The organism is Streptomyces sp. NPDC051315 (assembly GCF_044455165.1).
Lineage (GTDB): Bacteria > Actinomycetota > Actinomycetes > Streptomycetales > Streptomycetaceae > Streptomyces.
Genome location: NZ_JBITEN010000001.1, coordinates 189,462 through 302,550 on the forward strand (window position 1 = coordinate 189,462; position 113,089 = coordinate 302,550).

A 113,089-nucleotide genomic window follows, 5' to 3' on the forward strand; every position below is an offset into this window, starting at 1 on the left:
GTTGCAGTTGCTGGCGACCGTGGGCGGCGCCGACCTCGCCGCGATGACGGGCTTTCTGCTGCAGTGCGCCGTACGGAAGTTGCCGGTGGTGCTGGACGGGGTCGTGGTGGCGGCGTGCGCGCTCGTCGGGCAGCGGATCGCCTTCCGGGCGCCGGACTGGTGGCTCGCCGGGCAGCGCAGCGGCGAGCCGGGCCAGGCCAAGGCGCTCGACCGGATGGCGCTGGACCCGCTGCTGGACCAGGGGGTGACCGTGGGCGAGGGCGCGGGAGCCCTGCTGGCACTGCCGTTGGTGCGGGCCGCGGCGGCGCTGGCCGCCGAACTGCCGGAGAAGCCGCAGAAGCCCGAGGAATCCCCGGCGGCCGAGGAGAAGTTCGGCGCGCCGGAGGAGCCGACGGGGCCCGAGGAGCCCACGCAGGCGTAGCGGCGGACCGGGCGGCTCGGTCCGGGCGAGCGATCCGGGCGGCACACGGCCCGTCGTGGGGCGGCCCTGCCGCGCACCCGGCCGTGGACCCGGTGAAGGAGACCGTCACCCCCGCCCGGCGGAGCGCAGCTCCGTGTCCGTCTTGCCCCCCAGCCAGTCCCCCACGACCCTGCGCGGGCGGGCCCACCGCCGGTCGTGACGGTAGGCCCGCAGCGCCGCTCTGGCGCGAGCCCGCGGCCGTCGGCGGTAGAAGCGGCGGGCCCACCAGGAGCCGGGGCGGGCCAGGCGGACGAAGCCGATCAGGCCGACGAACGGGACGATCACGCTGAAGACCGCCATCCGGGCCTTGCCCTTGCTCAGCACCGCCAGGGCGAACAGGAAGTTGACCGCCACGGTCGAGATGACGCTCCCGCGGTCCTGGCCCTCGTCCGGGCCCACGTCGTCGACACCGAACGGCAGGAAGCCGACCAGGACCAGCCCGACCAGGGCCGCCGTCAGCACGACGACCTCCACGCTCTTGCGGCCCGCCTCCGTCCAGTACACGTCGTCGAGGTGCAGGATCAGCGCGAACTCGTCCAGGACGAGCCCGACGCCGACGCCGAAGACGACCGCGAAGGCGGCCGAGCCGAAGCCGTGCCGGGCGCTCGCCACCGCGCCGAAGCCGCCGAAGACGGTCAGGAGGACACCGGGAACCACGTGGTGGACGTGCACCCCGCCCGCGCTGACATTGCCGAACGGGCCCCTGCCGGCCCGGATCAGACGGGTGATGACGCGGGTGACCACGAAGGTCAGGACGAAGGCGGTGAGGGCGAGGAGCAGCGGCAGCTTGCCCGGCTCCGAGATGTTCCGCTGCCACCAATCTCCCATAGGCGCATTTTCGCCCCCGCCTCCCGGGGGCGCCCGTCCGACCGCCCGGTAACCTGCGCCGGTGTCCACGACCCCGCCCCCTCCCGCGCCCGCGCCCCCGCCCGCCGCCCTCGACGGCCTGCGGTTCGCCTTCGGCACCCTCACCGTCCTCCCGGTCCGGGTGACCCGCTGGGACAGGGAGGCCGCGCGCGGGGGCATGCTCGGCGCCCCGGCGGTCGGACTGGTCGTCGGCGGCTGCGCGGCCGTGCTCGGGGTGCTCGCCCTGTTCCTGGGCGCGGGACCGCTGCTCGCCGCGGTCGCCTCCGCCGCCGTACCCGCCGTCCTCACCCGAGGGCTGCATCTGGACGGGCTGGCCGACACCGCCGACGGGCTGGGCAGCGGCAGGCCCGCCGAGGACGCGCTGCGCATCATGAAGCAGTCGGACATCGGACCGTTCGGTGTGCTCGCCCTGGTCCTCGTGGTGCTCGCGCAGGTGGCCGCGCTGGCCCAGCTGTACGGCGCCTCCTGGGCGCGGGGCGCCCTCGCGGCCGTCGTGGCGGCGGTCGCGGCCCGGCTGGCGCTCACCCAGGCCGCCCGTGCCGGGGTGCCGGCCGCCCGCCCGGAGGGCCTGGGGGCGGCGGTCGCCGGCGTGGTGCCGGTGCCCGGGGCGCTGGCGGTGGCGGGCGTCTGCACGGTCGCCGCGGCGGCTGCGGGCGCGTTCCTCGGCTCCTACGACGCCGTCCGCGCGGCCCTCGCCGTCCTCCTCGCGCTGGCCGCCGCCGAACTCCTCCTGCGTCACTGCACCCGCCGCTTCGGCGGGGTGACCGGCGACGTCTTCGGCGGGCTCGCGGAGACGGCGGCGACGACGGCCCTCGTGGTGCTCTGCCTGGGCCGCTAGGCCCTGTCGTCACATTCCCGTCGTCGCCCGAAGGGCGGCCCTGCGGCGTCAGGTGCGTGCTCTCGGTGTGCCGGGCCCTGACCCTCGTACTGGATGTACTCGGGTCTGGGCCCGGTGCGGCGAGAGTGCGTGCATGGCGTCGCGGGGCAGACGGGAATGTGACGACAGGGCCTAGGCGGGCCCGCCCGGAGCGGAGTTGACGCGGGGGGACACGGCGGGGCAGGGCGGCCCGCGCGAGCTCGCCCGGGGCCGCCAACGGGCTTGCCCTCGTCTCACCGTGACCCGACGGGTGTGAGCCGGGCCGTGGAGTGCGAGGATCGGCCGTGGCGACGACGCCGACCGACGGGTGCGTACGCGTGCATGAGCGAACGCACCCGCACGCGTAGGCTCGTTGCCGGGGTCGACGTACCGGTTCGCCGCGCCGGTGGGGCCGACCCCGTACGACCGCGGCCCCAGCCCGGATCTAGGGTCGGCTGTCGGGCCCGGTCGACCCACACAGATCGGCCATCGCAACTTCACATCGGAAGCGAGATTTCACCACCGTGACTGCTCTCACTCTCAGCACCGCCGCGGCGCCCGGCCTGCGGGCCGACGCGATCGTGATCGGTGTCGCCAAGGGCTCTGCCTCCCGGTCCGGGGACCTGGTCGTCGCCCCCGGCGCAGAGGCCGTGGACAAGGCCTACGACGGCCGGCTCGCCGGCGTCCTGGAGACCCTCGGCGCCACCGGCGCCGAGGGCGAGGTGACGAAGCTGCCCGCCCCGGCCGGCTTCAAGTCACCGCTCGTGCTGGCGGTGGGGCTGGGCGGGGAGCCCGAGAAGGACGCCTCGTACGACCCCGAAGCGCTGCGCAAGGCGGCCGGCGTGGCCGCCCGCGCCCTCGCCGGGTCCAAGAAGGCCGCCTTCGCCCTGCCGCTGACGGACCCCGCCGACCTCGGCGCGGTCGCCGAGGGCGTGGTGCTCGGCGCGTACTCCTTCGACACCTACAAGGAGAACGGCCGCAACGCCAAGGCCGGTAACGGGAAGAAGGGCAAGGCGCCGCTCGCCGAGGCCGTGCTGCTCGGCGCCAAGCCGCGCGACGCCGCCCACAAGGCCGCGCTCGCCCGCGCCTGCGCCGTCTCCGAGGAACTCAACCGCGCCCGCGACCTGATCAACATGCCGCCGAACGACCTCGACCCCGAGGCGTTCGCCGCCATCGCCCAGGCCGCGGCCAAGGAGCACGGCATCAAGGTGCAGGTCCTGGACGAGAAGGCCCTCGCCAAGGGCGGCTACGGCGGCATCCTGGGCGTCGGCTCCGGTTCCGCGTCGGCCCCGCGCCTGGTGAAGCTGTCGTACACCTCCTCCAAGGCGAAGAAGCACCTCGCCTTCGTCGGCAAGGGCATCACCTACGACTCGGGCGGCATCTCGCTGAAGCCGGCCGGGCACAACGAGACGATGAAGTGCGACATGAGCGGTGCGGCGGCGGTCTTCGCGGCCGTGGTCGCGGCCGCGCGGCTGGGTCTGCAGGTCAACGTCACCGGCTGGCTGGCGCTCGCCGAGAACATGCCGTCCGGCTCCGCCACCCGGCCGGGTGACGTGCTGCGCATGTACAGCGGCAAGACGGTCGAGGTGCTCAACACCGACGCCGAGGGCCGGCTGGTGCTCGCCGACGCGCTGTGGGCCGCCTCCCAGGAGAAGCCGGACGCCATCGTGGACGTCGCCACGCTGACCGGCGCGATGATGCTGGCACTGGGGAACCGGACGTTCGGCATCATGGCGAACGACGACGCGTTCCGCTCCACGGTCTTCGAGGCCGCGGAGGAGGTCGGCGAGCCGGCCTGGCCCATGCCGCTGCCGGAGCACCTGCGCAAGGGGATGGACTCCCCCGTCGCCGACATCGCGAACATGGGCGAGCGGATGGGCGGCGGGCTGGTCGCCGGGCTCTTCCTGCGCGAGTTCGTGGGCGAGGGGATCACCTGGGCGCACCTGGACATCGCCGGGCCGGCGTTCAACGAGGGCGGGCCGTTCGGCTACACGCCGAAGGGCGGTACGGGTACCGCCGTGCGCACGCTCGTACGGCTCGCGGAGCTGACCGCCGCGGGTGACCTGGGCTGACGTCCGTCCGACGGCTCCGCCGCGTGGGGGCTGGTCGCGCCCACGCGGCGGAGCCGCACATCGACACGGCCCGCGCTCCCTCGAGGGCGCTCAACCGAACGTGGGGCGTCTCACACCCCGGCCCCGCGTCTCGTCCCCCTCCCACAAGTGCAAAGATGGGGCTCGGCAGGACAGGGCCCCCACCACAGGGCCGACATGAAGAGCGGCCGGACACCAGCCGCCGACCGGTCACCGACGACCGGCGTGGCGCACATGCATGGAGGACGTGACGTGGCGAACGACGCCAGCACCGTTTTCGACCTAGTGATCCTCGGCGGTGGTAGCGGTGGTTACGCCGCGGCCCTGCGCGGAGCGCAGCTGGGCCTGGACGTCGCCCTGATCGAGAAGGACAAGGTCGGCGGTACCTGCCTGCACCGGGGGTGCATTCCCACCAAGGCCCTGCTGCACGCGGGCGAGATCGCCGACCAGGCCCGCGAGAGCGAGCAGTTCGGTGTGAAGGCCACCTTCGAGGGCATCGACGTACCGGCCGTCCACAAGTACAAGGACGAGGTCATCTCGGGCCTGTACAAGGGTCTGCAGGGGCTCGTCGCCTCCCGCAAGGTCACCTACATCGAGGGTGAGGGCCGTCTGTCCTCCCCGACCTCCGTCGACGTGAACGGCCGGCGCGTCCAGGGCCGCCACGTGCTCCTCGCGACCGGCTCGGTGCCGAAGTCGCTGCCGGGCCTGGAGATCGACGGCGACCGCATCATCTCCTCCGACCACGCCCTCGTCCTGGACCGCGTGCCCAAGTCCGCGATCATCCTGGGCGGCGGTGTCATCGGCGTCGAGTTCGCCTCCGCGTGGAAGTCCTTCGGCTCGGACGTCACGATCATCGAGGGCATGAAGCACCTCGTCCCGGTCGAGGACGAGAACAGCTCGAAGCTGCTGGAGCGCGCCTTCCGCAAGCGCGGCATCAAGTTCAACCTCGGCACCTTCTTCTCGAAGGCCGAGTACACCCAGGACGGCGTCAAGGTCACCCTCGCCGACGGCAAGGAGTTCGAGGCCGAGGTCCTGCTGGTGGCCGTCGGCCGCGGCCCGGTGTCGCAGGGTCTGGGCTACGAGGAGCAGGGCGTCGCGATGGACCGCGGCTACGTCCTGGTCGACGAGTACATGCGCACCAACGTGCCGACCATCTCGGCCGTCGGTGACCTGGTCCCCACCCTCCAGCTCGCGCACGTCGGCTTCGCCGAGGGCATCCTGGTGGCGGAGCGTCTGGCCGGTCTCAAGACCGTCCCGATCGACTACGACGGTGTCCCGCGGGTGACGTACTGCCACCCGGAGGTCGCCTCCGTCGGCATCACCGAGGCCAAGGCCAAGGAGATCTACGGCGCGGACAAGGTCGTCGCTCTCAAGTACAACCTGGCGGGCAACGGCAAGAGCAAGATCCTCAAGACCGCGGGCGAGATCAAGCTCGTCCAGGTCAAGGACGGTGCCGTGGTCGGCGTCCACATGGTCGGCGACCGCATGGGCGAGCAGGTCGGCGAGGCCCAGCTGATCTACAACTGGGAGGCGCTGCCGGCCGAGGTCGCGCAGCTCGTCCACGCCCACCCGACGCAGAACGAGGCGCTCGGCGAGGCTCACCTGGCCCTGGCGGGCAAGCCGCTGCACTCGCACGACTGATCCCTCGGTCGACGAAGCGACGACACAGACTTCCGCAATTCGTAAGGAGCAACCGAAACCATGGCGGTTTCCGTAACCCTTCCGGCGCTCGGTGAGAGCGTCACCGAGGGCACTGTCACCCGCTGGCTGAAGGCCGAGGGCGAGCGCGTCGAGGCCGACGAGCCCCTGCTCGAGGTGTCCACCGACAAGGTCGACACCGAGATCCCCTCCCCCGCCGCCGGCATTCTGGCCTCCATCAAGGTCGCCGAGGACGAGACGGTCGAGGTCGGCGCCGAGCTGGCCGTCATCGACGACGGGACCGGCGCCCCCGCTGCCGCCCCGGCCCCGGCCGCCGAGCAGGTCGCCCCGCCGGCTCCCGAGCCGGCCCCGGCCGCCCAGCCGTCCACCGAGCAGGCGGCCCCCGCCCCGGCTCCCACCGCCGAGGCCGCCGCCGGCGGCGGCTCCGCCGAGGGCACGGACGTGGTCCTGCCCGCGCTCGGCGAGTCCGTCACCGAGGGCACCGTCACCCGCTGGCTGAAGTCGGTCGGCGACACCGTCGAGGCCGACGAGCCGCTGCTCGAGGTCTCCACCGACAAGGTCGACACCGAGATCCCGGCGCCCACCTCCGGTGTGCTGCTCGAGATCACGGTCGGCGAGGACGAGACCGCCGAGGTCGGTGCCAAGCTCGCCGTCATCGGCGCCCCGGGTGCCGCCCCGGCTCCGGCCGCCCCGGCTCCGGCTCCCGCCGCCGCTGCCCCGGCGCCCGCTCCGGCCGCGCCCGCCGCCCCGGCTCCGGCTCCCGCCCCGGCTGCTCCGGCCGCGCCCGCCGCCCCGGCCCCGGCTGCTCCGGCCCCGGCCGCTCCGGCCGCCCCGGCCGCCGCCGCTCCGGCCCCGGCCCAGCCCGCGGCCCCTGCTCCCGCCCCGGCCCCGGCCCCGGTCACCCCCGCTCCGGCCGCCCCGGCGCCCGCCGCCGCGCAGGCCACCGACGAGGGCGCCTACGTCACCCCGCTGGTGCGCAAGCTCGCCGCCGAGAACGGCGTCGACCTGGGCTCCGTCAAGGGCACCGGCGTCGGCGGCCGGATCCGCAAGCAGGACGTCGTCGCCGCCGCCGAGGCCGCGAAGGCCGCCGCCGCTGCCCCGGCCCCCGCCGCGGCCGCCCCGGCCGCCGCCCGGAAGGCCCCGGCGCTGGAGGTCTCCCCGCTGCGCGGCCAGACCGTCAAGATGCCCCGCATCCGCAAGGTCATCGGCGACAACATGGTCAAGGCGCTGCACGAGCAGGCCCAGCTGTCGTCGGTCGTCGAGGTCGACGTCACGCGTCTGATGAAGCTGCGCGCCAAGGCGAAGGACTCCTTCGCGGCCCGCGAGGGCGTCAAGCTCTCCCCGATGCCGTTCTTCGTGAAGGCGGCGGCCCAGGCGCTGAAGGCCCACCCGGTCATCAACGCCAAGATCAACGAGGCCGAGGGCACGATCACCTACTTCGACACCGAGAACGTCGGTATCGCGGTGGACTCGGAGAAGGGCCTGATGACCCCGGTCATCAAGGGCGCGGGCGACCTCAACATCGCCGGTATCGCCAAGGCCACGGCCGACCTGGCGGGCAAGGTCCGCGCCAGCAAGATCACCCCGGACGAGCTGTCCGGTGCGACCTTCACCATCTCCAACACCGGTTCGCGCGGTGCGCTCTTCGACACGATCATCGTGCCGCCGGGCCAGGTCGCGATCCTCGGCATCGGTGCCACGGTGAAGCGTCCGGCCGTCATCGAGACGGAGGAGGGCACGGTCATCGGCGTCCGCGACATGACGTACCTGACCCTGTCCTACGACCACCGTCTGGTGGACGGCGCCGACGCCGCGCGTTACCTGACCGCGGTCAAGGCGATCCTGGAGGCGGGCGAGTTCGAGGTCGAGCTCGGGCTGTAGGCCTTCTGGTACGTACCGTTCGGTGCCCCCGTTCGGAGCCCTCGGGTCTCCGGGCGGGGGTTCCGCGCGTTTCGACGCGTTTCGGGGGCGTGTAAGTCTCGTCTCACCTGCGGGAAAGCGCCCCCGCACGCCCCTCCCGGACAGGCCGTCGGCCTTATTGTCTTAGCGTCGAACGCCCCAGGGGCCGATGGGCGGCCCCTCCCTAAGGAGCCCTCATGACCGCGCCCGTCGTCCACTCGCTGCGCGAGCAGATCCGCGAGCACATCGTGGAGGGGATCGTCAGCGGGCGCTGGAAGCCGGGCGAGCGGATCGTGGAGCGCCGGATCGCCACCGAGCTGGAGGTCAGCCAGACGCCCGTGCGGGAGGCGCTGCGCGAGCTGGAGGCGCTGCGGCTGATCGAGTCCGCGCCGAACAAGGGCGTACGGGTCAGGAACCTCACGGCCGCCGACCTGGAGGAGATCTACCCGGTCCGGGCCGGTCTGGAGCAGATCGCCGCCGAGCTGGCGGCGCAGCGGCTGGCCGAGGAGACCTCGGTGCTGGAGACCGAGGTCGCTGCGCTGTACGAGGCGGACCGCGCGGCCGACGGCGAGGCGCAGGTGCGGCACACCGTGGCCTTCCACCGGGAGATGGTGCGGGCGGCCGGGAACAGCGTGCTGCTGCACACCTGGGAGGGGCTGGGCATCGAGGTGTTCACGGCGCTGTCGATCCGGTGGCTGGGGACGCGGCAGCAGTCGTACGCGGAGGAGCACCAGGCACTGGTGGAGGCCTTCAGGCACCGGGATCCGGACATCGGCCGCCTGGTGAAGGAGCACGTGCTGGGCTGCGCCCCCCGCGCCGCCCACCCGCACTCCTGACCCGCGCGTCCGCCGCACTCCTGACGGTCCGCCGGCTCTCCCCTTCGGCCCGTCCGCGCCGCTGTGCGGGACGGGGCCGGCCCATGAGGCGCCGTGCGCTCATCCTGCGGGGAACGCTGTGTCCTCCGGTGCGTCGACCAGGCTCCCACGGGCCGATGAAGGCCGCGTGACCCGGCCCGTGCCGTCCACACCCGCCCTCCGCCGATCCGTTTCGTCCGCATTCACTGCGTCGAGGTCGGAACTGTCCGAAGCCGTCCGTTCCGCATGCGGTGGCCGACCGCTGTACCGGCACCCCCTCCGGGGCCGCCGACACCACGCCCGGACTCCCTGCCCCCTGCACACATCAGCCCTCGACAGCTCAGGTGAGCAGGGAAAACGCGGCACCGGGTGCCCGAATCGCTGGCACCGCATGCCGACTTTTCCCCAGAGCGAGAGTTTTTCTCCGTCCCCCTTTGATCGATCATCGATCAGGGGGTTACAGTCGCCGACGGGCCGCGCGACGGAGCCGCATAACGGCACCGCACCAGAGCCCCACCGCCCTGTCCTGCCAAAGACCAAGGGCACCCCCGAACCCTTACCGATGAGGGAACCCCCTTCGACTGAGGAAGGCGGCGACATGACCGACCCCAACGCCATCCAGACGAGCGCGCTCGACCAGCTCCCCGACCGGGATCCGGAGGAGACCGCCGAATGGCAGGCCTCCCTGGACGCGGTCGCCAAGGCGGCCGGGCCGCACCGTGCCGCGTACCTGATGCGCCGCACGCTGGAGCGCGCCGAGGGCGCCGGCATCGCGTTGCCGAAGCTGCTCGAGACGGACTACGTCAACACGATCCCCACCACCGCCGAGCCCGCCGTACCGGGTGACGAGGCGATGGAGGCCCGGATCACCGCCTGGAACCGCTGGAACGCGGCCGCGATGGTGACCCGGGGCAGCAAATACGGCGTCGGCGGCCACATCGCCACCTTCGCCTCCGCCGCCTGGCTGTACGAGACCGGCTTCAACCACTTCTTCAAGGGCAAGGAGGCCGACGGCTCGGGCGACCAGCTCTACATCCAGGGCCACGCCTCCCCCGGGATCTACGCCCGCGCCTTCCTCGACGGCCGGCTGAACGAGAGCCACCTGGACAACTTCCGCCAGGAGGCGGGCGGCAACGGCCTCCCGTCGTATCCGCACCCGCGGCGTCTGCCCTGGCTGTGGGAGTTCCCGACCGTCTCCATGGGCCTCGGCCCGCTCTCCGCGATCTACCAGGCGCGCTTCAACCGCTACCTGACCCACCGCGGCATCAAGGACGTCTCCGCGTCGCACGTGTGGGCGTTCCTCGGCGACGGCGAGATGGACGAGCCCGAGTCGACGGCGGCCCTCGCGCTCGCCGCCCGCGAGGAGCTGGACAACCTCACCTTCGTCATCAACTGCAACCTGCAGCGCCTCGACGGCCCGGTCCGCGCCAACTTCAAGATCGTTCAGGAGCTGGAGGCCCAGTTCCGCGGCGCCGGCTGGAACGTGATCAAGACGTTGTGGGGGACGGCCTGGGACGAGCTGTTCCGGCTCGACACCACCGGCGCGCTGGTACGCCGCCTGCGCGAGGTACCGGACGCCCAGGTGCAGACGTACCAGACCCGCGACGCCGCCTACATCCGCCAGGACTTCTTCGGCGCCGACCCGGCGCTCGTCGAGATGGCGAAGCTGCTGAGCGACGACAAGATCCTCGAGTGTTTCCACCTCTCCCGCGGTGGTCACGAGGCGCGCAAGGTGTACGCCGCCTACCGGGCCGCCCTCGCGCACAAGGGCGCGCCGACCGTGATCCTGGCCCAGACCGTCAAGGGCCACACCCTCGGTGAGGGCTTCGCGTCGAAGAACGCCAACCACCAGATGAAGAAGCTGACGGTGGACGAGTTCAAGACGATGCGCGACCTGCTGGAGCTGCCGATCTCCGACAGCCAGTTCGTCGACGGTGTCGTGCCCTACGGCCACCCGGGCGCCGACTCCCCCGAGGTCCGCTACCTCCAGGAGCGCCGCGCGGCCCTCGGCGGCCCCGCCCCGGCCCGCCGCGTCCACCCCGTCGTGCCGCTGCCCGCGCCCGCCGAGAAGGCCTTCGCCTCCTTCGACAAGGGCTCCGGCTCGCAGAACGTCGCGACCACGATGGCCTTCGTCCGCCTGGTCAAGGACCTGGTCCGCGACAAGGAGACCGGCAAGCGCTGGGTGCCGATCGTCCCCGACGAGGCGCGCACCTTCGGCATGGAGTCGCTCTTCCCGTCCCTCGGCATCTACTCGCCCAAGGGCCAGACGTACGAGCCGGTCGACCGCGACCAGCTGATGTACTACAAGGAGGCCAAGAACGGCCAGATCCTCAACGAGGGGATCACCGAGGCCGGTTCGATGGCCGACTTCATCGCCGCTTCCACGTCGTACGCGACGCACGGCGAGGCGATGATCCCGTTCTACATCTTCTACTCGATGTTCGGCTGGCAGCGCACGGCCGACCAGATGTGGCAGCTCGGCGACCAGCTCGGCCGCGGCTTCCTCGTCGGCGCCACGGCCGGCCGGACGACCCTGACGGGCGAGGGCCTCCAGCACGCCGACGGCCACTCCCCGGTCATCGCCGCGACCAACCCGGCCGCGCTGACGTACGACCCGGCCTTCGCGTACGAGATCGCCGTCATCGTCAAGGACGGTCTGCGCCGCATGTACGGCGAGGCCGCGCCGGGCGAGGACCCGAACGTCTTCTACTACCTGACCGTCTACAACGAGCCGCTGCCGCAGCCCGCCAAGCCGTCCGGCCTCGGTATCGACGAGGGCATCGTCAAGGGCCTGTACCGCTTCAACACGGCGGAGTCGGCCGGTATCACGCCGGTGGCCAACGCGCCGCGGATCCAGCTGCTCGGCTCCGGCACGGCGATCCACTGGGTGCTCGAGGCGCAGAAACTGCTCGCCGAGGAGTGGGGCGTGGCCGCCGACGTCTGGTCCGCCACCTCCTGGACCGAGCTGCGCCGGGACGCGCTGGAGGCCGACGCGGCCCTGCTGCGCGGCGAGGAGCGCGTGCCGTACGTCCGCCAGGCGCTCCAGGGCGCCGAGGGCCCGGTGCTGGCGGTCTCCGACTACATGCGTCAGGTCCCGGACCAGATCGCGCAGTGGGTCGAGCAGGACTGGTCCTCGCTGGGCGCCGACGGCTTCGGCCTGTCGGACACCCGTGAGGCGGCCCGCCGCCACTTCGGCGTCGACGCCCAGTCGGTGGTCGTCGCGGCCCTGGCCCAGCTCGCCAAGCGCGGCGAGGTCAAGGCGACCGCGGTGAAGGAAGCGCGCGAGAAGTACGGCCTGTAGGTCTCCGGGTCGTCGCTTCGGCGGAGAGGGGTACGGCGGTTGCGCCGTGCCCCTCTCGTTGTCGGTGGGCCCCGGCATCATGGCCGTATGCGTGCTGCCCGGCTGATCAAGATGGTGCTGTTGCTCCAGTCCCGACCCGCCATGACCGCCGCCGAGCTGGCGCGGGAGCTGGAGGTGTCGGAGCGGACGGTCACCCGGGACGCGCAGGCGCTGTCGGAGGCGGGGGTGCCGGTGTACGCCGAGCGGGGGCGGGCCGGGGGCTACCGGCTGGTCGGCGGGTACCGGACGCGGCTGACGGGGCTGGCCCGCGGGGAGGCCGAGGCGCTGTTCCTGAGCGGGGTGCCGGGAGCGCTGCGGGAGATGGGGCTCGAGGACGCGGCCTCGGCGGCCCGGCTGAAGGTGTCGGCGGCGCTGCTGCCCTCGCTGCGGGACGCCCCGCGGACGGCGGCGCAGCGCTTCCACCTGGACGCGCCCGGCTGGTTCCAGGAGCCGAGGACGCCCGAGCTGCTGCCGGTGGTCGCGGAGGCGGTGTGGGACGACCGGCGGATACGGGCCCGTTACCGGCGCGGTGCGCAAGAGGGCGAGCGGGAGGTCGTGCGGGAGCTGGAGCCGTACGGGCTCGTCCTCAAGGCGGGCGTCTGGTACCTGTGCGCGCGGGTGGTCGGCGCCGGGTCGCTGCGGACGTACCGGATCGACCGGTTCGCGGGTGCGGAGGCGCTGGAGGACCGCTTCGTCCGGGACGAGGACTTCGATCTGCCGGGCTACTGGGCCGAACAGGCCGAGCGGTTCGCGCGGTCGATCCTGCGGGCCGAGGTGGTCCTGCGGCTCTCGGCGGCGGGCGTGCGCAGGCTGCCGCACGCCGTGGACCCCGTGGCGGCCCGGGACGCGCTGGCGGAGGCCGGCGAGGCCGACGGACAGGGGTGGGTGACGGTCGTGCTGCGGGTCGAGTCCGAGGACGTGGCGCACACCCAGCTCACCGCCCTGGGGCCGGAGGCCGAGGTGCTCTCCCCGCCGTCCCTGCGCCGCCGTCTCGCCGAGGACGCGACGCGCCTGGCCGGCCTGTACCGGGGCTGACGATCCACCGCGCTGCGGACAGGGTCCGCCGGCCGGGGCGGCAACAATCACCCGCACTCCAGGTGCGGCCCACCCGTGCAGGCACGATGCTGGGACGCGTGATGGACGAGACGGAGTTCTGGGAGATGGTCGACGCCACGCGCGAGGCCGCCGAGGGCGATCCCGAGGAACAGGCCGACCTGCTCGTCGACCGGCTGCTGCAGATGGAGCCGGAGATGGTCCTGGACTTCGCCCGTCACTTCGAGGCCCGCTACAACCGCGCGTACACCTGGGACCTGTGGGGCGCCGCCTGGGTGCTGCTCGACGGGGCCAGCGACGACGCCTTCGACTTCTTCCGGTGCTGGCTGATCGGGCAGGGCCGGGAGGTCTACGAGGGGGGCGTGCACGACCCGGACTCGCTCGCGGAGCTGCTGGACGACTTCGACGAGGAGATCGACGGCGACGGCGAGGAGCTGGGGTACGCGGCCGACGAGGCCTACGAGCAGCTCACCGGGACCGTCGCTCCGGACCTGGGCATCGCGCCCGCCCCGGCGGAGCCCGAGGGCACGCCGGTCGACTTCGAGAACGAGCGGGCGCTCGCGGAGCGGTATCCGCGGCTGTGGGAGCGCTTCAGGGGGTGAGCCCCCGGGCGGCTCAGACCGCGGGGCGGCGGCGGGTGGTGTCCGACGGGATGTAGGCCTGCGCCGGCTCGGCCCTCACCGCCTGGTGCAGCGGCGCCTTGTTGGCCTGCTCCAGGGCGGACGCCGTGGTGGCGGCCGGCCCCAGGACGACCGCGGCGACGGCGCAGACGACCGTCCAGGGGCTGCGGGCGGCCCTGGTCCAGCCGGCCTCGCGGTCGACGGTCCCCGTGGTCTCGGTACGGCTGTTGTTCATCTTCCCCACCTCCGGTCGGCTTGTGTCGTGCATGACCGTAGAACGCGGGGATGGGAGAACTCTGAACTCCGGCTGAGAGCTCCCAACAAAAGGGCAGTCCGATCAGCTCGCGGCGTCCGGTGCGTGCGATCGCAAGGCGCCGAAGGTCTTTGTAGTGGAGCCACCAGGGCCTTCCGGCAACGCGGCGAGCGTGCGTGCCGGGCGTCGCGAGCCGGACGCCCCTTTTGTTCGGAGCTCTAAGGCGCTCCTGTGAACAGCGGCTCCTCCCTGCCCTGCAGGCGGGCCGCCGTCCACCGGATCTCCGGCAGACGGGCGCTGAGGGCCGCGCCCGGGCAGCTGGTCATGTAGCCGTCGCTGTGGCCGGCGACGGCGGGCAGGGCGGCGGTGGCGCCGGCGGCGTAGCGGCTGTGGCTGTTGCTGGAGGTCAGACGGACCTCGGCGCGCGGGTCGACGCCGGACAGGCCCAGTTTCCAGGCGGTCAGGGCGGCGATCGCGTCGACCATCGCCTGCGGGACCGGAACACCGGCGGTGAAGGTGCCGAGGGCGGCGACGCCGGCCGTGCGGTGGTTGAAGCCCTGGGTGTGCGCGCCGGTGACGGGGCGGTCGACGCCGCCGGCCCGGCCCTCGTAGACGACGCCGCAGCGGTCGACGAGGAAGTGGTAGCCGATGTCGTCCCAGTCCCGGCCGCCGGTCTGGCCCGCGTACAGGGAGCGGATGATGCCGGGTGCGTCGGCGCAGTCGTAGGTGTTGGGCGAGTCGGTGTGGTGGACGAAGACGGCGAGCACCTTGTCGTCGTAGCGCGGCGGCGGCTGCGGGCGCCGGGCGAGGCCGGTCAGCCAGGCCGAGCGGGGCACGATCGGCGGGCGGGCGGCGGTGTGCGCGGTCACCGGGCGGGTGCCGGCGGGGTGGGCGCCGCGGGCGGCCAGGGCGGCGGTGGCGGTGTGCTCGACGCCGCGCGCGCACAGCGCCAGGGTGACGACCGCGGCGAGTCCCGGCAGACAGCCCAGGGCCACGAGGAGCGGGCCCGGCATCCGCGCCGGGAGCCGTCCCCACCTCCCCCGCGCGGGGCGGGGGACCTGTCGCGTGGCACGCATGGTCCCACTGTCGGCCGGGTGCGCCGGGTCCGCGATGTGTGCTGTGCCACCTGGTGGAACCATCGTCCAGGTCCGCGACGTTTTCGGGGTACACGCACCCGTGGCCGGATCCGCCGACGAGCCGTGCGTGACCGAGTCCGGCTGATCATCGGGCTCGTCCCGTACGTACTGGAGGATCCGAGAGAAAGGCGGCCGGCTCAGTGGACCTGCTCGACATCGTGCTGGTGCTGGTGGTCCTGGCGTACGCCGGCTCCGGGTACCGGCGCGGACTGGTGGCCGGCTGTGTCTCGCTGGCCGGGTTCGTGGGCGGCGCGGCGGTGGGCGTGTGGATCCTGCCGTGGGTGATGGACCTGGTGACCCCGGGGACGACGGCGGCGACGGTGACCGCGGTGCTGACGGTGCTGGTCCCGGCGGCGGTGGGGCACGAGCTGGCGGGGCGGCTGGCGCTGCGGCTGCGCCGGGAGCTGGACCGCGGGCCGCTCCGGGTGGCCGACGGGATCGGCGGCGCGGCGGCGAACGCGGTGGCGGTGCTGATCGTGGCGTGGGTGGCGGCGAGCGTGCTGGGCGCGTCCTCGTCGGCGGTCGTGACGTCCGCGATCCGTGACTCCCGGCTGCTGGGGACGGTGCAGAACACGATGCCGGACACCACGCCGGCGTGGTTCTCGCGGGCCACGTCGGCGCTGACCGAGGCGGGCTTCCCGCAGGTCTTCAACCCGTTCGAGAACGAGTCGACGGCCGAGGTCGCCGAGCCCTCCGGCGACAGCGTCACGGCGAGCGCGACGAACGCGGCCAGGCTGAGCACGGTCAAGATCGAGGGCGTCTCGGGCGAGCAGGGCCGAGAGGGCAGCGGGTTCGTGTACGCGCCGGAGCATGTGATGACCAACGCCCACGTGGTGGCGGGCATCGACGACCCGACCGTGCGGGTCGGGGGCGTGGGGCGGTCGTACGAGGCACGGGTGGTGCTGTTCGATCCGGACAAGGACGTGGCCGTGCTGTACGTGCCCGAGCTGCGGGCGCCGGTCCTGCGGTTCGACGACGGCGCCTCCCGCGGGGACTCCGCGGTCGTCGCCGGCTATCCGCAGGACGGTGACCTCGACCTCCGGGCGGCGACGGTCGCGAACCGGGTCGACGCGACCGGGCGCAACATCTACAACGACGCGACGGTCACCCGTGAGATCTACTCGATCCGCTCCACCGTCCGCCCCGGCAACTCCGGCGGGCCGCTGCTGACCACCGACGGCCAGGTCTTCGGGGTCGTCTTCGCCCGCTCCACCTCGGACGCCGAGACGGGCTACGTCCTGACGGCCGCCGAGGTCGCCGGCGACGCGGAGCGCGCGGCGACGGCGACGGCTCCGGTGGACACGGGCGAGCTGATCCCGTCGTGAGCCCCGGCTGGCCTACAGGGGCCGGCCCATGAAGACGTCGTCCACGTACTCCCCGCCGAGCAGGAACTCCTCCGGCAGGACGCCCTCCACCACGAACCCCTCGGACTCGTAGAGCGTGCGGGCGGGCGTGTTGTGGCCGAGGACGCGCAGGGTGATGCGGCGGGCGCCGCGCCGGCGGGCCTCCTCGACGGCCGCGCGGATCAGCGCGCGCCCCACGCCCCGGCCGCGCGCCTCGTCGGCGACGGCGAGGCCCTGGATCTGCCGTACGTGCGTGTTGCAGGCGAGCGGGGTGGGAAAGCCGAGTTGGACGTAGCCGACGACTCGGCCGTCGAGTTCGGCGACGAGGGTGTCCTCGGGGGTGCGGCGTTCGCTGAAGAAGGGGCCGTACGGCGGTTGCGGCTCGGGCATGACCGCGTGCAGGGTGGACCAGGTGAGGCGGTCGATCAGGCCGAGGGCCTCGTCGTCGGCGGGCCGGGCGACGCGTATGCGCGGTTCCTTGGGCTGGGACATGCGCGTCACCCTACGTCCCGGTCAGCGGGTCCCCACCTGAGTTTTCCGGGGCACCGGGCAGGATGCTCGCATGGAACGTGCACGCATCGCGGTGGCCGGTGCCTCCGGTCTCATCGGAAGCGCCCTGGTGCGGTCCCTGACCGCCGACGGACACGAGGTGGTGCGCCTGGTGCGCCGGGCGCCCCGGGGCACCGAGGAGGTGCGCTGGGATCCCGAGCGGGGGCAGGTGGACCCGGCGGGGCTCGCCGGCTGCGACGCCGTGGTCAATCTGGCGGGGGCCGGTGTCGGCGACCAGCGGTGGACCGAGGCGTACAAACGGCGGATCCACGACAGCCGGGTGCACGGGACGGCCGCGCTCGCGCGGGCGGTCGCCGCGCTGGACGAGCCGCCGCGGGTGTTCGTCAACGGCAGTGCGATCGGCATCTACGGCGAGACGGGCGAGCGGGTCGTCGACGAGAGCGCGCCCGCCGGGCACGGCTTCCTGCCGGAGCTGTGCGTGGAGTGGGAGGCGGCGGCGGATCCGGCCCGCGAGGCGGGTGTGCGCACGGTGTTCACGCGGACCGGGCTGGTCGTGGCGCGCGGCGGCGGGGCCTGGGGGCGGCTGTTCCCGCTGTTCGCGGCGGGTCTCGGAGGCCGGATGGGCGACGGACGGCAGTACTGGTCGTTCATCGCGCTGCACGACGAGATCGCGGCGATCCGGCATCTCCTGGACCGCGAGGACCTGTCCGGGCCGTTCAACCTGACCGCTCCCGAGCCGCGGACGAACCGTGAGATCACCGCGGTGATGGCGCGGGTGATGCGCCGGCCGGCGCTGTTCAGGGTGCCGGCTCCGGTGCTGCGGGCGGTGCTGGGCGAGATGGCCGGGGACGTGCTGGGCAGCGCGCGGGTGGTGCCCAGGAGACTGCTGGAGTCGGGGTTCACTTTCGCGTTTCCCGGGATCGAGGACGCCGTCCGAGCGGCCTGACACCGCGTTGGACCGCATGCGACCGCCGTGCGACCGTGCCCTGTGCATGCGCGACTGTTCCCGACCGATCACGGCCCTACCCTCGATCCGAACTCGGGTATCCCGGACGCCCGTTGGGGGCATGACGTCTCCACCGGCCGCGCAACCTCGAGGCGAGGAGGGGCACGTGCTTGAGCCCGCGTACCAGGCAGACGTCGTCGTGGTGGGAGCCGGGGTCGCCGGCCTCGCCGCGGCCCATCGACTGACCAGCGCAGGAGTGGCCACGGCGGTACTGGAGGCCGCCCCCTGTGTGGGCGGCCGCATGGCGACGGAGAAGGTCGACGGCTTCCGGCTCGACCGCATCGGACAGCTGTTGTCCACGGCGTATCCCGAACTGGCGCTGACCCCGGGGCTGGATACGCTCGTCCTGCGTCCGTTCGCCCCCGGGGTGCTGCTGCACAGCGACGGGCGCCACCTTCGCGCGGGCGCGCACACCGGCGCGGGGAGCGCGAGGGGCGCACTCCATGCCGTACGCGCCCTCGCAAGCGCCCCGCGGCCCGGGGCGATGCCCAGGCCCCGTACGGGCGTCTCCCGTGCGGTGCCGCTGTCCGGCAGGCGGGCGGGCGCGCCCTGGCAGGCCGTGCCCCCGCCCCGGCTGCGGGCGGGCGCCCCGCTGGGCACCGCCGTGGACCAGGCCCGGCTCGGTGCCGCGCTCACCCGGCTCGCCGCCACCCCCGCCGAGCGGCTGCTGCGCCGCCCGGAGGCACCGGCCGCCGAGGCCCTCGCGGCCCGCGGTCTGCCCGCCCGCACCATCGACGGCTTCCTGCGACCCCTGCTCGCCGCCCTGCTCTGCGATCCCGGCCTGACCACCTCCAGCCGGTGCGCGGACCTCGCGCTGCGCGCCTTCGCGGCCGGGCGGCTGTGCCTGCCCGAGGGCGGGGCCGAGACGCTCCCGGAGCTGCTCGCGCGGACGCTGCCGCCGGGCACCGTGCACACCGGGGTGCGGGTCACCTCCGTCTCCACCACCTCGGTGACCACCGCGGAACACGGCGAGTTCCGCTGCCGCGCGGTGCTGGTCGCCACCGACGCGCGCACCGCCGCGGAGCTGCTGCCCGGGCTCCGGGTGCCCGACTTCCACCCGGTGACGGTCCTGCACCACACCACCGACGAGCCGCCGCCCACCGGCGCCTCGCTGCTCCTGGACGCCGACCGGGGCGGCCCGGTCGCCCACACGGCGGTGACCAGCGCCGTCGACCCCGGCCGCGCCCCCGCCGGCCGCACGCTGATCTCGTCCACGGTCCTGGGCACACCCCCGCCCGGCGTCGACACGGCGGTCCGCATGCACCTCTCCCGCCTCTACGGCACCTCGACCGCCCGCTGGGAGACGCTGGCCGTGCACCACACCCCCGAGGCCGTCCCCGCGATGCGCGCCCCGCACGACCTGCGCCGCCCGGTACGGCTGCTGGCGGGCCTGTACGTGTGCGGCGACCACCGGGACACCAGCACCGTGCAGGGGGCGCTGCACTCGGCGCACCGGGCGGCCGCGACGATCCTGTCCGACCTGGGTGCGGCCGGCTCGATGCACCTCGCCGACCCGGTGCCGACGGTGCCGAGGGCGGCGTAGGCGCCGGGGCGACCGGCAGCTTCCGCCCCGGACCCCCGCTTCGGCCGGGGGTCCGGGGGCGGCGATCCCCGAGGGGCGGCAGCCCCAGGGGCGGGACGCGTCGGGGCGTAGGGGGCGAGAACGCTCCGCCGCCGGCTACCCCAGCGCCGCCACCTTGTCCCGGTACGTCCGCACGGGAGCCGCGTCCTTGTACGGCTCCAGCCTGCGCTCGAAGTCCTTGACGTACTCCACCGCGCGCACCGAGCGCATCTCCGCCGCCTGGACCGCCGCCTCGGCGGCGAGCTGGCAGGCCTGGTCGAGTTCGCCGAGGCCGAGACGGGCCGAGGCGAGGACGACACGGCAGAAGAGGCGGCTGCGGGCGTAGGCGGCGGGGCGGAGCTGGAGGGAGCGTTCGGCGTGCTGGGCGGCGGCGCGGAACTGCTGGAGGTCGCGGTGGCAGTGCCCGAACTCGTCGGCGAGCTGACCCTCGTCGAAGAACCGCGCCCAGTACGGCACCTCGTCCCCGGCCCTGACCGCCTCCAGCGCGCGCTCGGCCCGTACCAGTGACGCGGTGCAGGCACGCACCTCGCCCAGCACCCCGTGGCCGCGCGCCTCGGCCGCGTGCAGCAGCGCCTGGACCACCGGCGGGGCGTTCGTGCCGATGCCCTGCTGGGCGACGCGCGCGAGCTGCACGGCCTCCCGGCCGTGGCCGAGGTAGACGGCCTGACGGCTCATGGTGACCAGGACGAACGAGCCGTACGCCCGGTCCCCGGCGGCCTGGGACAGGCGCAGGGCCTGGACGAAGTAGCGCTGGGCCAGTCCGTGCGCGGCGATGTCGAAGGAGGTCCAGCCCGCGAGGCGGGTCAGGTCGGCGGCGGCGCCGAAGAGACGGCGGCCGGTCTGCTCGCCGTAGGTACCGCGCAGCATGGGCTCGCACTCGTGTTCCAGGTAGCGCACGAGGGCCTGGCGGGCGTGACCGCCGCCGTACATGTTGTCGAGGGTGCGGAAGAGCTCGCCCACCGAGCGGAGGGCGGCGATGTCGCCGCCGGTGACGCGCTGGCCCGGGCCGCGCTCGGCCGTACCGCGCTGCCGCGGCACACCGAGGGCGCCGTGCGCGGGCGCGGAAAGGACCGCGGGCGGCGCGGACCTGGCGGAGGACTTGGCCGACGCGGGCCGGCCGGACGGGCGGCTCTGGGCCGGCACCCGGCCGGACTGCTCGGGGCCGCGGGCGACCTTCTCGTCGGCCCGGCCGATCAGCCAGTCCCTGCTGGGGACGACCAGGCCGGCCGGGGTGAAGGCGATCTTGCGCAGCTCGGCGTGGCTGCCGGAGTCCTTGCGCCAGAGCCCGCCGACGATGTCGATGGCCTCCTCGGGGGTGCCGGCGAACTCGAGCCCGGCGTACACGGGGGCGCACGCGTCCAGGCCGAGGTCCTGCGCGGTCAGACGGCGGCCGAGGCGGCGGGTGAACACCTCCGCGATCAGGGCGGGGGTGGTGCCGCGGGGCTGCTGGCCGCGCAGCCATCGGGTGACGGACGTCTTGTCGTATCTGAGATCCAGCCCGTGTTCGAGGCCCAGCTGATCGACGCGCCGGGCCAGACCCGCGTTGGAGAAGCCCGCTTCTGCGATGAGCGCGGCGAGCTGGCGGTTGGGAGTGCGCTGCGCGGGTCGTTCCGTCATCTGCGGTGCGGTCTCCTGCCTTCCGGGCTCTGAAGTGCCCGGATGCCTGTGAGCAGCCCTAATGGCCTCGTGAACGGCGCGAATGTAGCGGAGCGTAAGCATCCGATCGCACATCTCGACGCTCATTCATCCGATCGTGTGAGGATTGACCGCGAGGCTGACGCGCGACGAGCGGACGTACAGTGGCTCGGGCGCGTTACGTGCCTGACACAGCCATCGGCGGCGGCGCCGTATGGCCGCACCGCCGTATCGCCTAGGGAGGCGCTTGCCGTGAGTGAGTTGCGGTTCGTTCGCATGGGCTTCGGAGGGGACGCCGTCGAGTACCAGGAGGCGTGGGACGAGCAGCGCCGGGTGCACGCGGCCCGGTTCGCCGACGAGGTCCCCGACACCGTGCTGCTCCTGGAGCACCCGCCGGTCTACACGGCGGGCCGGCGCACGGCCGACAGCGAGCGCCCCCTGGACGGCACGCCGGTCGTCGACGTGGACCGCGGCGGCAAGATCACCTGGCACGGTCCCGGCCAGCTGGTGGGCTACCCGATCCAGAAACTGCCGCGTCCGGTGGACGTGGTGGCGCACCTGCGCCGCCTCGAGGACGCGATGATCCGCGTCTGCGCGGAGTTCGGCGTCGCCACCAGCCGGGTCGAGGGCCGGGCGGGCGTCTGGGTCCTGGGCGACCCGGTGGAGCAGCGCCCCGCCCTGGGCGGACTCGCCCTGGACTTCGACCCGCGACTGACCGACGAGGAGTTCGACCCCCGTCTCAACGGCCCCGAGTACGCCCCCTCCAACGCCGGCCAGCGCCGCGAGGACCGCAAGATCTGCGCGATGGGCATCCGGGTCGCCAAGGGCGTCACCATGCACGGCTTCGCCCTGAACGTGAATCCCGACACGTCCAACTTCGACAAGATCATCCCCTGTGGCATCCGGGACGCGGGGGTGACCTCCCTCGCCCACGAGCTGGGCCGGGACGTCACCATCGCCGAGGTGCTGCCGGTGGTCGAGCGGCACCTGAAGGACGTCCTGGAGAACGCGGAGCTGAAGCCCCGGGAGATCGAGCGGGCGTCGGCGTAGGCGCCGGCGCGGACGGGCGCCGCGACCCTTGGGGGAATGCTGCCCCGTTCCGCCGGGTTGCCCACCCCGGGGACCGAAAACGTACGGGCGTACCCTGGTGTACGCCGAAGAATCGAAGCTACAGGGAGCCGATGTGTCCGCAGTCGCACCCGACGGACGCAAGATGCTGCGCCTGGAGGTCCGGAACAGCCAGACCCCCATCGAGCGCAAGCCCGAGTGGATCAAGACCCGGGCGAAAATGGGTCCCGAGTACACGAAGATGCAGAACCTCGTGAAGAGCGAGGGACTGCACACCGTCTGCCAGGAAGCCGGCTGCCCCAACATCTACGAGTGCTGGGAGGACCGCGAGGCCACCTTCCTCATCGGCGGCGACCAGTGCACCCGGCGCTGTGACTTCTGCCAGATCGACACCGGCAAGCCCGAGGCCCTCGACCGGGACGAGCCGCGGCGCGTCGGCGAGTCCGTCGTCACCATGGACCTGAACTACGCCACCATCACCGGCGTCGCCCGTGACGACCTGGAGGACGGCGGGGCGTGGCTGTACGCCGAGACCGTCCGGCAGATCCACGAGCAGACCGCCGGGCGTGAGGGCGGACGGACCAAGGTCGAGCTTCTCGCCCCCGACTTCAACGCGGTCCCCGAGCAGCTGGCGGAGGTCTTCTCCTCCCGGCCCGAGGTCTTCGCGCACAACGTCGAGACCGTCCCGCGCATCTTCAAGCGGATCCGGCCCGGCTTCCGCTACGAGCGCTCCCTGAAGGTCATCACCGAGGCCCGCGACGTCGGCCTGGTCACCAAGTCCAACCTCATCCTGGGCATGGGCGAGACCCGCGAGGAGGTCAGCGAGGCGCTGCGGCAGCTGCACGACGCGGGCTGCGAGCTGGTCACCATCACCCAGTACCTGCGCCCGTCCGTGCGCCACCACCCGGTGGAGCGCTGGGTGAAGCCGCAGGAGTTCGTCGAGCTGAAGGAGGAAGCCGAGCAGATCGGCTTCTCGGGCGTGATGTCCGGCCCGCTGGTACGGTCCTCCTACCGCGCCGGGCGCCTGTACCGGATGGCCGTCGAGAAGCGCGGCTCCTACATCGCCGCCCAGGCCGTCTGACACACCGTCACCCGCCTTGCCCCCACGGGGACGAGGCAAGCGTGTGAATTCGGGCACAAGCAGCTACTCGCCAGTAGCGGCCGATACGACGCGGTCCTGACCGTCCTCGCAGATGAGGGCGTACGTCAGGGCCGCGTCAGCGTTTCGGCCCATCACATCAAGGCTTCATGGGTGTTTGACCGGTCGGTCATGCCCTGGTAACACCAATCAGTGACGCTGGTATCACACCACGTACACCCGTGACCCATTCCGCCCGAGGGGGACCTCCACCATGCAGGCCGCGCCCGTTCGCGCCACCGCGATCCCTTCCTTCACCGACGCCCTGAGGGCCGTCGAGTCCCTTCTCATGAGCGGCGGCCAGCGCACCGCCCGGCGCAACGCCTGGACCTCCGTCCTGGAGGACCGCCGCCGCGCCAAGGACCGGAGCGAGGCGCAGCGCGTCCTCGAAGCGGTCACCGCCGCCGGTTCCTGACCGTCCCGGCCCCGCCTCCCGGACACTGCCGTCGTCGCCGCTCCCCGGGGCACGTAGACTGCGTGGCATGGCGAGGAAGGACACGGCGGCGGACGCCGCTACCCCCGGGCGACTGAAGCAGATCGCCCTGACCTACAAGATGACCCGCAAGGCCGACAAGAAGATCGGTCTTGTACTCGCGGCTGTCGGAATCGTCACCTTCGGTGTCTTCCTCGCGATCGGTTTCCTGATCGGCCACCCGATCTATCTCGGCATCCTGGGCTTCCTGCTCGCCTTCCTCGCGACGGCGATCGTGTTCGGCCGCCGGGCCGAGCGGGCCGCCTTCGGCCAGATGGAGGGACAGCCCGGCGCCGCGGCGGCCGTGCTGGACAACGTCGGCCGGGGTTGGACGACGACCCCCGCGGTGGCGATGAACCGCAGCCAGGACGTGGTGCACCGGGCCGTCGGCAAGGCCGGCATCGTCCTGGTCGCCGAGGGCAACCCGAACCGGGTGAAGAGCCTGCTGGCAGCCGAGAAGAAGAAGATGAACCGCATCGTGGCGGACGTGCCGGTGCACGACCTGATCGTCGGCACCGGCGAGGGCCAGGTCGAGCTGAAGAAGCTGCGGACCACCATGCTGAAGCTGCCGCGCGTACTGACCGGCCCCCAGGTGACGGCCACCAACGACCGGCTGCGCGCCATGGGCGACCTGATGAGCAACATGCCGCTGCCCAAGGGCCCGATGCCCAAGGGCATGCGCCTGCCGAGGGGCGGGCCCAAGGCCCGCTGATCGCCGTGGCACACACGACGTGACACACACGACGTGAACGCGTGACACACGAAGGGGGCGCCCGGATCACTCCGGGCGCCCCCTTCGCCGTCCCGGCGGGACGGACGTCAGATGCGGACCTCGACCGTCTTGGCCAGGCGGTCGTGGAGGCCGCGGCCGTCGCGGTCCCAGATCAGGGCCGGCAGGGCGACGCAGAGCAGGACCGTGCGCAGCAGGGCGCGCAGCGGGTTGACCGTGCCGGTCTCCAGGGCGAGCACGCGCAGGCCGAAGAGGCGCTTACCGGGGGTGAAGCCCAGAGTGCCGACGGTCAGGACGCTCATCAGGAAGAAGATCGACAGCGCCCAGTTGCTGGTCGCCTGGCCGTAGCCGTCGGTGATCAGACCGTATGCGATCAAGAGGCACAGGCCCCAGTCCACGGCGAGCGCTCCGAGCCGTCGGCCGGGGCGGGCGATGGAGCCCGGTCCGTCCTCCGGCAGGCCGAGCTGCTCGCCCCGGTATCCGAAGTCGGCACCGGCTTCTTCCATGGCCGCGCGCGGGCCGGAGAGCCACGATCCGATTGCTTGCCTGTTGTCCACCCGTCCACGGTACTGCGACCCCTTGTGACCGGGGCACCGAGGGGTGTGTCCGAGCTACCGTGGACGGAGAGCCGGTTAACTTGTGCGAAACAAATGGGTCACGCCCGAGAAATCCCGCGTCTCTAGGGTCGAGGGCAGCGTGTGCCACCGCACTGGCCGCACGAACGAACTACCACCCCGGCGCGACGGCCGGGAGTAGGAGGAGCTGGATGTTCCAGAACGCCGACGAGGCCAAGAAGTTCATCGCGGACGAGGACGTCAAGTTCATCGACGTCCGGTTCTGCGACCTGCCGGGCGTCATGCAGCACTTCTCGCTGCCCGTCGAGGCGTTCGACCCGGACGAGGAGCTCGCGTTCGACGGTTCGTCGATCCGCGGCTTCCAGGCCATCCACGAGTCCGACATGGCGCTCCGCGCGGATCTGTCGACCGCCCGTGTCGACCCCTTCCGCCGGGACAAGACGCTCAACATCAACTTCTTCATCCACGACCCGATCACGGGCGAGCAGTACTCCCGTGACCCGCGCAACGTGGCGAAGAAGGCCGAGGCGTACCTGGCGTCGACCGGTATCGCCGACACCGCGTACTTCGGTCCCGAGGCCGAGTTCTACGTCTTCGACAGCGTGCGCTTCAAGACCTCGGAGAACGAGTCCTTCTACCACATCGACTCCGAGGCCGGCGCCTGGAACACCGGTGCGCTGGAGGACAACCGCGGTTACAAGGTCCGCTACAAGGGCGGCTACTTCCCGACGCCGCCGGTCGACCACTTCGCCGACCTGCGCGCCGAGATCTCCCTCGAGCTGGCCAAGTCCGGCCTGAAGGTCGAGCGCCAGCACCACGAGGTGGGCACCGCCGGCCAGGCCGAGATCAACTACAAGTTCAACACGCTGCTCGCCGCCGCCGACGACCTCCAGCTCTTCAAGTACATCGTGAAGAACGTCGCCTGGCGGAACGGCAAGACCGCGACCTTCATGCCGAAGCCGATCTTCGGTGACAACGGCTCCGGCATGCACGTCCACCAGTCCCTGTGGAGCAACGGCGACCCGCTGTTCTACGACGAGGCCGGTTACGCGGGCCTGTCGGACACCGCCCGCTACTACATCGGCGGCATCCTCAAGCACGCCCCGTCGCTGCTGGCCTTCACCAACCCGACGGTGAACTCGTACCACCGTCTGGTGCCGGGCTTCGAGGCGCCGGTCAACCTGGTGTACTCGCAGCGCAACCGCTCCGCGGCCATGCGTATCCCGATCACCGGTTCGAACCCGAAGGCCAAGCGCGTCGAGTTCCGCGCGCCCGACTCCTCCGGCAACCCGTACCTGGCCTTCTCGGCGCTGCTGCTGGCCGGCCTGGACGGCATCAAGAACAAGATCGAGCCGGCCGAGCCGATCGACAAGGACCTCTACGAGCTGGCCCCCGAGGAGCACGCGGGCGTCCCGCAGGTCCCGACCTCCCTCCCGGCCGTCCTCGACTCCCTCGAGGCCGACCACGAGTTCCTGCTCGCCGGTGACGTCTTCACGTCCGACCTGATCGAGACGTGGATCGACTACAAGCGCGCGAACGAGATCGCTCCGCTGCAGCTGCGTCCGCACCCGCACGAGTTCGAGCTGTACTTCGACGTGTGACCGGACCGCGCGCCCGGTGCGCGTGAGGCCTCAGCCGCCCCCGTTCCTGTTTCTCAGGGCGGGGGCGCCGTCGTATGGTTCTTGCACAGCTGTTCGACAGAGGTGACGGGGAGACGGGGATGTCCGAACAGGACGAGTTCCAGCGGGAGTTCGACCTCAGATGGGCGGACGACGCCGAGCACAGGGAGCCCTCGGCGCGGGCCCGCATGCTGGCCGCGCGCTGGAAGGAGAACCCGCCGCAGCCGCAGCCCTTCCGGGCCGCCCCGGGGCCGGTGGCGCCGCGGAGGTCGTCGTGGCTGTCGACGGCGATCGTGCTGGGGTGCGTGGTCGCGGTGATCCTCGTGCTGGGGTACGCGCGGTTCCAGGCACCTTACTAGCCGCCCCCGGCGACCGGAGCAATAACCCTTTCCGCCAGGGCTGTTGGGCACTGCGGTGCTACGTTGTGCCTCTTGGCTCACCGTCGGTATCGAGGTCGACACAAGAACGGTTGGTCCGGTGACAACAGCCCGTCCTTCGCGCACCGCCGTGGTGGTGACAGCGCTTCCCGTGGAGTTCTCCGCCCTGCGGGACCGTCTCGAGGCCGAGAGCGCCCGGCACGTCGGTCGGCGCAGGGTCAACGGCACCGTGGTGCAGACGTTCCGGCTCGACGGCGCCTACGCCCCCTGGACCGTCCACGTGGCCCAGGTGGGCATGACGAACGTCGCCGCCGCTCTGGGGACGCACGGCCTGCTGGCGGTGCTGCGTCCGGACGTCACGCTCCTGGTGGGCATCGCGGGCAGTCTCAAGGACGACGTCCTGCCCGGGGACGTCGTGGTCGCCACCAAGGTGTACGAGATCCACGGCGCCAAGGTGTCCGCCACCGGCCGCGGCGCGCGGCCCGACGCGGTGGAAACCTCGCTCGCCCTGTGGCAGACGGCGCTGCACGCGGAGGTCCGGCGCAAGACCCACTTCAAGCCGATCGCCTCCGGCGACGTGGTGCTCGACGCCGGCTCCGGTGACATCCGCACCCGGCTCAGCACCACGTACGAGGATGCCGCGGCGCTGGAGATGGAAGGTTTCGGTTTCTGCAAGGCGGCCCAGCGCCACCGCACGGAGGCGCTGGTCATCCGCGGGATCAGCGACCGGGCCGACGGGGACAAGCGCGCGGCGGACGCGGCGGGCGGCCAGCGCCTGGCGGCGACGAACGCCGCCGAGGTGGCCGTCGCCGTCCTCATGGAGCACCAGCCCGACGGCACGGGCACCTCCCGCCCCCGCCGCACCCCGAAGTCATCCACGGGGCGCCCCCCCAAGCCACCCACGGGGCGCACCCCGAAGCCACCGGCCGGCCCTGCCCCGGAGCCACCGGCCCGCCGCACGCCGCCGGCCAGCGGGAGACCCTGGTGGAAGGGCCGGGCGAGGACGGCCTGGCTGCCGCTCGCCGCGGCCGCGGTGACCCTCGGCATCGTCCTGCAGTCGTGCGTGGACGGCGGCCCGGACACCGACGACGCCAAGCCGCTCTCCGGCGCCCCCACCTCCTCCCTGTCCACCTGCGACCAGGCGGACACCCGCCTGACCATCGCCGCCTCCGTCGACAAGTCGGAGCCACTGCGGCGCGCGGCCAGGGCCTACGGCACCCGGATGGCGGACGGCAGGTGCGTGCAGGTCAGGGTCGAGGACCGCAACTCCGGCGAGGCGATGCGCGCGCTGGTCGACGGCTGGGGGGAGTCCGACGGGACGAAGCCGGACGTGTGGGCGCCGGCCGGGAGTTCCTGGCTGTCCCTGGCGAGGGCCGCCGCGACGGGGAAGCACGCGGAGCAGTTCCCCGAGCGGGCGGAACCGATCGTGCAGAGCCCGCTGACCATAGCGATGCCCAAGCCGATGGCCGAAGCCCTGGACTGGCCCGAGCGGCGGTTCACCTGGAGCCAGCTGGCCGACTGGGCGAAGAACGCCGACGGCTTCTGGGCGCAGCACGGCAGGCCGGAGTGGGGGGCGTTCAAGCTCGGCAAGACCAATCCGGGCTACTCGACCTCCGGGCTCAACGCGACCGTCGCCGCCTTCTTCGCCGCCACGGGCACCAGCGAGGAGCTGAGCGCCGCGCACGTCGACGACCCCGGCAACCGGGCGTTCGTCAAGAGCATCGAGCAGGCCGCCGTGCACTACGGCGACACGACGCTGACCTTCACCTCCAACCTGCGCCAGGCGGACCGCAACAGCCCGCAGAAGGCGATGTCGTACATCTCCGCCGTCACGCTGGAGGAGAGCACCGTGGCGGCGTACAACGCCGGTTATCCCTGCGGCGCGCTCAACGCGGGCCGGACGTGCGCGCGGACCAGCGCGCCGGACACCCCGCTGGTCTCGTTCTATCCGAAGGACGGCGTCCCGTTCTCCGACCATCCGTACATCGAGCTGAACGGGATGAGCGCCGCCCGCAAGGCGGTGGCCGACGACTTCCTGCGGTACCTGCGCAGTCCCGCGGTCTTCGCGGAGCGGTTCGCCCCGTACGGCTTCCGCACCCACGAGGGGAAGGTCCCCGCGGGTTCCACGGTGCTCACCGAGGAGAACGGCGTCGTGCCGGACGCGCAGTTCACCAGCATGCCGATGCCCCGGGGCGAGGTGCTCGGCCATCTGACCGAGGTGTGGCCCACGCTGCGCCGGCGGGCCAACGTGCGCATCGTCATCGACACCTCGGAGTCGATGAACGGTGAGATCCCCGGCACGGGCGACACCAAGATCGAGCGGCTGAAGCAGGCGGAGCCGAAGCTGTTCGGCGAGTTCACCGGCACCGACCACGTCGGGCTGTGGAAGTTCTCCGACGCCTACGCCCTCGGCGGCGAGCGCGACTACAAGGAACTGGTGCCGCTCGGCCCGTACACCGAGAAGCTGCCCGGGGGCACGCGGGCGCAGCTGCTGTCCGGCAACGTCAGGAGTCTGGAGCCGGAGGGGGCGACCGGGCTGTACGACACGCTCGACGCGGCGGTGCGGGCCATGCGGGACGACTACGACCCCCAGGCCATCAACGCGATCGTCCTGCTCACCGACGGCCGCAACGAGGACAGCCAGAGCCTGTCCAAGGAAGAGCTGCTGCGGCGGATCGGCGATCCGTCGAAGCCCCAGATCCGCATCTTCACCATCGCGTACGGCAGCGAGGCCGACGAGAAGGACAAGGGCGGCAGGACCGTGCTCCAGGAGATCGCGCGGGCCGGCGGCGGTCAGGTGTACGACGCCAAGCGGGCCGAGACCATCGAGCAGGTGATCACCAGCGTGATCTCCAACTTCTGAGGGCCGGCCGTCCCCTGACGGGACGGGGACGGCGGGGTGTGTTCCGGCGGGAACTCAGGATTGGGGCGGCCCTCGCGGACGGGCTGCGTCGAGCAGGACCTGAGCCGCTGGTTCCCGGTGTGGGGTGCCCCCGGTCCGTGGGGACCGGGGGCACCCGCGTCACCCGCTGCGCTCGTGCTCCTGCCGGCGGGACTCCAGCGGGCGCTCGCGCCGGTAGCGGCGCTCCCACTTGGCCTGCTGGTCACGGCGGTCGCGGTAGGCCTTGTACGACGTCGGCGCGGCGCTCGCGGCGGGGCCGGGCACGGACGCCGAGGCCGCGTCGCGCCCGTGGCGCACGTACAGGTAGAGCACGGCGACCGCGGCGAGCCAGTAGAGGTGGTTTCCGAATCCCAGGACCACCAGGACGGCGGTCCCGGAGAGAACGACGGTGCCCATGGTGTGCCTCCTTCCTGGGCATGGAGAGGTGACTGTGCGGTGTGGTGGGGGTGGGGTGGTGTCTTCAGCGTAGGGAGGCCGTCACTCGGCGTGCATCTCCTTTTTCCGTGAGCGGTGGGCGTGAGCCCGGCCGCGGCCGGACGGGGGCCGGTTGTCAGTGCCGTCGAGGAGGATGGCGGACAGGACGGGCGGCGACGCGGACGGGTGGAGGCCGGAATGGGCGACGGGGAACGGTACATCGGCGTGGCGGAGCGGCGGGCCCGGCTGGCCCTGCGGCAGCGGCTGGCGCCGGCGGTGCGGGCCGTGCGCCCGGAGGAGGTGGCCGACGCGCTCGTCGCGCTGCACGGTACGGATCCGGCGACGGTGTACCTGGCGGTCGGGGCGCGGCTCGCCGACCCGTCGGGGACCGTGCCGGAGACCGACCGGGCGCTGTACGGGGAGGACCGGACGCTGGTCCGCATGCACGGCATGCGGCACACGGTGTTCGTGTTCCCGGCGGAGCTGACGGCGGTCGTGCACGCCTCGACCGGCCTCGCGGTCGCCGCGCGGGAACGGGCCGCGCTGGTGAAGGACATGGCGAAGGCGGGCGCGCCGGACGTGACCTGGCTGAAGGAGGTCGAGGAGTCGACGCTGGCGGCGCTGGGCCGGCTGGGGCAGGCGACGGCGGCCGAGCTGGCGCGGGAGGAGCCGAGGCTGCGGGAGCGGTTCGTGTACGCGGCCGGGAAGAGCTACGAGGGTGTCCACACGGTCTCGACGCGGCTGCTGAGGGTGCTGGGCGTCGAGGGGAAGGTCGTCCGGGGCCGTCCGCTGGGCTCGTGGACGTCGAGCCAGTTCCGCTGGGCCCTGGCCCCCGAACACCCGCAGCTGGATCCGGCCGGGGCGCGGGCACAGCTGCTGCGGCACTGGCTCACCGCCTGCGGGCCGGCCACCGAGGCCGACCTGAAGTGGTGGACGGGGTGGCGGGTGACGGAAGTGCGGCGGGCTCTGGCGGCGATCGGGGCGCGGGCGGTGTCGCTCGACGAGGGCACGGGGTACGTCGTCGAGGGGGACGTCGATCCGGTGGCGGCGCCGGAGGAGCCGTGGGCGGCGCTGCTGCCGGGGCTCGATCCGACGGCGATGGGGTGGCGGGAGCGGGACTGGTACCTGGCGCCCGAGCTGCGGCCCGCGTTGTTCGACGGCAGCGGGAACGTGGGGCCGACGGTGTGGTGGGACGGGCGCGTGGTGGGGGGCTGGGCCCAGCGGGCCGACGGGGAGATCGTCTGGCGGATCCTGGACGGGAGCGGTGTGGGGCGGGACGCGGAGGCGGCGATCGCGGCGGAGGCGGAGCGCCTGCGGCGCTGGGTGGGCGACACGAGGGTGACGCCCCGGTTCCGGACGCCGCTGGAGAAGGCGCTGGTGGAGTAGGTGAGGCCCTCGGCGGCCGGCGCGGCGGCGCCGGGTGCCGCGCAACGACCGCGGCACCCGGCGCCGGACTCACCGGCTGTAGCGCAGCAGCGCCCGCACCATGTGGCACGTCGTGTCCGACGGCGGGTGGACGCCGATCAGTCGGGCCATGGCGCGGATCTTCTCGTCGCGGGCCTGGCGGGGCAGGTAGACGCCCGAGTCGAGGAGGGCTATGGCGAGGCGCATGGCCTTGAGGCGGCGGTTGTGCGTGACGTACCACTCGCGCGGGCGGCCGGGCGGCAGGGACCGCTTCTCCACCGGGACGTAGGGCAGGTCGAGTGGGACGGGACGCTTCGCGGTGGACTGGGTCGGCAGCGGCTTCGGGCTGAGTGCGGCAGCGGGCACGGGCATCCTCCTGTCGCGGTCGGGGTTCCGGCCCGGAACCTCCGGCGGAACCCTCGAACACTGCTTCTATTCTACTGTCCCCCACTGACAAAAGCCCCTGGCCACAAGGGCTTTCGGGGTCGCAGTGACGCACGAGGAGAACGAGTTTCCGGGCCGCGTGAGGAGCTCCGGATACCGTGATCCGCATGGAAATCTGGATCAACCCCGCCTGTTCCAAGTGCCGCAGCGCGCTCAGCCTGCTCGACGCCGAGGGCGCCGACTACACCGTCCGCCGCTACCTGGAGGACGTACCGACCGAGGACGAGATCAGGGCCGTGCTCGACCGGTTGGGGCTGGAGCCGTGGGACATCACCCGCACCCAGGAGGGCGTGGCCAAGGAGCTCGGGCTGAAGGAGTGGCCGCGGGACGCCGCCTCGCGCGGGCGATGGATCGCGGCCCTCGCCGGGCATCCGAAGCTCATCCAGCGGCCGATCATCACGGCCGACGACGGCACGGCGGTCGTGGCGCGCACGGAGGAGGCCGTACGGGACGCTTTGTCCCGTTAGCCGGATGGGCAACGGTTCGTCGGGGGAGGCGAGTCGGGGCGCTCCGCGCTGTTACCCTCCGCCGCCATGACCTTCGGTGATCAAGGATTCCCGCAGGGGCAGCCGGACCCGTACGTCCAGGCCGCCCCGCACGCCCAGCCGGGCGCCCAGCCGGGCCCGTACGGACAGCCCGACCCGTACGCCCGGTTCGTGGCCGAGCAGGAGCGGATACGCAGGCGCCGGCGGACGCGACGCGTGGTCGGCGCCGGGACCGGCGTCGTCCTCGTCGCCGCCATCGCCGCCGGCGCCCTGATGGCGACGGGCGGGGACGACGACGGAGAGCCGGCGTCCGCCGTCCCGGCCGCCACGGCGTCGTCGGCCGGGACGGCAGCCCCCTCCGTCGACGTCGGCCTCCCCTCCGACGCGCCGAGCGCGCTGCCCTCGCTGCTCGCCCGGCCCGTCATCCGCCCCGAGGAGGCGTTCCCGCGCACGGCCGTCCGCCTGGAGGACGGCTCCCGGTACTCGCGCGTCGACCTCGCCACCACCACCGACTGCGCCCGGGGCATGTCACCGGAGCTGGCCGAGCTCATCGAACAGGGCGAGGAGTGCGTCCGGCTGACGGCGGCTCTGTTCACGGACGCCGACCGGCGCTCGCAGGTCACGGTGACCGTGCTGAGCTTCGCAAGGGTCGAGGACGCCTCGCGCGTGTTCATGATGGCCTCGATGGACCCGGTGACCTACCAGGTGGTCTCGCTCGACCCGCCCCCCGAGGCCGGTCTGCCGACCGTCCCGCCCGGCTCGGCCGGGGTCTTCCGGCGGCTGATGACCGTCCGCTCTGTGGTGTTCGCCAACGGCCAGTGGGCCGACGGCGCCGAGACCGGCGAGGCCGAACTCACCGCCCAGACCGAGGGCCTGCTCCAGCACGTCAACGACACGGTGGTGGCGTACGAGGAAGGGGACGGAGAGGCGGGCGGCGGGGGCGGTGAGAGCTGAGCAGGGGTCCGACCGCCCTGTGACGCACACCACATCCATTGACTCCTGTCACCGCTGAGTGACCTCGTTCGGTATCTCGTACATAGCGGCGTACGCTCCCCTACCCCTCAGGAGGCGCGCATGTCGCGCAGGAGAACTCTCGGTACGAAGAAGAAGCTGGCGCTGCTGGTGAGTGCCGCGACGGTGGCGGGAGGCGGCGCCTTCGTCATGGCGGCCACCTCGAACGCCGCGCAGTCCCCGCAGACGGCCGCCGAGTCGTCCGTCTGCCAGGGCCTGGCCACCGCCCTCGGCAACAACCAGCGGTTCATCGACGGCCAGCGGGCCGCCCCGGACGCGCAGTCCGCGGCCCGGATCGCCAACCGTGAGGCCGTCATCGAGCAGATCAAGGTGCAGCAGAAGGCGTCGGGGTGCGTCGTCGGGGAGTCGGCTCAGGGCTCCCAGACGACGGCCCCGCAGGCCTCTCAGCCGGCGCAGACCGCCCCGGCCGAGAACAACGGGAACGCCGGGAACGCCGGGAACGCCGGAGACACCGGCGACACCGGAACCGGCGGAGGCGGCGCCGTCTCCGGTCAGCAGGTCTGCAACGGCTCCACCGTCACCCTCTCCGGCGAGGGGGGTGCCCCGGCCGCGTCCAGCAACCAGTTCCCGGCGGGGACGAAGCTGAAGGTCACCAACCTGGACAACAACAAGTCCACGACCGTCGAGGTGACCTCGGTCTCCGGCAGCTGTGTGCTGCTGAACAACGCGGCCTTCGAACAGGTCCGTGAGCCCGGCAAGTTCCTGATCCGCCGGGCCGTGATCGAGAAGGTGGGGTGACGCCCGGGGAAGGAACTCCGTGAGGCGGCGGCCCGGTCCGGGCGGCGCGGCCCGCGGCGGCGCGTGACGGGAGACGTCCGGCAGGACGACCGTCACGAGTGCTCCGCAGCGCCTGCCCGCCCGGGCCGTCACCTCGTACGTGTCACAGGTCCTGCTGTTCGCGGCCACGAACAGCAGGACCGGCGTGTCCGGCCCCGCAGCCGCCGCGGTGACGGACGCGGTCCGGTGACCGCCTTCGCGGCCGGGAAGCCCCCGACCGCCTCCCGCGGGCCCAGCCGGCCGGGGCCGAGGGGCGCTCCCCCGGTCTCCCCCGAGCGGGCTGACACCGGGCTGCCGGGCGTCACCCCATTCATTCCCATCGCATACGAGCCACCGCCCGCCCTCGGGCGGGCACGCGTCTGCGACCGCGAACGGCAACTTCCGACGGGCCCGCCACCCTCACACCGTGAGCCACGCCACAGAACCACCAGGTAACACGGGGTTCACATTCGAGCAATGACCGGGAAATCGCCTGTTGACAAGCTCCCGGGCATCGAGTGCGGCGCCCCAGTGCCGCAGCGCCGCAGCACCCGCAAGTGCGTCTGACCCACCCCCGAAGGAAGTGGCCCGTGACCTTCAAGGCTGAGTACATCTGGATCGACGGCACCCAGCCGACCGCCAAGCTCCGTTCCAAGACGAAGATCATCGCGGGCGCCCCCGCCGGTCTCGACGCGCTGCCGATCTGGGGCTTCGACGGGTCCTCCACCAGCCAGGCCGAGGGCCACTCCTCGGACCGTGTCCTCAAGCCGGTCTTCACCTGCCCGGACCCGATCCGCGGCGGCGACGACATCCTCGTCCTGTGCGAGGTCCTCAACATCGACATGACGCCGCACGAGTCCAACACCCGTGCCGCGCTGACCGAGGTCGCCGAGAAGTTCGCCGCCCAGGAGCCGATCTTCGGCATCGAGCAGGAGTACACCTTCTTCAAGGACGGCTACCCGCTCGGCTTCCCCAAGGGCGGCTTCCCGGCCCCGCAGGGCGGCTACTACTGCGGTGTCGGCGCCGACGAGATCTTCGGCCGTGACGTCGTCGAGGCGCACCTCGACAACTGCCTGAAGGCGGGCCTGGGCATCTCCGGCATCAACGCCGAGGTCATGCCCGGCCAGTGGGAGTTCCAGGTGGGCCCGCTGGCCCCGCTGGAGGTCTCCGACCAGCTGTGGGTGGCCCGCTGGCTGCTCTACCGCACCGCCGAGGACTTCGGCGTCGCCGCGACGCTGGACCCCAAGCCGGTCAAGGGCGACTGGAACGGCGCCGGCGCGCACACCAACTTCTCCACGAAGGCCATGCGCGAGGGCTACGACGCGATCATCACCGCGTGCGAGTCGCTCGGTGAGGGCTCCAAGCCGCTCGACCACGTCAAGAACTACGGCGCCGGCATCGACGACCGCCTCACCGGTCTGCACGAGACCGCCCCGTGGAACGAGTACTCCTACGGCGTCTCGAACCGCGGCGCCTCGGTCCGTATCCCGTGGCAGGTCGAGCAGGACGGCAAGGGCTACATCGAGGACCGCCGTCCGAACGCCAACGTCGACCCGTACGTGGTGACCCGCCTGCTGGTGGACACCTGCTGCTCCGCGCTGGAGAAGGCCGGCCAGGTCTGATCCCGCCGCACGGTCCTGTGAGGGGCGCCCGCCGACTCGGCGGGCGCCCCTTCGGCGTGCCGGGAGCTCCGCGTGACCGTGACCACGGCCCGCGGACGGGCCGAGGACCGGCCGAGGACCGGCCCAGGACCGGCCGAGGACCGGCCGGGGATCCGCGGCGACTTCAGGCCAAGGAACGTCCAAGCCGTGAGAGGAGTCTCCTGTCACGCGCGGGTGTCTGCTTCAATAAGCCCATGGCCAGCTTCCAGAAGTACTCCGCGACAGGTCGCCATGACCTCGAGCCCTTCTGGCCTTCCCGTCAGCACCACGACTTCGACCGGGTGTGTTGCCGCGCGATGAACGCGCCGGCCCTCTAAAGCCGTCACCCCGGCCTTCGGCCGACGCGAACGACGTACGTCCCCCGACGCGCCCGACCACACCTCGCGGCCGTCGTCCAGCCCGACGAACTCCTTCGCGCGAAAGAGCTGACCTCTCATGGCGACCACTCGTTCCCTCTCCACCGCTCCCCTCACCACCCCGTCCGGTCCGGCACGTCACCGTCTGCGGGCGGTGGACCGGGACGAGGTGGTGGAGGTCGCGGACTTCCTGCCGCCGGGCGCCACCTGGCTGCCCGCTCCCCAGCACACCCTGCCCACGTTGCCGGGCCAGCCGCCCATGGTCGGCTACCTGGTGCTCGTCCCGGCCGACCGGCAGCCGCCGTTCCTGCCGGTGGCCGTGCCCGACCAGCCCGGCACCGCGGCGGCCGACGACACCGGTGACACGGGCGAGCCGCTCGTCCGGATCGACACGGTGCAGCGCACCGCGTGGGTCGGCGGGCGCCGACTCGACCTGACCTACCTGGAGTTCGAACTGCTCGCGCACCTCGTGGCGCATCCGCACCGGGTGCACACGCGCGACCAGCTCGTCACCACCGTGTGGGGCTACGGCCACGTGGGCGACGGCCGCACGGTCGACGTCCACATCGCCCGGCTGCGCCGCAAGCTGGGCGCGGAGCACCGCCAGGCGATCCAGACGGTGCGCCGGGTCGGCTACAAGTACACCCCGCCGACCGCCCGTTGATCGTCTGCTGACGGCAGAGGACGGTTCCCTCCCGCGCCCGGACCGGGCACAGTCACCGGCATGAGACTTCTGGTGCTGGGTGGTACGGAGTTCGTGGGACGGGCCGTCGTCGAGGCGGCGCTCGGGCGCGGCTGGGACGTGACGGTGCTCAACCGGGGGCGGCACGCGCCCGTCCCCGGGACACGGTCGCTGGTCGGCGACCGCACCGCTCCCGGCGGACTCGCCGCCCTGGCCGAGGGCGAGTGGGACGCGGTCGTCGACACCTGGTCGTCGGCCCCGCGCGCGGTGCACGAGGCGGCGCGGCTGCTGCGGGGCCGCGCCGGCCGGTACGTGTACGTGTCGAGCTGCTCGGTGTACGCGTGGGCGCCGCCCGCCGGGTACACCGAGGACGCGCCGCTGACCGAGGGCGCCGAGCCCGACGCCGGACACACCGACTACGCCCGCGACAAGCGGGGCGGCGAGCTGGCCGCCGTCGGCGCCTTCGGCGCGGAGCACTCCGTCCTCGTACGGGCCGGGCTGATCCTCGGCCCGTACGAGAACGTCGGCCGGCTGCCCTGGTGGCTGACCCGGATCGCCCGGGGCGGGCCGGTCCTGGCGCCGGGGCCGCGCGGTCTGCCCCTGCAGTACATCGACGTGCGCGACCTCGCCGAGTGGACGCTCGGGGCCGTGGAGCGGGAGGCGAGCGGGCCGTACAGCCTGGTCAGTCCTCAAGGGCACACGACCATGGGCGGGCTGCTGGAGGCGTGCCTGCGGGTCACCGGCGCGGCGGCCGAACTGCGCTGGACCGCGCCGGAGGTGATCCTCGACGCCGGGATCGAGCCGTGGACGCAGCTGCCCGTGTGGGTGCCGCCGGGCAGCGACCTGCACGACGCGCTGCACTCCGCCGACGTCTCGCGGGCACTGGCGACCGGGCTGGTCTGCCGGCCGGTCGAGGAGACCGTCGCCGACACCTGGCGGTGGCTGCGGGACATCGGCGGCACGGCGCCCCAGCGCCCGGACCGTACCACCAAGGGCCTGGATCCGGAGGTGGAGGCGAAGGTGCTCGCGGCGGGCGGGGGTGTACCTGACACCACCCCCTGACCGGGGCCCCGGGCCAGTGACCCCGGCCCGGCGGGTCGGCGAGACTGACGCCCATGAACACCAACACGAAGAGCGACGGCGGCGGTTCGAGGGCGCGGGGGATGCTGCGCGCCGCCGGGCGGGGGTTCGTGCTGGCCGTCGTGTCACTGCCGCTGACCGTCCTGTCCCTCACCCTCACCGCCGTGTCGATCGCCCTCGTCCCGCTCGGGATCGGTCTCGTCACCACGCCCTGGGTGCTCACCGCAGTGCGCGCCTTCGCGGACCGGCGTCGGGTGCTCGCCGCCGAGTGGGGCGGGGTGCGCATCCCGTCGGCGTACCGGCCGGTTCCCGAGGGCGCCAACCCGTGGACGCGCACCGTCGCGCTGCTGCGTGACCCGGCGACCTGGCGGGATCTGCGGTGGCTGCCGGTGGACATGACGGCGGGGTTCGTGACGGCGCTGCTGCCGGCGGTGCTGGTCCTCTATCCGCTGGAGGGGTTCGCGCTGGCGGCCGGGCTGTGGCGGACCATGACGGGCGGGCCGTACGTCGAGTACGGGCCGTACTGGTACGGCTTCGTGCCGGTCAGCGACCAGGCGTCCGCGCTCGGCGCCGGCGCGCTGGGCGCCGTTCTCCTCGTCGTCGCCCACCGGTACGCGGTGAGCGCGTTCCAGGTCCACTTCCGGCTCACGCAGGCCGTCCTCACCCCCAGCCAGGCCGAACTGGCCGAGCGGGTGCGGGTGCTGACCGAGACGCGGCGGGACGCGGTGGACACCTCCGCCGCCGAGCTGCGGCGCATCGAGCGGGACCTGCACGACGGCGCCCAGGCGCGGCTGGTCGCGATGGGCATGGACCTGGGGACCGTCGAAATGCTCCTGGACAAGGACCCGGAGCAGGCCAGGAAGCTCCTCGCGCAGGCCCGCCGGTCCTCCGCCGACGCCCTCGCCGAACTCCGCGACCTGGTGCGCGGCATCCACCCGCCGGTGCTGGCCGAGCGTGGACTGGGCGACGCCGTACGGGCGTTGGCGCTGCGGCTGCCGGTGCCCACGGAGGTGACGGTGGACCTGGCCGGGCGGGCGGACGCGCCGGTGGAGTCGGCCGCGTACTTCGCGGTGAGCGAGGTGCTCACCAACGCGGTCAAGCACTCCGGCGCCGACCGGATCTGGGTCGACCTCCACCACGCCGACGGCCATCTGCGGATCTCCGTCACCGACAACGGCAAGGGCGGCGCGGCCGTGGGGGCGGGTTCGGGCCTGGCCGGGATCGAGCGGCGGCTGGGTACATTCGACGGCGTCCTGGCCGTCGGCTCCCCTGCGGGCGGTCCCACCATGGTGACCATGGAGATCCCTTGCGTGTTGTCCTAGCCGAAGACCTGTTCCTGCTGCGGGACGGGCTCGTGCGGCTCCTGGAGGCCTTCGGCTTCGAGATCGCGGCGGCCGTGGAGAGCGGACCCGAGCTGGAGAGGGCCCTGGCCGACCTGAAGCCGGACGTCGCCGTCGTCGACGTCCGGCTTCCGCCGACCCACACGGACGAGGGCCTGCAGTGCGCGCTGCGGGCCCGGCGGGAGCGGCCCGGTCTTCCGGTGCTGGTGCTGTCGCAGCACGTGGAGCAGTTGTACGCGCGCGAGCTGCTCGCCGACGGCAGCGGCGGGGTGGGCTATCTGCTGAAGGACCGGGTCTTCGACGCGGAACAGTTCGTGGACGCCGTACGGCGGGTCGCGGCGGGCGGTACGGCGATGGACCCGCAGGTGATCCAGCAGCTGCTGGCCCGGCACGGCACCGACCGGCCGCTGGCCCGGCTGACGCCCCGCGAGCGGGAGGTGATGGAGCTGATGGCGCAGGGCCGGTCGAACGCGGCGATCGCCGCCAGACTGGTCGTCACGGAACGAGCCGTCGCCAAGCACACCGCGAACATCTTCACCAAGCTGGGCCTGGAGGTCTCCGACGACGACAACCGGCGGGTGCTGGCGGTGCTCGCCTATCTGGACCAGGACCGGTGACCCGACTAACTCCCTTACCTGTCACGGGTGTTGACGGTGTCACCTGTGCGGGCCTTGGGGCCGAATTGTCCCACGGACCTCTCATCGATTTTCCGGGACGGCTGAACACTTGCGGGGCGACGCGCGTATGGGAAGGCGCCGCTTCACTCCTGTCGGGCGCCTCGATGCTGCCCCGCAAGGAAGTCAGAGGAGTTCCATGGGACGCAACACACGTAAACGCCGTTCGTCGATGGCCACGAAGGCCGTGGCAGCATCGGCGGCCCTAGCGCTCGGTGGGGGCGGGCTGATCTGGGCGAACTTCTACGCTTCGGCGGGCGAGTCCAAGCACTCGTCGCAGAACCAGGTCAAGGCAGCTGCCGGTCAGGTGGCCACCATCTCCTGCCCCGACGTGGGGCAGAAGCTGACGAACGTGCCCGAGAGGGCGCGCTCGGGCGTCGACAAGGAGCTGGCGAACCTAGACAAGCAGATCACCGAGGCCTACGCACGACTCGCCTCCACGCGCCAGGCACAGTCGCAGGACGCGGGCTTCGTCCAGAACGCGATCCTCGGCCCCCTGAAGTCGAAGCGGGTCGCCACGATCGACCGGATCCGCATCAGCATCCAGCGCGTCGGCGGCCAGGCGCAGAACCTGGGCCGGCTCGCCACCTGCACCCCGCAGACCGCCACCCCGGAGACCAACGCCGGTGAGAACGACGGCGGTCAGCAGAACGACGGCGACCAGAACAACAACGACGGCGGCCAGAACAACGACGGCGGCCAGGGCGACAACGGCCAGCAGCAGGGCAACGGCGGTCAGGCCGGCAACGGCCCGGTCGCCGCCGACTTCGTCGACATCACCCGGGCCGGGAACAACAACCAGCTGGGCGTGGGCGCCAACGGTCTCGCCGCGAACGGCAGGGGTGGTTCCACCGGCAGCTTCACCACGAAGTGCGGCACCAACGGCAACGACAACCACAACACGGACAACGTGATCGTCGCCCCCGGTGTCACCAACGGCGCGCACCACCTGCACGACTACGTCGGCAACCAGAGCAACGACGCGTTCGCGAGCGACGAGGAGCTGGCGGCGGCCGAGACCAGCTGCCAGAACCAGGGCGACCGGTCGTCGTACTTCTGGCCGGTGCTGCGCGTGCAGGACGGTACGCAGGACTTCGACCAGAACAACGACGGTGGCGGCAAGGAGGGCAACGTCGGCCGGATCCTCCAGCCCGCCCAGGCGCAGCTGAAGTTCGTCGGCAACAAGAGGGGCCCCGTCGTCGCGATGCCGACGGCCCTGCGCATCATCACCGGTGACGCCAAGTCCTTCGTCAACGGCCTCGGCAACGCCAACGTGAACTGGAGCTGCACCGGCTTCGAGAACAAGGTGCAGCTGAAGGACAAGTACCCGATCTGCCCGCAGGGCAGCCAGGTGGTGCGCACGTCCAACTTCCAGAGCTGCTGGGACGGCCAGAACATCGACAGCGCCAACCACCGCACCCACGTGGCCTTCGTCCAGGCCGACGGCACCTGCGCCAACGGCTTCAAGGCGATCCCCCAGCTCCAGGTCCGCCTGGTGTACAACGTCCCCGCCCCGCGGATCCAGAACGGGCAGGTCGTGAACGCCTACGCGGTGGACTCGTTCCCGGAGCAGCTGCACAAGCCGATCACCGACCACAACGACTTCATCAACTTCTTTTCCACGAACCTGATGAACAAGATGGTCAACTGCATCAACACCGGCAGGAAGTGCCAGTGACCCACTGAGTGAGCCGGCGGTGAGGAATCCTCACCGCCGGCTCTCTCGTGCCTCGCGTCCGGTCAGTGACCGGAGTGGGTGGCGCCCCCGGAGGGCTCGTGCGACGCGTGCGCGGAGTGGTCCGTGCCCTCCTCGATGTCGCCGCCGAGCGTCTCCTGGAGCGCCGTCACCGTGCTGGTCTCACCCACGGCCACCCACTTGCGGCCGACGAGGTAGTGACCGCCGTAGTCCTTCGCCCCGTTGATCCACTCGCGCTGACCGCGGTCGGTGGCGAAGGTGGCGAGGATGAACTTGCCGGCCGCGTCCTTGCAGACGGCCTGGCGGATCTCGTCGGCGTCGATCTGCATGTTGGGCGTGCACTTCACCTCGGCGGCCAGCTGCTCCAGGCTGCCGGTCGCCGTCTCCGGGACGGCCTTCGTGCCCCCGTCGGAGCCGCAGCCGGTCAGCACGAGCACCGCCGCGGCGCCGGCCACCGCGAGCATCGGTCGGGTCACCTTCATCTGTCCTCCCTGCAAGAGCCTCGTCCTGGATACGGCTCCCGCGCGCGGTCCGCTCAACATACCGGTGTCACCGCGGGGCGCAGACGTGCGAAGGTGGGCCGGTGAACCAGGACTGGGAAGACCGTGTCGCCGCCGCGTGGGTGACGTTCGACGACCATTCCGGGGAGCGGGCGGCCGACTTCCGGGCCGTGATCGACGCGCTCGTCGCCGAACTGCCCGAGGGCAGCCCTCTCGGCCCGTTCGAGCGGGCCTGCGCCTGGGACTCGACCGGCCACTCCGACCGGGCGGTCCCGCTGTACCGGGAGGCGCTCGCCCTCGGCCTCGACGGCTACCGAGGCCGCCGCGCCAGGATCCAGCTCTCCAGCTCGCTGCGGAACATCGGCCGGCCCGAGGAGGGCGTCGAGCTGCTGACGCCGGAACTGGACGCTCCCCCGGACGAGTTGGACGACGCCGTGCGCGCCACGCTCGCCCTGTGCCTGTCCTCTCTGGGCCGTGACCGCGAGGGCCTCGCCCTCGTCCTCGAGGCGCTCGCCGGCCACCTGCCGCGCTACCGGCGGTCCATGACGAACTACGCGCGGGCGCTGATCGCGCCGGAGGGCTGACCCGCCCGTGGGGCCGGTGACCTACCACCGGCTCGCTCGTTCTGCTGGACGTGCAGTCACAGGATGTCGCCCCGCGCCCCGCACCCGGTTCCCCCGCCGACCGGGTCGTCGACGTCGAGCAGGCCGAGGCCGCGCTCGTCGAGCACTACCCCCGTCTCGTCCGGCTCGCCTATCTGGTGCTGCCGCCGGACCTCGGCCGGGGCCGCCGGGTGCTGACCGCCCACGCCCTCGCCCAGCGCGCCCTGCCCCGCGGCCGCGCCTCGGCCCCCGTCATCCCGGCCCAGTCCACCGCCCGCGAGGCCGACCCCGGCTACGCGTACGTCCGCCTCCAGGTGGTGCGTACGGCGCTGGAGGCGGGCCTGCCGCTGACGCTCCGGGCGTGGCCGAAGCGCGCGCAGCTGCCGCCGCTGCTGCCCCTGGTCCGGGGGCTGCGCCTCTTCCCCCGCTCCGGCGGCGCCGAGGAACTCGCCCTCGACCAGCTGCTGGCCGGCCTCTCCGGCCCGGCCCGCGCCGCCTACGTGCTGCGCGGCCTGGAGAGGCTCCCCGACGGTGATGTGCGCGAGGTGCTGACGGAGTCCGGCGTCACCGACGCGGATGCCGCGCTGCGGGAGGCGGACACCGTCGCCGCGCGCTACGGGCTGCTGGAGTCCCCCGAGTTCGACCCCTGCTCGCTCCAGGCCCGTCCCACCGACCTGATGCGGCGACGTCGGCACGCCAGGGCCGCGCTCGCCGCCGCGGCCGCGCTCGCGGTGTGCGGCGCCCTGGTCGCCCTGCCGGGCGACGGCTGGGGCCCCGACGGCGCGGCCGCCCCGGTGTACGCGCGGAACCCGGCCGCCGAGGCCGCCCTCGACCCCGGGCGGCTGGTGCGGATCTCCCCCGCCGCCTGGAAGACCTCCGCCCGCACCGACTTCTCCGTCTGGCCGGCGCGCGGCGACCTGACCGGTGACCGGGCGCTGCTGCGCCGCGCCCTCGCCGTGTGGGCCCGCCCCGGCGGGACCGTCCGGGTCTCGGCCACCCCCGGCACCCCGTCCGGCGGCCCGTCCGGCCCGCCCCAGCTGCTGTACGCGGGCGACGTGAAGACCGCGCGCGTGGTCATCCTCTACGACGGTCTGCGCATCGCCCGCTACGCCGAGCCGAAGGAGGGCACCGCCGGGGCCGCACTGGACTTCGCTCGCGTGGACGGCGCGGCCGACGCCGAGGCGGCCGCGGTGGTGCTGGACCGGGCCGACGGCAACGTCCGCTACCTCACCGCCCCCTGGGTGACGAAGGCGGCCGAGCGGGACCTGTCGAAACCGGGTGCCGGGCTGATGGACCTGCCCCTGACCGACGGCATCACCTCGCCGATGGCCAGCCCCGCCACCCACGCCGGGGCCTGCACGACGTGGAACGTGCTGCAGCTGACCGACGCCTCCGGCTCGTCCCTGGTGAGCGACCTCGGTGAGCTCGTTCCCGCCCGCCTCACCGCCGGCCGGCCGACCTCGCCGAAGGAGGCGACGGGCGCGGAGGCACTGCGCACCTGGGCGCCGTTCGCCTGCTCGCTGGGCGAGGTGCGCGGGCAGGGCGTGCGGACGGTCAACGCGTGGGGGTACGCGCGCCAGTCGCTGCCCGACGGGAACGGGTCGGCGGCGTGGGTGTGCACACGGGCCGAGACCTGGCGGGGTGACGGGACGCGGGTGCTGGCCCAGTTCCACACGCCGGGCGGGCTGTTCGGGGCGCCCGTGGCGAAGGCGGGGGACGTGCCGGCGTGCGGTCCGCGTGATCCGCACGTGCTGGCCGGGGTGCTGTGGAAGTCGGAGGCCGGCTCCTGGTACCTCCTCGCCGCCGGTGACAGGAAGACGGAGTCCGTGCGGGCGTCGGGCGGGGTGAGCGGGTCGGCACGGGGCAACCTGCTGGCCGTCCGGACGCGGCAGGGGGTCCGGGCGGAGCTGAGGGGCACGCTGGAGGACGGGCGGTCGATCGGCGGGCTGCGGTGACGTCCGGCGGGCCGCGGTGACGTCCGGCGGGACCTGCCAGCAGCGGGTGCTGGAGGGCGAGGTCGACCACCGGGACGAGCTGCTCACGGACGCGGAGCGGGGCGACTCGATGCTGATCTGCGTCTCACGGTCCCGGAGCGACCGACTGGTGCTGGACATGTGAGGGCCGCGGGGGAACACCGTGGCCGATCCAGTCCGTTCGCGTCCGGATTCGATCGGTAAGGTGTTCGCATGACAACCGGGGTCCGCCGCAGAATGGGAGTCGAGGAGCGTCGGCAGCAGCTGATCGGCGTCGCGCTCGAACTGTTCGCCCGCCGCTCGCCCGACGAGGTCTCCATCGACGAGATAGCCGCGGCCGCCGGCATCTCGCGCCCGCTCGTCTACCACTACTTCCCCGGCAAACTCAGCCTCTACGAAGCGGCGTTGAAGCGTGCCTCGGAGGATCTGGCGGGCCGGTTCGCCGAGCCGCACGAGGGGCCGCTGGGAGCGCGGCTGCTGCGGGTGATGCACCGGTACTTCGACTTCGTCGACGAGCACGGCCCCGGTTTCTCGGCCCTCATGCGCGGGGGCCCGGCGGTCGGCTCGTCGACCACGAACGCGCTCATCGACTCCGTGCGCCAAGCCGCCTACGAGCAGATCCTGTCGCACCTGACCGTCACCGACCCGCCCCCGCGCCTGGAGCTCGTCGTCCGCTCCTGGATCTCCCTCGCGGAGTCGACCGCGCTGATCTGGCTGGACGGGCGGCGCATCCCGCGCGAGGATCTGGAGGTCCAGCTCGTCCACGACTTCGCCGCCCTCACCGCCGTGAGCGCCGCCCACGACGAGGAGCTGCGCACACTGCTGCGCCCCGTGCTGGACGAGGAGCCGGGCGACGGCCCCTTCGGCGACCTGGTCTCCCGGCTCATCGCGCTGGCCTCCTAGCCCGGCTCGCAGTTCACAGCTTTCCGCCTGCGAAGCTCACAGCCTTCGAAGCTCACAGCCTTCGAAGCTCACAGCTCTGCGCTCTCAGCCCGCGAAGCTCTCGGCTCTGCGCTCTCAGCCCGCGAAGCTCTCGGCTCTGCGCTCTCAGCCTTCGAACTTCCGGTAGGACGGGTCGAGATCACGCACCTCGGCGGAGGCGTGCAGCGTGACGAGACCGTCGTCCGCCACGTGTGCGCGCAGCGCCTCCAGCACCGCCTCGGTCAGCTCGGCCTTGGTCTCCTCGGTGCGGCCGGCCAGCAGACCGAGGGTGACGTGGACGATCGCGTGGCGCCCCTCCTCGGGGTCCTCGTACCCGAACGCGGTGAGTTCGGCGGGGCGGAACAGGGTCTTGCAGGCCTCCGGCTTGGCCGCCGCGATGTCGACCACCGCGGTGTGCAGGGCTTTCGCGAAGCCGGCCCGGTCGAAGACCGTGGCCAGGGTGGCCGAGTAGTCGACGGTGATCTGCGGCATGGGGCACTCCTCTTCCAGGCGACCCTGTTCTGGGCGACCCGCTTCTGGGCGACGAAGGTCACCCTAATCCGCCAGCCGCAGCGCCAGCATCGCGATGTCGTCCTCCCGGTCGTGCCCGAAGCAGTCGAGCAGGGTGTCGCACAGGGCGTCCAGGCCGGGCAGCGCACCGGCGGAGGCCGCGCGGAGCTGCCCCATCGACGCCGCGAGGTCCGTGCCCCGGGTCTCGATCAGACCGTCGGTGACCATGAGGAGCCGGTCGGTGGGCTCGAGGAACAGCTCGGTGGGCGGGGGGTGGGGCAGGCCCACGCCGAGCAGCGGGCCGGCGGCCTTGACGTAGTCGGCGCTGCGGTCGTCCCGGATGACCAGCGGCGGGATGTGACCCGCGTTGGCGATCCGGGTGCGTCCGGTGCCGGGGTCGATCAGGGCCAGGCAGACGGTCGCCGTGACCTCGGGGTGGTAGTGCTGGAGCATCCGGTCGAGGCGCTCGGCGAGCACGGCCGGGTCGCTCTCCTCGACGCAGTAGGCGCGCAGCGCGTGCCGGATCTCCACCATGACGGTGGCCGCGTCCAGCGAGTGCCCGACGACGTCACCGACCGCGGTGAGCACCCCCTCCCCGGTGCGCAGGGCGGCGTAGAAGTCGCCGCCGATCTCGGTGTCCCGGGACGCGGGCACGTAGCGGACCACGACGTCCAGGCCCGGCAGTTCGGGCAGCCGGTGCGGCCGGGGCAGGAAGCTGTGCTGGAGGGTGAGGGCGACGTGCCGCTCGACCTGGTACATGAGCAGCGGCTCGGCGGCGAGCACGGTGGCCTGGGCGAGCCGGGCCACCAGGGCCTCCGTCTCGGGGTTCACCCGGCGCGCCCCGCGGGTGGGCGTGGCCAGACACACCGAGGCCCGGCCGTCCTGACTGGGGATCAGCGCCAGGCGCGCGTCGTGCTCCATGCCGGGCCGGAAGAACCCGGCCGGCCACAACGGCGCGGGCACCGTGGTGATCTGCACCCCGGCCTGCCCCCGGGTGAGCCGCCGCAGCAGGCCGGCCACGGTGCGGTGCGCGTCCGTGCCGGGCGGCGCGAGCGAGGTGCGGTCCCGGGAGGTGCCGTGGTACAGCGCGTCGTCCGGGGCGAGGACGAAGACGGCGGCGGGGCCGCCGGTGAGCCGTGCGGTGCCCTCGGCGGCGGCGTCGGCGAGTTCCTGCAGGGAGCGCGCGGCCTGGATGGTGACGACGGTCTCCGACACCAGCGACAGCCGCCGGGCCAGCGCCTGGTCGTCGGCCCGCAGCCGGGCGGCGCGCACCGCGGCCCGGACCACCGCGTCGATCTCCTCGGGCTCGGCGGGCATCACCAGATAGGCCTCGCCGCCCGCGTCCAGCCCCTGGCAGCGGCTGCCCCGGGGCAGGGAGGCGGCCGAGAAGTGCACGACGGGCAGACCGGCCATGTTCGGCCGGGACTTGAGCCGGCGGCACAGTTCGAAACCGCTCATGTCCGGCAGGTTCACGTCGACGAGGGCCACATCGGGCAGGGCGCCCCGGCGCAGCCGGACGTCGAGTTCGACGAGGGCCTCACCGCCGGTGGCGGCCTGGACGACCTGGTGACCGGCGCGGCGCAGCACCGCGCCCATGGCGAACCGGCTGGCCGCCACATCGTCCACGACCAGCACCGTCGCGTCGGTCCGCCTGCCGTCGACGTCCATCTGTCAGCCCTCGGACACACCGGTGGAGCAGACCGGGTCAGGTCTGCTCCACCAAGGTAGTGCCGTTGTCAGGGAGTCCGGGAGAAGACGGCGACGGTCCGCCCCGGTACGGCGAACGTGCCGGATTTCGCTGTGTACGTCGCGGCCCTGACGGTAGAGTCCCCGCCCGCCGCCTGCACCGGGTGCAGGCGGTAGCCCGTCCCGGCCAGTGCGGCGACCCGCTGTTCCTGGGTGTCCGGCGTCGCGTTGAACACCACGACCAGGTCACCGAGTTGCATGGTGATCACGCCGGGCGTCTCGTCCGTGCCGGACAGCGGGAAGGAGAGCGCCGACTGCACCTGGGCGGCCGTGTCGAGGGAGAACGCCTTCTCCGTCGTACGGATCCTGAGCAGGTCCCGGTAGGCGGCCGAGGCTCCTTCGATCTGCGGGCAGCCCACCGCGATCCGGGTCAACAGGGGTGTGGCGTAGGGCCACTTGGACTGGTTGTCGGCGGCCGGCGGCAGTCCGCGGCCGAAGCCGTTGCCGTCGGCGCAGTTCCAGTGGATCGCGTTGAACCAGTCGCCGCTGTCGTAGGAGTTGCGGTCCAGGGACTTCGAGCGCAGCAGGTCGGTGCCGGCCTGGGAGAGGGCCGGGCCCTGCGAGAGGGTCGCCGTGGCCATCGCGAGGACCTGCATCCGGGCCCGCTCGTCCGCGCCGACCGTGGCGGGCAGCTTGAACGCGAGGGCGTCGAACAGCGTCTCGTTGTCGTGCGCGTCGGCGTAGGCGAGGGCGTCGCCGGGGGCCGCCGCGTACCCGGCCGGGGCGCCGTTGTAGTCGACCTCGGAGCCCTTGACCTCCTTGCCGCTGGTGTCGGTGAAGCGGTAGTCGGCGAGGTTGCCGGACAGGCCGACCTTGATCAGGTCCTGGTAGTGCAGGAGGCGGGCCTTCTGCTGCTCCGGGGTGCCGTTGTCCGCCGCCGGGTTGGGCTCGGTGTACAGGCCGGAGGCGAAGCCCTGGACGCCGGGGTCGGCGTCGAAGGGGCCGCCGCCGCGCACCGCGTCACGGGCCCGGTCGGAGAAGGTGGCGATGCCGGTGCCGGCCATGTTCTTCTGCGTGGCCTGCTCGAAGCGGGCGTCGTCGGCGATCTCGCCGAAGTTCCAGCCCTCGCCGTACAGGATGATCTCCTTGCCGTCGACGCCGTCCTTCTCCAGGGTGAGCGCGTCGAGGGCCTCGCGGACGGCCAGGATGTTGGCCTTCGGGTGATGTCCCATCAGGTCGAAGCGGAAGCCGTCGACCTTGTACTCCTTGGCCCAGGTGACCACCGAGTCGACGACGAGCTTGCCCATCATCGCGTTCTCGGTGGCGGTGTTGGCGCAGCACGTGCTGTTCGCGACCGAGCCGTCGGCCAGCAGACGCTGGTAGTAGCCGGGCACGATCCGGTCGAGGACGGACGTCTTCGCCTGGCCGCCGGCCGCCGTGTGGTTGTAGACGACGTCCATGACGACCCTGAGGCCGTCGTCGTTCAGGGCCTTGACCATCTTCCGGAACTCGACCGTACGGGCCGTGCCGTCCGGGTCGGTGGCGTAGGAGCCCTCGGGGACCGTGTAGTGGTACGGGTCGTAGCCCCAGTTGTAGGCGTCCTTGGCGGCGATCTTCGCCACGCACTCCTGCTGCTTGTCGGAGTCGGCGGCGAAGGAGGCCAGGTCGCAGTCGACGGTCGCCTGGTCGGCCTTCCTCTCGGGGATGGTGGCGATGTCGAAGGCGGGCAGCAGGTGCACGTACGACGTGCCGGCCTCGGCCAGCTTCCGCAGGTGCCGGGAGCCGTCGCTGTCCTTGTCGGTGAAGGCCAGGTAGGTGCCGGGGTGCTCGGCGGTCCGGTCCTCGGCGGAGAAGTCCCGGACGTGCAGCTCCTGGATCTGGGCGTCCTTCAGCGGGACGGCCTTCGGCTTGGTGTACGTCGTCCAGCCGGCCGGTGCGAGCGCCTTGTCGTCGAGGTCGACGACCAGGCTGCGCTCGGAGTCGGCGGTGAGGGCGAGCGCATAGGGGTCGGTGACCCTGTTGGTGACGACCTCGCGGACGCTGGGCGCCCACACCTTCACGACGTACCGGTAGGGCTTGTTCTTCCACGAGCTCGGCCCGGTCACCGACCAGACGCCGGTGGCGGAGTTCCGCTTCATGGCGACGGTGGTGCCGTCCAGTTCCAGGGCGACGCTCTGCGCGGTCGGCGCCCACACGGACAGGGTGGGCCGGCCGTCGCGGAAGACGGGGCCGAGGTCGGCGTCGGCCGCGTCGTACAGGTCGTCGAGGACACCCGCGATCTGCACGCCGGTCGCCGCGAGCACGGCGCCGCCCGTGGCGCGCTGGGATGCGACGAGCTGGCCGCTCAGGGCCTGGCGGACCCGGTCGCGGTCGCGGGGGTCGACCGAGTAGGCGGTGTAGTCCTTCAGGTGCGGGAACCTCGCCTTCTGGGCCTCGGTGAGGTTCGTCCTGTTCAGCCGCAGCCAGCGCTCGTCGGTGCTGGTCAGGGCCCCGTCCTCGACCTCGATGGAGCCGGTGCGGGAGTACAGCAGCTGAGTGGAGGCGGCGGCCTCGGAGCCGTTCCAGGCGATGGTGTTCCGGTCGATCCAGACCGCCTTGGCAGTGGTCAGGTCGAGCGCGGCCGCGGAGCCCTTGGGCTGCGGGAGCAGGTACTTCTCCTGGCCGCTCACCAGCCACACCTCGTGCCCGTCGGCGGTGAGGTCCAGGGACTGGTCGGCGGGCAGGTCCTTCTCGTCGCCCTTGTGGAGGATGTAGCTGAGGCTGGTGGCACCCGCGGTGAGCGGCACCTCGAAGACCGCGCCATACGCGTCAGTCTTCACCGGCATCAGCGGGTTCGACCACTCGGTGGGGTTCGCGGCACCCGTCCAGGTGTGCAGGCCCCAGCCGTCGTAGTCGCCGTCGGCGCGGTGGTAGTGCAGGACGGCCTTGGCCTTGTCCGGCGCCGGGTACACGCCCTCGGGACGCTCGGTGAGGACGGCCTCCTTGCCCTGCTCGACCCAGATCTCACCGGTCTGGGTGACGTCGATCGTGCGGTCGGCGGAGACGTCCTTGGTGCCCTGCTTGTCGATGACGAGGTAGCCGACGCCGGCGGCGCCCGGCTTCAGCTTGACGTAGGCGAAGGCACCGTAGGCGTCACGGCCGGTGAACGGGTGGCTGTCCGGCCAGTTCGTGGCCTCTCCGTCGGCGATGTCGCCCCAGGCGTACAGACCCCAGTCGGCGTAGTTCCCGTCCGCGCGCTTGTAGTGGACGATCGCGTAGTCCCGGGAGGACGCGGTGGGGACCTCCTCGGCGGGCGGGGTGCCGGTGGTGCTGCCGGCCGTGGCGCTCGACGTACGTCCGGCCGAGTCGATCACGACGGCCTTGTAGCGCAGGGCGGTGCCGGGGGCCACGTCCTTGCCGATGGTCTGCGTGACCTTGTACGGGGCGTGGTCGGCGGAGCCGAGGACGCGCCACGTGCCGTTGCCGACCTGGGCGGCGAAGACGACGCGGTTGAGCTGCCCGCCGTCCACGTCGGCGGTGAGCTCGACGGTGCCGGTGGCTCCGGCGGCGGGGGCCTTCAGGGTGAGGACCGGCTTGGCGGCGGGGGCGGCGAGCGCGGCCGCGGCCTTGTAGACGACGGCGGAACCGGCGGGGACGGTGACGGTGAGCTGCTTGTCGGCGTCGGAGGTCAGTGCCCCGTCGGCGCCGTAGATGCCGTCGAACCGCATGGTCGCCGACCCGGTCGCGAAGGTCGCCGTCCTCGCCTCACCGGCGTTGTTGAAGGCGACGACGTACTCGACGCCGCTCTTCGCGTCCGTCCGGGAGAAGGCGTAGACGCCGGAGCCGTCGGCGGCGTAGCGCTCGGTCTGGACACCGTCGGTGAGGGCGGGGTGGGCCTTGCGCAGCTCGGCGAGAGCACTGATCTGCCGGTAGAGCGGTGCACGGGTGTCGTACGCGGCGCTCGCGTGGGTACGGTCGGTGCCGATCTGGTCGTCGTCGAGGTAGTCGGCGGTGCGGGAGGCGAACAGCGTCTGCCGGGCGTCCTTGTCGCCGCCGGCGCCGGTGAAGCCCTGCTCGTCGCCGTAGTAGACGACGGGGTTGCCGCGGCTGAGGAACATCAGCTCGTTGGCGAGGCGGTCCTTGGCGAGGAGTTCGGCGTCGGTGGCATCGGGGTTGTCCTGCTTCAGGAAGTACCCGACGCGGCCCATGTCGTGGTTGCCGAGGAAGGTGACCTGCTCGTACGCGTTGGCCTTGTCGGTGGTGTACCTGTAGTCGTCACCGAAGACGGACGCGAGCTTCTGCGCGCTGCCGCCCTGGGAGGCGTACTGGCGGGCCGCCTCCTGAAAGGGGAAGTCGAGGGTGGCGTCGAGCCGGCCCTGGGTGACGTAGGGGGAGGTGATGCTCGTGTCGGCGGAGTAGACCTCGCCGAACATGAAGAAGTCCTCCCGGCCCCGCTTGGCCGCGTAGGCGTCGAGGGCCGTGGCCCACTGGGTCCAGAACTCCATGTTGACGTGCTTCACGGTGTCGATCCGGAAGCCGTCGACGTCGAAGTCGCGCACCCACCGCTGGTAGATCCGCTCCATGCCCTCGACGACCTCGGGACGCTCGGTCCACAGGTCGTCGAGACCGGAGAAGTCCCCGTACGTGGTCGACTCGCCGGCGTAGGTGGAGTCGCCGCGGTTGTGGTACATCGTCGGGTCGTTGAGCCAGGACGGGACCTTGGCCTTCTTCTTCTGCGCGGTCACGGTCGGCGTGCGCGGGAAGGAGTCGGCGTCGACGGCGGGGAAGCGCGAGGTGCCGGCCGCGTGATCGGCGTCGTCGAAGGGCTCGCCGTTCCTGGTCAGGTACGGGAAGGCACCCTTGGAGAGGTAGTCGTAGGACTTCTCCTCGTAGTCGACGACGTCGGCGGTGTGGTTGGTGATGACGTCGAAGTAGACCTTCATGCCCTTGGCGTGCGCCTTGGAGATGAGGGTCTTGAGGTCCTGGTTGGTGCCGAAGTGCGGGTCGACCTGGGTGAAGTCCGTGATCCAGTAGCCGTGGTAGCCGGCGGAGGCGGCGGCTCCCGTGCCCTGGACGGGCTGGTTCTTGAAGATCGGCGCCATCCACAGGGCGGTGGTGCCGAGGCCCTTGATGTAGTCGAGGCGCTTGGTCAGGCCCTTGAGGTCGCCGCCCTGGTAGAAGCCCTTGTCGGTGGGGTCGTAGCCGGTGCTGAGGCGTGACCCGGTGAGGCCGCCCTTGTCGTTGGCGGTGTCACCGTTGGCGAAGCGGTCCGGGAGGACGAAGTAGAACTGCTCGCGGGTGGCGTCGTGCCGTGCGGGCTCGGCGGCGAGCCTGGCGTCCGACGGGGGCGCGGGCGGGGCGTCCGCGTGGGCGGCGAGGGGTTGGACGAGGGCGGTGGCGAGCGCGGCGACGGTGACGGCCGCGACCCGTCTGGTGTGCCCGGTGCGGCGCGTCCGGGGCGCCGGCCATCTCGGTATCACAGGCGGAACTCCTTGCGACTACGGCTCTGTTGGGTCCGACCCCGCGCGACCGTATCGCTAACGAAAGCTTTACAGCAAGAGTCTTGAAACCCGTGGCAAGCACTTTCATCCACAGCCTTGACGGCTCTTCTCAGCCGGCCTGGTCCCGCCGGTCGTCGAACGCCCCCCTTCCGTCGGGGAACCGCACCTGACCTCCGGAACGGACACCACCCGCCGGGTGGCCTCCCCCACGTCGCGAGCACCGTGGCCGCCGATGCCCGCCCCCGCGCCGGCCGGCGCGATCGCCCTGGCGGGGGTGATCAACCCCTCGTGTACCGCGCATGGCCGGACGCGCCATGCGCGGTCACGCGGAGCGGCTCAGCAGCTGGACTTGCCCGCGTAGATGGCCAGAGCCGTGTTCGAGCCGAGGGTGGCGGTGAACTGACCGCTGGAGTTCACCGTCACCGTCGTGTTGTTCTGCACGTTGCAGTAGGTCCCCGCCGGCAGCGAGGTCTGGTACGTCCGGCTCAGGGACCCCGCCTCGTGGTTGATGGCCACGTACCCCTTGGCGCCCCGCCCGAAGGCGATCGCGTCGCCGCCGTTGTCCCACCAGTTGGTCACCGACTCGCCGCGGGTGGCGTTGCGGAAGGCGACCATCGACCTGATCTCCGGCCAGGCGTGCTGGCACTTCCAGCCGTTCTGCCAGCAGGCGTCGACCGTGCCGCCGCTGGGCGGACCGGCGTCGGCGTCGGACCACTCGTAGCCGGAGTTGACGTCCGGGGCGCCGTAGGGCCAGGCGAGCATGAAGACGTTGGCGAGGGTGTAGTTCGCGCCGTCCTTGTAGCTGAGCGTGGAGCCGTTGCGCTCGGTGTCGTGGTTGTCGACGAAGACGCCGGAGACACCGCTGCTCAGGTAGCCCCAGCCCTCGCCGTAGTTCTTGAGGTAGGCGAGGTTCTCGCTGTTGAAGACCCGCTTGAGGTCGTAGGCGTACCGGAACTCCTGGACGTCCCCGTTGCCCGTGTACTCGGTGGGCTGGACGGCCTCCCCGCTGCCGTAGATGACCTCCTGCTTCCAGTAGGCGTTCGGGTTGGTCAGGCGGGACTTGATGTTGGCGAGGTCGGCGGTGTCGATGTGCTTGGCCGCGTCGATGCGGAAGCCGTCGACGCCGAGGGTGAGCAGGTCGTTCATGTAGCCGGCGACGGCCGACCGGACGTAGTTCTCACCGGTGTCCAGGTCGGCCAGGCCCACCAGCTCGCAGCGCTGGACGTTCCAGCGGTCCGCGTAGTTGGTGATCTGGCTCGTGCAGTCGTCGAAGTCGTAGGAGGAGTACAGGCCGGGGTAGTTGTACTTCGTGTACGAGGAGCCGCCGGTGCCGGTGCCGCTGCCCGCCGACATGTGGTTGACGACGGTGTCCACGACGACCTTCACGCCGGCCGCGTGACAGGTGTTCACCATGTTCCGGAAGGCCGTACGGTCACCCAGCCGGCCCGCGATCCTGTAGCTGACCGGCTGGTACGACGTCCACCACTGCGCGCCCTGTATGTGCTCGGCGGGCGGGGAGACCTGGACGTATCCGTAGCCGGCCGGGCCGAGGGTGGTGGTGCACTCCTTGGCGACCGAGGCGAAGTTCCACTCGAAGAGGACGGCGGTGACGTCCTTGGTGCCGGGCGGGGAGGCGTGGGCGGTGCCGGGAGCGGCGAGGACGGCTGCCGTCGCGGCGAGGGAGAGGGCGAGAGCGCCCGAAGAAACTGATCTTCTGCGAGCCATGTGGGGTTCCTTCGACGTTGAAGGCGCTTGCTGAAATCTTTCAGCAAACTTGCGGTGACGCAGATGTTAAAGGCCCGCCGCCTGAAAAGGCAGCGGACCGTGTGAAGTTGATGCAAGAACTTGCGAAGGGCCGCCGGAGCGCGCTCGCTCCGTGCTCCGGCGGCCCGGTGCGGGGTCAGTCCGTGGTGAACCACACCGTCGTGTCCGCCGGCACCTTCGCCTCGCCGTCCGCCTCGGTCAGCTCACCGCTGGCGAGCAGGACACGGCCGTACGCCGGGGTCGTCACCGACTCGCCGGTGGTGTTCGTGACGCACACGAACTCCCCGCGCCGGAAGGCCAGGACGCCCTCGGGGGCGCGCAGCCACTCCACCGAGTCGCCCGCGCCGAGGTCCGGCCGGCCCCGGCGGACGGCCAGCGCCGAGCGGTACAGCTCCAGCGTCGAACCGGGCACGCCGTCCTGCGCCTCGACGCTCAGCTCGCCCCAGCTCTCCGGCTGCGGCAGCCAGCTGCCCGCGCCGCCGAAGCCGTACGACGAGCCCTCGCGCGTCCACGGGATCGGCACCCGGCAGCCGTCGCGGAAGCCGTCCTGGCCGGCGCCGCGGAAGTACGCCGGGTCCTGGCGGACCTCGTCCGGCAGGTCGACGACGTCCGGGAGCCCCAGCTCCTCGCCCTGGTAGACGTACGCGGAACCGGGCAGCGCCAGCATGAGGAGGGTGGCCGCGCGGGCCCTCCTGAGCCCCAGTTCGCGGTCGCCGGCCGTGCGGATCTGCGTCCCGAGGCCGGGCGGGTTGGCGAAGCGGGTGGCGTGCCGGGTCACGTCGTGGTTGGACAGGACCCAGGTGGCGGGGGCGCCGACGGGGCGCATCGCCTCCAGGGTGCGGTCGATGACCTCACGCAGCTCGGCGGCGTCCCACTCCGTGCTGAGGTACTGGAAGTTGAAGGCCTGGTGGAGTTCGTCGGGGCGGACGTAGTTCGCCGTCCGCTCGACGGTCGGCGTCCAGGCCTCGGCCACGAAGATCCGCTCGCCCGAGTACTCGTCGAGGATCGTGCGCCACTGGCGGTAGATCTCGTGCACGCCGTCCTGGTCGAAGAACGGCATGACATCGTTGCCCAGCAGTTTGAGCTGGTCGTGGGCGCCGAGGTCGGGAAGTCCCTCCGCCTTGACCAGGCCGTGGGCGACGTCGATGCGGAAGCCGTCGACACCCATGTCGAGCCAGAACCGCAGGATGGAGCGGAACTCGTCGCCGACCGCGGGGTGTTCCCAGTTGAAGTCGGGCTGCTCGGGGGCGAACAGGTGCAGGTACCACTCGCCGGGCGTGCCGTCGGGCTCGGTGACCCGCGTCCAGGCGGGGCCACCGAAGATGGACTCCCAGTCGTTGGGCGGGAGTTCGCCGTTCTTCCCCTTGCCGGGGCGGAAGTGGTAGCGCTCCCGCAGCGGGGAGCCGGGGCCCTCGGCGACGGCCCGCTTGAACCACTCGTGCTGGTCGGAGGAGTGGTTGGGGACGAGGTCGACGATGATCCTCAGGCCCAGTCCGTGGGCGTCGCGGATCAGCGCGTCGGCGTCGAGGAGGTTGCCGAACATGGGGTCGACGGCCCGGTAGTCGGCGACGTCGTAGCCGGCGTCGGCCTGCGGGGAGGCGTAGAAGGGGCTGAGCCACACGGCGTCGACGCCGAGGTCGCGCAGGTACGGGAGGCGGGAGCGTACGCCTTCCAGGTCACCCATGCCGTCGCCGTTGCTGTCGGCGAAGCTGCGCGGATACACCTGGTAGATCACCGCGTCCCGCCACCAGTCGCGGCGCTTGGTGACGGTGGCGACGGCCGAGGCGGGCCGGGAGGTGGGGGCCGGGGCGGCGGAATGCTGCTGGCTCATGGCGTCCTTGGTACGTAAGGGGGGTGTGGTCATGGTTCTTGGGGTGCGGCGGCGGGTGAGGTGATCAGGCGGCCGCGGTGCCGGCGGGGTCGGATGGACACCGCGGCCGCCACCCGCGCCGTCAGGAGCGCGGGAGTCTCTCGGCGAAGGGGCTCAGCCCTTCGTGCCGCCTGCGGTCAGGCCGGTCACCAGGTTCTTCTGCACGAGGTAGAAGAACACGGAGACGGGTATCGCGATGAGCACCGCGGTGGCGGCCATGAGGTTGCGCTGGGCGTCGTGCTCGCTGACGAAGCTCTGCAGGCCGACGGCGAGCGTGTACTTCTGGTCGTCGAGCAGGAAGGTGGTCGCGAAGGCGACCTCGCCGAAGGCCGTGATGAAGCTGTAGAACGCGGCGACCGCGAGGCCCGGCTTGGCGAGCGGAAGGATCAGCCGCGCGAACGTGCCGAAGGGGGTCAGTCCGTCGACGCGTCCGGCCTCGTCGATCTCGAACGGGATGGTGTCGAAGTAGCCCTTGAGCAGCCAGGCGCAGTACGGGACGGCGGTCGAGCAGTAGACGAGGATCAGGCCGAGGTAGGTGTCGATGAGCTGGAGCTCCGACAGGATCTGGTACATCGGCACGATCAGGACGGCGATCGGGAACATCTGGGTGACCAGCAGCACCCACATGAACTTCCGGTAGCCGGGGAAGCGCATGCGGGACACGGCGTAGCCGGTGGTGGCGGCGATCAGGACGCCGATGACCGTGGTGCCCAGCGACACGATCAGCGAACTCTTCAGCCAGTCGAAGAAGTTCGTGTTCTGCAGGACGAACGAGTAGTTGTCGAACGTCATCTTGGACCAGATGCGTCCGGGGTGGAGGTAGTCGTCCTTGTCCGGGCCGAGGGAGAGGAAGACCAGCCAGGCGATCGGGAAGAGCGCGACGAGGCTCGCGGCGGTCAGGATGCCGTGGGAGGCGAGGGAGGCCAGGGGGGTGCGCTTCCGGTGGCCCCCCGGCTTTCCGGGGGTGCCGGCGGAGCCGTGCTCGGTCACGTCGGCGGAGGTCTCGGCGGTGGTGGTACTCATGGGAACTCCTGCCTCAGATCGCGAGCTGCTGCTCGTTGCGGTTCAGCCAGCGGCGGTAGAACGAGGTGAAGACGATCAGGATGGCCAGCAGCAGGATGCCGTAGGCGGCCGACTGAGCGAAGTCACGCGGCTGCTGTCCGAAGCCGAGGTAGTACGCCCAGGTGACGAGGATCTGGGCGTCGGGGGCGGTGTTGCCGAACAGCAGGAAGATCACGGCGAACTGGTTGAAGGTCCAGATGATGCCGAGGAGGACGACGGTGGAGCTGACGGACCGCAGGCCCGGGAGGGTGACGTACCGGAACCGCTGCCAGGCGTTCGCGCCGTCCATCTCGGCCGCCTCGTAGAGGGAGGAGTCGATGGACTGCAGGCCGCCGAGCAGGGAGACCATCATGAACGGCACACCGCACCAGGTGTTGACCATGATCGCGGCGAACCGCTGCCAGAAGGAGTCCTCCAGCCACAGCGGCGTCGGCAGGTGCAGCGTCTCCAGTCCGGCGTTGATGATGCCGCCGTCGGCGAGCATGAACCGCCAGCCGAACACGGTGACGAAGGTGGGCACGGCCCAGGGCAGGATCAGGATCAGCCGGTAGAAGGTGCGGCCGCGCAGCTTCTGGTTGAGCAGCAGGGCGAGGCCCAGGCCGATGGTGTAGTGGAGGGCGACGCAGGCGGCCGTCCACACGATCGTCCAGATGAAGTGCGACCAGAAGCGGTCGTAGGCGGTCTCGCCCCACAGGATGTCGGCGTAGTTGTCGAGGCCGATGAACTTGTAGGTGGCCTCGATCTCGTTGACGCCGATGGTGCGGGCCGTGTTGAGGCTGTTGGCGTCGGTGAGGGTGAGGTAGAGGCCGTATCCCAGGGGGTACAGCACGAGCACGCCGAGGACAACGATCACGGGGGCGATCATCGCGTAGGCGTACCAGTGCCTCTGGTAGCCGTGCTTCAGGCGCTGGCCCAGCCCGGGCCGCGGCGCGTCACCGCGGCGCTTGCCGGTCGCGCGGTCGATGGCGACTGTCATGGTTCGACACCTTCTGGAAGATCTGGCAGCTCAGGGGGTTGGGCCGGGCGGGCACAGGCCGGTGGCCGCCGGATCACTCCCCCCCACGAGCGGGGTGATCCGGCGGCCACACGGGACTCACTTGCTGAAGTCCGGAACCAGCTTGGCGATGGCGGTCTCGGCGTTGCTCAGGCCCTTGTCGAGGGACTCCTTGCCACCGGCGATCTTGGGCAGCTCGGTGTCCAGCGGACCCCACAGGGAGCTGTACTCGGGCAGTGCCGGGCGCGGCTGGGCGGCGGACAGCACGGTCTGGTAGCCGGCGATGCCCGGGTCGGCCTTGACCTGGTCGGTGTAGGCGTCGTCGCGCGTCGGCAGGGTCGAGTTCTTCAGGGCGACGGCCGCCTGGGACTTGGCGGAGGTCATGAAGTTGACGAACTTCAGCGCCGCCTTCTGGTGCGCCTCGTCCGAGCCGGCGTAGACGGACAGGTTGTGGCCGCCGGTCGGGGCGCCCGCCTTGCCGGAGGAGCCGGCCGGGACGGTGGCGATGCCGAGGTTGTTCTTGTCCTTGAACGCGGTGCCCTTGTAGAAGTTCGTGATCTCCCACGGACCCTGGACGATCGCGGCGACCTTGCCGTTGACGAAGGCGTCCTGGATGTGGGCGTAGGCGTCGGCGGTGGTGTCGGCCTTGTGCAGGCCCTTGCCGTCGAACAGACCCAGCCAGGTGCCGTACGCCTTCTTCGCCTCCGCCGAGTTGACGGTGATCTTCTTGGCGTCGGCGTCGACGGTGTCGGTGCCCTCGCCGTAGAGGAAGGACTGGGCGTAGTAGGCCTGGGTGGAGCCCCAGTAGCCGTCGACGCCGGTCTTGTCCTTGATGGTGGCGGCGGCCTTCTTCAGGTCGTCCCAGGTCTTGGGGGCCTCGGTGATGCCGGCCTTGGCGAAGAGCTCCTTGTTGTAGACCAGCGCGAGCGTGTCGGTGACGATCGGCACGCCGTAGGTCTTGCCCTCGTACTTGGCCTGCTCGATCAGGTTGGACTTGAACTTGTCCTGCTCGGCGAGGGCCTCGGTGCCGTCCAGCGGCAGGAAGAAGCCCTTCTTGGCGAAGGCGGGGGTCCAGCCGACCTCGGAGCGCAGCACGTCCGGGGCGCCCTTGGAACCGGCGGCGGTGTCGAACTTGTTCTGCGCCTGGTCGAAGGGGACGTTGACGTACTTGACCTTGATGTCCTTGTTGGCGGCCTCGAACTCCTTGACCAGGGCCTGGTACGTCGGCGCCTCGTTGGTGGCGTTGGAGGTGTCCCACCAGGTGATGGTGACCGGGCCGTCGGCCGAGTCGCCGCTGTCGCTTCCGCCGCAGGCCGTCGCCGCGAGGGCGAGGGACGCCACCAGCGCGGTGGCCGCTATGCCACGCCGCATGAGTTCTCCTTGAGGGTGAAAGCCCGAGTAGCTACAGGGAGCGGTCCCGTCCGCCGTCCCTGTCGACTTGCCGACTGCGCCGTTGCGGCGGCTGCCGGGCGACGAGAACGTAACAGCCGTGTAAGCGGGGCGAAAGACCTTGCAGAAAAAAAGTGCAAGAGATCTCCGAAGTTATCCGGGCGTGACCTGATGACAACCGCCATGAGACCGTTGTTGACCCGGTTGAGCGGCCACAGAGCAGGGCACGCCCTGGTTGTGCAAGACTCTGCAAGCTCTTGCCATCACTTTCACGAGGGAGCGCGATGACGCAGCAGCCCCGGGTCGGCCGTACTCCCGGCCGCCCACGGCGTCCGATTGGTGTGCAAGGCGACACCTGGCCGGTACAGTCCACCCCTGTGACCACACGGCTTGCCGACATCGCTGCGCAGGCGGGGGTGAGCGAAGCGACCGTCAGCCGCGTCCTCAACGGGAAGCCGGGCGTCGCCGCCACCACCCGCCAGTCCGTGCTCGCCGCCCTCGACGTGCTGGGGTACGAGCGCCCGGTCCGTCTGCGGCAGCGCAGCGCGGGCCTGGTCGGCCTGATCACGCCCGAGCTGGAGAACCCGATATTCCCGGCCCTGGCCCAGGTCATCGGCCAGGCGCTGACCCGTCAGGGCTACACCCCGGTCCTCGCCACGCAGACCCCGGGCGGCTCCACCGAGGACGAGCTGACCGAGATGCTGGTCGACCGCGGGGTCGCCGGCATCATCTACGTCTCCGGCCTGCACGCGGACACCACGGCCGACATGCAGCGCTACGAGCAGCTGCGTGCCCAGGGCGTCCCCTTCGTCCTCGTCGACGGCTTCTCCCCGAAGGTCCAGGCCCCCTTCATCTCCCCCGACGACCGCGCGGCGATGACCCTCGCGGTCACCCACCTCGCCTCGCTGGGCCACACCCGCATCGGCCTGGCCCTCGGCCCGAAGCGCTTCGTGCCGGTCCAGCGCAAGATCGAGGGCTTCGTCCGCGCCATGCAGGACCAGGTGGGCCTGAGCGCGGAGACGATCGAGTCGGACCTCGTCCAGCACTCCCTCTACACCCTGGAGGGCGGCCAGGCGGCCGCGACGGCCCTGATCGACCGCGCCTGCACGGCCGTGGTCTGCGCCAGCGACATGATGGCCCTGGGCGCGATACGCGCGGCACGGCAGCGCGGGCTGGCGGTGCCCCGGGACGTCTCCGTCGTCGGTTTCGACGACTCCCCCCTGATCGCCTTCACCGACCCGCCGCTGACCACGGTCCGCAAGCCGGTCCCGGCGATGGGCCAGGCGGCGGTCCGCACGCTCCTGGAGGAGATCGGCGGCACCCCGGCCCCGCACAGCGAGTTCGTCTTCATGCCGGAACTCGTCGTACGCGGCTCCACGGCCTCGGCCCCCCGGTGACCGCCCTCGTCCGCAGGGCGGAGAAGGAGCACGGCCGGGTATGCGGCAGGCGTACCCCGTAGGGGTCTCCCGGGCGTAGAACATGCGGGCCGGAGGGCACCAGGGGATGATCTGGGAAGAAGGCTTATCTGGCAGACTCTGTGTCCATGAGCGAATCGACCGTGACGCCACTGGAAGGCCGTGAGCAGGCCGTTCCACAGCCCGTCACGGCCGAGCGGGGTCAGGGCCGGCTGCACCGCCTGCGCGCCCCCCGCCGCCCGCGTCTCTGGTTCGAGATCCTGCTGATCGCGGTGAGTTACTGGACGTACTCACTCATCCGCAACGCGGTCCCGGAACAGAAGGCCGAGGCACTGCGCAACGCCGACTGGATCTGGAAGGCCGAGCAGCACCTGGGCATCGCCGTGGAGCAGTCGGTCAACCACGCGGTGAACTCGGTGACCTGGCTCGTCGTCGGCATGAACTACTACTACGCCACCCTGCATTTCGTCGTGACGCTCGGTGTCCTGGTGTGGCTCTACCGCCTCCATCCCGGCCGCTACGCGGCCACCCGGCTGGCTCTCTTCGCCACCACGGGCGTGGCCCTGGTCGGCTACTACCTGTACCCCCTGGCGCCCCCGCGCCTCATGAGCGGCGGCCGCTTCGTCGACACGGTCGTGGTCCACCAGACCTGGGGTTCGATGGCCTCCGGCGACCTGAAGAACATGTCGAACCAGTACGCCGCGATGCCGTCCATGCACATCGGCTGGTCCCTGTGGTGCGGCCTGACGATCTACGCCCTGGCCACCATCCCGTGGGTCCGCGTCCTCGGCCTGGTCTACCCGGTGGCCACCCTGGTGGTCATCGTCGCCACCGCCAACCACTTCTGGCTGGACGCCGTGGGCGGCGTCCTGTGCCTGACGTTCGGCTTCACGGTGGCGCTGGTCTGGTACGGAGCGCTGCCGTACGCCCTGCCGAAGCTGGTGCCCGCCCGAGCGCGGCCGAGGGCGACGCTGCCCACCGAGGCGTGAGGCTCACCCGTCGGCGGCCGTCCGCAGCGCCTCGATGAAGAACTCCACGGCAGGCTGCGAGGGCGCGCTCGCCCGCACCGCCGCCTGGATGCCGCGCACCGGCACCGGATCACGCACCTCCCGTACGACGACCCCCGGGTGCCTGCTGCCGAGCCCCAGCCGGGGAACGAGCGCCACGCCCAGCCCCGCGGCCACGAACCCCTGAGCGGTCACGTAGTCCTCGCTCTCGACGACGAACCGCGGCCGGAACCCGGCGAGGGCACAGGCGTCCAGCTGAGCGTCGAGACAGGGCCCGGGCCACTCGCTCCCCACCCACGCCTCCTCGGCCAGCTCCTCCAGCCGCACACTCCGCCGCGCGGCAAGCCGGTGCCCCCGGGGCAGTACGGCGAGATAGGGATCGTCCAGCAGCCGCTCCAGCCGCAGGCCGTCGCTCGCCTCCGTACGCACCAGCAGGGCGAGATCGGCCCGCCCCTCCTTCACGTCCGCCAGTGCCTCCCCCGGCTCGGCGAGCCTCAGCTCGACCCGCACCCCCGGGTGCTCCTGGCGCACCCGCGCCACGGCGGGGGCCACGAGCCCGGCACCCGCGGTGGCGAAGTACCGCACGGCCAGCCGCCCGGTGCGCCCCGCCACCAGGTCGGCCAGGGCCGTCTCCGCCTCGGCGACCTGCCGTCCGATGGCATCGGCGTACTCGGTGAGCAACAGCCCGGCAGCCGTGGGGCGCACCCCCCGTCCCACCCGCTCCAGCAGCTCGACCCCCGCCTCCTTCTCCAGCGCGGCGACCTGCTGACTCACCGCGGACGGCGTGTACCCCAGCCGGGCCGCGGCAGCGGTCACCGAGCCCGTCCCCACCACAGCCCGCAACACCTGCATCCGCCGCACATCAAGCATGCAGCTCAGCTTAACGAACACTCAAGAACGTTTCACTTGTCCTCACACAACGGGGCGGCCATCGTAAGCGGCATGTCCCTCGCCTCGACCCTGCGCATGGCGGCTCTGGCCCTCCTCTGGGGGTCGGGCTTCCTCTGGATCAAACTCGCCCTCACCCACGGCCTGACCCCGGCCCAGATCACGATCGTCCGTTGCGCCCTGGGCACGGCGGTGCTGCTCCTCCTGGCCCGCGGAGCAGGCCAGCGCCTCCCCCGCGGCCGCGCCACCTGGACCCACCTCAGCATCGCCGCCCTCTTCTGCAACGCCATCCCCTTCGCCCTGTTCAGCCTGGGCGAGCAGACGGTCGACTCCGGCCTCGCGGGCGTGCTGAACGCCACCACCCCCCTCTGGTCCCTCCTCATCGGCGTCCTCCTCGGCACGGACCGCGGTCTGCACCCGGTACGGCTGACGGGCCTCCTCCTGGGCTTCGCCGGCACGCTCCTGATCTTCGCCCCCTGGCACCACACCGGCCTGCTCAGCTGGGGAGCCCTCGCCCTGCTGACCGCGGCCGCCAGCTACGCGGTCGCCTTCACCTACATGGCCCGCACCCTCACCACCCGGGACGCCCCCCTGGCCATGTCGGCGGCCCAGCTCCTCATGGCCACGGCCTGGACCACCCTGTCGCTCCCCACGGCCGGCGCCCTCGCCCCCGACCTCACCGCGCTCCTGGCGGTCACGGCCCTGGGCGTCCTGGGCACGGGCGTCACCTTCTACCTCAACTACCGCCTCATCGCGGACGAGGGCCCGACCACCGCGGCAACGGTCGGCTACCTGCTCCCGGTCGTGTCGGTGGCCCTGGGCACCCTCTTCCTCGACGAGGAACTCAACGCGCGCGTCCTGGCGGGCATGGCGGTGATCCTCGGTGGAGTGGCGATGACCCGCAAGCGGACGCCCCGCGTCCACCGGACGGCGGCGGGAGCCGCGGGAGCCGCGGGAGCGGACCGTGACGGTGCGTCGCAGCCTGTCGCCCAGCGGCGCGCGGCCGGGGGGACGAGCCTGTCCGGAGAGCAGACGCCGTACGGGCCGTATCCCGGGCGTACCCGGTAGCCGCCGTCGCCGTGAGCCGCTTCCCGCCGTCGCCGTAAGCCGCCGCCGCTCCCCCCGTCGCCGTGAGCCGCCGCCCGCCGTCCCCGTAGGCCGCTACCCGCCGTAGAACAGGGTCTCCACGACCCCCCGGGCCCGCCGGGCGGTCCGCCGGTAGTCGTCGAGCATGTCGCCCACGTGCCCCGGCCCGTATCCCAGGTACCGCCCCACAGCGGCCACTTCCCGCGCGTCGGAGGGAAACGTGTCGCCCGCCCGCCCCCGCACGAGCATCACCGCGTTCCGCACGCGCGTGGCCAGCACCCACGCCTCGTCCAGGATCTCCGCGTCCTCCGCGGACATCAGCCCCGCCTCCCGCGCGGCGGTCAGCGCGTCCCGGGTCCGGGTCGTCCGCAGCCCGGCCTGCTCCCACCCGTGCCGCAGTTGCAGCAACTGCACGGTCCACTCCACGTCGGACAGCCCGCCCGGCCCCAGCTTGGTGTGCAGCTTGGGATCAGCGCCCCGGGGCAGTCGCTCCGACTCCATCCGGGCCTTGAGCCGCCGGATCTCCCGCACGGCCTCCTCCCCGAGCCCGCCCCGCGGATACCGCAACGGGTCGACGAGCTCGAGGAACCGCCGCCCCAGCTCCTCGTCCCCCGCGACCGGCTCGGCCCTCAGCAGCGCCTGCGACTCCCACACCAGCGACCACCGCCGGTAGTAGGCCTCGTACGACTTCAATGTCCGCACCAGCGGACCGGACTTCCCCTCGGGCCGCAGATCCGCGTCGATCAGCAACGGCGGATCGGCGCTGGACACCTGCAACAGCCGCCGCATCTCGGAGACGACCCGGTTGGCGGCCTCGGCGGCCTCCCTCTCGTCGACCCCGTCCTGCGGCTCGTGCACGAACAGCACGTCCGCGTCCGACCCGTAACCCAGCTCGTGTCCCCCGAAGCGCCCCATGCCGATGACCGCGAACCGCGTGGGCAGGGTCTCCCCCCACCCGTCCCGCACCACGGCACGCAGTGTCCCGGCCAGCGTGGCGGCCGTCAGGTCGGACACGGCGGAGCCGACCCGGTCGACCAGGGCCCCCTGATCCGGCTCGGCGGGCTGCGTCTCGGTGCCGTAGGAGCTGACGATGTCCGCGGCGGCCGTACGGAACAGCTCGCGCCGCCGGACCCCGCGTGCCGCCGTGACCGCCTGCTGCCCGTTCTCCGCCCGCCCGACCGTGGCGAGTATCTCCTGCTCCAGGTGGTGCCGGCCCCGCGGCTCCAGTCCTCCGCCGTCACCGTCGCCGTCGCCGAGCAGCGCGACCGCCTCGGGCGCGCGCATCAGCAGGTCGGGGGCGAGCCGCCCGGCGGACAGCACCCGCGCGAGGTTCTCCGCGGCGGCCCCCTCGTCCCGGAGCAGCCGCAGGTACCAGGGGGTCTTCCCCAACGCGTCCGACACCTTGCGGAAGTTGAGCAGCCCGGCGTCCGGATCGGCGGAATCGGCGAACCACCCGAGCAGCACGGGCAGCAGCGTCCGCTGGATGGCCGCCTTCCGCGTCACTCCCGAGGCCAGCGCCTCCAGATGCCGCAACGCCGACGCGGGATCGGCGTACCCCAGTGCGACCAGCCGCTCCCGAGCCGCCTCGCTGCTCAGGCGGGCCTCGCCGGTGGGAAGCTGGGCGACCGCGTCCAGCAGCGGGCGGTAGAACAGCTTCTCGTGCAGCCGCCGCACCACGGCGGCGTGCCGCTTCCACTCCCGGTTCAGCTCGCCCACGGGATCGGCTCGCAGACCCATCGACCGCCCGAGCCGCCGCTGATCGGCCTCACCCTCCGGAACGAGGTGGGTCCGCCGCAACCGGTACAGCTGGATCCGGTGCTCCATCGACCGCAGGAACCGGTACGCCTCATCGAGCTGCACGGCGTCTGCGCGCCCCACGTACCCGCCCGCGGCCAGCGCCTGCAGGGCGTCGAGCGTCGTACCGCTGCGCAGGGACGCGTCGGCCCGCCCGTGCACCAACTGCAGCAGTTGCACGGCGAACTCGACGTCCCGCAGCCCACCGGGTCCCAGCTTCAGCTCCCGTTCGACCTCGGCGACCGGGATGTTCTCGACGACGCGCCGGCGCATCTTCTGCACGTCGGCGACGAAGTTCTCCCGCTCGGCGGCCTGCCACACCAGCGGCTCGACGGCGGCGACGTACTCCTCGCCCAGGGCGAGGTCACCGGCGACCGGCCGGGCCTTCAGCAGCGCCTGGAACTCCCAGGTCTTCGCCCATCGCTGGTAGTAGGCGAGGTGACTGCTCAGCGTCCGCACCAGCGGACCGTTGCGCCCCTCGGGCCGCAGGTTGGCGTCGACGGGCCAGATGGAGCCCTCGACGGTGGTCTCGGAGCAGATCCGCATCATGTGCGAGGCGAGCTTGGTGGCGGCCCGCAGGGCCTTGCCCTCGTCGGCCCCGTCGACGGCCTCGCCCACGAAGATGACGTCGACGTCCGACACGTAGTTCAGCTCGTGCCCACCGCACTTGCCCATCGCGATGACGGCGAGCCGGCACAACGCGGCGTCCTCGGGCGCCGCGGCGCACGCGAGACCGAGCGCGGCCCGCAGGGTGGCCGTGGCCAGGTCGGCGAGCTCGGCGGCGGTCTCGGCGACGTCGGTCGTCCCGCAGACGTCCCGGGCGGCGATGGACAACAGACACCGCCGGTAGGCGACACGCAGCGACACCGGATCGGTGGCCTCGGCGAGCCCCCGCTGGAACTCCTCCACCCCGGGATGGAGGTCGCGCGGCTCGTACGTGACGAGCGCCTCCCAGTCCCGCGGGTGCCGGGACAGATGGTCTGCGAGCGCGGCGGACGCCCCGAGCACCCCCAGCAGCCGGTCCCGCAACGGCTTGGCCGCTATGACCGTGTCGAGCAGCCGGCGCCGCGCGGTGCCCGCCGGCTGCGCCTCCAGCAACCGCACCAGCCCGAGCAGGGCGAGATCCGGATCAGCGGTGCGCCCCAGGGCTTCCAGCAGCACGGGGTCGTCGCGCACCAGGGAGAGCTCGGTGCTGTCGAGGAGCCGCTCGGCGGCGGAGGGGTCGGTGAAACCGTGCCGCAGCAGCCGCGTGAAGGTACTGCTTCTGCGCCCCGGCCCTGCCATCCCGGCCTCCTCGACTCCGATCAAGGTCGTACGGCTCGAGCCTAACCGGAGAGGCCGGGGGAAGCGCCGGGGTGGGCGGCGATGAGTCCCGGCCGCGGGACGTGTCTGCCCGGGAAAGACCGGGTGACGTGTGCTCGAGGGACGTCCTGTCGAGAACCGTTCCCGACAGACGTCCTGCCCGAAGGACGTGGGCCCCGGAGATCTCTCCGGAGGCGATCGGTCCCGGACCGTCCGTGCCGGGGACGATCCCGGAGAGCGGACGCCGACGCGCAGGAGGTACCCGATGACCGTCCACCGACCCCGGACCCGCCTCGACGCCCGACGCTTCTTCCCTCACGGCCCCGGACGCGCCTTGGTCGTTTCGGTGGCGCCGCGGACTGTTTTCGGCTTCGGTAAGGGGGAGCCGTTCAGCCAGACGCGCTGGCGGTTCGCATGACACGACCGGCATGACCGACCGACTGCGCCCCAGGCGATCGAGAGGACCATCGATGCAGTACACGCTCGAAGTGATCCCGTTGCCCGTCAGCGACATCGACCGCTCCCGTGACTTCTACCGCGACAAGGTCGGTTTCCACGTGGACATCGACCAGGAGGTCATGCCGGGCATGCGGATCGTCCAGCTGACACCGCCGGGCTCGGGCTGCTCGATCGCCCTGGGCGACAGCATTTGGGAGATGGCGAAGGGCTCGCGTCCCGCACCCGGGTCCTACCAGGGCCTCCAGCTGTGCGTGGCCGACATCAAGGCCGCCCGCGCCGAGCTCGTGGAGCGCGGCCTGGACGTCTCCGACCCCGTCACCTACACCCCCGACGACGGCGCCACCTTCATGTACTTCACCGACCCGGACGGCAACGGCTGGTCGATCCAGGAGTACCGCCGCCGCGCCACGGAACCGCTGCACCAGGTACTGGCGGACCTGGCACGACGGGAGTCGTAAGGAGAAGGGGGATGGGCAAAGGGGCGGCCTGAGACAGCCGCCCCTTTCCCCTGCGCGGGCCCGGGGCTCACACCGATGCCGCGATATGGGAGCCGCCGCTCTGGGAGGACGCATGCGCAGGTCGACCGCAGATCTCGTTCTGACTGGAGCTCGGGTCCGCCTCGGTCGGGGGCACTGGGCCGGAGCTGTAGCTGTCAGCGGAGGCAGAATTTCCGCGATCGGGCACGACTTTTCCAGCGTTCGCGACCTGATCGGACCCCATACGAGGGTAATCGAGTCACCTGGAGGGCTGGTTGTCCCAGGCTTTCAGGACAGTCACGTGCACGCGCCCTTCGCGGGCCTTGATAGACGACGTCTCTCTCTTCATGACGTGAAGGGGCGATCGGCCTACCTCGAGGCGATCGCCGCCTACGCCCATCACCATACTTCCCATGCCTGGATCGTTGGTGGTGGTTGGGCGGCAGAATACTTTCCCAATGGTTGCCCGCGGAAGGAGGACTTGGACACTGTCGTACCTGACCGGCCAGTATTTCTATTCAATGGCGATCTGCACGGAGCATGGCTCAACTCTCGGGCACTTGAGGTGGCCGGCATCACGAAGGACACCCCGGACCCCGTCGACGGTCGCATCGAGCGTGACCCACTTACCGGCGACCCATTGGGGACCTTGCAGGAAGGCGCGGCATACCGGGTCAACGACCACTTTGTTCCGCAGCCAGCACAGAATGAGTGGGAAGCGGCGATTCTTGATGCTCAGCGTTACCTGCACTCCCTCGGTGTCACTGGCTGGCAGGACGCCTGGGTCACCCCCGCGACCCAATCCGCCTACGATTCACTCGCCGTTCAAGGGCGATTGACGGCCCGAGTCGTCGGCGCACTCTGGTGGGACAGGAACCGGGAAATGGAACAGCTCCCTGAACTGTTGGAGCGCAGGGAACATGGCCTCGCTTCTGTCTCACCCATGGCACACTTGGGCTCGGGATTTTTCCCCACCTCAGTGAAGATCATGACGGACGGCGTGCTGGAGAACTTCACCGGTGCTCTACTGGAGCCATACTGTGACGGGTGTGGTGGACATACCGGCCAACGGGGCGTCACCTATCTGGATCGACATTTATTGACCGCCGCCGTCACGGAACTCGATGCTCAGGGATTTCAGGTCCACTTTCATGCGATTGGAGACCGCGCCGTACGAGAGAGTCTCGATGCGATTTCCCGCGCCCGCTCCTTGAACGGCGATAATGACCGGCGCCATCACATAGCCCATGTACAGGTCGTCCAGCCAGAAGACGTAGCCCGCTTCAGCGAGTTGAACGTTGTAGCCAATTGTCAAACGTTCTGGGCGCAGAGCGCAAGCGAAAGAGACGATCTCACGATCCCTTTCCTCGGAGCGGAGCGGGCCAGGCTTCAGTTTCCGTTTGCAGCGTTGCACTCCTCAGGAACGCGACTTGCCATGGGGAGCGACTGGGCAGTGACCACAGCGGACCCCCTGGAGCAACTTGAGGTGGCTGTCACGAGAACCTCACCCCAGGACCGTGACCGCCCCCCGTTTCTCCCCGAACAACGCATTAGTCTGGACGATGCCCTGGACGCATTCACTGCTGGCTCTGCGTACGTCAACCACGACGATCAGGGCGGCCGCATCTCGGTGGGAAGCCGCGCCGACCTTGTTCTGCTGGACACCGATATTTTCGCCCCAGGATTCGTCACGGACCGTGCGGCACCCATTTCCGATGCCCGCGTGCGACTCACAGTGGCTGGCGGCTCAGTCGTCTACGACGCGGGAAGCTAGCTAATCACATACGCGGCGCAGTGGCTCTCCGCGACTGCTCCGGAAGATGCGGCGCCAGTGTCGGCCACCAGGATGGGTGATCGAGAACGACCTGCCGGACAGCAGGAGACGTTGCGAACATTCCGGCCACGTAATGATCCCAGCAATCATACTCACTCGTTCCCGGAGCCAGTGATTTGATCATGAGGCCGTAGTCGAGAGCATCAGCGAACATGTGCGCCAGAGTCAGGACCTGTTCCCTCTCATCCCCAGGCTCTGGAACAGCAGCACCGTGAAAGAAGTACCGATTGAGCTGCGGATGTTGAAAGATGAGCGTACCGACGTTGTGGAGCCTTTCGACACTGTTGTTGATGGCTGATGCGGCTGCGATTCCGTTGGTGATAGCTGTCTGCTGCGTCAGTTGGCGAATCTGCCAGGCAGAAAACAGAATCGAGAACACGGCTGCCGCTGAAGCTATGATGCCGAAGATCAGAGTGCTCAAGGTCCCCCCTCGTGACCCGAAATACGCCTGTGAACCTTCCCCGATCGGCTGCCTTACACCCCTGCCTGCACCATCGGCACGGACAGGTGAATGCGGGTGAATGCGCTCCTACATCGAAGGAAGCAGGAGAATCTGTGGCCACAGAGTCATGTCGGTTCGAGTGTGGGACCGCCTGAGCCCCTTGTTGCCGCAGCGTGACAAGGGCGGCTCCAGCGCGCCTTGACCTTCGCTCTGACGACCCAGAGACGGCCGAGCAGTGAGACACAAAGGGGCCGACGGTCAACGACCGTCGGCCCCTCGGAATCGTCTCGGCGGGATCCCGACCTGACCCGCGCCTACAGCACCGGCAGGTTCTTCCGCAGTTCGAAGGCGGTGACCTCGCTGCGGTACTCCTCCCACTCCTGGCGCTTGTTGCGCAGGAAGAAGTCGAAGACGTGCTCGCCGAGGGTCTCGGCGACGAGGTCGCTGCGTTCCATCAGGGTGAGGGCCTCGCCCAGGTTCTGCGGGAGCGGTTCGATGCCCATGGCGCGCCGCTCCGCGTCGGAGAGGGCCCACACGTCGTCCTCGGCCCCGGGCGGGAGCTCGTAGCCCTCCTCGACGCCCTTGAGGCCGGCGGCGAGCAGCATGGCGTAGGCGAGGTAGGGGTTGGTGCCGGAGTCGAGGGAGCGGACCTCGATGCGGGCCGAGCCCGTCTTGCCGGGCTTGTACATCGGGACGCGGACCAGGGCCGAGCGGTTGTTGTGGCCCCAGCAGATGTACGAGGGGGCCTCGCCGCCGGCGCCGGCGGTGCGCTCGGAGCCGCCCCAGATGCGCTTGTAGGAGTTGACCCACTGGTTGGTGACGGCGGAGATCTCCGCCGCGTGCTTGAGCAGACCGGCGATGAAGGAGCGGCCGACCTTGGAGAGCTGGTACTCGGCGCCGGACTCGTAGAAGGCGTTGCGGTCGCCCTCGAAGAGGGAGAGGTGGGTGTGCATGCCGGAGCCGGGGTGCTCGGAGAACGGCTTCGGCATGAAGGTCGCCTGGACGCCCTGCTCCAGCGCCACCTGCTTCATGACCAGGCGGAAGGTCATGATGTTGTCGGCGGTCGACAGGGCGTCGGCGTAGCGCAGGTCGATCTCCTGCTGGCCGGGGGCGCCCTCGTGGTGGGAGAACTCGACCGAGATGCCCATGGACTCCAGCATGGTGATCGCCTGGCGGCGGAAGTCCATGCCGATGTTCTGCGGGGTGTGGTCGAAGTAGCCGGAGTTGTCGGCGGGGGTGGGGCGCGAGCCGTCGAGCGGGCGGTCCTTCAGGAGGAAGAACTCGATCTCGGGGTGCGTGTAGAAGGTGAAGCCCAGGTCGGAGGCGCGGGCCAGGGCACGCTTGAGCACGTACCGCGGGTCGGCGAAGGACGGGGAGCCGTCCGGCATGAGGATGTCGCAGAACATGCGGGCGGTGCCGGGGGCCTCGGCGCGCCAGGGCAGGACCTGGAAGGTGGACGGGTCCGGCTTGGCGATCATGTCGGACTCGTAGACGCGGGCGAAGCCCTCGATGGCGGAGCCGTCGAAGCCGATCCCCTCGTCGAACGCCTGCTCCAGCTCGGCCGGGGCCACGGCGACGGACTTGAGGAAGCCCAGCACGTCCGTGAACCACAGGCGTACGAACCGGATGTCACGCTCCTCCAACGTCCGGAGCACGAACTCCTGCTGCTTGTCCATCTTCCGCTTCCCCATCCTTGCTGGTCAGGCCGCCTGCCCCCCGTCCCACGGGAGACGGTCGGGCACCTGAGCATCCCACCACAACAGCATTTCATGCGCGTTGCGGACCTTGATCGCTGCGGCGACCTCGGCCTGAACGCCTCGCGTACGGCAGGTGTACCGCTCTGCCGCCCATCTTGCCTGCTCGGACTGACATCCGTAATGCCCGGTCCCCTCCGTCCCACCGGCCCTCTTAATTTGTGTCTCAGATGCAAGTTTCACTACCGTGCCGACCGCCGGACGCCGAGCAGGGTCCGGCACGCGCCCCTAGGAGGCCCCATGCTGTCCGAACAGTCCGCAGCCACCGTCCGCGCCACGCTCCCCGTCGTCGGGGCGGCCATCGGTGAGATCACCGAACGCTTCTACGGCGGCCTGTTCGCCGCCCACCCCGGGCTGCTGCGCGACCTGTTCAACCGCGGCAACCAGGCCGCCGGCACCCAGCGCCAGGCCCTGGCCGGCTCCATAGCCGCCTTCGCCACGCACCTCGTCGAGCACCCGGACGCCCGCCCCGACGCGATGCTCACCCGCATCGCCCACAAGCACGCCTCCCTCGGCGTCGCGCCCGAGCAGTACGCGGTCGTCCACCAGCACCTCTTCGTCGCCATCGCCGACGTCCTCGGCGAGGCGGTCACCCCCGAGGTCGCGGCCGCCTGGACCGAGGTCTACTGGCTGATGGCGAACGTGCTGATCGCGATCGAGAAGCGGTCGTACGAGGAGCGGGGGGCTCACGCCTGGCGGCCCTGGCAGGTCGTGGAACGCGTCCGTGAGACCCCGGACGTCGTCACGTTCCGCCTCCGCCCCGTCGACGACGCCCCGGTCCGCGACTTCCGGCCCGGCCAGTACGTCTCCGTCCGCACCGAACTCCCCGACGGCGCCCACCAGATCCGCCAGTACAGCCTCTGCGGGGCGCCGGACGCGGACGTACGCCAGATCAGCGTGAAGCGGGTCTCGGGCGGTACGGCCCCGGACGGCGAGGTCTCCCACCACCTGCACGCGCGCGTGCAGGTGGGCAGCGTGCTGGACCTGTCGGAGCCGTACGGCGACCTCGTCCTGGACGACGCCCCCGCCGCGCCCCTCCTGCTGGCCTCGGCCGGCATCGGCGTCACCCCGATGATCCCGATGCTGGCCCACCTCGCGGCCACCGGCCACCGCGCCCCGGTCACGGTCGTCCACGCCGACCGCTCCCCCGCCGACCACGCCCTGCGCGCCGACCACGGGACGTACGCGGCGAAGCTCCCCGGGGCCACCGTCCACCTCTGGTACGAACAGGACGCCCCCGACGGCACCCACACCGGCCTCGCCGACCTCACGGACGTGCCCGTCCTTCCCGGCACCCGCGCGTACCTGTGCGGCCCGCTCCCCTTCATGCGCGCGGTACGCGCCCAGCTGATCGACAAGGGTGTCTCTCCGGCGGACGTGCACTACGAGGTGTTCGGCCCGGACCTCTGGCTGGCAGGGGCCTGAGGCGGGGGTGGAGCGCGGGGCGGGCTGGGGATCACCCCAGCCGGGGGATCCCCAGCAGCAGCGGTCCCGTCGGCTCCGCCACCATGTCCGAGACCGTCAGCGGGTCGAGGGACGCGAAGAAGGCCTCCTGGGCACGGCGCAGGGCGCCTCGGAGGCGGCAGGCCGCGTTCAGGGGGCAGGGGGCCGCGCCGCCCTCGCAGTCGACCACGTCGCCGTCGCCCTCGAAGGCGCGGACGACCGCGCCCACGGACGCCGTGCGGCCCTTCTCGGTCAGGGCGAGGCCGCCGCCCCGGCCGCGGCGGGCCTCCAGCAGCGACATGTGCTGGAGTTCGGCCACGACCTTGGCCGTGTGGGTGTAGGGAACCTGCATCGCGGCCGCCACCTCGCGCGTCGTGGGGGTGGTCCCGCCCGCCACCGCGAGCCGCATGAGCACGCGCAGCGCGAGGTCGGTGGATCGCAACAGCCGCATGACAGGAAGCGTAGATAATGCGCATCCACGCTTCAAATTATTCTCCGACGACCCGATGACCCCGGTCCTCCTCGCCTCTTCTTGGCTGTGAGCTGCCTACGACATCCCCGTCTCCGCCATTACGATCAGCTGACCCGAACATCCGCACGGCCCCCGTCCGCCCCGTCCGCCCCTTTGCCGAAGGACAGACCCCATGGGTTCCGCCAAGAACAGCACCAGCGCGGCGCGCAAGGCGCGCATAGAGGAGATGCGGCGAGCCGAGCAGACGCGTGAGCGGCGCAACCGCGTCCTCACCATCGCGGCAAGCGCCGTCGTGGTCGCCGGGCTCGTCGCGGGGAGCGTGTTCCTCGTGCAGTCGCGGTCGGACGACGACTCCTCCACCGACGCGAAGGCGACTCCGGGGAAGTTCGTCACCGGCTCGGACGGCGTGAAGACGTGGAAGGGGACGCTCGGGCGCACCCACGTCACCAAGACCGTGACGTACCCGATGGAGCCCCCGGTCGGCGGCGATCACCACCAGGCGTGGATGAACTGCAACGGGAACGTCTACACCAAGGCGCTGAACAACATGAACGCCGTGCACTCGCTCGAGCACGGCGCGGTCTGGGTGACGTACACCAGCACGGCCCCCGAGGCGGAGGTCGAGGCGCTGGCGGCGAAGGTGCGGAAGACGCCGTACACGTTCATGAGCCCGGACGACAGGCAGGCCGACCCGATCATGCTCACCGCGTGGGGGCACCAGCGGGCGGTGACCGGCGCGAACGACCCGGCCGTGGCCGCGTTCCTCGAGAAGTTCGTGCAGGGCGAGCAGACGCCCGAGCCGGGTGCCGCGTGCACGGGCGGTCTGTCGCAGTGAGGTACGCCGGCGTCGCCGTGGCCGTGGCCGGGGTGCTGGTCGCGGCCGGCGCGGTCAGCTACTCCGTCGCCGGGGACGACGGCGCCGACGTCCCGTCCACCGGCTCCGCGGACGCCGGCTTCGCCCGGGACATGGCGGTGCACCACCAGCAGGCCGTCGAGATGTCGTACATCGTGCGCGACCGGACGACGGACGAGGAGGTGCGGCGGCTGGCCTACGACATCGCGCAGACGCAGGCCAACCAGCGCGGCATGCTGATCGGCTGGCTCGACCTGTGGGGTCTGCCGAAGGTGTCGTCGGACGAGCCGATGGCCTGGATGGGCATGGGCGGCATGGCCTCCGGCGAGGACGGCGCGCTGATGCCGGGCATGGCCACCGACGCCGAGATGAAGAAGCTCGGCACGCTCGACGGCCGGCAGGCAGAGGTGTTCTACCTCCAGCTCATGACGGACCATCACAAGGGCGGCGTCCACATGGCCGAGGGCTGTGCCGCCCGGTGCACGGTCGGGGTGGAGAAGCGGCTCGCGCAGGGCATGGTCGACGGGCAGGAGTCGGAGATCGAGCTCATGACGGACCTGCTCGCGGAACGCGGCGCGAAGCCGAGGCCGTAGGGCCCGGCGCGAAGCGCGAGGCTTGTGGAGCCCGGCGCGAAGCCGAGGCCGTAGTAGCCCGGCGGGAAGCCGGGGCGGTGCAGCCCGGGCCCGAAGCCGAGGCCGTGGAGCCCGGCGCGCGAGGCCCCGCGCGCCGGCTCGGTCCACCGCGCCGTGCCGCGCGCCGGAGCGCGCGGGGCGGCGGCACCGCCCCTGATCACCGGCGGGCCGGCGAGCGGCATCACCAGGCGTGGGCACACCCGCGAGCGGCTACGCGCAGTCGTACAGGTGCCGTTGACGACGGCACCCGGACGACGGTGGCGTGGGGTATCCAACATCACGCGTCACCCCATCGCGTCGCTCTGACGATTACACTGACCCGCGTGCCTCCGATGAACTTCTGGTCGATCTATCAGCACGGCTTCGCACGTGTCGCCGCATGTACGGGCCACACCGTCATCGCGGAACCGCATGCCAACGCCGAAGCGGTCCTGCGCCACGCGCGCCGGTGCGCCGAGGAGGGGGTGGCCGTCGCCGTCTTCCCGGAGCTTGGGCTGTGCGGCTACTCGATCGAGGATCTGCTGCTCCAGGACGCGCTGCTCGACCAGGTCGAGGAGGCGCTCCAGGAGGTGGTGGCCGGCTCGGCCGAGCTGCTGCCGGTGCTGGTCGTCGGTGCCCCGCTGCGCCACCGCAACCGGATCTACAACTGCGCGGTGATCGTGCACCGTGGCCGCGTCCTCGGTGTCGTACCCAAGTCGTACCCGCCGAACTACCGGGAGTTCTACGAGCGCCGGCAGATCGGTGACGGCGCCGACGAGCGCGGCGGGTCGATCCGCGTCGGCGGCGAGGCCGTACCGTTCGGCGTGGATCTGCTGTTCGAGGCGGGGGACGTTCCCGGCCTCGTGCTGCACGCGGAGATCTGCGAGGACATGTGGGTGCCGGTGCCGCCGAGCGCGGAGGCGGCCCTCGCCGGCGCGACCGTCCTGGTGAACCTCTCGGGCAGCCCGATCACGGTCGGGCGGGCCGAGGACCGCAAGCTGCTGTGCCGCTCGGCGTCCTCCCGCTGCCTCGCGGCGTACGTCTACGCGGCGGCCGGACTCGGCGAGTCGACCACGGACCTGTCCTGGGACGGCCAGACCATGATCTACGAGAACGGCGTGCTGCTGGCGGAGACCGAGCGGTTCCCGCTGGGCGACGAGTACGCGGTGGCCGACGTGGACCTCGACCTGCTGCGGCAGGAGCGGCAGCGGATGGGCACGTTCGACGACAACCGTCGTACGCACAGCGCGCGGACCTCCGACTTCCGGACGGTCACGTTCACGCTCGACCCACCGCTCACCGACCTGGGCCTGCGCCGTCGCCTGGAGCGCTTCCCGTTCGTGCCGGCCGACCCCGAACGCCTCGCCCAGGACTGCTTCGAGGCGTACAACATCCAGGTCGAGGGCCTCCAGCAGCGGCTGGCGGCGATCGGCGGCCCGAAGGTGGTCATCGGGGTGTCCGGCGGCCTGGACTCCACGCACGCGCTGATCGTCGCCGCCCGCGCGATGGACCGCGCGGGCCGACCGCGCAGCGACATCCTGGCCTTCACGCTGCCCGGCTTCGCCACCAGCGACCACACCAAGGACAACGCTCACAAGCTGATGAACTCGCTCGGCGTCACCGCGGCCGAGCTGGACATCACGCCGACCGCACGGCTGATGCTGCGGGAGATGGGCCACCCGTTCGCCTCGGGCGAGCCGGTGTACGACGTCACCTTCGAGAACGTGCAGGCGGGCCTGCGCACCGACTACCTGTTCCGGCTCGCCAACCAGCGCGGCGGCATCGTGCTGGGGACCGGCGACCTGTCGGAGCTGGCGCTCGGCTGGTCCACGTACGGCGTGGGCGACCAGATGAGCCACTACAACGTCAACTCGGGCGTGCCGAAGACGCTGATCCAGCATCTGATCCGCTGGGTCATCAGCAGCGGCCAGTTCGACGAGGAGACCGGCAGGACGCTGGCCGCGATCCTCGACACGGAGATCAGCCCGGAGCTGGTGCCGGGCGAGGAGATGCAGTCCACCGAGTCGAAGATCGGCCCGTACGCGCTGCACGACTTCACGCTCTTCCATGTACTGCGGTACGGCTTCCGGCCGTCGAAGATCGCCTTCCTGGCCTGGCACGCCTGGCACGACCCGGAGGCCGGCGCCTGGCCGCCGAACTTCCCGGAGGCCAAGCGGGTCGCGTACGACCTGCCGGAGATCCGGCGCTGGCTGGAGGTCTTCTGCCGCCGCTTCTTCGCGTTCGCGCAGTTCAAGCGCTCGGCCATGCCGAACGGGCCGAAGGTCTCGGCTGGCGGTTCGCTCTCGCCGCGCGGCGACTGGCGCGCCCCGTCCGACAGCTCGGCACGGGCCTGGCTGCGGGACCTCGCCCGTTTCGACGGGTAACCGGCCCTTCGTCCACCCACCCGCCCGACTCGGCAGGTCCGGGAGCCCCTCCCCGGGGCTCCGCCCCGGACCCCGTCCGCCGCGCCGTACGGGGTCCGGCACATCTGCGGGCGCGGGCGCGCCGTGGGGCCGGTCGCGCCGCAGTTCCCCGCGCGCCTCAGGGGGCGTGGCCCCGCCCGGACTCCGTCCCGTCCGGGCGTCCCTCACCCAGCTGTTTCCAGCCCGTCCGGCGTTCCGGGACGAGGCCCGTTCAGGGCCCGAGCGGGAGCGAGGGGGCGGCAGCCCCCCGGGGACGGGACGGGTAGGGGCGGCGGGGGCGAGGAGGAACCCGGCGCCCGCCTCAGCGGTGCAGCGGCTCCGTCTGCTGCGACGCCCCCGCCGCGACGATCCGGGCCCGGCCGGCCGGCTGGGGAGCCCTCCGCCGGTCCACCGTGTACGCCACGCCCGCCACCGCGAGGCCGAGCACCGCGAGGCCCGCGCCGGCCACCGCCGGCGAGGTCACGCCGAAGCCGGCCCCCAGGGCCAGGCCGCCGATCCAGGCGCCGCCGGCGTTGGCGAGGTTGAAGGCCGCCTGGTTGGCGGAGGACGCCAGGGACGGGGCGGCCGACGCCTTCTCCATCACCATCAGCTGAAGCGGCGAACCGGTGACGAACGCGGCGACGCCCAGCAGGGTCACCGCCACCGCCGCGCTCCACTCCGCGTCCATCAGCAGCGGGAACAGCGCCAGCACCACGACCACCGACGCCAGGCCGCCGAACAGGGTGGGCCGCATCGCGTGGTCGGCGAGGCGGCCGCCCAGCAGGTTGCCGATCGTCGCGCCGACGCCGAACAGCGCCAGCAGCAGGGTCACGCGGGAGCCGGCGTACCCGGCGGCGTCGGTCAGCATCGGGGTGATGTAGCTGTACGCGGAGAACAGCGCCCCGAAGCCGGCGACCGTCGTGCCGAGCGCCAGCCACACCGGCAGCGAGCGCAGGGCCGCCAGTTCGCCGCGCAGACCGCCGGCGGGCGCGTGCGTGTGGTCGTGGGGGATCAGGAGCGCCAGGGACGCTATCGCCGCCAGCCCGATCGCGCTGACGCCGAGGAACGTGGCCCGCCAGCCCAGGTGCTGGCCCATCAGCGTGGCCATCGGGACGCCCGCCACGTTGGCGACCGTGAGGCCGAGGAACATCAACGACACCGAGCGGGCCTTGCGCTCGGGCGCGACCATGCCGGTGGCGACCACCGCGCCGACCCCGAAGAAGGCGCCGTGCGGCAGACCGCTGAGGAAGCGGGCGGCCAGCAGCCACTCGTGGCCGGGGGCGAACGCCGACAGCGCGTTGCCCGCAACGAACAGCCCCATCAGGGAGATCAGGACCGTGCGGCGGGACAGGCGGGCCGTCACCGCCGCGAGCAGCGGGGCACCGATGACGACGCCGAGGGCGTACGCGGAGACCAGGTGTCCGGCGGTCGGGATCGAGACGTGCAGGTCGTCCGCGACGTCGGGCAGAAGTCCCATCATCACGAACTCGGTGGTGCCGAGGCCGAAGGCACCCACGGCCAGGGCGAGCAGGGCCAGGGGCATGAAGAAGCCTGTGCCTTTCAGAGAGGGTTCCGTCGATCATAAGGGCAATATGTTCAAGTACGGAACAAACTCTGCCCGGCCCAGTATTCCGGGAGGTTACGGTGTGGTGACCTTCACACGAGCCGCGACCGGCAGGTGGTCGCTGCCGGTCTCCGGCAGGGTCCACGAGGTGACCGGCTCCACGCCCGTCACCATGATCTGGTCGATGCGCGCCATCGGGAACGACGCCGGCCAGCTGAAGCCGAAGCCGCTGCCCGCCGCGCCCTGCGCCGAGCGCATCTGGGAGGTGACGGCGTTGAGGGAGCGGTCGTTCATGGTGCCGTTGAGGTCGCCGAGCAGGATCTTGCGGCTCAGCGGGTCGGCGGCGATCGCCTCGCCCAGCGCGTCCGCGCTCTTGTCGCGCTGCCGGGCGGTGAACCCGGCCTGGAGCTTGACGCGTACGGACGGCAGGTGGGCGACGTAGAACGCGACCGGCCCCTGCGGCGTCGTGACCGTCGCCCGCATGGCGCGCACCCAGCCGAGCTTGATGTCGACGTCCGCGACGTCGCTCAACGGGTACTTGCTCCACAGCCCGACGGTGCCCTGCACCGAGTGGTACCTGTACGTCGCCGCCAGCGCCTTCTCGTAGACCGGCACCGCCGAGGCGGTCAGCTCCTCCAGGGCCAGCACGTCCGCGCCGGACGCCGCCACGTCGCGGGCGGTGCCGGAGGGGTCGGCGTTGTCGGCGTTGACGTTGTGGGTGGCGACGGTGAGGTTGCCGCCGCTGCCGGTCTTGTCGGAGAGCAGGCCGCCGAAGAGGTTCAGCCAGACGACGGCCGGGATCACCACCGCGATCAGCGCGGTCGCCGAGCGGCGCACCAGCGCGAGCAGGAGCAGCAGCGGGATGAACAGACCCAGCCAGGGCAGGAACGTCTCCGTCAGGCTGCCCAGGTTGCCGAAGCGGTTGGGGATGCGCGAGTGCACCAGCATCACCAGGGAGAGGACGAGCGCGAGCGCCGCCACGACGACGCCCCGGCGCCAGATGCGCGGGTCACCGCGCCAGCCGGCGGACAACCGTGTGACCAGGCGTCCGATCAGGCGCCGAAGCCGGGCTCCCCGCTGCTCGGGCCCCGAGCCGCCGTTGTCCGTCTCCGTCATGTACGCCTGCTGCGCCATACCGTCGCCTCACTGCCTGCCGTGCACATCGTTCGTCCCCCGAGTACGACCCTAGGGGATGAACGGCCCTGGTCCTGCCGTCCCATGACGGCCGTACCTGCACGAGGACGAACAGGCCGGTGTCACGGGTTCCGGTCGCACGTCACGAAGACCGCTCTGTGACGAAACGCGCACACGGGTCCGGCGCCGCGGACGTCGCATCAGGGCCGGTCCCGCGGGGAACTGACGGGCCGAAGACCGTCCAGCAGCGCGTCGACCATCAACTCCGCGAGGCCCTCGGCGAGATCGGCGTCGGGCTGCAGGACGGCCCGGACGAGCATGGGGCCGACGAACATGTCGTACATCAGCTCGCGGTCGAGGTCGGTGCGCAGTTCGCCGTTCTCCTGGCCTCGGCGCAGGACGTCGAGGCCGACCCTGCGGCGGGGGCCGACGACCGTGTTCTGGTAGGCGGCCCAGATCTTGGGGCTGCTCTTCATCTGCGCGCGGACGTTGTACAGGATCGCCGAGGACCGGTTGGCCAGTCCGCGCCGGCGCAGCGACTCCAGCAGCACGACCAGGTCCTCGCGCAGGGAGGTGCCGGGGAGTTCGAGGTCCTCCGGTTCGGCGGCCCGCAGGACGTCGACGAAGAGTTCCTCCTTGCCGCTCCAGCGGCGGTAGATGGTCGCCTTGCCGACGCCGGCGGTCCGGGCGATCCGCTCGATGGACACCTCACCGAGCGGAACCCCCTCCTCCAGCAGCTTCATCGCCCCCTCGATGATGGCCCGCTCCACCGCCTCACTGCGGGGCCGCCCCCGTCCGGGCTGCTCCACACCGGTGCCGCTGTCCGTCAGGCCCACGTCCGTCCGTCCCTTCCTCGCACTGGGGAGATTGTCGCCCAGGGTGCGGCCGCAGTCCGGTCCTACGGCTTGGCCCCCGTCAACTCCCCGTCGAGGGTGGCCTCCTGAGGCTCCTTCGGCCTGCCGGGCAGGAAGACGCCCACGGTCACCGCGCCCACGACCGCCACGGCGGCCCCCCACCACGCGGTGACGTGCATCGCGTGCAGGAACGCCGCGTTGGCCGGGTCGACCAGCGCCTCGCCCTGGGCGCCGAGCCTCGCCGCGACGCCCAGGGTCGCCTCGATGGACTCCCCCGCCGTGTCGCGCAGTCCGGCCGGCAGTGTGCCGAGGTCGTCCTCGATGCCGCCCCGGTACGACGTCGACAGCACCGAGCCGAGGACGGCGATGCCGAGCGCGCCGCCGACCTGGCGGAAGGTGTTGCTGAGGGCGGAGGCGGAGCCGGCCTTCTCGCGGGGCAGGGCCTGCATGATGACGACGCTGGTCGGGGTCATGATGTGGGCCATTCCGGCGCCCATGCAGAAGAAGACGACCTCCAGGAGCCAGATCGGGGTGTCCTCGTCCAGCGTGGCGAACGCGGCCAGCGTCGCCGCGATGACCAGCATGGCGGTCGTCGTCGTGGCCTTGATGCCGAAGCGGTCGACGACGAGCCGGGCACGCGGGGCGAAGATCATCTGTGCGGCGGCCAGCGGCAGCATCAGCAGACCGGTCTGCAGTGGCGAGTAGCCGCGCACGCTCTGGGTGTAGAAGACCGAGAAGAAGGTCACGCCCATCAGCGCGAAGAAGACCAGCGCGATGACGGCGATCGCGGCCGAGAACACCTTGTTCCGGAAGTAGGTGACGTCGACGGACGGATGGTCGCTGCGCTTCTCGAAGACGACGAACCCGACGAGGACGGCGAGACCCGCGGCGATCGTCGCCAGCACGGTCGGGTCGGTGAAGTCGGCCAGCTCGCCGCCCCTGATGATGCCGTAGACGAGGAGGACCAGGCCGACGACGGACAGGACGACCCCGACGGCGTCGATCCGGCCGGGGGCGGGGTCGCGGGAGTCGGGCACCAGCCACACCATCAGCGCCACGGCGACGATCACGATCGGCACGTTGATGAGGAAGACCGAGCCCCACCAGAAGTGGTCCAGGAGGAGGCCGCCGGTGATGGGGCCGATGGCGATGGCGAGCCCGACGCCGCCCGCCCAGACGCCGATCGCCTTGGGCTGCTCCTCGCGGTCGAAGACGTTCATCAGGACGGCGAGGGTGGCGGGCATCACGAACGCGGCACCGAGGGCCATCAGCGCGCGGAAGGCGATGAGCTGGGCGGGCGAGCCGGACTCGGCGGCGAGCGCGGAGCCGATGCCGAAGACGACGAGGCCGCCGATCAGGACCTTCTTGCGGCCGACGCGGTCGCCGAGGAGACCGGCGGAGAACAGCAGACCCGCGAAGACGAGCGTGTAGGAGTTGATCGCCCACTCCAGCTCGCTCTGGGTGGCGCCCAGGCCGGTGGGGGCGGGGGTGGAGATGGTCTTGATCGCGACGTTCAGGATCGAGTTGTCGAGGACGACGATCAGCAGGCTCAGCATCAGCACACCGAGGATCGCCCAGCGGCGCCGGCGCACCGCTTCCGGTATGCGGTGGGCCCGGGGGTCCGGGCCGACGGGAGTGGTCATGTCGCCGACCCTAGGCGAATTTCGATACGAGACCGTCTCGTATCGAAATTCTTTCTGGTTCCTTTCGCTTCCCTTTACCGGCGCCTTGCCCGGGGCGGCACGACGGGGCTCGCCCGGTGGTACCACGGCGCTCGCCCGGCGGGGGCGGCGGGCCGGGCGGTGAGGTGTCGGCCACACCGGGGGCACTCTGGCCCTCCCTGGCACGAGGTGCCACCATGGAGGTGGTCCGGGGACGCCGTGAGGGCGCCTCGAGATGACGTAAGGAGCCGTTGCAATGACGCAGCTTTCGGCTGCCCAGACGAAGTCCTCCGACGGCAGCAAGGCGCTGTACGGAGGCAAGGGCACACGCCGTATCACCGTCCGCGACATCGCCGCCGCCAAGGAGCGCGGCGAGAAGTGGCCCATGCTCACCGCCTACGACGCGATGACGGCGTCCGTCTTCGACGAGGCCGGCATCCCCGTGATGCTCGTCGGCGACTCGGCGGGCAACTGTCACCTCGGGTACGAGACGACCGTACCCGTCACCCTGGACGAGATGACCATGCTGTCGGCGGCGGTCGTCCGGGGCACCCAGCGCGCCCTGATCGTCGGTGACCTGCCCTTCGGTTCGTACCAGGAGGGCCCCGTCCAGGCACTGCGCAGCGCGACCCGGCTGGTCAAGGAGGCCGGGGTCGGGGCCGTGAAGCTGGAGGGCGGCGAGCGCTCGCACCGGCAGATCGAGCTGCTGGTGGAGTCCGGCATCCCGGTCATGGCCCACATCGGGCTCACCCCGCAGTCCGTGAACGCCATGGGCTACCGCGTCCAGGGCCGTGGTGAGGAGGCGGCGGCGCAGCTGCTGCGGGACGCCAAGGCGGTGCAGGACGCGGGGGCGTTCGCGGTCGTGCTGGAGCTGGTGCCGGCGGAGCTGGCGGCCGAGGTGACGCGCGTGCTGCACATCCCGACGGTCGGGATCGGCGCCGGACCGGAGACGGACGCGCAGGTACTGGTGTGGACGGACATGCTGGGGCTGACCGGTGGGCGGGTCCCGAAGTTCGTGAAGCGGTACGCCGATCTGCGCGCGGTCATGAGCGGTGCGGCGAAGGCGTTCGCGGAGGACGTCGTCGGCGGCACGTTCCCCCAGGAGGAGCACAGCGTTCACTGAGCCATCTCCGCACAGGGCAGCCCGCCGATCTTCCCCCGTCGGCGGGCTGCCGCGTTTTTCCCGCCCCCGCTCCCCCGTGCCCGTCCCGGCCGCCGCCGGACGGCGTCCGTGGGCGACCTGTCGACGCCGGCGGACCGGTGTCGGCGGTCTGTAGGCCATCTGTCGGTGGGCGCTGGCAGCGTTCCCGGCATGACACGCATCGACAACAACCCCGGTGGCGCGGGAAGCGCCGTGACCGTGCGGGGGCTGGCCAAGCACTACGGGGAGACCAAGGCGCTGGACGGCGTCGACCTGGACGTGCGGGAGGGCACCGTCATGGGGGTGCTCGGGCCGAACGGCGCCGGCAAGACCACCCTCGTGCGGATCCTGTCCACCCTCCTGTCCCCCGACGCCGGCCGGGCGACCGTCGCCGGCTACGACGTCGTACGGCAGCCCCGGCAGCTGCGCAGGGTGATCGGGCTGACGGGCCAGTACGCCTCCGTGGACGAGAAGCTCCCCGGCTGGGAGAACCTGTACCTCATCGGGCGGCTGCTCGACCTGTCCCGCAAGGACGCCCGGGCCCGCGCCGACGAACTGCTGGAGCGGTTCTCGCTGACGGAGGCGGCCCGGCGGCCCGCGGGGACGTACTCCGGCGGTATGCGGCGGCGGCTGGACCTGGCCGCGTCGATGATCGGGCGGCCGGCCGTGCTGTACCTGGACGAGCCGACCACCGGCCTCGACCCGCGCACCCGCAACGAGGTGTGGGACGAGGTCGATGCGATGGTCGGGGACGGAGTGACGGTGCTGCTGACCACCCAGTACATGGAGGAGGCCGAGCAGCTCGCCTCCGAACTGACCGTCGTCGACCGGGGCAAGGTCATCGCCACCGGCGGCATCGAGGAGCTGAAGGCCCGGGTGGGCGGCCGGACCCTGCGCGTGCGGCCCGCCGATCCGGGGCACCTGCGGCCGCTGGCCCGGGCGCTGGACGAACTCGGCATCACCGGGCTCGCCACCACCGTCGTGGACGCCGAGCGCGACTCGGTGCTGGTGCCGGTGCTGAGCGACGAGCAGCTGACCGCCGTGCTCGGCGCGGTCACCGCGCGCGGCATCACGCTCTCCTCCGTCACCACCGAACTGCCCAGCCTGGACGAGGTGTTCCTGTCCCTCACCGGCCACCGCGCCAGTGCCCCGCAGGACGCCGTGCCCGCCGACGCCCACGAGGAGGTCGCCGTATGAGCGCCACCACCACCGCCACCGCTGCGGACGCCGACGTCCGTATCCCGCTGCGCGGCCATCTGCGCCACACCGGGGCCCTGATCCGCCGCAACCTGCTGTGGATCAAGCAGGACCCGGAGTCGATGTTCGACGCGCTGCTGATGCCGGTCGTCTTCACCCTGCTGTTCGTGTACGTCTTCGGCGGCTCGATCGGGCAGGCCCTGGGCGGCGGGCAGGACGGGTACGTGCAGTACGTGATCCCGGGCATGATCGCGATGATGAGCATGACGCTGTCGCAGGGTGTCGGGACCGGATTCAGCCAGGACTTCAACTCCGGTGTCATGGACCGTTTCCGGTCCCTGCCGATCGGGCGCGGCTCGGTGCTGTTCGCGAAGATCTCGGTCGAACTGCTGCGGATGCTGTTCGCGACGACCGTGCTGATGATCGTCGCCGTCCTGGTCGGTTTCGACATCGACCACTGGCTCGGTCTGTTCGCGGCCGTGGCCCTGTCCACGGCGTTCGCCTCGTCGATCATGTGGGTGTTCCTCACCCTGGGCGTGGTCCTGAAGAACGCGCAGTCCGTTCAGGCGATGGGCTTCCTGGTGCTGTTCCCGCTGCAGTTCGGCTCGTCGATCTTCGCTCCGACGGCGTCGATGCCGGGCTGGCTCCAGGCGTTCACCGACTACAACCCGCTGTCCACGCTCGCGGACGCGGCCCGCGGGCTGATGGTGGGCGGCCCGGTCGCCCACGACCTGTGGGTGACGCTCGCCTGGTCGGTGGCCGTCACGGCGGTGATGGCGCCGGTCGCGATCCACAAGTTCCGTACGAAGAGCTGAGGCCGTGCCTCACACCAGGGCGGCGGCCTCCTCGTAGGAGAGGCCGCCGCCCTCGGCGTACGCGGCCGTGTACGCCTCCTCGCCGAGCACGGCCCGGGTGCGGGTGACGGCCAGCTCCCGTGTCTCACGCTCCAGGCGCGGCGACACATGGCGGGGCGGCAGCAGGGCGTCGGCGGCGCCGAGGCAGCGGGCGGCCGCCTCGGCCCGGGTGCCGCCACCGGCACCGGCGAGGGCGGTGGCGGCGACGGTCAGGTAGAGGGAGCGCATCTGCGGGGCCATGGCCGTGGTCAGCGGGTCGTCGGCCCGTTCCAGGGCCTTGCGGACCGTCACCAGGGCTTCCTCGTACCGTTCGTCGACCACGTCCAGCCAGGCCTCCGCGCCGAGGATGAAGACGATGAAGTGGGGGATGCCGAACTCCTCGCGCATCAGCCGCAGGTGTTCCCGCGCCTCGGCGCTGCGGCCGGTGGTGGAGAGCCAGCCGAAGAGGAAGAGCCGGGCGGCGGGTATGGCCTCGTTGACCGTGCCGTCGCTGCGTTCGATCACCTCACGCAGGATGCGCTCGCCGCGCTCCCCGTCGCCCGCCTCCAGCAGCGCGCTGCCCAGCCGGGCGCCGAGGACCGCCGACTGGGCGCGCGCCCCGAGCGTTTCGGCGTGGGTCATGGCCTCCTCGTAGTCGGCCGCGGCCTCGCGGTGGGCGCCCAGCCGTTCGTGGGCCTCGGCGCGTGCGGAGAGGGCCTCGGCGGTGCCCCAGGCGTCTCCCATGCGCCGGTAGATCTCCAGGGCCTCGTCGGCGTCACGGGCGGCGTCACCGGCCCAGGCGGAACGGTTGGCCAGGAGGTTGGCGCGCAGGTGCAGGGAGGCGGCGAGCTCCCACTCGTAGCCCGGGGTCTCGCGGCAGGTGCGGACGTTGGCGTCGAGGATGGTGCGGATGCGGTCCATGTCGCCGGTGAGCATCACGGCGTAGAACCAGAGCATGCCGGGGACCCGGCAGGTCTGCGGGAGGCCAGGCTCGTAGGTCTCGGTGATGACGCGCAGCTTGGCCTGGGCCGCCGGGTTCTGCCAGGCGTCCATCTCGGTGTCCATGCAGGCGAGATGCGCCAGGTGGACGCCGCGCCGGGCCTCGGCGAGGACCTCGCCGGTCATCGGCGGCGGGGCGTCCGTGCAGGGCTTCCACACCGGGGCGGCGGGGCGCACGGGGTCGGCGAAGGGGTCGGGGCCGAGGGCCATGACCTCGCTGCACCAGGTGCGGGCCTCCAGGCGCAGGTCGCGCATCGTCCAGTACCAGACGAGGGAGAGGACGAGGCTGAGCGACTCCTGCTCGTCGCGTGCGGCGACGGCCCTGCTCAGCGCGGTGCGCAGGTTCTCGTACTCGAGCTGGAACCGGTCGATGGCGGTGCGCTGTTCGCGGCCGCGCAGCAACGGCTCGGTGGTGCGGGCGAGTTCGCGGTAGTACCTCAGGTGCGCGCGCTCGGCCGCGGGGCGGCCGCCGGACTCGTCGAGGCGTTCGCCCGCGTACTCGGCGACCGTCTCCAGGAGCCGGTAGCGCATCGCGCCGTCGGGGGCGGGGGCGGCCACGACCAGGGACTTGTCGACGAGGGAGCCGAGCGCGTCGAGGGCGGCCGGGCCGCACACGGCCTCGGCGGCGACGAGGTCGCAGCCGCGGGCGAAGACCGACAGCCGGCCGAGGACCTCGCACTCGTCCTCGTCGAGCAGGTCCCAGGACCAGTCGACGACGGCGCGCAGGGTCTGCTGGCGGGGCAGGACGGTACGGCTGCCGGAGGTGAGGAGGCGGAAGCGGTCGTCGAGCCGGTCCGCGATCTGGCGGGGCGTCAGCATGCGCAGGCGGGCGGCGGCCAGCTCGATGGCGAGGGGCAGGCCGTCCAGGCGGCGGCAGATCTCGGCGCAGGCCTCGGGGTCGTCGTCGACGCGGAAGCCGGGCCGGGCGGCGGCGCCCCGGTCGGCGAGCAGCCGCAGCGCGACCGGCTCCGGCAGCGGGTCCACCGGGCGCAGCACCTCGCCGGGCACGCCGAGCGGCTCGCGGCTGGTGGCGAGGACCGTCAGGCCGGGGCAGCGCCTCAGCAACTCCTCGGCGAGACGGGCGGCGGCCTCGACGACGTGCTCGCAGTTGTCGAGGACGATCAGCATGCGGCGCCGCGCGCAGTGCTCGACGAGGCGTTCCACCGGGTCGTCGTGGCGCTCACCGGCGGCCCGCATCTCCTCGGCGCCGGCGCCGTAGAGGACGGTCTCGCGGGCTCCCACGGCGGTGACGACGGCCTGCGGTACGGCGTCCGGGTCGGCGACGGGCGCCAGCTCGACCAGCCACACGCCGTCCCGGGCGGTGTCCCGTGCGGCCTCGGCGGCCTCCTGCGACAACCGCGTCTTGCCCGACCCCCCGGGTCCGGACAACGTCACGAGACGAGCGCCCGCGAGATCACCCCGGATGGCCTCGATGTCCGCCTCCCGCCCGACGAAGGAGGTGAGCCGGGCACGGAGGTTGCCCGGGGGCGAGGTGGAGCCGAGCGGGGCGGGGAGGGGGTCTGCCGGGGCGGGTGCGGAGGTGGCCGAAGGGTGCGCGGGGGTGCCGGAAGCGGGCGCGGAGGCGGCCGGTAAGGGAGCGGGACCGTCGGCGAAGGCGCCCCGAAAGGGGGCAGCGCCCGAGGTGTGGGCTGAGCCCGGAGGCGGCGTGGCCGAAGCCCCGGCCGAGCCGCCCCCGAGCGCGGCGGAAGCGGCGAGGCCCTCCGGGACCTCCCGCCCGTGCACCGGAACCGGCTGCCCGGGGGCCGGAGCCGCCCGGCCCCGCCCGCGAACAGGCTCTCCCGGCCCGGATGCCGGCTCGCCCCGCCCCGGGAGCGGTCGGCCCCGCCCCGGCAGCGGCAGTTCCGTCGGCGTCAGCAAGTCGGTGTGCAGGGCGCGGAGTTCGGGGCCGGGGTCCGAGCCCAGTCGGTCGGCCAGGAGGCGGCGTACGTCCTCGTAGGCGGCGAGGGCCTCGGCGGTGCGGCCGGCGTCGCGCAGGGCCCGCAGCCGGAGCGCCTGGAGGGGCTCGTCCAGGGGGTGGGTGCCGCACAGGGCGGTCAGCTCGGGCAGTGCCTGCTCGGCGTGGCCGAGGGCGAGGGCGGCGGTGTGGCGGGCTCGCAGGGCGTCGAGGCGGCGGGCCTCCCTGCGGGCCGCCTCGGCGGTGCGGTCGGGCAGGTCGGCGAGGGCCGGCCCGTGCCAGAGCGCGAGGGCGTCGTCGAGGAGGTCGGCCGCCTTGGCGGGGTCGCCGTCGGCGAGGGCGCGCAGTCCGTCGCCGGTCAGCCGCTCGAAGCGGTGCAGGTCGACGGCGTCGGGCGCGGCGGTGAGCCGGTAACCGCCCGCCTCCGAGGCCACCGCCTGGGCGCCGAGGGCCCGGCGCAGCCGTCCGACGAGCGCCTGCAGCGCGCCCGGCGCGTCGGCGGGCGGATCCCCGGTCCACACCTCCTGCACGAGCAGCCCCGCGGGCACGGTCCGCCCGGCCCGCAGGGCCAGCACGGTCAGCAGCGCGCGCAACCGCGCCCCGCCGACGGCGACGGGGGTGCCGTCGGAGCGGAGTGCCTGGGTGGTGCCGAGGATGAGGTAGCGCACGGGGTCCATTGTCTCCGGTGGGCCCGGGGCCGGTCACGGGGTTCCCCCGGTGCGGCGGAGCGGCTCGGCCGCGGCCCGCGCCCAGGAACCGACGACCGGTCATGAGACGTTCTGCCCGTACGACCGGTACGGTCGGGCAGTTCCACGCCCGCACTCAGCTCAGGGAGCCCCATGACGACCGCCCTCACCCGCCGCAGTGACCGGCGGATCAGCCCCGTCTTCGTCGGGATCCTGGCCGTCACGGCGGTCACGGGGTGGGCGACCTGGACGGGCTTCGCCGCGCAGCCCGGTGTGGCGGTGTTCCTGTTCGTGACGGCGGCGTGGATCGTGTCGCTGTGCCTGCACGAGTACGCGCACGCGCGCACCGCCCTGCACAGCGGGGACATCTCGGTCGGCGCCAAGGGGTACCTGACGCTCAACCCGCTCAACTACACCCACGCGCTGCTCAGCATCGTGCTGCCGGTGCTCTTCGTGATCATGGGCGGAATCGGTCTGCCCGGCGGTGCCGTGTTCATCGAGCGCGGCCGGATCCGGGGGCGCTGGCGGCACAGTCTGATCTCGGCGGCCGGCCCGCTGACGAACGTGCTGTTCGCCGCCGTGTGCACGGCGCCCTTCTGGCTGGACGCGCTGGACGGCGTGCCCGCCGACTTCCGGTACGCGCTCGCCTTCCTGGCCCTGCTCCAGGTCACGGCGGCGATCCTGAACTTCCTGCCGGTGCCCGGCCTGGACGGCTACGGGGTGCTCGAGCCCTGGCTGCCGTACGGCGTGAAGCGGCAGGTCGAGCCGTTCGCGCCGTTCGGGCTGCTGTTCGTGTTCGCCCTGCTGTGGGTGCCCGCCGTCAACGGCGCCTTCTTCGACGTGGTCGACGCGGCGCTGCGCGGCCTCGGCATCGGGGACTTCGAGACCTACTGCGGTCAGGCGCTGTACCGCTTCTGGGACGGCACGCCGGAGATCTGCTCGGTCAGCCCGTGAGGGACCTGCGGGCCTTCTCGCGCTTGAGGTAGTACCAGGTCATGTTGGACGACAGGCCCGCCAGCAGCACCCAGACGACGCCCAGCCAGCTGCCCCGGGTGAAGGACACGACCGCGGCGGCGACGGCGAGCAGGCAGACGACGAGGGTGTAGAGGGCGAGGCGGGGCATGGGAGGCGTTCTCCTGTCGGGGGACACTGCTGGCGCGTCCAGTGTCCCCCATGCGGGACGGCGGCTCACACGTCGGTGACGCGCAGCCCCGCGTGTGCCTTGTAGCGGCGGTTCACCGAGATCAGGTTCGCGACCAGCGACTCCACCTGGTGGGCGTTGCGCAGCCGCCCGGCGAAGATGCCGCGCATGCCGGGGATGCGGCCGGCCAGGGCCTGCACGATCTCGACGTCGGCCCGCTCCTCGCCGAGGACCATGACGTCCGTGTCGATCTCGTCGATCTCCGGGTCCTGCAGCAGCACGGCCGACAGGTGGTGGAAGGCGGCGGTGACCCGCGAGTCCGGCAGCAGGGCGGCGGCCTGCTCGGCGGCGCTGCCCTCCTGCGGCTTCAGCGCGTAGGCGCCCTTCTTGTCGAAGCCGAGCGGGTTGACGCAGTCGACGACGAGCTTGCCGGCGAGGTCCCCGCGCAGGGACTCCAGGGTCGCGCCGTGGCCGTCCCACGGTACGGCGACGATCACGATGTCGCTGCGGCGTGCGGTCTCGGCGTTGTCGGCGCCCTCGACACCGTGGCCGAGTTCCTCGGCGGCGGCCCGGGCGCGGTCGGCGGCCCGCGAACCGATGATCACCTTCTGGCCGGCCTTGGCGAGCCGGTACGCGAGGCCCTTGCCCTGCGGCCCGGTCCCGCCGAGAACGCCGACGACGAGCCCGGAGACGTCGGGAAGGTCCCACGGGTCCTTGGCGGGGGCCTTCGCGGGGGCGGTCTGTGCGCTGTCGCTAGAGGTCATGGGCCGACTTTACGTGCGCGTCGCCGCGTCGCCCGGGCGGGGTGACGGCCGTCACGTTCCCCGGGTCGGGCGAATCGGCGGCGAACGCCGGGCCGGGGCCGGACCGGTGCGGCAGGATGCGGTCGCATGGACGCCGTACGGGTCGCGCTGCTGCGTGAGGTGCTCGCCGGGACGCAGTGGCTGGGGGCCACGCGCAGGTTCGCGACGGTGCTGCGGGGGTCCGTGGTGTCGCACGGGGGCGGGCTGCTGCTGGTCGGCACGGCGGAGTACGAGCCCTGGCATCTGGCGGCCCACCTGGTGGACGAGGCCGCGTGGTCCGGCACGCCGGAGCTGGCCCCCACGCTCGTACGGCATCACGCGCGCCCCTCCGATCCGGCGCACCTCGCGGTCGGCCTGGGGCGGATCGAGGCCGCCCGGCGGGGCGAGACCCTGCTGGTGGTGTCCCCGCAGGGGGACGCTCCGCTGCTGGAGCGGGTGTCGGACGCGCGGCGGGCCGGGGTGACCGTGCTGGCCCTCGGTCCCGGTGAGCCGGAGCTGACGGCGCTGGCGCACGAGACGCTGGCCGTGCCGGACGGCTCCGAGCTGGACCTGGACACCGTGCAGCACCTGGTGAGCGCGGCGGCGGGCGAGCACACGGTGCCGTCACCGAAGGGACGCCGTCGTTTCCGTGACCGGCTGTCGAGACTGGCGGAGTCGCTGACGGCCCCACCACCGGCCCCCTGGTGACCGCCCCCGGAACACCGCGTCCGAGGCGGCCCCGGCCTCCGGCCGGTCCCGGCCTCCGCCCCGCCGCCGTCGCACGGCCGGTGCGGCAGCCGTACCGCCGCCGGTGCGCAGCCGCACTCCCGCCAGTTCGCCGGCGTACCACCGGTGCGCAGCCGCACCGCCGCCGCGGCGAACGTACCGGTGGCCGCGGCGGTCAGTCGTCGTCCGTGGTGCCCGCTGCGGGGGCGTCGTGCCAGCGGGGGTCGTTCTCCCACTGGAGGTTGCGCTCGCGGGCGGTCGCCATCGCCTGCTCGGCCTCGCCTCGGGTCGCGTACGGGCCGAAGCGGTCCTTGGCCGGGCACTCGGGCCCCTCCTCGACCTTCCTGTGCTCCAGGCAGTAGTACCACTCGCCCGGCTTGCCGACGGTCCGTTTCTTGAACAGGGCCATGACCAGCTCCTCTCGCCATCGACATGTTCCCCCATGCCCGCTGGTTAGACTCGCTGGCATGTCTGGCCAGTCGCTGCTCGTCCCCGGGGAGTTGTCCCCCACCCGTTCCGTGCCCGGAAACATCCGTCGTCCCGAGTACGTCGGCAAGCCCGCGCCGACCCCGTACACCGGGCCGGAGGTGCAGACGCCCGAGACGATCGAGGCGATGCGCGTCGCCGGCCGGATCGCCGCGCGGGCGATGGCGGAGGCCGCGAAGCTGATCGCGCCGGGCGTCACGACCGACGAGCTGGACAGGGTGGCGCACGAGTACATGTGCGACCACGGCGCCTACCCCTCGACGCTCGGTTACCGCGGCTTCCCCAAGTCGCTGTGCACGTCGGTCAACGAGGTGATCTGCCACGGCATCCCGGACACGACGGTCCTGCGGGACGGCGACATCGTCAACCTCGACGTGACCGCGTACATCGGCGGGGTGCACGGCGACAACAACGCGACGTACCTGGTCGGGGAGGTCGACGAGGAGAGCCGGCTGCTGGTGGAGCGGACCCGCGAGTCCCTGCACCGGGCGATCAAGGCGGTGAAGCCGGGCCGGCAGGTCAACGTGATCGGACGGGTCATCGAGTCGTACGCGAAGCGGTTCGGGTACGGGGTGGTGCGGGACTTCACCGGCCACGGGATCAACTCGTCGTTCCACTCCGGGCTGGTCATCCCGCACTACGACAGCCCGCACGCGACGACCGTGATGCGGCCGGGGATGACCTTCACGATCGAGCCCATGCTGACGCTGGGGACGCACGAGTACGACATGTGGGACGACGGCTGGACGGTCGTGACGAAGGACCGGAAGCGGACGGCCCAGTTCGAGCACACGCTGGTGGTGACGGAGACGGGCGCGGAGATCCTCACCCTGCCGTAGTCCGCGCTGTCCCGGTGACGAAAGGCCCGCCCTCCTCGGAGGGCGGGCCTTTCGTCACCGGGACGGGTTTTCCCGACGGCCCGTCGGGAAAGTTACCGACAGAGGGTCGGCAAGACGTTGACTTAGGTAAGCCTAACCATAGAAAATCTGCCGCATGGACTCCTTCTCGACAGTCATCCGCACCGCGTCCCACGAGCAGCACGTGGAGGCCGAGACCTCGACGTTCATGAGCGATCTGCTCGGCGGCCGGCTCGGCGTCGACGCGTACGCGCGCTACACCGAGCAGCTGTGGTTCGTGTACGAGGCGCTGGAGGCCGGGGCCGGGCGGCTGGCGTCGGATCCGGTGGCCGGGCCGTTCGTCCAGCCGGAGCTGTTCCGGCTGCCGGCGCTGGAGCGGGACCTGGCCCATCTGCGCGGACCCGACTGGCGGGCGGGGCTGTCCGCCCTGCCGGCGACGCGGGCGTACGCGGAACGGGTGCGTGAGTGCGCCGAGCGGTGGCCGGGCGGGTACATCGCCCACCACTACACCCGTTACCTGGGCGATCTCTCCGGCGGGCAGATCATCCGCGACAGGGCGGAGCGGACCTGGGGTTTCGAGAGGAAGGGCGACGGCGTCCGGTTCTACGTGTTCGAGGGGATCACCAACCCGGCCGCGTTCAAGCGCGGTTACCGGGAGCTGCTGGACGCGGTGCGGGCGGACGACCTGGAGAAGCAGCGGATCGTGGCCGAGTGCAAGCGGGCGTTCGCCCTGAACACGGCGGTGTTCCGGGCGCTGGGCGAGGAGTTCCCGCTGTCGGCGTGACGCAGGAGGGGGCGGACCGGGGCCGCCCCCTCCCCCACGGACAGACCGGGCACGCCCCCTCCCACACGGAGGGGACGGGCCCAAGGCCGTCTCAGCCGTAGGAGCGCTCGTCGTTGTCGTCGTGGTGACCGCTCCCGCCGCCGTGGTGGCGGTTCACACCGTCGTGGTGGCGGTTCACGCCGTCGCGGAAGGAGAAGAAGCCGTCCTCGCAGTGGGCTCCGCCCCAGACGATGTCGCTGGAGGACGTGTCGATCGCGCCGAAGTACGGGCTGCAGACGGCGTCCTTGCCACCGTCACCGCCGTCGTAGTGGCGGTGCCCGTCATGAGCGGTGGCGCTCGCGGCGGCGGCGGCGGTCAGGGCGACACCCAGGGCGGCAGCGGCCAGGGCAGATCGAATGCGCATGATGCTCCTTACGCGGTGACTGAGTGGTCACGCCAGTGGTAACCGTTCGCCGCCGCGCGCACACGCGGGACCACTCGTACGGAGGCGTGCACGACCCCGGACGTCCGCCGGTCAGCGCTCCAGGTAGACCCGCCCGCCGATCTCCACCCAGCCGTACGGCTGGGGAGCCGTCAGAATCTGCGACCCCGTGCCCTGGGTGATGTTCAGGGCCCGGCCGAGCCGGTCCGTGAGGAGCAGGGCCGCCGCGCCCGTCGCCTCGTCCTCCTCGATGCCGTCGTCGCGCCCGGGGAACCCGCGGGCGCGGACCCGTCCGGCCGGCTCGTCCTCCCAGGCCCAGGCGTAGATCCACTCGCCGGGCGGCGGCACGGGCAGGTCGTCGACCTCGGCGGCGGTGGCGTACTGGCGCAGGGTGCGCGGCGGGGCCCACTCCGCGCGCGCCTCGATCCAGCTGAACTCGCCGTCCAGGCGCGCGCCCACGAGCCCGGCGGGGGTGACGAGTTCGGGTACGTCGAGCAGCCAGGCGGCGCCGACGCAGGGATGACCGGCGAAGGGCAGGCGCAGGGTGGGGGTGTAGATGTCGATGATCCCGCGCTCGGGGTCGTCGACGAACACGGTCTCGCTGAAGCCGAGTTTCGCCGCGAGTTCCTGCCGGTCGCTCCGCTCGGGCAGCAGGGAGCCGTCCCGTACGACACCCAGTTCGTTGCCGTATCCGCCGTTGGGCGCGCAGAAGACGCGGAGCACGTCGTAATCAGTCACGCGGGCATTGAAACATCGCGCGGGCCGCGAGGTCGTCCCAGGCGGGGGCTCCGCCGGGGAGGGGCCAGGTGGCGGTGCCGGCCGCGTCGTACGGCAGGCACGACAGGACGTCGGCGTAGCCGCGTTCCAGGGCGGCCCGGTGAGGGACGAGGTCCGGGTCCCCGGGGCGGCCGGCCGGCCGTCGCATCGCCCGCTCGTGCGCCTCGGTGATCTCGGCCGCGGTCCGGCGCCACGTCCCTTCGTCGGCGACCCGTGTCAGCTCCACGCACGCCGGCTCCGCCCCTTCCGCCAGCGCCGCCACCGCCCGGTCGTGGCCGTCCAGGATCAGCCAGCCGTCAAGGAAGGACACCCACCACAGGAGAACGGGGGCGAGGGTGCCTTCGCGGGCCTGTCTGCGGTAGGCCTTCACGCGCGGGGCGTCGGGCGGGGAGAGCGGGCGCAGGGGCAGGACGCCGTGCCAGCCGCCGCCGCAGTACAGCTCCAGGCGTCCGGACGGCCACTCGGTGACGAAGTCCTCGGTCCAGACGCCGGGGGAGAACCTCGCGCGCGCGATGACGCGCCAACGGCCGTCGTGCAGCGGGCTGTCCGGGGACCGCTCGAGCCATGTCGCGTACTGGTGAGGCCAGTTCGTGGACGACCTGGTCCACGCGGCGCGGATCGGCGGCAGGGGTGAGCGGTGGCCGGGCATGCGGTGCAGATGGAGGTCGCGGCAGCAGCCCTCGCCCGTCGACCGGCCGAGCAGCAGCGGGCGTCCGAACTGGCCCAGGAGCAGCCGGCCGCGGTCGTCCGTCCGCTCGAAGCGCAGTGCGGGCGGGCCGGGGCGGCCGGTGACGGCCAGCACCAGTGCGCCTCCCGGCAGTTGCTCTCGCGTCCCGTTCCCCACCGGCCCAGTGTCCCGCCTCCGGCGCGGCAACCGCTAGCGAGTAAAGGTAAGGCTAACCTAAGCTTCAGCCCATGACCGTCCTGGACAAGTCCGCCCCCTCCGCCGAGCCCGCCCCGCCCGCCGCGTCCGGCACCGCGGCCGCGGCCGGCCCCCGCGCCAGGCGTGGGACCGCCTGGCTGCTGACCGCCGGGCTGGTCGTGGGCCTTCTCGTGCTCGTGCCGGTCGCCGCCGGGCTGGGGGCGTATCCGGTGCCCGTCGGGGACGTGTCGTCCTCCGTGCTGCACCGGACCGGGCTCGGGGGCGCGGAGTCGGACCGGGTAGCGGAGTCGGTGCTGTGGAACGTGCGGTTCCCGCGGATCGTCCTCGCGCTGCTCGTCGGAGCCTCCCTGGGGTGCGCGGGCGCGCTGATGCAGGGTGTGTTCGGCAACCCCCTCGCGGAGCCCGGCGTCATCGGGATCTCCTCGGGTGCGGCGGTGGGCGCGGTCGCCGCGATCGCGTTCGGCGTGGACGTCCTCGGCACCTGGACGGTGTCGGCGTTCGCCTTCGCCGCCGGCCTCGGCACGGTCCTGCTGGTGTACGTGATGTCCCGGTCCGGCGGGCGTACGGAGGTCGTGACGCTGATCCTGACCGGGATCGCGGTGAACGCCTTCGCGGGGGCGCTGATCGGGCTGTGCCTGTTCTTCGCGGACACCGCGGCGATCCAGCAGATCACCTTCTGGCAGCTCGGCTCGCTCTCCCAGGCGACCTGGCCGAAGGTGCTCGCGGTGCTGCCGTGCGCGGCGATCGGGCTCGCGCTCGCCCCGCTGTACTCCCGCCGGCTCGACCTGCTGGCGCTCGGGGAGCGGCCGGCGAGACACCTCGGAGTGGACGTGGAGCGGCTGCGGATCGTGCTGATCCTCGTCATCGCGCTGCTGACCGCCGCCGCGGTGAGCGTGTCCGGGATCATCGGCTTCGTCGGCCTGGTGGTGCCGCACCTGCTGCGGATGGCTGCCGGGCCGGGACACCGGTTCCTGGTCCCGGGCAGTGCGCTGCTGGGCGCGTGGGTGCTGCTCGCCGCCGACCTGGCGTCCCGCACGATCGCCGTCCCGGCGGAACTCCCCCTCGGTGTCCTGACCGCCCTGCTGGGCAGCCCGTTCTTCTTCTGGCTGCTGTGCAGGACGCGGCGCAGGCAAGGCGGCTGGGCGTGAGGTGCGCCCGTCCCGTCCCGACCCCCTCTCCCCAAGGTGCCCGCACATGAGACTCCTCCGCCACCGGCCGACCCCGCCCCGCCCCGCCGCTCCGGGGGACCTCCTGGCCGAGGCCGGCGCCCTCCGCGTACGGCTCGGCGCCCGTGAGGTGCTGCGGGGCGTCGACGTGCGGGTCCGTGCCGGTGAGGTGCTCGCCCTGGTCGGTCCCAACGGCGCCGGGAAGTCGACCCTGTTGGGCGCTCTCGCCGCCGACCTGCCGCCCGCCGGGGGCGTCGTCCGCATCCACGGCCGGCCGGCGACCGAGTGGACGGCGCCCGAACTCGCCCTGCGGCGGGCGGTGTTGCCGCAGGCGGCGACGCTGTCCTTTCCGTTCGCCGTGGCGGACGTGGTGCGGATGGGGCGGGCGCCGCACGACTCCTCGCCCGCCGAGGACGATCGGGCGGTGGCCGAGGCGATGGCCGCGACCGAGGTGACCGCCTTCGCCGCCCGCCCGTTCTCCGCGCTGAGCGGTGGGGAGCGGGCCCGGGCGGCACTCGCCCGGGTCCTCGCCCAGCGCGCCCCGCTGCTGCTGCTCGACGAGCCGACCGCCGCCCTGGACCTGCGGCACCAGGAGTTGGTGCTGCGGCTGTGCCGGGAGCGGGCGGCCGCGGGTGACGCGGTGGTCGTCGTCCTGCACGACCTGGGGCTCGCCGCCGCCTACGCGCACCGGGTGGCGGTCCTGCGCGCGGGACGGGTGGCGGCGGACGGCCCGCCCTCCGAGGTGTTCACCGAGCGGCTGCTGACGGAGGTGTACGACCAGCCGGTCGAGGTGCTGCCGCACCCGCGGACGGACGCTCTGCTCGTGAGCCCGAAGCGGAACATCTGAATCTCCCGCGGCTGGGTTCTTCGGCCCGATGGGTCCACCCGGGCACCACCCCGAACGCCCGCCGGCGCACGTTCCCGGGGCCGGAGGCCGCCTGCCCGCGCACCGGAAGCGGGCCAAGGAGGCCAACCGGCTGCCGGGCCCGACCGACAGCGCCATCGACTTCAGCGGCACGATCACGCCGGACAGCGGGTACGGCCCCCTGCCTGAGGGCGTGTTCGGCTTCGAGCCCGATCCGACCGTCCGTCAGGTCACGGTGTGGCCGCTGTACCTGGTCCCGACGCTCGCGCCGTTTCCCTCCCCGGTAGGGTTCGCCTCCGGGAAGGGGAAGGTGAACGCACCTGATGACCAGGGAACGCAGCCTGACGGCCGGCCGTCCACGGCACCGCAGGCGTGAGGGCAACGCACTCGTGGCGGCCTCGCTCGCCGTCGTGTCGCTGACGGCGAGCGGATGCGTGGTGGTGCACGGGGAGCGCGAGGTGCTCCCGGCCGCCACCCGGGCCGAGGCCGCCAAGGCGGTCCAGCAGTTCACGACCGCGTACAACAAGGCCGACGCGGCGTACGACAGTTCCCTGGACGCCGAGCACACCACCGGCGCGCTCGGCGCCATCGACTCGGCGCGGCTCAAGGCCGGGCGGGTCAACAACCCGGACGGCAACCCGCAGCACAAGCCGCTGGTCCTGACGGACGTGCGGTACACCATCCCCAAGAAGGCGGGCTGGCCGCGCTGGTTCGTCGCCGACGCCCGGGGCAACAAGGGCGGTGACGCGCGCTGGCTGCTGGTGTTCACCCGCAACGCCCTCGCCGACCCCTGGCAGGCCGCGTACCTGACGCTGGTGGCGCCCGGCGCGCTGCCGGAGTTCACCAAGGACAAGGACGGCTGGGCCGAGGCCGTACCGGCCGACTCCACCGAACTGGCCCGTCCGCCCGAGGACCTGAGCAAGGACTACGCGACCTATCTGCAGGACGGCGGGAGCACCTTCGCGGACGGCACGTACACCAGCGAGCTGCGCTCCGCGCGGGCGAAGAACTCCAGCAAGCCGGGCCTGGCGACGCAGTACATCGACGAGGCGCTGACCACCGGCGACTTCGCCCCGCTGGCGCTGCGCACCGCGGACGGCGGGGCGCTGGTGTTCTTCACCACGCACCACTACGTGAAGCAGACGGCCGCGGCGGGCGCGGCGGTGCCGACGCCGAACCGGAACGTGCAGGCGCTGACGACCGGTGACATCACGCAGTCGCTGACGATGGAGTTCGTCGCCAACGAGGTCGCCGTCGACCCGGCGAAGGGATCCGGGAACGGGAAGGTGTCGTTGCTGAGCCGCCTGGAGGGGCTGACGGCGGCGAAGGGGCAGTGAAACGGCCCGTCGTCAGCGTCCCCGCGGTGCCGGGGCGCGCCTCAGTGCCGTAGGGGCCACGTCGCCGTGGCGTGGCCGGGCTCCTCGCCCACGTACCGGGCGCAGGCGTCCGTCAGGGTCTCCAGCAGGGTCAGCGGGTCGGGCAGCGGGTGCTCGGGGCCGCGGAGCCAGTGCACCGCCCGGTCGTCGTCGCCCGGGAGGCGGGCGGGCGGGACGAGGACGTAGGAGCCCCGGCAGTGCCAGCGCAGTCCGGGGTGCTCGTCCATGGTCTCGGGGTGGCAGTCCAGCTCGCAGGGCCACCACTCGTCCTCGTCCTCGGGGGTGCCCCGGGTGAGGGTGAAGAAGAACATGCGGCCGTCGTCGCTGACGGCGACCGGGCCGACCTCGACGCCGGAGCCGAGCAGCCGGTCCAGGGCCTCCTGCCCCGCCTCCAGCGGCACGTCCAGGACGTCGTGCACCATGCCGGTCGCGGTGATGAAGTTGGCCTGCGGCTGGTGGCGGGCCCAGCGCTCGATCTGGGCGCGGTCGGTGGTGGACTGCGTCTGCCAGGCGAAGGAGACGGGGTGCCGGGCGGGGGTGGGACAGCCGACCCGGTCGCAGGAACAGCGGTAGCCGGGGGCCGGGTGCGCGGCGGGCGCGAGCGGCAGTCCCGCTCCGGCGGCGGCGAGCAGCAGGGCCTCACGGCCGCCGTCGCCGGCGGCCTCCTTCGGGCGGCGTCCCCGCAGCCACTGGGAGAGTTTGCCCTGCCGGCCGGTGCGGCCGCCGAACTCCGCGCTCATCTATCCCCTCGCCTCGCCGTGGTGCGGACAGCATGCCCTATGGTCCCACCATCCTGCGCATCGGGGGTCCGGAGCCGTTAATCGGGGCAGGTGGGGCGAGCGGTACGGATGGGTCTTCAGGGCCGGCGCGGTGCGAGGCCGTACAGGGCGTAGTCGACGAGGGTGTCGGTGTACGCGTACGAGATCGGCCCCGTGTGCTGGAGCCAGCGCTGGGCGAGCGGGGAGACGAAGAGTTCCAGGGCGATGCGCGGGTCGACGTCGGCGCGGACCTGCCCGGCGCCCTGGGCGGAGCGCAGGCGGTCGACGTACAGCTGGAGCTGGGGTTCGAGCAGTTTGGCGACGAACTCGCGGCCGAGCTTGTCGTTGACGAGGCCCTCGGCGGCCAGGGCGCGCGAGGGGGCCTCGAAGCGGGGGTCGAGCAGCTCGTCGACGGTGGCGCGCAGGACGGCCTTCAGGTCGGCGGCCAGGTCCCCGGTGTCGGGGATGGCGTACGGCACCTGCCCGGCCGCCTCGGCCGCCTGCTCGCCGAGATCGAGGAACGCCTCCAGCAGGACGTCGGCCTTCGAGTCCCACCAGCGGTAGATGGTCTGCTTGCCGACACCGGCACGGGCGGCGATGCCCTCGATCGTGGTCCTCGGGTAGCCGACCTCCGCGACCAGCGCCAGGGCGGCCTCGTAGATGGCGCGCCGGGACCTCTCGCTGCGGCGGGCGGTGTCGGGGGCCGGCTTGCCGGACTGGGTGACCATGCGACGACGGTACCAAGCGAGTGAGACGGCCCGTCTCGCCCGGGTGGGGCGAGGCGAGCCCGTCCCGCCCGGACACGGACGAAGCGGCCCGTCCGCGCACCCACCCGCCCCGGGCCGGGGAACGGCCTAAGCGGGCTCTCCCGGGTAGCGCACGCCGATCGTCCCCCGGATGGTGTCCAGGGTGCGCATCACCGCGAGGGAGCCGTCGAGCGGGACGAGCGGGGACTCGGTCTCGCCGGCCCGGATCGCGCGCATGACCTCGCGGGCCTCGTGCCGGAACGTGGCGCGGGGACCGTCGGCCGGGTCGGCGGCGAACTCCTCGGGGTCGCGGCCGGCGCGGTGCAGGACGAGGCGGTCGGGGTGGAAGAACCCGGACGGGATGTCGATGCGGCCGCGCGAGCCGGTCACGGACGCGGAGGTGCCCGTACCGCCGACGAGGGAGCAGTGCAGGGCGGCGAGCGCCCCGGACTCCCACGACAGGGCCGCCACCGTCTGCAGGTCGACGCCCTCGGCGGAGATCACGGCCTGCGCGGAGACGCCGGTGGGTTCGCCGAGCAGCAGCTGGGCGAAGGAGACGGGGTAGACGCCGAGGTCGAGGAGGGCGCCGCCGCCCTGGGCGGGGTCGCGCAGCCGGTGCGAGGGCGGGAAGGGGCCCTCGAGCCCGAAGTCGGCCTGCACGGTCCGCACCTCGCCGATCGCGCCGTCGTCGACCAGCGTCTTCAGACGGCGGACCAGCGGGTTGCAGTACATCCACATGGCCTCCATGAGGAAGCGCCCGTTGTCCCGGGCCAGCGCGACGAGTTCCTCCGCCTCGCGGACGTTCAGCGTGAACGGCTTCTCGCACAGCACGTTCCGCCCGGCCTTCAGGCACAGGCCGGTGGCGGCCCGGTGGGCGGAGTGCGGGGTGGCGACGTAGACGACGTCGACGTCCTCGTCCCAGGCCAGCGCCTCCCAGTCACCGTACGCCCGGGGTATCCCGAAGCGGTCGGCGAAGGCCCGCGCCGAGGTCTCGGTGCGCGAGGCGACCGCCACGACCTCCGCGTCGGGCAGGTCGATCAGGTCCGCCGTGAAGGCGGCGGCGATCCCGCCCGTCGCCAGGATCCCCCACCGCACGCTGTCCGAAGTCATCCGCCCACCCTCATGCCGTCCCAGCAGTCCGTTCGAGCTGAGAGCATAAGTGGCGCAGACATCGGAAAGGGAGGGGCCGCATGCCCGAGGGAGGGGCGCCGGTACCGGGCGTGCCGCACTCAACGGAACCGAGGACGGGACAGCCGCCGCGCGCACGGCGCCGGACGGGACTGCTCCTCGTCCTCCTCCTGGGCGGACTGACCGCCACTCCCCCGCTGGCTATGGACATGTACCTCCCGGCGCTCCCCGAGGTCACCCGCTCCCTGCACGCGCCCGCCGCGAGCGTGCAGCTCACGCTGACCGCGTGCCTGGCGGGCATGGCCCTGGGGCAGCTGGTGGTCGGCCCGATGAGCGACCGCTGGGGGCGCCGGCGCCCGCTGCTCGTCGGACTGGCCGTGTACGTCGTGGCGACCGCCCTGTGCGCACTGGCGCCGACGCTCCAGTTGCTGGTCGTCTTCCGGCTGGCGCAGGGGCTCGCGGGCGCGGCCGGCATCGTGATCGCGCGGGCGGTGGCGCGCGACCTGTACGACGGCGTGGCGATGGCCCGCTTCTTCTCCACCCTGATGCTGGTCTCGGGGGTGGCCCCGGTCGTGGCGCCGCTGATCGGCGGGCAGATCCTGCGGGTGACCGACTGGCGGGGCGTGTTCGTCGTGCTCACGGTGGTCGGCGCGCTGCTGGCCGTGCTGGTGGCGGCGAAGCTCCCGGAGACGCTGCCCCCCGCGGAACGCCATTCGGGCGGCGTCGGCGAGGCCCTGCGCTCGATGCGCGGCCTCCTCGCCGATCCGCCCTTCGCCGGTTACCTCCTCACCGGCGGCTTCGCCTTCGCCGCGCTGTTCGCCTACATCTCGGCCTCGCCGTTCGTCGTCCAGGAGATCCACGGCGCCTCGCCGCAGACGTTCAGCCTGCTGTTCGGCCTGAACTCGATCGGGCTGGTGCTGGTCGGCCAGGTCAACGGCAAGGTGCTGGTGGGCCGGGTCCGCCTGGACCGGGTCCTGGCCGCCGGCCTGACGGTCGTCACGCTGGCGGCCACCGCCCTGCTCCTGATGGCGACCGGTGTGTTCGGCGAGGTGGGGCTGGCCCCGGTGGCCGCCGCCCTCTTCGTGCTGATGTCGGCGATGGGCGTCACCCTGCCCAACGCCCAGACGCTCGCCCTGATGCGCGTCCGTCACTCCGCCGGTTCCGCCTCCGCCCTGCTCGGTACGTCCTCCTTCCTCATCGGCGCGGTCGCCTCCCCGCTCGTCGGGGTCGCCGGGGAGGACACCGCCGTCCCGATGGCCGTCGTCCAACTGGCGGCCGCACTGGTGGCCCTGACCTGCTTCGTGGGAATGTGCCGTCCCTGGAAGAACGCGGGGGCGGAGGGAGAGGACAGCTGAGCGCACCGAGACTGCGCGTCGACACCCCGGAGCGTGCCGGGCTCGACCCCGAGGAGATGCGTCGCCTCGTCCGCGAGGTCCACGACCTCACCACCGGCGACCGCCCGTGGGCGGCGGGCGCCGTCGTGGTCGCCGGGCGCGGCCCGGTGATCGCCGTACAGGAGGCGGCGGGCTGGGCGGTGCGGTACGCGCGCCACGACCCCGAGACCGGCGCCGGCGTGGAGCTGCCGCCCTCCGCCCGCGTCCCGGCGACCGTCGACACCCCCTTCGACCTGGCCTCCCTGACCAAGCTGTTCACGGCGGTCGCGGCGGTCCAGCAGATCGAGCGGGGCACCCTCGGCATCGACGCCCGGGTGGGCGCCTACCTGCCCGACTTCCGCGCGGCCGCCGCCCACGACATCACGGTCCGCCAGCTCCTCACCCACACGTCCGGCCTGCGGCCCGAGCTGCCGCTGTACGACTGCGAGGACGACGCCGAACGCCTGGCCCTGCTGCGCGCGGAGGCCCCGTCCGGCGAGCCCGGCCGGTACCTCTACTCCGACCTGAACATGCTGCTGCTCCAGCAGCTCCTGGAACGCCTGACCGGCCGATCCCTCGACGTCCTCGTGCACGACGGGATCACCCGGCCGCTGGGCATGACGTCGACCGGCTTCGGCCCGTGCCCCGGCGCGGCGGCCACCGAGGACCAGCGGCGCCCCTGGGCCAAGGCCGACCGGGGCATGCTGCGGGGCGTGGTCCACGACGAGAACGCCTGGGCGCTGGGCGGGGTGGCCGGTCACGCGGGCCTGTTCTCCACGGGCCGCGACCTCGCCGTCTTCTGCCGGACCCTGCTGGCCGGCGGCTCCCACGGCCCCGCCCGCATCCTCGGCCCCGACTTCGTGGAACTCCTCCTGACCCCACCCGGCCTGGGCTTCGCCGTGGACCAGCCCTGGTTCATGGGCGAACTGGCGGGCCGGGGCGCGGCGGGACACACGGGCTTCACGGGGACGTCCCTGGTGCTCGACCCGGCGACGGACACCTTCCTGGTCCTGCTGGCGAACACGGTGCACCCGAGACGCCGCGAACCGGACAGCAGACCCCGCGCCCGGGCGGGGACCCGCTTGGCACGCGCGGTGATCCCGACTCCGTCCGGCACGGTGTAGGGGGCGAGGGCAGGCACTACCAGCCCGTCCGGCGCCTTGCGGGCGGGTGCAGGCGAGGGCAGCCACAACCAGCCCGTCCGGCGTTTGAGGACGGAGCCCGTTCAGGGCCGGAGCGGGGGTCTGGGGGCGCCGGCCCCCAGCGAGGCCACCCCCCGCGCCGGCGCACATACAATCGCCGGGTGAACGACCCCGTATCCCCGGCGGAAGCCCTCCGTACGCTGCTGGACGGCCTCCCGCCCCGGCAGGCCGCCGCGGCCGTGGACCGGCTGATCGCCAACTACCGGGGCGCCACCCCCACCGACGCCCCCATCCTGCGCGACCGCGCCGACGTCGTCGCGTACGCCGCGTACCGGATGCCGGCGACCTTCGAGGCGGTGTGCTCGGCGCTGGAGGCGTTCGCGGACGCGGTGCCCGGATGGGTGCCGGGCAGCCACGTGGACGTCGGCGGCGGCACGGGCGCGGCCACCTGGGCGGTCAGCGCGACCTGGGACGGGGAGCGTCCGGTGGACGTCCTGGACTGGGCGGAGCCGGCGCTGGCCCTCGGCCGGGAGATCGCCGCCGCGAACCCGGCGCTGCGGGACGTCCGCTGGCGGCGCGCCCGCATCGGCGCGGGCCTCTTGCTCGACCCCACCGACCTGGTCACCGTCTCCTACGTCCTGAACGAGCTGCCCGCCGAGGACCGCGCCGCCCTCGTGGACACCGCCGCGGCCGCCGCGCAGGCCGTGGTGATCGTCGAACCGGGCACCCCGGACGGCTACGCGAGGATCATCGAGGCCCGCGACCGCCTGGTCGCCGCGGGTTTCCGTGTCGCCGCGCCCTGCCCGCACAGTGCCGCCTGCCCGATCGTCCCGGGCACGGACTGGTGCCACTTCTCGGCGCGGGTCAGCCGTTCCTCGCTGCACCGGCAGGTCAAGGGCGGCTCGCTGCCGTACGAGGACGAGAAGTTCTCGTACGTGGCCGCCGCCCGCTTCCCGGTCGCCCCGGCCCCCTCCCGGGTGGTGCGCCGGCCGCAGATCCGCAAGGGCCAGGTGCTCCTCGACCTGTGCGAGACCGGGGAGCACCTCGCCCGGACGACGGTGACCAAGCGCCACGGCGACCTCTACAAGACGGCGCGCGACGCGGACTGGGGCGACGCCTGGCCACCGGCCGGCTGACTCACGCGGGCCGCAGTCCCTGGTCGCCCACCTCGGTGACGAAGGACGCGGCCGTGCTGATCGGCGCGCCGGGCGTGGTGACGTACGGGACGGTCCTGAAGTCGGCGCGGGCGAGGTCGCGGCCGAGGGAGACGGTGACGTAGCCGCGCCGCCCGTTGTAGAACCTCAGGTGCGGGTTGGCGGTCATGTAGGTGTTCCAGTTCGCGGGCTTCTCGGAGCCGTCGCGGCCGCTGGCGATCGACGTGGCGACGATCTCGGTGCCGAGCGTGCGCGACGCCGGGTCGTCGAAGTCGTCCTTGATGTCGAAGGCGTACCCGACGTGCACGTCACCGGTGAGGACCATCAGGTTGTCGACGCCGGCGGCCTTCGCGCCGTCCAGGACGCGGCGGCGGGAGGCGCGGTAGCCGTCCCAGGCGTCCATCGACAGCTTCGCGACCGGGTTCAGGTCGAGCTTGCGCTGCGAGAAGGTGACCTGCTGCGGTACGACGTTCCACAGCGCCCGCGAGGCACGCCAGCCGTCGAGCAGCCACCGTTCCTGGGTCGCGCCGGTCATCGTGCGCGACGGGTCGTCGATGTCGGGTCCCGGCAGCTGCGCGCCGTCGCCGTAGGCCTGGTCGGAGCGGTACTGGCGGGTGTCGAGGACGTCGAACTGCGCGAGGTCGCCCCAGTGCAGACGGCGGTACAGCCGCATGTCGGGGCCGTGGGGGAGCTGGGGGCGGCGCAGCGGCTGGTTCTCCCAGTACGCGCGGTAGGCGGAGGCGCGGCGCAGCAGGAACTCCTCCGGCGGGACACCGTTCTCGGGGGTGTCGCCGGCGTAGTTGTTCTCGGTCTCGTGGTCGTCCCAGGTGACGACGAACGGGTGCGCGGCGTGCGCGGCCATCAGGTCGGGGTCGGACTTGTAGAGGGCGTACCGCAGGCGGTAGTCCTCCAGGGTCACGGTCTCGTGGTTGAACAGGTCGGGGAGCGTCCGGTCGGTGTAGTTGCGGTGGTTGCCGACCGAGTTGATCGCGTACTCGTACAGGTAGTCCCCGAGGTGGAAGACCACGTCGACGTCGTCCTGGGCGAGGTGGCCGTACGGCGTGTAGTAGCCGTCGGCGTACGCCTGGCAGGAGACCGCGGCGAGCTTCAGTCCCGCCGTCCGGGCCCGGGTCGCGGGGGCGGTGCGGGTGCGCCCGGCCGGGCTGGTCCAGGTGCCGGCGCGGAAGCGGTAGTGGAAGACGCGGTCGGGGGCGAGGTGGCCGACCTCGACGTGGACGGTGTGGTGGAACTCGGGGTGGGCGGTGGCGGTGCCGCGTCTGACGATCCGGCGGAAGTGCTCGTCGTGGGCCAGCTCCCAGTGGACGGTGACGCGTTCGGCGGGCAGGCCGCCGTCGGGCTGGTACGGGGCCGGGGCGAGACGGGTCCACAGCAGGACCGACCCGGGCAGCGGGTCACCGGAGGCGACGCCGAGGGTGAAGGGGTCGTCGGTGATGCGCGCGGGGTCGAGTTCGGCGGCGGCCGCGGTGCCGGCGGCGGGCAGGTTCACCGCGAAGGCGAGCGCGGCGGCGGCGCCGGTGACGGTGAGGAAGCGGCGGCGGCCGATGTGCCGGGCGGCCGCGCGGAGTTCGGGCGCGTGCTGGGACGGGTGTGCTGCGGGTGTCATCCGGTCCTCCCCTGACGATGTGTCCAGGAGGCATTGGAGTGGCCGGGGACGACCCGGGAGCGACGCGCGATCGGCGCGTACCCGACAGTCGGATGGCGGACGGACGCGTTCCGTATGGCGGGCCCTGCCGTACGCTGCGGGCCCATGAACGCCTTGCGAACCGCCGAACAGGCTTCCCAGCGGACGAGGATCGCCGTGGTCACCGGTGCAGGTTCCGGTATCGGCCGGGCCGTGGCCGTGGAACTGCTGCGCGCCGGCTGGTCGGTGGCCCTGGCGGGCCGCCGCGCCGAGACCCTGGAGGAGACGGCCGCGCTGGTGCCCGAGGCCGCGAGTCTCGCCGTACGGACGGACGTCTCACGCCCCGACGACGTGACGGCGTTCTTCGCCGCCGTGCGCGACCGGTTCGGGCGGCTCGACCTGCTGTTCAACAACGCGGGCACGTTCGGGCCGGGAGGCGTGCCGTTCGAGGACCTGCCCTACGACGCCTGGCGGCACGTGGTGGACACCAACCTCCACGGCGCGTTCCTGTGCGCGCAGGCGGCCTACCGGCAGATGAAGGAGCAGGACCCGCGGGGCGGACGGATCATCAACAACGGTTCCGTCTCCGCCCACACCCCCCGCCCGCACTCGGCGCCCTACACCGCGACCAAGCACGCCCTCACCGGCCTGACCAAGTCGCTCTCGCTGGACGGGCGGGCCTACGGCATCGCGGTCGGGCAGATCGACATCGGCAACGCGGCGACCGACATGACGGCCCGGATGCGGACGGGCGCGCTCCAGGCCAGCGGCGAGATCGCGCCGGAACCGGTGATGGACGTCGCCGACGTGGCGCGCACCGTGCGGCACATGGCGGAGCTGCCGCTGGAGGCGAACGTGCAGTTCGCGACGGTGCTGGCGACGGCGATGCCGTACGTGGGACGCGGCTGAACGGTCGACCCGCGCGGGCGGCCGCGGCCGTCCGTCCCCTTGACGGCCGGCCGGAGGCTCCGAGCCCGAGTGGGGGTCCGGATCGGGCGGTCCCGGGACATCCCGGGCACCCTCAGGGAATTCTCATTCCGGACCCACCCATTCCCAGGCCTTACACATCCTTTACCCATGTCGGTTCAAAGGTTCCTCCCTAATTTGAGGGCGCGCCCACAGCGGGCGCCAAGAACCTTCGAGGAACGGGATGTTTGGCATCTATCTCAAGCGCGAGCTGGGCCGGCGCAAGAAGGCTGCCCTGGTCGTCGCACTGGGTCTGGCGCTCGGTATCGCGCTGGTCATCACCGTCAACTCGGTGTCGGCCGGCATGACGCAGGCGCAGGACAAGGTCCTGCAGTCGCTCTACGGCCTCGGCACCGACATGACCGTCACCAAGGCCCGCACGGCACCCACCGGAAACAGTTCCCAGGGCCCCAGATTCGAATTCGACGCCTCCTCCGACGAGGACGAGGAACAGAGCTCGGACCGGGTGATGACGCAGGGGGGTCAGGCCCTGGAGTCCTCGCTCGTGACGAAGGTCGCCGGGCAGAAGGGCGTGGCGAGCGCGGTCGGCGCCCTCACCCTGAACGTCACCAAGGTCGACGGCTCCTTCACCCAGGGCAGGGCGGAGAGCTCGGCCGGCGGCCAGTCCCAGGGACAGGGCGCCGGTCCGGGCGGCGGCGGAAGCAGCACCGCGGCCCCGCAGGTCCAGGGCGGCGGCGCCGCCTTCGACGTCAACTCCTACTCCGTGGCCGGCGTCGACGTCGGCCACCAGGACCTCGGCCCGCTGGCCGCCTCCGAGATCACCTCGGGCACGACGTTCTCGGCGGCGCAGAGCGACGCCGAGGTCGCGGTCGTCAGCGCCTCCTACGCCAAGGAGAACTCGTACAAGGTCGGCTCCACGCTGACGATCTCCGGCACCGCGTACCGGGTCATCGGGGTCGCCACCCCCGACAGCGGCGAGTCCACCACGGACGTCTACCTGCCGCTGAAGCAGGCGCAGACCCTCGCGGACGCGGCGGACCAGGTCACGACGATCTACGTCAAGGCGACCGACTCGAAGCAGATCGACACCGTCAAGGCGACGATCCAGAAGAACATCTCCGGTACGACCGTGACGACCTCCGCCGACCTCGCGGAGACGGTCTCCGGCTCCCTCTCCACCGCCTCCGACCTGGCGACCAGCGTCGGCAAGTGGCTGTCCGTCGCGGTGCTCGCGGCCGCCTTCCTGGTCGCCGCGCTGCTCACCTCCTCCGCGGTCTCCCGGCGGGTACGGGAGTTCGGCACGCTGAAGGCGCTGGGCTGGCCGAGCCGCCGGGTCACCCGGCAGGTGGTCGGCGAGTCCATGGTCAACGGCCTGCTCGGCGGCGTCCTCGGCATCGCGCTCGGACTGGCGGCGGCCTACGCGGTGACGGCGATCAGCCCGACGCTGACCGCGCAGCTCGGCACCACCGGCGGGGGCGGCATGAGCGGTGGCCCCGGCGGTGGCGGCGGTCCCGGTCGGCAGGCGTCCCAGAACACCATGGAGATCGCGCTGTCGGCCCCCGTCTCCCTCACCACCATCGCCCTCGCGGTCGGCCTCGCGGTCGCCGGCGGACTGGTCGCCGGCGCCATGGGCGGCTGGCGCGCCTCCCGGATGCGCCCGGCGGACGCCCTGCGCAGCGTTTCCTGACCGATCGTCACCTCGCCAACGGAGAACCCATGTACAAGCTCACCGGCGTCACCAAGCGCTACACACGGGGCAAGGAGACGGTCGAGGCGCTGCGCGGCGTCGACCTCACCATCGAGGACGGCGACCAGCTCGTCATCCAGGGCCCCACCGGTGGCGGCAAGTCGACGCTGCTGCAGATGATCGGCGGCCTGGACCGCCCGTCCGAGGGCAGCGTCGAGCTCGACGGCGTCGACCTGGCCACCATCGGCGAGGCCCGGCTGACCCGGGTGCGCGCCGAGAAGATCGGCATCATCTTCCAGGCGTTCAACCTCATCCCGACCCTGACCGCGCAGGAGAACGTCGAGACGGCCCTGGTCCCGCTCGGCGTGAAGCCGGCCGAGCGGCGCGAGCGCGCGGCGGAGGCCCTGCGCTCGGTGGGCCTGGGCGAACGGCTGTCGCACGTCCCGTCGGAGATGTCCGGCGGGCAGCAGCAGCGCGTGGCCATCGCCCGCGCGCTGGTGAAGAAGCCGAAGGTGCTCCTTGCCGACGAGCCCACCGGCAACCTCGACGAGGGCACCCGCGACGACATCATGGCCCTGCTGGAGGGCCTGTGGCGGGAGCACGGACTGACCTTCGTCATGGTCACCCACGACTCCTCCATCGCCCGCCGGGCCCCCCGCCTGGTCACCATCAAGGCCGGACGGATCACACTGACCGAGCAGGCCGTACGCGCCTGACGAGGCCGCCCGCGGGGCCGCTCACCGCCCGAGTATCCGGTCGACCTCGGCCAGTTGCTCCGCGGTGAGCGGCCCGTGCGCGATCGCGCCCGCGTTCTCCTCGGCCTGGGCGACCGAGCGGAAGCCGGGAATGGGCACGGTGCGTGGGCTGCGCGCCCACAGCCAGGCGAGGGCGCCCTGGGCGGGGGTGCGGCCGCCGCTGGTGAGGACGGACCGGAGGGCGTCGACCCGGTCCAGCCACTCCGGATCGGCGCCGGACCCGTCCGCGAACCCCTTCAGCCAGGCCGGCGGACGGCTGCGGATGTCCCCCGCCTCCAGGGGCTGCCGGGCCCGGCGCTTCCCGCCCAGCAGCCCCATGGCCAGCGGGCTGCGGTTGACGCTGGCGAGGTCCCGCTCCTCGCACAGGGCGAGCATCGCGGGCGCGTCCTGCAGCACGTTGGCGGCGTGCTGGACGGCCGCGCAGTGCTCCCCCTCGGCGAACACGGCGGCCCGGGCCGGGTCGTCGGTGCTC

94 protein-coding genes and 4 pseudogenes (2 of these 98 only partly in view) are annotated in these 113,089 nt (G+C 72.2%); 60 read left to right on the top strand and 38 right to left on the bottom strand.

The genetic code is table 11. The features are described from left to right. Positions 1 to 421, top strand: the 3' end of a protein-coding gene (cobT, locus tag ACIBBD_RS00855; protein ID WP_399417089.1) for a nicotinate-nucleotide--dimethylbenzimidazole phosphoribosyltransferase. The gene continues 710 nt to the left of window position 1, outside the view; the window shows 421 of its 1,131 coding nt (coding positions 711–1,131); the start codon falls outside the window, past its left edge; it ends in the stop codon at positions 419 to 421. 105 nt (positions 422 to 526) lie between these two features. Here the strand turns inward: cobT and ACIBBD_RS00860 are convergent, their stop codons facing one another. Next, a complete protein-coding gene (locus ACIBBD_RS00860) occupies positions 527 to 1,288 on the bottom strand; it encodes a hypothetical protein (protein WP_399417090.1) in 762 nt (253 codons plus the stop codon). Between the two features lie 61 nt (positions 1,289 to 1,349). Here ACIBBD_RS00860 and ACIBBD_RS00865 point away from each other — a divergent pair, with 61 nt between their 5' ends. From ACIBBD_RS00865 to ACIBBD_RS00900, 8 genes are all read left to right on the top strand, one after another. Then, positions 1,350 to 2,165, top strand: coding sequence for an adenosylcobinamide-GDP ribazoletransferase (locus tag ACIBBD_RS00865; RefSeq protein WP_399417091.1), 816 nt, complete (start codon positions 1,350 to 1,352; stop codon positions 2,163 to 2,165). Positions 2,166 to 2,707: 542 nt separating this feature from the next. Further along, the gene (locus tag ACIBBD_RS00870; RefSeq protein ID WP_399417092.1) at positions 2,708 to 4,255 is read left to right on the top strand and encodes a leucyl aminopeptidase; all 1,548 of its coding nucleotides are present in this window, start codon (positions 2,708 to 2,710) and stop codon (positions 4,253 to 4,255) included. A 270-nt stretch (positions 4,256 to 4,525) separates the two neighbouring features. Then, positions 4,526 to 5,914: a dihydrolipoyl dehydrogenase gene (gene lpdA / locus ACIBBD_RS00875; RefSeq protein WP_399417093.1), complete on the top strand. Its 1,389-nt coding sequence runs from the start codon at positions 4,526 to 4,528 to the stop codon at positions 5,912 to 5,914. A gap of 60 nt (positions 5,915 to 5,974) precedes the next feature. Then, positions 5,975 to 7,813, top strand: coding sequence for a 2-oxoglutarate dehydrogenase, E2 component, dihydrolipoamide succinyltransferase (gene sucB, locus ACIBBD_RS00880; protein WP_399417094.1), 1,839 nt, complete (start codon positions 5,975 to 5,977; stop codon positions 7,811 to 7,813). 215 nt (positions 7,814 to 8,028) lie between these two features. Next, a complete protein-coding gene (locus ACIBBD_RS00885) occupies positions 8,029 to 8,667 on the top strand; it encodes a GntR family transcriptional regulator (protein WP_399417095.1) in 639 nt (212 codons plus the stop codon). A gap of 616 nt (positions 8,668 to 9,283) precedes the next feature. Beyond that, positions 9,284 to 11,986 carry a pyruvate dehydrogenase (acetyl-transferring), homodimeric type gene (gene aceE, locus ACIBBD_RS00890; RefSeq protein WP_399417096.1) on the top strand — a complete coding sequence of 901 codons (2,703 nt, stop codon included), beginning with the start codon at positions 9,284 to 9,286 and terminating at the stop codon, positions 11,984 to 11,986. Positions 11,987 to 12,073: 87 nt separating this feature from the next. Next, the gene (locus ACIBBD_RS00895) at positions 12,074 to 13,060 is read left to right on the top strand and encodes a helix-turn-helix transcriptional regulator (protein WP_399417097.1); all 987 of its coding nucleotides are present in this window, start codon (positions 12,074 to 12,076) and stop codon (positions 13,058 to 13,060) included. 101 nt (positions 13,061 to 13,161) lie between these two features. After that, entirely contained in the window at positions 13,162 to 13,680 is a 519-nt protein-coding gene (locus tag ACIBBD_RS00900; RefSeq protein ID WP_399417565.1) for a DUF4240 domain-containing protein, read from the top strand. A 13-nt stretch (positions 13,681 to 13,693) separates the two neighbouring features. Here ACIBBD_RS00900 and ACIBBD_RS00905 read toward each other — a convergent pair whose 3' ends face one another. Beyond that, a complete protein-coding gene (locus ACIBBD_RS00905; RefSeq protein WP_399417098.1) occupies positions 13,694 to 13,933 on the bottom strand; it encodes a hypothetical protein in 240 nt (79 codons plus the stop codon). 236 nt (positions 13,934 to 14,169) lie between these two features. After that, positions 14,170 to 15,027 (bottom strand): peptidoglycan recognition protein, encoded by an 858-nt coding sequence (locus tag ACIBBD_RS00910; RefSeq protein ID WP_399417099.1) that lies wholly within the window; start codon positions 15,025 to 15,027, stop codon positions 14,170 to 14,172. 200 nt (positions 15,028 to 15,227) lie between these two features. Here ACIBBD_RS00910 and ACIBBD_RS00915 point away from each other — a divergent pair, with 200 nt between their 5' ends. Next, positions 15,228 to 16,412: a MarP family serine protease gene (locus ACIBBD_RS00915; protein WP_399417100.1), complete on the top strand. Its 1,185-nt coding sequence runs from the start codon at positions 15,228 to 15,230 to the stop codon at positions 16,410 to 16,412. Positions 16,413 to 16,424: 12 nt separating this feature from the next. Here the strand turns inward: ACIBBD_RS00915 and ACIBBD_RS00920 are convergent, their stop codons facing one another. Beyond that, entirely contained in the window at positions 16,425 to 16,922 is a 498-nt protein-coding gene (locus ACIBBD_RS00920) for a GNAT family N-acetyltransferase (RefSeq protein ID WP_399417101.1), read from the bottom strand. A gap of 70 nt (positions 16,923 to 16,992) precedes the next feature. Here ACIBBD_RS00920 and ACIBBD_RS00925 point away from each other — a divergent pair, with 70 nt between their 5' ends. Together ACIBBD_RS00925 and ACIBBD_RS00930 are read left to right on the top strand one after the other, a co-directional pair. Further along, positions 16,993 to 17,886: a TIGR01777 family oxidoreductase gene (locus ACIBBD_RS00925; RefSeq protein ID WP_399417102.1), complete on the top strand. Its 894-nt coding sequence runs from the start codon at positions 16,993 to 16,995 to the stop codon at positions 17,884 to 17,886. Between the two features lie 166 nt (positions 17,887 to 18,052). Next, positions 18,053 to 19,489: an NAD(P)/FAD-dependent oxidoreductase gene (locus ACIBBD_RS00930; protein WP_399417103.1), complete on the top strand. Its 1,437-nt coding sequence runs from the start codon at positions 18,053 to 18,055 to the stop codon at positions 19,487 to 19,489. A 135-nt stretch (positions 19,490 to 19,624) separates the two neighbouring features. On the opposite strand, the gene ACIBBD_RS00935 is transcribed toward ACIBBD_RS00930, so the two are convergent. After that, positions 19,625 to 21,145 (bottom strand): regulator, encoded by a 1,521-nt coding sequence (locus ACIBBD_RS00935; protein WP_399417104.1) that lies wholly within the window; start codon positions 21,143 to 21,145, stop codon positions 19,625 to 19,627. Between the two features lie 270 nt (positions 21,146 to 21,415). Here ACIBBD_RS00935 and lipB point away from each other — a divergent pair, with 270 nt between their 5' ends. The 4 genes from lipB to ACIBBD_RS00955 all read left to right on the top strand — a co-directional run bounded on the left by lipB (position 21,416) and on the right by ACIBBD_RS00955 (position 24,553). Continuing rightward, positions 21,416 to 22,213, top strand: coding sequence for a lipoyl(octanoyl) transferase LipB (lipB, locus tag ACIBBD_RS00940; RefSeq protein WP_399417105.1), 798 nt, complete (start codon positions 21,416 to 21,418; stop codon positions 22,211 to 22,213). Between the two features lie 133 nt (positions 22,214 to 22,346). Next, the gene (gene lipA, locus ACIBBD_RS00945; protein WP_399417106.1) at positions 22,347 to 23,312 is read left to right on the top strand and encodes a lipoyl synthase; all 966 of its coding nucleotides are present in this window, start codon (positions 22,347 to 22,349) and stop codon (positions 23,310 to 23,312) included. 271 nt (positions 23,313 to 23,583) lie between these two features. Then, a complete protein-coding gene (locus tag ACIBBD_RS00950; RefSeq protein ID WP_399417107.1) occupies positions 23,584 to 23,784 on the top strand; it encodes a hypothetical protein in 201 nt (66 codons plus the stop codon). A 67-nt stretch (positions 23,785 to 23,851) separates the two neighbouring features. Beyond that, positions 23,852 to 24,553: a DUF4191 domain-containing protein gene (locus ACIBBD_RS00955; protein ID WP_399417108.1), complete on the top strand. Its 702-nt coding sequence runs from the start codon at positions 23,852 to 23,854 to the stop codon at positions 24,551 to 24,553. 107 nt (positions 24,554 to 24,660) lie between these two features. Here the strand turns inward: ACIBBD_RS00955 and ACIBBD_RS00960 are convergent, their stop codons facing one another. After that, a complete protein-coding gene (locus ACIBBD_RS00960) occupies positions 24,661 to 25,128 on the bottom strand; it encodes an RDD family protein (RefSeq protein WP_399417109.1) in 468 nt (155 codons plus the stop codon). 209 nt (positions 25,129 to 25,337) lie between these two features. Here ACIBBD_RS00960 and glnA (ACIBBD_RS00965) point away from each other — a divergent pair, with 209 nt between their 5' ends. The 3 genes from glnA (ACIBBD_RS00965) (at position 25,338) to ACIBBD_RS00975 (ending at position 30,005) form a co-directional block, all read left to right on the top strand. Further along, positions 25,338 to 26,747: a type I glutamate--ammonia ligase gene (gene glnA / locus ACIBBD_RS00965; RefSeq protein ID WP_399417110.1), complete on the top strand. Its 1,410-nt coding sequence runs from the start codon at positions 25,338 to 25,340 to the stop codon at positions 26,745 to 26,747. 119 nt (positions 26,748 to 26,866) lie between these two features. After that, complete coding sequence (locus tag ACIBBD_RS00970; RefSeq protein WP_399417111.1) at positions 26,867 to 27,124, top strand: hypothetical protein; 258 nt, start codon at positions 26,867 to 26,869, stop codon at positions 27,122 to 27,124. Between the two features lie 154 nt (positions 27,125 to 27,278). Next, on the top strand, positions 27,279 to 30,005 hold the full coding sequence (locus ACIBBD_RS00975; protein WP_399417112.1) for a substrate-binding domain-containing protein: 2,727 nt from the start codon (positions 27,279 to 27,281) through the stop codon (positions 30,003 to 30,005). A gap of 159 nt (positions 30,006 to 30,164) precedes the next feature. Here the strand turns inward: ACIBBD_RS00975 and ACIBBD_RS00980 are convergent, their stop codons facing one another. Continuing rightward, on the bottom strand, positions 30,165 to 30,440 hold the full coding sequence (locus tag ACIBBD_RS00980; protein WP_399417114.1) for a hypothetical protein: 276 nt from the start codon (positions 30,438 to 30,440) through the stop codon (positions 30,165 to 30,167). Positions 30,441 to 30,656: 216 nt separating this feature from the next. Between ACIBBD_RS00980 and ACIBBD_RS00985 the strand changes: the two genes are divergently transcribed. Then, positions 30,657 to 31,844, top strand: coding sequence for a winged helix DNA-binding domain-containing protein (locus ACIBBD_RS00985; protein ID WP_399417115.1), 1,188 nt, complete (start codon positions 30,657 to 30,659; stop codon positions 31,842 to 31,844). Between the two features lie 69 nt (positions 31,845 to 31,913). Here ACIBBD_RS00985 and ACIBBD_RS00990 read toward each other — a convergent pair whose 3' ends face one another. Next, positions 31,914 to 32,228: a hypothetical protein gene (locus ACIBBD_RS00990; RefSeq protein WP_399417116.1), complete on the bottom strand. Its 315-nt coding sequence runs from the start codon at positions 32,226 to 32,228 to the stop codon at positions 31,914 to 31,916. Between the two features lie 185 nt (positions 32,229 to 32,413). Between ACIBBD_RS00990 and ACIBBD_RS00995 the strand changes: the two genes are divergently transcribed. The 9 genes from ACIBBD_RS00995 (at position 32,414) to ACIBBD_RS01035 (ending at position 42,050) form a co-directional block, all read left to right on the top strand. Continuing rightward, the gene (locus ACIBBD_RS00995) at positions 32,414 to 32,773 is read left to right on the top strand and encodes an arsenate reductase family protein (protein WP_399417117.1); all 360 of its coding nucleotides are present in this window, start codon (positions 32,414 to 32,416) and stop codon (positions 32,771 to 32,773) included. 66 nt (positions 32,774 to 32,839) lie between these two features. Beyond that, positions 32,840 to 33,745, top strand: coding sequence for a hypothetical protein (locus ACIBBD_RS01000; RefSeq protein ID WP_399417118.1), 906 nt, complete (start codon positions 32,840 to 32,842; stop codon positions 33,743 to 33,745). Positions 33,746 to 33,865: 120 nt separating this feature from the next. Continuing rightward, on the top strand, positions 33,866 to 34,561 hold the full coding sequence (locus tag ACIBBD_RS01005; protein WP_399417119.1) for a hypothetical protein: 696 nt from the start codon (positions 33,866 to 33,868) through the stop codon (positions 34,559 to 34,561). A 608-nt stretch (positions 34,562 to 35,169) separates the two neighbouring features. Next, complete coding sequence (gene glnII, locus ACIBBD_RS01010; protein ID WP_399417120.1) at positions 35,170 to 36,201, top strand: glutamine synthetase; 1,032 nt, start codon at positions 35,170 to 35,172, stop codon at positions 36,199 to 36,201. Positions 36,202 to 36,675: 474 nt separating this feature from the next. After that, positions 36,676 to 37,260, top strand: coding sequence for a winged helix-turn-helix domain-containing protein (locus tag ACIBBD_RS01015; protein ID WP_399417121.1), 585 nt, complete (start codon positions 36,676 to 36,678; stop codon positions 37,258 to 37,260). Positions 37,261 to 37,320: 60 nt separating this feature from the next. Further along, positions 37,321 to 38,340 carry an NAD-dependent epimerase/dehydratase family protein gene (locus ACIBBD_RS01020; RefSeq protein ID WP_399417122.1) on the top strand — a complete coding sequence of 340 codons (1,020 nt, stop codon included), beginning with the start codon at positions 37,321 to 37,323 and terminating at the stop codon, positions 38,338 to 38,340. A gap of 53 nt (positions 38,341 to 38,393) precedes the next feature. Then, positions 38,394 to 39,680 (top strand): sensor histidine kinase, encoded by a 1,287-nt coding sequence (locus tag ACIBBD_RS01025; protein WP_399417123.1) that lies wholly within the window; start codon positions 38,394 to 38,396, stop codon positions 39,678 to 39,680. Then, positions 39,665 to 40,315, top strand: coding sequence for a LuxR C-terminal-related transcriptional regulator (locus ACIBBD_RS01030; RefSeq protein WP_399417124.1), 651 nt, complete (start codon positions 39,665 to 39,667; stop codon positions 40,313 to 40,315). The genes ACIBBD_RS01025 and ACIBBD_RS01030 overlap by 16 nt, the downstream gene beginning before the upstream one ends. A 196-nt stretch (positions 40,316 to 40,511) precedes the next feature. Beyond that, positions 40,512 to 42,050, top strand: a complete 1,539-nt coding sequence (locus tag ACIBBD_RS01035) for a DUF1996 domain-containing protein (RefSeq protein WP_399417125.1) — start codon at positions 40,512 to 40,514, stop codon at positions 42,048 to 42,050. A gap of 62 nt (positions 42,051 to 42,112) precedes the next feature. On the opposite strand, the gene ACIBBD_RS01040 is transcribed toward ACIBBD_RS01035, so the two are convergent. Next, complete coding sequence (locus ACIBBD_RS01040) at positions 42,113 to 42,550, bottom strand: hypothetical protein (protein WP_399417126.1); 438 nt, start codon at positions 42,548 to 42,550, stop codon at positions 42,113 to 42,115. Positions 42,551 to 42,651: 101 nt separating this feature from the next. On the opposite strand from ACIBBD_RS01040, the gene ACIBBD_RS01045 reads away from it, so the two are divergent. The 4 genes and pseudogenes from ACIBBD_RS01045 to ACIBBD_RS01060 all read left to right on the top strand — a co-directional run bounded on the left by ACIBBD_RS01045 (position 42,652) and on the right by ACIBBD_RS01060 (position 46,046). Next, positions 42,652 to 43,152 carry a tetratricopeptide repeat protein gene (locus tag ACIBBD_RS01045; RefSeq protein ID WP_399417127.1) on the top strand — a complete coding sequence of 167 codons (501 nt, stop codon included), beginning with the start codon at positions 42,652 to 42,654 and terminating at the stop codon, positions 43,150 to 43,152. Positions 43,153 to 43,202: 50 nt separating this feature from the next. Further along, on the top strand, positions 43,203 to 45,125 hold the full coding sequence (locus tag ACIBBD_RS01050) for a hypothetical protein (protein WP_399417128.1): 1,923 nt from the start codon (positions 43,203 to 43,205) through the stop codon (positions 45,123 to 45,125). 28 nt (positions 45,126 to 45,153) lie between these two features. Further along, a pseudogene (locus ACIBBD_RS01055) lies at positions 45,154 to 45,288 on the top strand (oxidoreductase); the annotation flags it as partial. Positions 45,289 to 45,356: 68 nt separating this feature from the next. After that, positions 45,357 to 46,046 (top strand): TetR/AcrR family transcriptional regulator, encoded by a 690-nt coding sequence (locus ACIBBD_RS01060; RefSeq protein WP_399417129.1) that lies wholly within the window; start codon positions 45,357 to 45,359, stop codon positions 46,044 to 46,046. Positions 46,047 to 46,190: 144 nt separating this feature from the next. On the opposite strand, the gene ACIBBD_RS01065 is transcribed toward ACIBBD_RS01060, so the two are convergent. The 8 genes from ACIBBD_RS01065 to ACIBBD_RS01100 all read right to left on the bottom strand — a co-directional run bounded on the left by ACIBBD_RS01065 (position 46,191) and on the right by ACIBBD_RS01100 (position 60,801). Next, positions 46,191 to 46,556: a 5-carboxymethyl-2-hydroxymuconate Delta-isomerase gene (locus tag ACIBBD_RS01065; protein ID WP_399417130.1), complete on the bottom strand. Its 366-nt coding sequence runs from the start codon at positions 46,554 to 46,556 to the stop codon at positions 46,191 to 46,193. Positions 46,557 to 46,619: 63 nt separating this feature from the next. Continuing rightward, a complete protein-coding gene (locus ACIBBD_RS01070) occupies positions 46,620 to 48,242 on the bottom strand; it encodes a SpoIIE family protein phosphatase (protein ID WP_399417131.1) in 1,623 nt (540 codons plus the stop codon). 68 nt (positions 48,243 to 48,310) lie between these two features. Beyond that, positions 48,311 to 53,719: a pullulanase-type alpha-1,6-glucosidase gene (gene pulA, locus ACIBBD_RS01075; protein ID WP_399417132.1), complete on the bottom strand. Its 5,409-nt coding sequence runs from the start codon at positions 53,717 to 53,719 to the stop codon at positions 48,311 to 48,313. Positions 53,720 to 54,076: 357 nt separating this feature from the next. Beyond that, positions 54,077 to 55,465, bottom strand: coding sequence for an alpha-amylase family protein (locus tag ACIBBD_RS01080; protein WP_399417133.1), 1,389 nt, complete (start codon positions 55,463 to 55,465; stop codon positions 54,077 to 54,079). Positions 55,466 to 55,640: 175 nt separating this feature from the next. Next, entirely contained in the window at positions 55,641 to 57,335 is a 1,695-nt protein-coding gene (locus ACIBBD_RS01085; RefSeq protein ID WP_399417134.1) for a glycoside hydrolase family 13 protein, read from the bottom strand. 153 nt (positions 57,336 to 57,488) lie between these two features. Next, positions 57,489 to 58,397 (bottom strand): sugar ABC transporter permease, encoded by a 909-nt coding sequence (locus ACIBBD_RS01090; protein WP_399417135.1) that lies wholly within the window; start codon positions 58,395 to 58,397, stop codon positions 57,489 to 57,491. Between the two features lie 13 nt (positions 58,398 to 58,410). Continuing rightward, positions 58,411 to 59,412, bottom strand: a complete 1,002-nt coding sequence (locus tag ACIBBD_RS01095) for a carbohydrate ABC transporter permease (RefSeq protein ID WP_399417136.1) — start codon at positions 59,410 to 59,412, stop codon at positions 58,411 to 58,413. 117 nt (positions 59,413 to 59,529) lie between these two features. Next, positions 59,530 to 60,801 carry an extracellular solute-binding protein gene (locus ACIBBD_RS01100; RefSeq protein WP_399417137.1) on the bottom strand — a complete coding sequence of 424 codons (1,272 nt, stop codon included), beginning with the start codon at positions 60,799 to 60,801 and terminating at the stop codon, positions 59,530 to 59,532. Positions 60,802 to 61,196: 395 nt separating this feature from the next. Here ACIBBD_RS01100 and ACIBBD_RS01105 point away from each other — a divergent pair. Next, positions 61,197 to 62,295, top strand: a pseudogene (locus tag ACIBBD_RS01105) (LacI family DNA-binding transcriptional regulator). A 67-nt stretch (positions 62,296 to 62,362) separates the two neighbouring features. Continuing rightward, positions 62,363 to 63,223, top strand: a complete 861-nt coding sequence (locus ACIBBD_RS01110) for a phosphatase PAP2 family protein (RefSeq protein WP_399417138.1) — start codon at positions 62,363 to 62,365, stop codon at positions 63,221 to 63,223. 3 nt (positions 63,224 to 63,226) lie between these two features. Here ACIBBD_RS01110 and ACIBBD_RS01115 read toward each other — a convergent pair whose 3' ends face one another. Next, positions 63,227 to 64,111, bottom strand: a complete 885-nt coding sequence (locus ACIBBD_RS01115; RefSeq protein ID WP_399417139.1) for a LysR family transcriptional regulator — start codon at positions 64,109 to 64,111, stop codon at positions 63,227 to 63,229. Between the two features lie 72 nt (positions 64,112 to 64,183). On the opposite strand from ACIBBD_RS01115, the gene ACIBBD_RS01120 reads away from it, so the two are divergent. After that, positions 64,184 to 65,197, top strand: coding sequence for a DMT family transporter (locus ACIBBD_RS01120; RefSeq protein ID WP_399417140.1), 1,014 nt, complete (start codon positions 64,184 to 64,186; stop codon positions 65,195 to 65,197). Positions 65,198 to 65,290: 93 nt separating this feature from the next. Here ACIBBD_RS01120 and ACIBBD_RS01125 read toward each other — a convergent pair whose 3' ends face one another. Then, positions 65,291 to 68,293, bottom strand: a complete 3,003-nt coding sequence (locus ACIBBD_RS01125) for a bifunctional [glutamine synthetase] adenylyltransferase/[glutamine synthetase]-adenylyl-L-tyrosine phosphorylase (protein WP_399417141.1) — start codon at positions 68,291 to 68,293, stop codon at positions 65,291 to 65,293. 328 nt (positions 68,294 to 68,621) lie between these two features. Between ACIBBD_RS01125 and ACIBBD_RS01130 the strand changes: the two are divergent. From ACIBBD_RS01130 to ACIBBD_RS01140, 3 genes and pseudogenes are all read left to right on the top strand, one after another. Further along, a pseudogene (locus tag ACIBBD_RS01130) lies at positions 68,622 to 68,729 on the top strand (pyridoxamine 5'-phosphate oxidase family protein); the annotation flags it as partial. Positions 68,730 to 68,781: 52 nt separating this feature from the next. Beyond that, positions 68,782 to 69,228 carry a VOC family protein gene (locus ACIBBD_RS01135; protein ID WP_399417142.1) on the top strand — a complete coding sequence of 149 codons (447 nt, stop codon included), beginning with the start codon at positions 68,782 to 68,784 and terminating at the stop codon, positions 69,226 to 69,228. A 112-nt stretch (positions 69,229 to 69,340) separates the two neighbouring features. After that, complete coding sequence (locus tag ACIBBD_RS01140; protein ID WP_399417143.1) at positions 69,341 to 71,020, top strand: amidohydrolase; 1,680 nt, start codon at positions 69,341 to 69,343, stop codon at positions 71,018 to 71,020. Positions 71,021 to 71,024: 4 nt separating this feature from the next. On the opposite strand, the gene ACIBBD_RS01145 is transcribed toward ACIBBD_RS01140, so the two are convergent. Together ACIBBD_RS01145 and glnA (ACIBBD_RS01150) are read right to left on the bottom strand one after the other, a co-directional pair. Next, complete coding sequence (locus tag ACIBBD_RS01145) at positions 71,025 to 71,501, bottom strand: hypothetical protein (RefSeq protein WP_399417144.1); 477 nt, start codon at positions 71,499 to 71,501, stop codon at positions 71,025 to 71,027. 335 nt (positions 71,502 to 71,836) lie between these two features. Then, on the bottom strand, positions 71,837 to 73,198 hold the full coding sequence (gene glnA, locus ACIBBD_RS01150) for a type I glutamate--ammonia ligase (RefSeq protein ID WP_399417145.1): 1,362 nt from the start codon (positions 73,196 to 73,198) through the stop codon (positions 71,837 to 71,839). A 318-nt stretch (positions 73,199 to 73,516) separates the two neighbouring features. On the opposite strand from glnA (ACIBBD_RS01150), the gene ACIBBD_RS01155 reads away from it, so the two are divergent. Next, the gene (locus ACIBBD_RS01155) at positions 73,517 to 74,701 is read left to right on the top strand and encodes a globin domain-containing protein (protein ID WP_399417146.1); all 1,185 of its coding nucleotides are present in this window, start codon (positions 73,517 to 73,519) and stop codon (positions 74,699 to 74,701) included. A 31-nt stretch (positions 74,702 to 74,732) separates the two neighbouring features. Here ACIBBD_RS01155 and ACIBBD_RS01160 read toward each other — a convergent pair whose 3' ends face one another. Further along, complete coding sequence (locus ACIBBD_RS01160; RefSeq protein WP_399417147.1) at positions 74,733 to 75,170, bottom strand: RrF2 family transcriptional regulator; 438 nt, start codon at positions 75,168 to 75,170, stop codon at positions 74,733 to 74,735. A gap of 193 nt (positions 75,171 to 75,363) precedes the next feature. On the opposite strand from ACIBBD_RS01160, the gene ACIBBD_RS01165 reads away from it, so the two are divergent. From ACIBBD_RS01165 to ACIBBD_RS01175, 3 genes are all read left to right on the top strand, one after another. Beyond that, complete coding sequence (locus tag ACIBBD_RS01165; RefSeq protein WP_399417148.1) at positions 75,364 to 76,026, top strand: DUF3105 domain-containing protein; 663 nt, start codon at positions 75,364 to 75,366, stop codon at positions 76,024 to 76,026. Beyond that, complete coding sequence (locus ACIBBD_RS01170; protein ID WP_399417149.1) at positions 76,023 to 76,637, top strand: DUF305 domain-containing protein; 615 nt, start codon at positions 76,023 to 76,025, stop codon at positions 76,635 to 76,637. The genes ACIBBD_RS01165 and ACIBBD_RS01170 overlap by 4 nt, the downstream gene beginning before the upstream one ends. Before the next feature lie 371 nt (positions 76,638 to 77,008). Continuing rightward, positions 77,009 to 79,039, top strand: coding sequence for an NAD(+) synthase (locus tag ACIBBD_RS01175; protein ID WP_399417566.1), 2,031 nt, complete (start codon positions 77,009 to 77,011; stop codon positions 79,037 to 79,039). A gap of 340 nt (positions 79,040 to 79,379) precedes the next feature. Here ACIBBD_RS01175 and ACIBBD_RS01180 read toward each other — a convergent pair whose 3' ends face one another. The 4 genes from ACIBBD_RS01180 to ACIBBD_RS01195 all read right to left on the bottom strand — a co-directional run bounded on the left by ACIBBD_RS01180 (position 79,380) and on the right by ACIBBD_RS01195 (position 84,252). Further along, entirely contained in the window at positions 79,380 to 80,600 is a 1,221-nt protein-coding gene (locus ACIBBD_RS01180; RefSeq protein WP_399417150.1) for an MFS transporter, read from the bottom strand. A 96-nt stretch (positions 80,601 to 80,696) separates the two neighbouring features. Next, on the bottom strand, positions 80,697 to 81,755 hold the full coding sequence (locus tag ACIBBD_RS01185) for an endonuclease/exonuclease/phosphatase family protein (RefSeq protein WP_399417151.1): 1,059 nt from the start codon (positions 81,753 to 81,755) through the stop codon (positions 80,697 to 80,699). 200 nt (positions 81,756 to 81,955) lie between these two features. Beyond that, on the bottom strand, positions 81,956 to 82,585 hold the full coding sequence (locus ACIBBD_RS01190) for a TetR/AcrR family transcriptional regulator (protein WP_399417567.1): 630 nt from the start codon (positions 82,583 to 82,585) through the stop codon (positions 81,956 to 81,958). A 68-nt stretch (positions 82,586 to 82,653) separates the two neighbouring features. Continuing rightward, positions 82,654 to 84,252 carry an MFS transporter gene (locus ACIBBD_RS01195; RefSeq protein WP_399417152.1) on the bottom strand — a complete coding sequence of 533 codons (1,599 nt, stop codon included), beginning with the start codon at positions 84,250 to 84,252 and terminating at the stop codon, positions 82,654 to 82,656. Between the two features lie 274 nt (positions 84,253 to 84,526). Here ACIBBD_RS01195 and panB point away from each other — a divergent pair, with 274 nt between their 5' ends. The 3 genes from panB (at position 84,527) to ACIBBD_RS01210 (ending at position 87,423) form a co-directional block, all read left to right on the top strand. Next, positions 84,527 to 85,393, top strand: coding sequence for a 3-methyl-2-oxobutanoate hydroxymethyltransferase (gene panB, locus ACIBBD_RS01200; RefSeq protein WP_399417153.1), 867 nt, complete (start codon positions 84,527 to 84,529; stop codon positions 85,391 to 85,393). Between the two features lie 189 nt (positions 85,394 to 85,582). Beyond that, positions 85,583 to 86,608: an ATP-binding cassette domain-containing protein gene (locus tag ACIBBD_RS01205; protein WP_399417154.1), complete on the top strand. Its 1,026-nt coding sequence runs from the start codon at positions 85,583 to 85,585 to the stop codon at positions 86,606 to 86,608. Further along, positions 86,605 to 87,423: an ABC transporter permease gene (locus tag ACIBBD_RS01210; RefSeq protein ID WP_399417155.1), complete on the top strand. Its 819-nt coding sequence runs from the start codon at positions 86,605 to 86,607 to the stop codon at positions 87,421 to 87,423. Before ACIBBD_RS01205 ends, ACIBBD_RS01210 begins: the two co-directional genes overlap by 4 nt. Before the next feature lie 9 nt (positions 87,424 to 87,432). On the opposite strand, the gene ACIBBD_RS01215 is transcribed toward ACIBBD_RS01210, so the two are convergent. Then, complete coding sequence (locus ACIBBD_RS01215; protein WP_399417156.1) at positions 87,433 to 91,032, bottom strand: AfsR/SARP family transcriptional regulator; 3,600 nt, start codon at positions 91,030 to 91,032, stop codon at positions 87,433 to 87,435. 162 nt (positions 91,033 to 91,194) lie between these two features. Between ACIBBD_RS01215 and ACIBBD_RS01220 the strand changes: the two genes are divergently transcribed. Beyond that, positions 91,195 to 91,995, top strand: a complete 801-nt coding sequence (locus ACIBBD_RS01220; RefSeq protein WP_399417157.1) for a site-2 protease family protein — start codon at positions 91,195 to 91,197, stop codon at positions 91,993 to 91,995. On the opposite strand, the gene ACIBBD_RS01225 is transcribed toward ACIBBD_RS01220, so the two are convergent. Both ACIBBD_RS01225 and npdG read right to left on the bottom strand, forming a co-directional pair. Continuing rightward, positions 91,985 to 92,164 carry a hypothetical protein gene (locus tag ACIBBD_RS01225; RefSeq protein WP_399417158.1) on the bottom strand — a complete coding sequence of 60 codons (180 nt, stop codon included), beginning with the start codon at positions 92,162 to 92,164 and terminating at the stop codon, positions 91,985 to 91,987. The genes ACIBBD_RS01220 and ACIBBD_RS01225 overlap by 11 nt on opposite strands. 65 nt (positions 92,165 to 92,229) lie before the next feature. Continuing rightward, on the bottom strand, positions 92,230 to 92,946 hold the full coding sequence (npdG, locus tag ACIBBD_RS01230) for an NADPH-dependent F420 reductase (protein WP_399417159.1): 717 nt from the start codon (positions 92,944 to 92,946) through the stop codon (positions 92,230 to 92,232). 126 nt (positions 92,947 to 93,072) lie between these two features. Between npdG and ACIBBD_RS01235 the strand changes: the two genes are divergently transcribed. After that, positions 93,073 to 93,672, top strand: coding sequence for a hypothetical protein (locus ACIBBD_RS01235; RefSeq protein WP_399417160.1), 600 nt, complete (start codon positions 93,073 to 93,075; stop codon positions 93,670 to 93,672). Positions 93,673 to 93,865: 193 nt separating this feature from the next. Here the strand turns inward: ACIBBD_RS01235 and ACIBBD_RS01240 are convergent, their stop codons facing one another. Next, on the bottom strand, positions 93,866 to 94,099 hold the full coding sequence (locus tag ACIBBD_RS01240) for a hypothetical protein (RefSeq protein WP_399417161.1): 234 nt from the start codon (positions 94,097 to 94,099) through the stop codon (positions 93,866 to 93,868). A gap of 58 nt (positions 94,100 to 94,157) precedes the next feature. Between ACIBBD_RS01240 and map the strand changes: the two genes are divergently transcribed. Beyond that, positions 94,158 to 95,015: a type I methionyl aminopeptidase gene (gene map / locus ACIBBD_RS01245; RefSeq protein WP_399417163.1), complete on the top strand. Its 858-nt coding sequence runs from the start codon at positions 94,158 to 94,160 to the stop codon at positions 95,013 to 95,015. Between the two features lie 154 nt (positions 95,016 to 95,169). Further along, positions 95,170 to 95,817, top strand: coding sequence for a heme oxygenase (biliverdin-producing) (locus ACIBBD_RS01250; protein WP_399417164.1), 648 nt, complete (start codon positions 95,170 to 95,172; stop codon positions 95,815 to 95,817). Between the two features lie 91 nt (positions 95,818 to 95,908). Here the strand turns inward: ACIBBD_RS01250 and ACIBBD_RS01255 are convergent, their stop codons facing one another. The 3 genes from ACIBBD_RS01255 to ACIBBD_RS01265 all read right to left on the bottom strand — a co-directional run bounded on the left by ACIBBD_RS01255 (position 95,909) and on the right by ACIBBD_RS01265 (position 97,859). Next, positions 95,909 to 96,220 (bottom strand): hypothetical protein, encoded by a 312-nt coding sequence (locus ACIBBD_RS01255; protein ID WP_399417165.1) that lies wholly within the window; start codon positions 96,218 to 96,220, stop codon positions 95,909 to 95,911. 111 nt (positions 96,221 to 96,331) lie between these two features. After that, on the bottom strand, positions 96,332 to 96,976 hold the full coding sequence (locus ACIBBD_RS01260) for a PhzF family phenazine biosynthesis protein (protein ID WP_399417167.1): 645 nt from the start codon (positions 96,974 to 96,976) through the stop codon (positions 96,332 to 96,334). Continuing rightward, a complete protein-coding gene (locus ACIBBD_RS01265; RefSeq protein ID WP_399417168.1) occupies positions 96,969 to 97,859 on the bottom strand; it encodes a hypothetical protein in 891 nt (296 codons plus the stop codon). Before ACIBBD_RS01265 ends, ACIBBD_RS01260 begins: the two co-directional genes overlap by 8 nt. Positions 97,860 to 97,930: 71 nt before the next feature. Between ACIBBD_RS01265 and ACIBBD_RS01270 the strand changes: the two genes are divergently transcribed. The 4 genes and pseudogenes from ACIBBD_RS01270 to ACIBBD_RS01285 all read left to right on the top strand — a co-directional run bounded on the left by ACIBBD_RS01270 (position 97,931) and on the right by ACIBBD_RS01285 (position 101,266). Continuing rightward, on the top strand, positions 97,931 to 99,046 hold the full coding sequence (locus tag ACIBBD_RS01270; protein WP_399417169.1) for a FecCD family ABC transporter permease: 1,116 nt from the start codon (positions 97,931 to 97,933) through the stop codon (positions 99,044 to 99,046). 46 nt (positions 99,047 to 99,092) lie between these two features. Beyond that, positions 99,093 to 99,911 carry a heme ABC transporter ATP-binding protein gene (locus tag ACIBBD_RS01275; protein WP_399417170.1) on the top strand — a complete coding sequence of 273 codons (819 nt, stop codon included), beginning with the start codon at positions 99,093 to 99,095 and terminating at the stop codon, positions 99,909 to 99,911. A 115-nt stretch (positions 99,912 to 100,026) separates the two neighbouring features. Continuing rightward, positions 100,027 to 100,305 (top strand): annotated as a pseudogene (locus ACIBBD_RS01280) (iron transporter); the annotation flags it as partial. Beyond that, positions 100,253 to 101,266 (top strand): hypothetical protein, encoded by a 1,014-nt coding sequence (locus ACIBBD_RS01285; RefSeq protein WP_399417171.1) that lies wholly within the window; start codon positions 100,253 to 100,255, stop codon positions 101,264 to 101,266. The pseudogene ACIBBD_RS01280 and the gene ACIBBD_RS01285, both read left to right, overlap by 53 nt. 41 nt (positions 101,267 to 101,307) lie before the next feature. Here the strand turns inward: ACIBBD_RS01285 and ACIBBD_RS01290 are convergent, their stop codons facing one another. The 3 genes from ACIBBD_RS01290 to ACIBBD_RS01300 all read right to left on the bottom strand — a co-directional run bounded on the left by ACIBBD_RS01290 (position 101,308) and on the right by ACIBBD_RS01300 (position 103,919). Next, positions 101,308 to 102,045, bottom strand: coding sequence for a bifunctional DNA primase/polymerase (locus tag ACIBBD_RS01290; protein ID WP_399417172.1), 738 nt, complete (start codon positions 102,043 to 102,045; stop codon positions 101,308 to 101,310). Positions 102,046 to 102,161: 116 nt separating this feature from the next. Beyond that, positions 102,162 to 102,791, bottom strand: a complete 630-nt coding sequence (locus ACIBBD_RS01295; RefSeq protein ID WP_399417173.1) for a TetR/AcrR family transcriptional regulator — start codon at positions 102,789 to 102,791, stop codon at positions 102,162 to 102,164. A gap of 126 nt (positions 102,792 to 102,917) precedes the next feature. Continuing rightward, positions 102,918 to 103,919 carry a Gfo/Idh/MocA family protein gene (locus ACIBBD_RS01300; RefSeq protein WP_399417174.1) on the bottom strand — a complete coding sequence of 334 codons (1,002 nt, stop codon included), beginning with the start codon at positions 103,917 to 103,919 and terminating at the stop codon, positions 102,918 to 102,920. An 80-nt stretch (positions 103,920 to 103,999) separates the two neighbouring features. Here ACIBBD_RS01300 and ACIBBD_RS01305 point away from each other — a divergent pair, with 80 nt between their 5' ends. The 3 genes from ACIBBD_RS01305 to ACIBBD_RS01315 all read left to right on the top strand — a co-directional run bounded on the left by ACIBBD_RS01305 (position 104,000) and on the right by ACIBBD_RS01315 (position 107,588). Further along, positions 104,000 to 105,292, top strand: coding sequence for a multidrug effflux MFS transporter (locus ACIBBD_RS01305; protein ID WP_399417175.1), 1,293 nt, complete (start codon positions 104,000 to 104,002; stop codon positions 105,290 to 105,292). Beyond that, positions 105,247 to 106,434: a serine hydrolase domain-containing protein gene (locus ACIBBD_RS01310; RefSeq protein ID WP_399417176.1), complete on the top strand. Its 1,188-nt coding sequence runs from the start codon at positions 105,247 to 105,249 to the stop codon at positions 106,432 to 106,434. Before ACIBBD_RS01305 ends, ACIBBD_RS01310 begins: the two co-directional genes overlap by 46 nt. Before the next feature lie 179 nt (positions 106,435 to 106,613). Next, a complete protein-coding gene (locus ACIBBD_RS01315) occupies positions 106,614 to 107,588 on the top strand; it encodes a small ribosomal subunit Rsm22 family protein (RefSeq protein ID WP_399417177.1) in 975 nt (324 codons plus the stop codon). Between the two features lies 1 nt (position 107,589). On the opposite strand, the gene ACIBBD_RS01320 is transcribed toward ACIBBD_RS01315, so the two are convergent. After that, positions 107,590 to 109,230: an alkaline phosphatase D family protein gene (locus tag ACIBBD_RS01320; protein WP_399417178.1), complete on the bottom strand. Its 1,641-nt coding sequence runs from the start codon at positions 109,228 to 109,230 to the stop codon at positions 107,590 to 107,592. A gap of 144 nt (positions 109,231 to 109,374) precedes the next feature. Between ACIBBD_RS01320 and ACIBBD_RS01325 the strand changes: the two genes are divergently transcribed. The 3 genes from ACIBBD_RS01325 to ACIBBD_RS01335 all read left to right on the top strand — a co-directional run bounded on the left by ACIBBD_RS01325 (position 109,375) and on the right by ACIBBD_RS01335 (position 112,578). Then, positions 109,375 to 110,157, top strand: coding sequence for an SDR family oxidoreductase (locus ACIBBD_RS01325; protein WP_399417179.1), 783 nt, complete (start codon positions 109,375 to 109,377; stop codon positions 110,155 to 110,157). 241 nt (positions 110,158 to 110,398) lie between these two features. After that, positions 110,399 to 111,862 carry an ABC transporter permease gene (locus tag ACIBBD_RS01330; protein ID WP_399417180.1) on the top strand — a complete coding sequence of 488 codons (1,464 nt, stop codon included), beginning with the start codon at positions 110,399 to 110,401 and terminating at the stop codon, positions 111,860 to 111,862. Positions 111,863 to 111,891: 29 nt separating this feature from the next. Next, positions 111,892 to 112,578, top strand: a complete 687-nt coding sequence (locus tag ACIBBD_RS01335; RefSeq protein WP_399417181.1) for an ABC transporter ATP-binding protein — start codon at positions 111,892 to 111,894, stop codon at positions 112,576 to 112,578. A gap of 21 nt (positions 112,579 to 112,599) precedes the next feature. Here the strand turns inward: ACIBBD_RS01335 and ACIBBD_RS01340 are convergent, their stop codons facing one another. Then, positions 112,600 to 113,089, bottom strand: the 3' portion of a protein-coding gene (locus tag ACIBBD_RS01340) for an aldo/keto reductase (RefSeq protein WP_399417182.1). Its footprint extends 497 nt past the window's final position; the window shows 490 of its 987 coding nt (coding positions 498–987); its start codon lies beyond the right edge, outside the window; its stop codon occupies positions 112,600 to 112,602.

Bases quoted from the DNA above. Each gene is read 5' to 3' on its own strand.
- ACIBBD_RS01225 (WP_399417158.1), bottom strand. From the start codon at position 92,164: ATGCCCCGCCTCGCCCTCTACACCCTCGTCGTCTGCCTGCTCGCCGTC.
- ACIBBD_RS01085 (WP_399417134.1), bottom strand. From the start codon at position 57,335: ATGAGCCAGCAGCATTCCGCCGCCCCGGCCCCCACCTCCCGGCCCGCC.
- ACIBBD_RS01060 (WP_399417129.1), top strand. From the start codon at position 45,357: ATGACAACCGGGGTCCGCCGCAGAATGGGAGTCGAGGAGCGTCGGCAG.
- ACIBBD_RS01005 (WP_399417119.1), top strand. From the start codon at position 33,866: ATGTCGCGCAGGAGAACTCTCGGTACGAAGAAGAAGCTGGCGCTGCTG.
- ACIBBD_RS01320 (WP_399417178.1), bottom strand. From the start codon at position 109,230: ATGACACCCGCAGCACACCCGTCCCAGCACGCGCCCGAACTCCGCGCG.
- ACIBBD_RS01325 (WP_399417179.1), top strand. From the start codon at position 109,375: ATGAACGCCTTGCGAACCGCCGAACAGGCTTCCCAGCGGACGAGGATC.
- ACIBBD_RS01250 (WP_399417164.1), top strand. From the start codon at position 95,170: ATGGACTCCTTCTCGACAGTCATCCGCACCGCGTCCCACGAGCAGCAC.
- ACIBBD_RS01305 (WP_399417175.1), top strand. From the start codon at position 104,000: ATGCCCGAGGGAGGGGCGCCGGTACCGGGCGTGCCGCACTCAACGGAA.
- ACIBBD_RS01240 (WP_399417161.1), bottom strand. From the start codon at position 94,099: ATGGCCCTGTTCAAGAAACGGACCGTCGGCAAGCCGGGCGAGTGGTAC.
- ACIBBD_RS01285 (WP_399417171.1), top strand. From the start codon at position 100,253: ATGACCAGGGAACGCAGCCTGACGGCCGGCCGTCCACGGCACCGCAGG.
- ACIBBD_RS01300 (WP_399417174.1), bottom strand. From the start codon at position 103,919: ATGACTTCGGACAGCGTGCGGTGGGGGATCCTGGCGACGGGCGGGATC.
- ACIBBD_RS01080 (WP_399417133.1), bottom strand. From the start codon at position 55,465: ATGGCTCGCAGAAGATCAGTTTCTTCGGGCGCTCTCGCCCTCTCCCTC.
- ACIBBD_RS01195 (WP_399417152.1), bottom strand. From the start codon at position 84,252: ATGACCACTCCCGTCGGCCCGGACCCCCGGGCCCACCGCATACCGGAA.
- ACIBBD_RS01040 (WP_399417126.1), bottom strand. From the start codon at position 42,550: ATGAAGGTGACCCGACCGATGCTCGCGGTGGCCGGCGCCGCGGCGGTG.
- ACIBBD_RS01210 (WP_399417155.1), top strand. From the start codon at position 86,605: ATGAGCGCCACCACCACCGCCACCGCTGCGGACGCCGACGTCCGTATC.
- ACIBBD_RS01185 (WP_399417151.1), bottom strand. From the start codon at position 81,755: ATGGCGCAGCAGGCGTACATGACGGAGACGGACAACGGCGGCTCGGGG.
- ACIBBD_RS00980 (WP_399417114.1), bottom strand. From the start codon at position 30,440: ATGGGCACCGTCGTTCTCTCCGGGACCGCCGTCCTGGTGGTCCTGGGA.
- ACIBBD_RS01025 (WP_399417123.1), top strand. From the start codon at position 38,394: ATGAACACCAACACGAAGAGCGACGGCGGCGGTTCGAGGGCGCGGGGG.
- ACIBBD_RS00905 (WP_399417098.1), bottom strand. From the start codon at position 13,933: ATGAACAACAGCCGTACCGAGACCACGGGGACCGTCGACCGCGAGGCC.
- ACIBBD_RS01120 (WP_399417140.1), top strand. From the start codon at position 64,184: ATGTCCCTCGCCTCGACCCTGCGCATGGCGGCTCTGGCCCTCCTCTGG.
- ACIBBD_RS01270 (WP_399417169.1), top strand. From the start codon at position 97,931: ATGACCGTCCTGGACAAGTCCGCCCCCTCCGCCGAGCCCGCCCCGCCC.
- ACIBBD_RS00970 (WP_399417111.1), top strand. From the start codon at position 26,867: ATGTCCGAACAGGACGAGTTCCAGCGGGAGTTCGACCTCAGATGGGCG.
- ACIBBD_RS01110 (WP_399417138.1), top strand. From the start codon at position 62,363: ATGAGCGAATCGACCGTGACGCCACTGGAAGGCCGTGAGCAGGCCGTT.
- ACIBBD_RS01065 (WP_399417130.1), bottom strand. From the start codon at position 46,556: ATGCCGCAGATCACCGTCGACTACTCGGCCACCCTGGCCACGGTCTTC.
- ACIBBD_RS00995 (WP_399417117.1), top strand. From the start codon at position 32,414: ATGGAAATCTGGATCAACCCCGCCTGTTCCAAGTGCCGCAGCGCGCTC.
- ACIBBD_RS00885 (WP_399417095.1), top strand. From the start codon at position 8,029: ATGACCGCGCCCGTCGTCCACTCGCTGCGCGAGCAGATCCGCGAGCAC.
- ACIBBD_RS01140 (WP_399417143.1), top strand. From the start codon at position 69,341: ATGCGCAGGTCGACCGCAGATCTCGTTCTGACTGGAGCTCGGGTCCGC.
- ACIBBD_RS01070 (WP_399417131.1), bottom strand. From the start codon at position 48,242: ATGGACGTCGACGGCAGGCGGACCGACGCGACGGTGCTGGTCGTGGAC.
- ACIBBD_RS01255 (WP_399417165.1), bottom strand. From the start codon at position 96,220: ATGCGCATTCGATCTGCCCTGGCCGCTGCCGCCCTGGGTGTCGCCCTG.
- ACIBBD_RS01205 (WP_399417154.1), top strand. From the start codon at position 85,583: ATGACACGCATCGACAACAACCCCGGTGGCGCGGGAAGCGCCGTGACC.
- ACIBBD_RS01020 (WP_399417122.1), top strand. From the start codon at position 37,321: ATGAGACTTCTGGTGCTGGGTGGTACGGAGTTCGTGGGACGGGCCGTC.
- ACIBBD_RS01000 (WP_399417118.1), top strand. From the start codon at position 32,840: ATGACCTTCGGTGATCAAGGATTCCCGCAGGGGCAGCCGGACCCGTAC.
- ACIBBD_RS01160 (WP_399417147.1), bottom strand. From the start codon at position 75,170: ATGCGGCTGTTGCGATCCACCGACCTCGCGCTGCGCGTGCTCATGCGG.
- ACIBBD_RS00900 (WP_399417565.1), top strand. From the start codon at position 13,162: ATGGACGAGACGGAGTTCTGGGAGATGGTCGACGCCACGCGCGAGGCC.
- ACIBBD_RS01175 (WP_399417566.1), top strand. From the start codon at position 77,009: ATGAACTTCTGGTCGATCTATCAGCACGGCTTCGCACGTGTCGCCGCA.
- ACIBBD_RS01090 (WP_399417135.1), bottom strand. From the start codon at position 58,397: ATGAGTACCACCACCGCCGAGACCTCCGCCGACGTGACCGAGCACGGC.
- ACIBBD_RS01095 (WP_399417136.1), bottom strand. From the start codon at position 59,412: ATGACAGTCGCCATCGACCGCGCGACCGGCAAGCGCCGCGGTGACGCG.
- ACIBBD_RS00985 (WP_399417115.1), top strand. From the start codon at position 30,657: ATGGGCGACGGGGAACGGTACATCGGCGTGGCGGAGCGGCGGGCCCGG.
- ACIBBD_RS00920 (WP_399417101.1), bottom strand. From the start codon at position 16,922: ATGTCCCAGCCCAAGGAACCGCGCATACGCGTCGCCCGGCCCGCCGAC.
- ACIBBD_RS00910 (WP_399417099.1), bottom strand. From the start codon at position 15,027: ATGCGTGCCACGCGACAGGTCCCCCGCCCCGCGCGGGGGAGGTGGGGA.
- ACIBBD_RS01115 (WP_399417139.1), bottom strand. From the start codon at position 64,111: ATGCTTGATGTGCGGCGGATGCAGGTGTTGCGGGCTGTGGTGGGGACG.
- ACIBBD_RS01290 (WP_399417172.1), bottom strand. From the start codon at position 102,045: ATGAGCGCGGAGTTCGGCGGCCGCACCGGCCGGCAGGGCAAACTCTCC.
- ACIBBD_RS00860 (WP_399417090.1), bottom strand. From the start codon at position 1,288: ATGGGAGATTGGTGGCAGCGGAACATCTCGGAGCCGGGCAAGCTGCCG.
- ACIBBD_RS01125 (WP_399417141.1), bottom strand. From the start codon at position 68,293: ATGGCAGGGCCGGGGCGCAGAAGCAGTACCTTCACGCGGCTGCTGCGG.
- ACIBBD_RS00895 (WP_399417097.1), top strand. From the start codon at position 12,074: ATGCGTGCTGCCCGGCTGATCAAGATGGTGCTGTTGCTCCAGTCCCGA.
- ACIBBD_RS01335 (WP_399417181.1), top strand. From the start codon at position 111,892: ATGTACAAGCTCACCGGCGTCACCAAGCGCTACACACGGGGCAAGGAG.
- glnA (WP_399417110.1), top strand. From the start codon at position 25,338: ATGTTCCAGAACGCCGACGAGGCCAAGAAGTTCATCGCGGACGAGGAC.
- ACIBBD_RS01235 (WP_399417160.1), top strand. From the start codon at position 93,073: ATGGACGCCGTACGGGTCGCGCTGCTGCGTGAGGTGCTCGCCGGGACG.
- ACIBBD_RS01155 (WP_399417146.1), top strand. From the start codon at position 73,517: ATGCTGTCCGAACAGTCCGCAGCCACCGTCCGCGCCACGCTCCCCGTC.
- ACIBBD_RS01100 (WP_399417137.1), bottom strand. From the start codon at position 60,801: ATGCGGCGTGGCATAGCGGCCACCGCGCTGGTGGCGTCCCTCGCCCTC.
- ACIBBD_RS01165 (WP_399417148.1), top strand. From the start codon at position 75,364: ATGGGTTCCGCCAAGAACAGCACCAGCGCGGCGCGCAAGGCGCGCATA.
- sucB (WP_399417094.1), top strand. From the start codon at position 5,975: ATGGCGGTTTCCGTAACCCTTCCGGCGCTCGGTGAGAGCGTCACCGAG.
- ACIBBD_RS01330 (WP_399417180.1), top strand. From the start codon at position 110,399: ATGTTTGGCATCTATCTCAAGCGCGAGCTGGGCCGGCGCAAGAAGGCT.
- ACIBBD_RS01295 (WP_399417173.1), bottom strand. From the start codon at position 102,791: ATGGTCACCCAGTCCGGCAAGCCGGCCCCCGACACCGCCCGCCGCAGC.
- ACIBBD_RS01015 (WP_399417121.1), top strand. From the start codon at position 36,676: ATGGCGACCACTCGTTCCCTCTCCACCGCTCCCCTCACCACCCCGTCC.
- ACIBBD_RS01180 (WP_399417150.1), bottom strand. From the start codon at position 80,600: ATGCCCCTGGCCCTGCTCGCCCTGGCCGTGGGTGCCTTCGGCCTCGGC.
- ACIBBD_RS01135 (WP_399417142.1), top strand. From the start codon at position 68,782: ATGCAGTACACGCTCGAAGTGATCCCGTTGCCCGTCAGCGACATCGAC.
- glnA (WP_399417145.1), bottom strand. From the start codon at position 73,198: ATGGACAAGCAGCAGGAGTTCGTGCTCCGGACGTTGGAGGAGCGTGAC.
- ACIBBD_RS00925 (WP_399417102.1), top strand. From the start codon at position 16,993: ATGGAACGTGCACGCATCGCGGTGGCCGGTGCCTCCGGTCTCATCGGA.
- ACIBBD_RS01215 (WP_399417156.1), bottom strand. From the start codon at position 91,032: ATGGACCCCGTGCGCTACCTCATCCTCGGCACCACCCAGGCACTCCGC.
- ACIBBD_RS00935 (WP_399417104.1), bottom strand. From the start codon at position 21,145: ATGACGGAACGACCCGCGCAGCGCACTCCCAACCGCCAGCTCGCCGCG.
- ACIBBD_RS00955 (WP_399417108.1), top strand. From the start codon at position 23,852: ATGGCGAGGAAGGACACGGCGGCGGACGCCGCTACCCCCGGGCGACTG.
- npdG (WP_399417159.1), bottom strand. From the start codon at position 92,946: ATGACCTCTAGCGACAGCGCACAGACCGCCCCCGCGAAGGCCCCCGCC.
- ACIBBD_RS00950 (WP_399417107.1), top strand. From the start codon at position 23,584: ATGCAGGCCGCGCCCGTTCGCGCCACCGCGATCCCTTCCTTCACCGAC.
- panB (WP_399417153.1), top strand. From the start codon at position 84,527: ATGACGCAGCTTTCGGCTGCCCAGACGAAGTCCTCCGACGGCAGCAAG.
- ACIBBD_RS01275 (WP_399417170.1), top strand. From the start codon at position 99,093: ATGAGACTCCTCCGCCACCGGCCGACCCCGCCCCGCCCCGCCGCTCCG.
- ACIBBD_RS01035 (WP_399417125.1), top strand. From the start codon at position 40,512: ATGGGACGCAACACACGTAAACGCCGTTCGTCGATGGCCACGAAGGCC.
- map (WP_399417163.1), top strand. From the start codon at position 94,158: ATGTCTGGCCAGTCGCTGCTCGTCCCCGGGGAGTTGTCCCCCACCCGT.
- ACIBBD_RS01220 (WP_399417157.1), top strand. From the start codon at position 91,195: ATGACGACCGCCCTCACCCGCCGCAGTGACCGGCGGATCAGCCCCGTC.
- aceE (WP_399417096.1), top strand. From the start codon at position 9,284: ATGACCGACCCCAACGCCATCCAGACGAGCGCGCTCGACCAGCTCCCC.